This window comes from Sphingomonas sp. AAP5 (genome assembly GCF_004354345.1).
Lineage (GTDB): Bacteria > Pseudomonadota > Alphaproteobacteria > Sphingomonadales > Sphingomonadaceae > Sphingomonas > Sphingomonas glacialis.
This window is the reverse complement of record NZ_CP037913.1, coordinates 3,289,071-3,400,268: the sequence shown is the minus strand read 5'-3', so window position 1 is coordinate 3,400,268 and position 111,198 is coordinate 3,289,071. Positions and strand designations below refer to the sequence as shown.

General features: G+C 67.2%; 113 protein-coding genes, 1 tRNA gene and 2 riboswitches (2 of these 116 running past the window's edge). Of the genes, 58 read left to right on the top strand and 56 right to left on the bottom strand.

The annotated features are described in order from the left end of the window. Both E2E30_RS15730 and hemC read right to left on the bottom strand, forming a co-directional pair. A protein-coding gene (locus E2E30_RS15730) for a uroporphyrinogen-III synthase (protein WP_133191334.1) crosses the window boundary here: on the bottom strand, window positions 1-663 show its 5' portion. The gene continues 24 nt to the left of window position 1, outside the view; 663 of the gene's 687 nt are visible here — the first part of the coding sequence; the start codon lies at window positions 661-663; its stop codon lies off the left edge, out of view. Continuing rightward, a complete protein-coding gene (gene hemC, locus E2E30_RS15725) occupies window positions 660-1,580 on the bottom strand; it encodes a hydroxymethylbilane synthase (protein WP_133191333.1) in 921 nt (306 codons plus the stop codon). Before hemC ends, E2E30_RS15730 begins: the two co-directional genes overlap by 4 nt. A gap of 81 nt (window positions 1,581-1,661) precedes the next feature. Between hemC and tsaD the strand changes: the two genes are divergently transcribed. Genes tsaD through E2E30_RS15710 form a run of 3 tightly spaced genes read left to right on the top strand, consistent with a single transcriptional unit; the run spans window position 1,662 to window position 4,203 of the window. Then, the gene (gene tsaD / locus E2E30_RS15720; protein ID WP_133191332.1) at window positions 1,662-2,693 is read left to right on the top strand and encodes a tRNA (adenosine(37)-N6)-threonylcarbamoyltransferase complex transferase subunit TsaD; all 1,032 of its coding nucleotides are present in this window, start codon (window positions 1,662-1,664) and stop codon (window positions 2,691-2,693) included. Further along, window positions 2,690-3,661 (top strand): NAD(P)H-dependent glycerol-3-phosphate dehydrogenase, encoded by a 972-nt coding sequence (locus E2E30_RS15715; RefSeq protein ID WP_133191331.1) that lies wholly within the window; start codon window positions 2,690-2,692, stop codon window positions 3,659-3,661. The genes tsaD and E2E30_RS15715 overlap by 4 nt, the downstream gene beginning before the upstream one ends. After that, the gene (locus E2E30_RS15710; RefSeq protein ID WP_165954546.1) at window positions 3,661-4,203 is read left to right on the top strand and encodes a DUF1697 domain-containing protein; all 543 of its coding nucleotides are present in this window, start codon (window positions 3,661-3,663) and stop codon (window positions 4,201-4,203) included. Before E2E30_RS15715 ends, E2E30_RS15710 begins: the two co-directional genes overlap by 1 nt. A 96-nt stretch (window positions 4,204-4,299) precedes the next feature. Here E2E30_RS15710 and E2E30_RS15705 read toward each other — a convergent pair whose 3' ends face one another. Beyond that, window positions 4,300-4,479 (bottom strand): DUF1674 domain-containing protein, encoded by a 180-nt coding sequence (locus tag E2E30_RS15705; protein WP_133191329.1) that lies wholly within the window; start codon window positions 4,477-4,479, stop codon window positions 4,300-4,302. A gap of 95 nt (window positions 4,480-4,574) precedes the next feature. Between E2E30_RS15705 and E2E30_RS15700 the strand changes: the two genes are divergently transcribed. The 4 genes from E2E30_RS15700 to purH all read left to right on the top strand — a co-directional run bounded on the left by E2E30_RS15700 (window position 4,575) and on the right by purH (window position 9,954). Further along, on the top strand, window positions 4,575-5,849 hold the full coding sequence (locus tag E2E30_RS15700; protein ID WP_133191328.1) for an RsmB/NOP family class I SAM-dependent RNA methyltransferase: 1,275 nt from the start codon (window positions 4,575-4,577) through the stop codon (window positions 5,847-5,849). 45 nt (window positions 5,850-5,894) lie between these two features. Beyond that, the gene (rpe, locus tag E2E30_RS15695; protein WP_133191327.1) at window positions 5,895-6,557 is read left to right on the top strand and encodes a ribulose-phosphate 3-epimerase; all 663 of its coding nucleotides are present in this window, start codon (window positions 5,895-5,897) and stop codon (window positions 6,555-6,557) included. Window positions 6,558-6,606: 49 nt separating this feature from the next. Beyond that, window positions 6,607-8,319: a heparinase II/III family protein gene (locus E2E30_RS15690; protein ID WP_133191326.1), complete on the top strand. Its 1,713-nt coding sequence runs from the start codon at window positions 6,607-6,609 to the stop codon at window positions 8,317-8,319. Between the two features lie 69 nt (window positions 8,320-8,388). Next, window positions 8,389-9,954 (top strand): bifunctional phosphoribosylaminoimidazolecarboxamide formyltransferase/IMP cyclohydrolase, encoded by a 1,566-nt coding sequence (purH, locus tag E2E30_RS15685; RefSeq protein ID WP_133191325.1) that lies wholly within the window; start codon window positions 8,389-8,391, stop codon window positions 9,952-9,954. Here the strand turns inward: purH and E2E30_RS15680 are convergent. The 5 genes from E2E30_RS15680 to E2E30_RS15660 form a co-directional block, all read right to left on the bottom strand. Beyond that, a complete protein-coding gene (locus E2E30_RS15680) occupies window positions 9,926-11,488 on the bottom strand; it encodes a lipopolysaccharide biosynthesis protein (protein ID WP_133191324.1) in 1,563 nt (520 codons plus the stop codon). The genes purH and E2E30_RS15680 overlap by 29 nt on opposite strands. After that, window positions 11,485-14,241: a DNA polymerase I gene (gene polA / locus E2E30_RS15675; RefSeq protein ID WP_133191323.1), complete on the bottom strand. Its 2,757-nt coding sequence runs from the start codon at window positions 14,239-14,241 to the stop codon at window positions 11,485-11,487. Before polA ends, E2E30_RS15680 begins: the two co-directional genes overlap by 4 nt. Before the next feature lie 70 nt (window positions 14,242-14,311). Next, window positions 14,312-15,409, bottom strand: coding sequence for a serine hydrolase (locus E2E30_RS15670; protein ID WP_240698958.1), 1,098 nt, complete (start codon window positions 15,407-15,409; stop codon window positions 14,312-14,314). Window positions 15,410-15,559: 150 nt separating this feature from the next. Further along, window positions 15,560-17,161, bottom strand: coding sequence for an L-aspartate oxidase (gene nadB / locus E2E30_RS15665; RefSeq protein ID WP_133191322.1), 1,602 nt, complete (start codon window positions 17,159-17,161; stop codon window positions 15,560-15,562). Window positions 17,162-17,258: 97 nt separating this feature from the next. Then, window positions 17,259-18,185 carry an ABC transporter ATP-binding protein gene (locus E2E30_RS15660; protein WP_133191321.1) on the bottom strand — a complete coding sequence of 309 codons (927 nt, stop codon included), beginning with the start codon at window positions 18,183-18,185 and terminating at the stop codon, window positions 17,259-17,261. Window positions 18,186-18,397: 212 nt separating this feature from the next. Here E2E30_RS15660 and E2E30_RS15655 point away from each other — a divergent pair, with 212 nt between their 5' ends. The 7 genes from E2E30_RS15655 (at window position 18,398) to E2E30_RS15625 (ending at window position 23,852) form a co-directional block, all read left to right on the top strand. Then, entirely contained in the window at window positions 18,398-18,631 is a 234-nt protein-coding gene (locus tag E2E30_RS15655; protein ID WP_133191320.1) for a zinc-finger domain-containing protein, read from the top strand. An 18-nt stretch (window positions 18,632-18,649) separates the two neighbouring features. Next, on the top strand, window positions 18,650-20,080 hold the full coding sequence (tldD, locus tag E2E30_RS15650) for a metalloprotease TldD (protein ID WP_133191319.1): 1,431 nt from the start codon (window positions 18,650-18,652) through the stop codon (window positions 20,078-20,080). A gap of 97 nt (window positions 20,081-20,177) precedes the next feature. Then, window positions 20,178-21,125: a DUF5996 family protein gene (locus E2E30_RS15645; RefSeq protein WP_133191318.1), complete on the top strand. Its 948-nt coding sequence runs from the start codon at window positions 20,178-20,180 to the stop codon at window positions 21,123-21,125. 18 nt (window positions 21,126-21,143) lie between these two features. Next, the gene (locus tag E2E30_RS15640) at window positions 21,144-21,722 is read left to right on the top strand and encodes a pyridoxamine 5'-phosphate oxidase family protein (RefSeq protein WP_133191317.1); all 579 of its coding nucleotides are present in this window, start codon (window positions 21,144-21,146) and stop codon (window positions 21,720-21,722) included. Continuing rightward, window positions 21,719-21,922 (top strand): putative signal transducing protein, encoded by a 204-nt coding sequence (locus tag E2E30_RS15635; RefSeq protein WP_133191316.1) that lies wholly within the window; start codon window positions 21,719-21,721, stop codon window positions 21,920-21,922. Before E2E30_RS15640 ends, E2E30_RS15635 begins: the two co-directional genes overlap by 4 nt. A 146-nt stretch (window positions 21,923-22,068) precedes the next feature. Further along, window positions 22,069-22,407 carry a P-II family nitrogen regulator gene (locus E2E30_RS15630; protein WP_133191315.1) on the top strand — a complete coding sequence of 113 codons (339 nt, stop codon included), beginning with the start codon at window positions 22,069-22,071 and terminating at the stop codon, window positions 22,405-22,407. 26 nt (window positions 22,408-22,433) lie between these two features. Continuing rightward, a complete protein-coding gene (locus E2E30_RS15625; RefSeq protein ID WP_133191314.1) occupies window positions 22,434-23,852 on the top strand; it encodes an ammonium transporter in 1,419 nt (472 codons plus the stop codon). A gap of 95 nt (window positions 23,853-23,947) precedes the next feature. Here E2E30_RS15625 and E2E30_RS15620 read toward each other — a convergent pair whose 3' ends face one another. The 9 genes from E2E30_RS15620 to E2E30_RS15585 form a co-directional block, all read right to left on the bottom strand. Next, window positions 23,948-24,433: a protein tyrosine phosphatase family protein gene (locus E2E30_RS15620; protein ID WP_133191313.1), complete on the bottom strand. Its 486-nt coding sequence runs from the start codon at window positions 24,431-24,433 to the stop codon at window positions 23,948-23,950. A gap of 16 nt (window positions 24,434-24,449) precedes the next feature. Further along, window positions 24,450-24,529: riboswitch (ZMP/ZTP riboswitch) on the bottom strand. 5 nt (window positions 24,530-24,534) lie between these two features. Next, a complete protein-coding gene (locus tag E2E30_RS20825; protein ID WP_165954420.1) occupies window positions 24,535-24,705 on the bottom strand; it encodes a hypothetical protein in 171 nt (56 codons plus the stop codon). An 18-nt stretch (window positions 24,706-24,723) separates the two neighbouring features. Continuing rightward, the gene (locus E2E30_RS15615; RefSeq protein ID WP_133191312.1) at window positions 24,724-26,310 is read right to left on the bottom strand and encodes a GMC family oxidoreductase; all 1,587 of its coding nucleotides are present in this window, start codon (window positions 26,308-26,310) and stop codon (window positions 24,724-24,726) included. A gap of 24 nt (window positions 26,311-26,334) precedes the next feature. After that, a complete protein-coding gene (locus E2E30_RS15610; RefSeq protein WP_133191311.1) occupies window positions 26,335-27,228 on the bottom strand; it encodes a sterol desaturase family protein in 894 nt (297 codons plus the stop codon). A gap of 58 nt (window positions 27,229-27,286) precedes the next feature. Next, window positions 27,287-27,688, bottom strand: coding sequence for a hypothetical protein (locus E2E30_RS15605; RefSeq protein WP_133191310.1), 402 nt, complete (start codon window positions 27,686-27,688; stop codon window positions 27,287-27,289). Between the two features lie 10 nt (window positions 27,689-27,698). Continuing rightward, complete coding sequence (locus E2E30_RS15600) at window positions 27,699-28,133, bottom strand: TIGR01244 family sulfur transferase (protein ID WP_133191309.1); 435 nt, start codon at window positions 28,131-28,133, stop codon at window positions 27,699-27,701. Between the two features lie 263 nt (window positions 28,134-28,396). Beyond that, window positions 28,397-30,163: a DNA helicase RecQ gene (recQ, locus tag E2E30_RS15595; RefSeq protein WP_133191308.1), complete on the bottom strand. Its 1,767-nt coding sequence runs from the start codon at window positions 30,161-30,163 to the stop codon at window positions 28,397-28,399. Beyond that, complete coding sequence (locus E2E30_RS15590) at window positions 30,164-30,490, bottom strand: type II toxin-antitoxin system PemK/MazF family toxin (RefSeq protein WP_165954545.1); 327 nt, start codon at window positions 30,488-30,490, stop codon at window positions 30,164-30,166. 9 nt (window positions 30,491-30,499) lie between these two features. Then, entirely contained in the window at window positions 30,500-30,748 is a 249-nt protein-coding gene (locus E2E30_RS15585; RefSeq protein WP_206365594.1) for an antitoxin MazE-like protein, read from the bottom strand. A 128-nt stretch (window positions 30,749-30,876) separates the two neighbouring features. Between E2E30_RS15585 and E2E30_RS15580 the strand changes: the two genes are divergently transcribed. Both E2E30_RS15580 and E2E30_RS15575 read left to right on the top strand, forming a co-directional pair. Then, window positions 30,877-31,146 (top strand): GNAT family N-acetyltransferase, encoded by a 270-nt coding sequence (locus tag E2E30_RS15580; protein WP_133191305.1) that lies wholly within the window; start codon window positions 30,877-30,879, stop codon window positions 31,144-31,146. Between the two features lie 64 nt (window positions 31,147-31,210). Continuing rightward, on the top strand, window positions 31,211-32,122 hold the full coding sequence (locus tag E2E30_RS15575; protein ID WP_133191304.1) for a hypothetical protein: 912 nt from the start codon (window positions 31,211-31,213) through the stop codon (window positions 32,120-32,122). A 3-nt stretch (window positions 32,123-32,125) separates the two neighbouring features. Here the strand turns inward: E2E30_RS15575 and E2E30_RS15570 are convergent, their stop codons facing one another. Next, the gene (locus E2E30_RS15570; protein WP_165954544.1) at window positions 32,126-33,949 is read right to left on the bottom strand and encodes an ABCB family ABC transporter ATP-binding protein/permease; all 1,824 of its coding nucleotides are present in this window, start codon (window positions 33,947-33,949) and stop codon (window positions 32,126-32,128) included. 94 nt (window positions 33,950-34,043) lie between these two features. Here E2E30_RS15570 and E2E30_RS15565 point away from each other — a divergent pair, with 94 nt between their 5' ends. Both E2E30_RS15565 and E2E30_RS15560 read left to right on the top strand, forming a co-directional pair. Beyond that, window positions 34,044-34,274 carry a hypothetical protein gene (locus E2E30_RS15565; RefSeq protein WP_133191303.1) on the top strand — a complete coding sequence of 77 codons (231 nt, stop codon included), beginning with the start codon at window positions 34,044-34,046 and terminating at the stop codon, window positions 34,272-34,274. A gap of 48 nt (window positions 34,275-34,322) precedes the next feature. Next, complete coding sequence (locus E2E30_RS15560; protein ID WP_133191302.1) at window positions 34,323-34,736, top strand: hypothetical protein; 414 nt, start codon at window positions 34,323-34,325, stop codon at window positions 34,734-34,736. Window positions 34,737-34,743: 7 nt separating this feature from the next. Here E2E30_RS15560 and E2E30_RS15555 read toward each other — a convergent pair whose 3' ends face one another. From E2E30_RS15555 to crtY, 5 genes are read right to left on the bottom strand one after another with little or no spacing between them, the layout of a single operon-like run. Then, window positions 34,744-34,959: a hypothetical protein gene (locus E2E30_RS15555; protein WP_133191301.1), complete on the bottom strand. Its 216-nt coding sequence runs from the start codon at window positions 34,957-34,959 to the stop codon at window positions 34,744-34,746. A 56-nt stretch (window positions 34,960-35,015) separates the two neighbouring features. Next, window positions 35,016-35,996, bottom strand: a complete 981-nt coding sequence (locus tag E2E30_RS15550; protein WP_206365593.1) for a phytoene/squalene synthase family protein — start codon at window positions 35,994-35,996, stop codon at window positions 35,016-35,018. Beyond that, complete coding sequence (locus tag E2E30_RS15545; RefSeq protein ID WP_133191300.1) at window positions 35,993-36,574, bottom strand: TIGR00730 family Rossman fold protein; 582 nt, start codon at window positions 36,572-36,574, stop codon at window positions 35,993-35,995. Before E2E30_RS15545 ends, E2E30_RS15550 begins: the two co-directional genes overlap by 4 nt. Before the next feature lies 1 nt (window position 36,575). After that, window positions 36,576-38,081 (bottom strand): phytoene desaturase, encoded by a 1,506-nt coding sequence (locus E2E30_RS15540; RefSeq protein WP_133191299.1) that lies wholly within the window; start codon window positions 38,079-38,081, stop codon window positions 36,576-36,578. Continuing rightward, window positions 38,078-39,280 carry a lycopene beta-cyclase CrtY gene (crtY, locus tag E2E30_RS15535; protein WP_133191298.1) on the bottom strand — a complete coding sequence of 401 codons (1,203 nt, stop codon included), beginning with the start codon at window positions 39,278-39,280 and terminating at the stop codon, window positions 38,078-38,080. The genes E2E30_RS15540 and crtY overlap by 4 nt, the downstream gene beginning before the upstream one ends. A gap of 126 nt (window positions 39,281-39,406) precedes the next feature. On the opposite strand from crtY, the gene E2E30_RS15530 reads away from it, so the two are divergent. From E2E30_RS15530 to thiC, 6 genes are all read left to right on the top strand, one after another. After that, a complete protein-coding gene (locus tag E2E30_RS15530; protein ID WP_133191297.1) occupies window positions 39,407-40,204 on the top strand; it encodes a sterol desaturase family protein in 798 nt (265 codons plus the stop codon). Next, a complete protein-coding gene (locus E2E30_RS15525) occupies window positions 40,128-40,565 on the top strand; it encodes a DUF2141 domain-containing protein (RefSeq protein ID WP_133191296.1) in 438 nt (145 codons plus the stop codon). The genes E2E30_RS15530 and E2E30_RS15525 overlap by 77 nt, the downstream gene beginning before the upstream one ends. A 70-nt stretch (window positions 40,566-40,635) precedes the next feature. Next, window positions 40,636-41,511, top strand: coding sequence for a MipA/OmpV family protein (locus E2E30_RS15520; protein WP_133191295.1), 876 nt, complete (start codon window positions 40,636-40,638; stop codon window positions 41,509-41,511). Between the two features lie 189 nt (window positions 41,512-41,700). Beyond that, entirely contained in the window at window positions 41,701-42,726 is a 1,026-nt protein-coding gene (locus E2E30_RS15515; RefSeq protein WP_133191293.1) for a ferritin-like domain-containing protein, read from the top strand. A 56-nt stretch (window positions 42,727-42,782) separates the two neighbouring features. Further along, window positions 42,783-43,823, top strand: coding sequence for a ferritin-like domain-containing protein (locus tag E2E30_RS15510; RefSeq protein WP_133191291.1), 1,041 nt, complete (start codon window positions 42,783-42,785; stop codon window positions 43,821-43,823). 30 nt (window positions 43,824-43,853) lie between these two features. Continuing rightward, window positions 43,854-43,964, top strand: a riboswitch (TPP riboswitch). 40 nt (window positions 43,965-44,004) lie between these two features. Then, the gene (thiC, locus tag E2E30_RS15505; protein ID WP_133191289.1) at window positions 44,005-45,921 is read left to right on the top strand and encodes a phosphomethylpyrimidine synthase ThiC; all 1,917 of its coding nucleotides are present in this window, start codon (window positions 44,005-44,007) and stop codon (window positions 45,919-45,921) included. 43 nt (window positions 45,922-45,964) lie between these two features. Here the strand turns inward: thiC and E2E30_RS15500 are convergent, their stop codons facing one another. From E2E30_RS15500 to E2E30_RS15475, 6 genes are all read right to left on the bottom strand, one after another. Next, window positions 45,965-46,792 (bottom strand): ParB/RepB/Spo0J family partition protein, encoded by an 828-nt coding sequence (locus tag E2E30_RS15500; protein WP_133191287.1) that lies wholly within the window; start codon window positions 46,790-46,792, stop codon window positions 45,965-45,967. 68 nt (window positions 46,793-46,860) lie between these two features. Further along, window positions 46,861-47,655, bottom strand: a complete 795-nt coding sequence (locus tag E2E30_RS15495) for a ParA family protein (RefSeq protein WP_133191285.1) — start codon at window positions 47,653-47,655, stop codon at window positions 46,861-46,863. Next, the gene (locus tag E2E30_RS15490; protein ID WP_133191283.1) at window positions 47,652-48,266 is read right to left on the bottom strand and encodes a 16S rRNA (guanine(527)-N(7))-methyltransferase RsmG; all 615 of its coding nucleotides are present in this window, start codon (window positions 48,264-48,266) and stop codon (window positions 47,652-47,654) included. Before E2E30_RS15490 ends, E2E30_RS15495 begins: the two co-directional genes overlap by 4 nt. Then, complete coding sequence (mnmG, locus tag E2E30_RS15485) at window positions 48,263-50,107, bottom strand: tRNA uridine-5-carboxymethylaminomethyl(34) synthesis enzyme MnmG (RefSeq protein WP_133191281.1); 1,845 nt, start codon at window positions 50,105-50,107, stop codon at window positions 48,263-48,265. Before mnmG ends, E2E30_RS15490 begins: the two co-directional genes overlap by 4 nt. Window positions 50,108-50,168: 61 nt before the next feature. After that, window positions 50,169-51,455, bottom strand: a complete 1,287-nt coding sequence (mnmE, locus tag E2E30_RS15480; protein WP_133191279.1) for a tRNA uridine-5-carboxymethylaminomethyl(34) synthesis GTPase MnmE — start codon at window positions 51,453-51,455, stop codon at window positions 50,169-50,171. A 3-nt stretch (window positions 51,456-51,458) separates the two neighbouring features. Beyond that, complete coding sequence (locus E2E30_RS15475) at window positions 51,459-51,683, bottom strand: DUF6489 family protein (RefSeq protein WP_133191277.1); 225 nt, start codon at window positions 51,681-51,683, stop codon at window positions 51,459-51,461. A 49-nt stretch (window positions 51,684-51,732) separates the two neighbouring features. On the opposite strand from E2E30_RS15475, the gene E2E30_RS15470 reads away from it, so the two are divergent. Further along, window positions 51,733-52,212 (top strand): methylated-DNA--[protein]-cysteine S-methyltransferase, encoded by a 480-nt coding sequence (locus E2E30_RS15470; protein WP_133191275.1) that lies wholly within the window; start codon window positions 51,733-51,735, stop codon window positions 52,210-52,212. A 117-nt stretch (window positions 52,213-52,329) separates the two neighbouring features. On the opposite strand, the gene rho is transcribed toward E2E30_RS15470, so the two are convergent. From rho to hemE, 3 genes are all read right to left on the bottom strand, one after another. Then, the gene (gene rho / locus E2E30_RS15465; RefSeq protein WP_133191273.1) at window positions 52,330-53,586 is read right to left on the bottom strand and encodes a transcription termination factor Rho; all 1,257 of its coding nucleotides are present in this window, start codon (window positions 53,584-53,586) and stop codon (window positions 52,330-52,332) included. A 244-nt stretch (window positions 53,587-53,830) separates the two neighbouring features. Beyond that, the gene (locus tag E2E30_RS15460; protein WP_189676513.1) at window positions 53,831-54,286 is read right to left on the bottom strand and encodes a CopD family protein; all 456 of its coding nucleotides are present in this window, start codon (window positions 54,284-54,286) and stop codon (window positions 53,831-53,833) included. Next, the gene (hemE, locus tag E2E30_RS15455) at window positions 54,283-55,314 is read right to left on the bottom strand and encodes a uroporphyrinogen decarboxylase (RefSeq protein ID WP_133191271.1); all 1,032 of its coding nucleotides are present in this window, start codon (window positions 55,312-55,314) and stop codon (window positions 54,283-54,285) included. The genes E2E30_RS15460 and hemE overlap by 4 nt, the downstream gene beginning before the upstream one ends. Window positions 55,315-55,632: 318 nt before the next feature. On the opposite strand from hemE, the gene E2E30_RS15450 reads away from it, so the two are divergent. The 11 genes from E2E30_RS15450 (at window position 55,633) to E2E30_RS15400 (ending at window position 62,586) form a co-directional block, all read left to right on the top strand. Then, the gene (locus E2E30_RS15450) at window positions 55,633-56,457 is read left to right on the top strand and encodes a pyruvate, water dikinase regulatory protein (protein ID WP_426264512.1); all 825 of its coding nucleotides are present in this window, start codon (window positions 55,633-55,635) and stop codon (window positions 56,455-56,457) included. After that, window positions 56,454-57,050, top strand: a complete 597-nt coding sequence (locus E2E30_RS15445; RefSeq protein ID WP_133191267.1) for a Maf family protein — start codon at window positions 56,454-56,456, stop codon at window positions 57,048-57,050. Before E2E30_RS15450 ends, E2E30_RS15445 begins: the two co-directional genes overlap by 4 nt. After that, a complete protein-coding gene (locus tag E2E30_RS15440) occupies window positions 57,047-57,859 on the top strand; it encodes a shikimate dehydrogenase family protein (RefSeq protein ID WP_133191265.1) in 813 nt (270 codons plus the stop codon). Before E2E30_RS15445 ends, E2E30_RS15440 begins: the two co-directional genes overlap by 4 nt. Further along, window positions 57,856-58,470, top strand: coding sequence for a dephospho-CoA kinase (gene coaE, locus E2E30_RS15435; protein ID WP_133191263.1), 615 nt, complete (start codon window positions 57,856-57,858; stop codon window positions 58,468-58,470). Before E2E30_RS15440 ends, coaE begins: the two co-directional genes overlap by 4 nt. Window positions 58,471-58,474: 4 nt before the next feature. After that, window positions 58,475-59,167: a DNA polymerase III subunit epsilon gene (gene dnaQ, locus E2E30_RS15430; protein ID WP_133191261.1), complete on the top strand. Its 693-nt coding sequence runs from the start codon at window positions 58,475-58,477 to the stop codon at window positions 59,165-59,167. 84 nt (window positions 59,168-59,251) lie between these two features. Next, window positions 59,252-59,839 (top strand): ribosome hibernation-promoting factor, HPF/YfiA family, encoded by a 588-nt coding sequence (hpf, locus tag E2E30_RS15425; RefSeq protein ID WP_133191259.1) that lies wholly within the window; start codon window positions 59,252-59,254, stop codon window positions 59,837-59,839. A gap of 115 nt (window positions 59,840-59,954) precedes the next feature. Beyond that, window positions 59,955-60,422 (top strand): PTS sugar transporter subunit IIA, encoded by a 468-nt coding sequence (locus E2E30_RS15420; protein WP_133191257.1) that lies wholly within the window; start codon window positions 59,955-59,957, stop codon window positions 60,420-60,422. Next, window positions 60,412-60,882, top strand: coding sequence for a PaaI family thioesterase (locus tag E2E30_RS15415; RefSeq protein WP_133191255.1), 471 nt, complete (start codon window positions 60,412-60,414; stop codon window positions 60,880-60,882). Before E2E30_RS15420 ends, E2E30_RS15415 begins: the two co-directional genes overlap by 11 nt. Then, window positions 60,879-61,220, top strand: a complete 342-nt coding sequence (locus tag E2E30_RS15410) for a DUF1491 family protein (RefSeq protein WP_133191253.1) — start codon at window positions 60,879-60,881, stop codon at window positions 61,218-61,220. Before E2E30_RS15415 ends, E2E30_RS15410 begins: the two co-directional genes overlap by 4 nt. Window positions 61,221-61,372: 152 nt before the next feature. Further along, entirely contained in the window at window positions 61,373-62,023 is a 651-nt protein-coding gene (locus tag E2E30_RS15405) for a cell wall hydrolase (protein ID WP_133191251.1), read from the top strand. A 50-nt stretch (window positions 62,024-62,073) separates the two neighbouring features. Continuing rightward, a complete protein-coding gene (locus E2E30_RS15400; RefSeq protein ID WP_133191249.1) occupies window positions 62,074-62,586 on the top strand; it encodes an MmcB family DNA repair protein in 513 nt (170 codons plus the stop codon). 34 nt (window positions 62,587-62,620) lie between these two features. Here E2E30_RS15400 and E2E30_RS15395 read toward each other — a convergent pair whose 3' ends face one another. Next, on the bottom strand, window positions 62,621-63,238 hold the full coding sequence (locus tag E2E30_RS15395; RefSeq protein ID WP_133191247.1) for an ankyrin repeat domain-containing protein: 618 nt from the start codon (window positions 63,236-63,238) through the stop codon (window positions 62,621-62,623). Between the two features lie 90 nt (window positions 63,239-63,328). On the opposite strand from E2E30_RS15395, the gene E2E30_RS15390 reads away from it, so the two are divergent. From E2E30_RS15390 to E2E30_RS15380, 3 genes are read left to right on the top strand one after another with little or no spacing between them, the layout of a single operon-like run. Continuing rightward, window positions 63,329-63,922 carry an SCO family protein gene (locus tag E2E30_RS15390; RefSeq protein ID WP_165954543.1) on the top strand — a complete coding sequence of 198 codons (594 nt, stop codon included), beginning with the start codon at window positions 63,329-63,331 and terminating at the stop codon, window positions 63,920-63,922. Continuing rightward, window positions 63,919-64,350, top strand: a complete 432-nt coding sequence (locus E2E30_RS15385; RefSeq protein ID WP_133191243.1) for a YcgN family cysteine cluster protein — start codon at window positions 63,919-63,921, stop codon at window positions 64,348-64,350. The genes E2E30_RS15390 and E2E30_RS15385 overlap by 4 nt, the downstream gene beginning before the upstream one ends. Next, window positions 64,347-65,021, top strand: a complete 675-nt coding sequence (locus E2E30_RS15380; RefSeq protein ID WP_133191241.1) for a M48 family metallopeptidase — start codon at window positions 64,347-64,349, stop codon at window positions 65,019-65,021. Before E2E30_RS15385 ends, E2E30_RS15380 begins: the two co-directional genes overlap by 4 nt. On the opposite strand, the gene E2E30_RS15375 is transcribed toward E2E30_RS15380, so the two are convergent. The 6 genes from E2E30_RS15375 to E2E30_RS15350 form a co-directional block, all read right to left on the bottom strand. Continuing rightward, window positions 64,997-67,189, bottom strand: coding sequence for a transglycosylase domain-containing protein (locus tag E2E30_RS15375; protein ID WP_133191239.1), 2,193 nt, complete (start codon window positions 67,187-67,189; stop codon window positions 64,997-64,999). The two genes, E2E30_RS15380 and E2E30_RS15375, sit on opposite strands and share 25 nt — an antisense overlap. Window positions 67,190-67,245: 56 nt before the next feature. Continuing rightward, entirely contained in the window at window positions 67,246-67,668 is a 423-nt protein-coding gene (msrB, locus tag E2E30_RS15370; RefSeq protein ID WP_133191237.1) for a peptide-methionine (R)-S-oxide reductase MsrB, read from the bottom strand. A gap of 16 nt (window positions 67,669-67,684) precedes the next feature. After that, entirely contained in the window at window positions 67,685-68,803 is a 1,119-nt protein-coding gene (locus E2E30_RS15365; RefSeq protein WP_133191235.1) for an NAD(P)/FAD-dependent oxidoreductase, read from the bottom strand. Next, the gene (locus E2E30_RS15360) at window positions 68,782-69,468 is read right to left on the bottom strand and encodes a methyltransferase domain-containing protein (protein ID WP_133191234.1); all 687 of its coding nucleotides are present in this window, start codon (window positions 69,466-69,468) and stop codon (window positions 68,782-68,784) included. The genes E2E30_RS15365 and E2E30_RS15360 overlap by 22 nt, the downstream gene beginning before the upstream one ends. After that, complete coding sequence (locus E2E30_RS15355; protein WP_133191232.1) at window positions 69,465-70,538, bottom strand: type III polyketide synthase; 1,074 nt, start codon at window positions 70,536-70,538, stop codon at window positions 69,465-69,467. The genes E2E30_RS15360 and E2E30_RS15355 overlap by 4 nt, the downstream gene beginning before the upstream one ends. A 157-nt stretch (window positions 70,539-70,695) precedes the next feature. After that, window positions 70,696-70,782, bottom strand: a tRNA-Leu gene (locus tag E2E30_RS15350). 110 nt (window positions 70,783-70,892) lie between these two features. On the opposite strand from E2E30_RS15350, the gene E2E30_RS15345 reads away from it, so the two are divergent. Beyond that, window positions 70,893-72,251: an MATE family efflux transporter gene (locus tag E2E30_RS15345; protein ID WP_240698957.1), complete on the top strand. Its 1,359-nt coding sequence runs from the start codon at window positions 70,893-70,895 to the stop codon at window positions 72,249-72,251. Here the strand turns inward: E2E30_RS15345 and E2E30_RS15340 are convergent. Continuing rightward, the gene (locus E2E30_RS15340) at window positions 72,223-72,930 is read right to left on the bottom strand and encodes an MJ0042-type zinc finger domain-containing protein (RefSeq protein WP_133191230.1); all 708 of its coding nucleotides are present in this window, start codon (window positions 72,928-72,930) and stop codon (window positions 72,223-72,225) included. The genes E2E30_RS15345 and E2E30_RS15340 overlap by 29 nt on opposite strands. Window positions 72,931-73,095: 165 nt before the next feature. On the opposite strand from E2E30_RS15340, the gene ftsE reads away from it, so the two are divergent. The 4 genes from ftsE to E2E30_RS15320 are packed head-to-tail and all read left to right on the top strand — an operon-like array spanning window position 73,096 to window position 75,933. After that, the gene (gene ftsE / locus E2E30_RS15335) at window positions 73,096-73,803 is read left to right on the top strand and encodes a cell division ATP-binding protein FtsE (RefSeq protein WP_133191228.1); all 708 of its coding nucleotides are present in this window, start codon (window positions 73,096-73,098) and stop codon (window positions 73,801-73,803) included. Next, window positions 73,800-74,693, top strand: a complete 894-nt coding sequence (locus E2E30_RS15330) for a cell division protein FtsX (RefSeq protein ID WP_133191226.1) — start codon at window positions 73,800-73,802, stop codon at window positions 74,691-74,693. The genes ftsE and E2E30_RS15330 overlap by 4 nt, the downstream gene beginning before the upstream one ends. After that, complete coding sequence (locus tag E2E30_RS15325) at window positions 74,690-75,226, top strand: YdcF family protein (protein WP_133191224.1); 537 nt, start codon at window positions 74,690-74,692, stop codon at window positions 75,224-75,226. Before E2E30_RS15330 ends, E2E30_RS15325 begins: the two co-directional genes overlap by 4 nt. Next, a complete protein-coding gene (locus E2E30_RS15320; protein ID WP_133191222.1) occupies window positions 75,223-75,933 on the top strand; it encodes a lysophospholipid acyltransferase family protein in 711 nt (236 codons plus the stop codon). The genes E2E30_RS15325 and E2E30_RS15320 overlap by 4 nt, the downstream gene beginning before the upstream one ends. A gap of 109 nt (window positions 75,934-76,042) precedes the next feature. Here E2E30_RS15320 and E2E30_RS15315 read toward each other — a convergent pair whose 3' ends face one another. Then, the gene (locus E2E30_RS15315) at window positions 76,043-76,951 is read right to left on the bottom strand and encodes a prephenate/arogenate dehydrogenase family protein (protein ID WP_165954585.1); all 909 of its coding nucleotides are present in this window, start codon (window positions 76,949-76,951) and stop codon (window positions 76,043-76,045) included. A gap of 96 nt (window positions 76,952-77,047) precedes the next feature. Between E2E30_RS15315 and E2E30_RS15310 the strand changes: the two genes are divergently transcribed. From E2E30_RS15310 to E2E30_RS15290, 5 genes are all read left to right on the top strand, one after another. Then, window positions 77,048-78,616 (top strand): flavin monoamine oxidase family protein, encoded by a 1,569-nt coding sequence (locus E2E30_RS15310; protein WP_133191218.1) that lies wholly within the window; start codon window positions 77,048-77,050, stop codon window positions 78,614-78,616. Between the two features lie 26 nt (window positions 78,617-78,642). Continuing rightward, a complete protein-coding gene (gene metX, locus E2E30_RS15305) occupies window positions 78,643-79,776 on the top strand; it encodes a homoserine O-acetyltransferase MetX (RefSeq protein ID WP_133191216.1) in 1,134 nt (377 codons plus the stop codon). Continuing rightward, on the top strand, window positions 79,773-80,201 hold the full coding sequence (locus tag E2E30_RS15300; RefSeq protein ID WP_133191214.1) for a GNAT family N-acetyltransferase: 429 nt from the start codon (window positions 79,773-79,775) through the stop codon (window positions 80,199-80,201). Before metX ends, E2E30_RS15300 begins: the two co-directional genes overlap by 4 nt. Beyond that, window positions 80,198-80,791 carry a methionine biosynthesis protein MetW gene (metW, locus tag E2E30_RS15295; RefSeq protein WP_133191212.1) on the top strand — a complete coding sequence of 198 codons (594 nt, stop codon included), beginning with the start codon at window positions 80,198-80,200 and terminating at the stop codon, window positions 80,789-80,791. The genes E2E30_RS15300 and metW overlap by 4 nt, the downstream gene beginning before the upstream one ends. Before the next feature lie 68 nt (window positions 80,792-80,859). Then, window positions 80,860-81,246: a response regulator gene (locus tag E2E30_RS15290; RefSeq protein ID WP_133191210.1), complete on the top strand. Its 387-nt coding sequence runs from the start codon at window positions 80,860-80,862 to the stop codon at window positions 81,244-81,246. A gap of 37 nt (window positions 81,247-81,283) precedes the next feature. On the opposite strand, the gene E2E30_RS15285 is transcribed toward E2E30_RS15290, so the two are convergent. The 6 genes from E2E30_RS15285 to E2E30_RS15260 form a co-directional block, all read right to left on the bottom strand. Then, complete coding sequence (locus E2E30_RS15285) at window positions 81,284-82,807, bottom strand: PAS domain-containing protein (protein ID WP_133191208.1); 1,524 nt, start codon at window positions 82,805-82,807, stop codon at window positions 81,284-81,286. A 32-nt stretch (window positions 82,808-82,839) separates the two neighbouring features. Further along, on the bottom strand, window positions 82,840-83,394 hold the full coding sequence (gene ssb, locus E2E30_RS15280) for a single-stranded DNA-binding protein (RefSeq protein WP_133191206.1): 555 nt from the start codon (window positions 83,392-83,394) through the stop codon (window positions 82,840-82,842). A gap of 26 nt (window positions 83,395-83,420) precedes the next feature. Continuing rightward, the gene (feoB, locus tag E2E30_RS15275) at window positions 83,421-85,283 is read right to left on the bottom strand and encodes a ferrous iron transporter B (protein WP_133191204.1); all 1,863 of its coding nucleotides are present in this window, start codon (window positions 85,281-85,283) and stop codon (window positions 83,421-83,423) included. A gap of 1 nt (window position 85,284) precedes the next feature. Beyond that, window positions 85,285-85,551: a FeoA family protein gene (locus E2E30_RS15270; RefSeq protein ID WP_133191202.1), complete on the bottom strand. Its 267-nt coding sequence runs from the start codon at window positions 85,549-85,551 to the stop codon at window positions 85,285-85,287. An 87-nt stretch (window positions 85,552-85,638) separates the two neighbouring features. Then, window positions 85,639-86,319: a COQ9 family protein gene (locus E2E30_RS15265; protein WP_133191200.1), complete on the bottom strand. Its 681-nt coding sequence runs from the start codon at window positions 86,317-86,319 to the stop codon at window positions 85,639-85,641. 9 nt (window positions 86,320-86,328) lie between these two features. Next, entirely contained in the window at window positions 86,329-87,222 is an 894-nt protein-coding gene (locus tag E2E30_RS15260) for a DMT family transporter (RefSeq protein ID WP_133191198.1), read from the bottom strand. A gap of 50 nt (window positions 87,223-87,272) precedes the next feature. Between E2E30_RS15260 and E2E30_RS15255 the strand changes: the two genes are divergently transcribed. Then, complete coding sequence (locus E2E30_RS15255; protein WP_133191196.1) at window positions 87,273-88,361, top strand: alkene reductase; 1,089 nt, start codon at window positions 87,273-87,275, stop codon at window positions 88,359-88,361. 28 nt (window positions 88,362-88,389) lie between these two features. Here E2E30_RS15255 and E2E30_RS15250 read toward each other — a convergent pair whose 3' ends face one another. The 3 genes from E2E30_RS15250 to E2E30_RS15240 are packed head-to-tail and all read right to left on the bottom strand — an operon-like array spanning window position 88,390 to window position 90,779. Beyond that, window positions 88,390-89,130 (bottom strand): TIGR02186 family protein, encoded by a 741-nt coding sequence (locus E2E30_RS15250; RefSeq protein ID WP_443018407.1) that lies wholly within the window; start codon window positions 89,128-89,130, stop codon window positions 88,390-88,392. Between the two features lie 38 nt (window positions 89,131-89,168). Beyond that, entirely contained in the window at window positions 89,169-90,083 is a 915-nt protein-coding gene (locus E2E30_RS15245) for a sulfite exporter TauE/SafE family protein (RefSeq protein ID WP_133191192.1), read from the bottom strand. 48 nt (window positions 90,084-90,131) lie between these two features. Continuing rightward, a complete protein-coding gene (locus tag E2E30_RS15240) occupies window positions 90,132-90,779 on the bottom strand; it encodes a hypothetical protein (protein WP_133191190.1) in 648 nt (215 codons plus the stop codon). Between the two features lie 253 nt (window positions 90,780-91,032). Here E2E30_RS15240 and E2E30_RS15235 point away from each other — a divergent pair, with 253 nt between their 5' ends. Then, entirely contained in the window at window positions 91,033-91,239 is a 207-nt protein-coding gene (locus tag E2E30_RS15235) for a hypothetical protein (RefSeq protein ID WP_133191188.1), read from the top strand. Between the two features lie 4 nt (window positions 91,240-91,243). On the opposite strand, the gene E2E30_RS15230 is transcribed toward E2E30_RS15235, so the two are convergent. Then, window positions 91,244-92,623: a glycosyl transferase family protein gene (locus E2E30_RS15230; protein WP_133191186.1), complete on the bottom strand. Its 1,380-nt coding sequence runs from the start codon at window positions 92,621-92,623 to the stop codon at window positions 91,244-91,246. A gap of 193 nt (window positions 92,624-92,816) precedes the next feature. Here E2E30_RS15230 and E2E30_RS15225 point away from each other — a divergent pair, with 193 nt between their 5' ends. Together E2E30_RS15225 and pbpC are read left to right on the top strand one after the other, a co-directional pair. Beyond that, entirely contained in the window at window positions 92,817-98,639 is a 5,823-nt protein-coding gene (locus E2E30_RS15225) for an alpha-2-macroglobulin family protein (RefSeq protein WP_206365591.1), read from the top strand. A 172-nt stretch (window positions 98,640-98,811) separates the two neighbouring features. Then, window positions 98,812-100,905, top strand: a complete 2,094-nt coding sequence (pbpC, locus tag E2E30_RS15220) for a penicillin-binding protein 1C (RefSeq protein WP_240699118.1) — start codon at window positions 98,812-98,814, stop codon at window positions 100,903-100,905. Between the two features lie 53 nt (window positions 100,906-100,958). Here the strand turns inward: pbpC and E2E30_RS15215 are convergent, their stop codons facing one another. Both E2E30_RS15215 and E2E30_RS15210 read right to left on the bottom strand, forming a co-directional pair. After that, window positions 100,959-101,465 carry an RcnB family protein gene (locus tag E2E30_RS15215; protein ID WP_133191184.1) on the bottom strand — a complete coding sequence of 169 codons (507 nt, stop codon included), beginning with the start codon at window positions 101,463-101,465 and terminating at the stop codon, window positions 100,959-100,961. A gap of 121 nt (window positions 101,466-101,586) precedes the next feature. Next, window positions 101,587-102,087, bottom strand: coding sequence for an outer membrane protein assembly factor BamE (locus tag E2E30_RS15210; RefSeq protein ID WP_133191182.1), 501 nt, complete (start codon window positions 102,085-102,087; stop codon window positions 101,587-101,589). A gap of 111 nt (window positions 102,088-102,198) precedes the next feature. Here E2E30_RS15210 and E2E30_RS15205 point away from each other — a divergent pair, with 111 nt between their 5' ends. Together E2E30_RS15205 and E2E30_RS15200 are read left to right on the top strand one after the other, a co-directional pair. Then, the gene (locus tag E2E30_RS15205; RefSeq protein WP_443018344.1) at window positions 102,199-102,708 is read left to right on the top strand and encodes a ubiquinol-cytochrome C chaperone family protein; all 510 of its coding nucleotides are present in this window, start codon (window positions 102,199-102,201) and stop codon (window positions 102,706-102,708) included. Then, entirely contained in the window at window positions 102,705-103,232 is a 528-nt protein-coding gene (locus E2E30_RS15200; RefSeq protein ID WP_133191180.1) for a YceD family protein, read from the top strand. The genes E2E30_RS15205 and E2E30_RS15200 overlap by 4 nt, the downstream gene beginning before the upstream one ends. 3 nt (window positions 103,233-103,235) lie before the next feature. Here the strand turns inward: E2E30_RS15200 and E2E30_RS15195 are convergent, their stop codons facing one another. The 3 genes from E2E30_RS15195 to E2E30_RS15185 all read right to left on the bottom strand — a co-directional run bounded on the left by E2E30_RS15195 (window position 103,236) and on the right by E2E30_RS15185 (window position 107,303). Further along, a complete protein-coding gene (locus E2E30_RS15195) occupies window positions 103,236-103,784 on the bottom strand; it encodes a SixA phosphatase family protein (RefSeq protein WP_133191178.1) in 549 nt (182 codons plus the stop codon). A gap of 13 nt (window positions 103,785-103,797) precedes the next feature. Then, window positions 103,798-106,521: an ATP-dependent DNA helicase gene (locus E2E30_RS15190; RefSeq protein WP_133191176.1), complete on the bottom strand. Its 2,724-nt coding sequence runs from the start codon at window positions 106,519-106,521 to the stop codon at window positions 103,798-103,800. 209 nt (window positions 106,522-106,730) lie between these two features. Then, window positions 106,731-107,303, bottom strand: coding sequence for a Uma2 family endonuclease (locus E2E30_RS15185; protein WP_165954541.1), 573 nt, complete (start codon window positions 107,301-107,303; stop codon window positions 106,731-106,733). Between the two features lie 56 nt (window positions 107,304-107,359). Here E2E30_RS15185 and E2E30_RS15180 point away from each other — a divergent pair, with 56 nt between their 5' ends. From E2E30_RS15180 to E2E30_RS15170, 3 genes are all read left to right on the top strand, one after another. Beyond that, entirely contained in the window at window positions 107,360-108,928 is a 1,569-nt protein-coding gene (locus E2E30_RS15180; RefSeq protein WP_133191172.1) for a lysine--tRNA ligase, read from the top strand. A 76-nt stretch (window positions 108,929-109,004) separates the two neighbouring features. Continuing rightward, complete coding sequence (gene nhaA / locus E2E30_RS15175; RefSeq protein WP_133191170.1) at window positions 109,005-110,225, top strand: Na+/H+ antiporter NhaA; 1,221 nt, start codon at window positions 109,005-109,007, stop codon at window positions 110,223-110,225. Beyond that, on the top strand, window positions 110,218-111,198 hold the 5' portion of the coding sequence (locus E2E30_RS15170; protein ID WP_133191168.1) for a histone deacetylase family protein. 24 nt of this gene lie beyond the right edge of the window; the window shows 981 of its 1,005 coding nt (coding positions 1-981); it begins with the start codon at window positions 110,218-110,220; its stop codon lies beyond the right edge, outside the window. Before nhaA ends, E2E30_RS15170 begins: the two co-directional genes overlap by 8 nt.

The window sequence follows — 111,198 nt, the reverse complement described above, 5'->3', positions numbered from 1 at the left end:
AGCGAGCGCGGCGGCAAACAGTGCCGCATCGTCGGGCGTCGCGGCGGCCACCACGCCGCCCCAGCCCACGCCGAGCGTCGCGGCGATCGCTGCGCTGAAAGCGGCGATGGCGATGTGCGAGCGCTCGAGCCCGGCTGCTGTCACCAGCGTCTCGAGCCGACGCGCGGCGCGCGCCGAGTGGAGCAAGGCGATCGTCCCGTCGAGCGCGCCAAGTGCGTCGGGCGCGACGGGCACTGCGACGCTTTGATAGACCGGCAAGACGCTTGCGATCGCGCCGCCCGCAGCGAGCGTCCGGTCGCGTCCGGTCAGATGCAAGGCCCGGCGGATGCCATGCGCGTGCGCGACCGACGCGATCTGCGCGCCGTCGCCGCTGCCGATGGCCATGACGTCAAACCCCGCGTCGCGCCCCGCAGCCGCGGTATGCGGGCCGACCGCGAGCACCGGCAGGCCCGTCAGCGCGGCAATCCCGGCGCCGCCATAGCGCAAGGCGTTGGCGCTGGTCAGGATCAGCGCGTCGTGCTGCGCCGGATCGGGCACGTGCCAGTCGAGCGCCTCGACCGCAAACAGCGGCAACGACAGCGTCGCGAACCCCGCCGCGGCAGCGCGCGCACAGGTCGCGGCATTGCCCGGCTCGGGGCGCAACACCGCGAGCACGCGCGTCACGCCGCGAACAATCGCCGTACAGCCTCCGGCGCGCGCTCGAGCAGATCGGTGGCAAGCCGATCGGCAAACGTCCCGTCGCCGATCGCGCCGCGCATCTCGCCGCTCACATGCGCGCTGCCATCCTCGGCGAACAATTCGGCGCGCAGCAGAATGCTGTCGCCATCGAGCGTCGCCAGCGCCGCAACCGGCGAATGGCAGTCGGCCTGCAACGCCGCGAGCAAGCCGCGTTCGACCAGCACGCACAGATGCGTCGCCTCATGGTCGATCGCGCCGAGCCAGTCGCGCATCCGGCTGTCGTCGGCGCGTGCCTCGATCCCGACTGCGCCTTGCGCGGGTGCAGGGAGCATGACGTCAGTCTCGATCCCGACCCCGACGCTCGGACGCCCAAGCCGGTCTAGCCCAGCTGCCGCAAGCATCGAGGCATCGACCTCGCCCGCCGCGACCTTGGCGAGCCGCGTGTCGACATTGCCGCGGAAGAGGACAGTCTCGAAATCGGGGCGCAGCCGCTTCAATTGCGCGACCCGGCGCGGCGAGCTCGTGCCGATCACTGCACCCTGGCGCAGCGCTTCGATGCTCGGCGCACCGATCAACCGGTCGCGCACGTCGGCGCGGGGCAGCATCGCGGCGATCGCGATCGCGCTTGGCCGCACTGTCTCGACATCCTTCATCGAATGCACCGCGAAGTCGATCGCGCCCGACAGCAGCGCGCGGTCGAGCTCCTTGGTCCACAAGGCCTTGCCGCCGATCTCGGCGAGCGCGACGTCCTGGACGCGGTCGCCGGTGGTCTTGATCGGGACGATCTCGATCGCGTCGATCTGCCAGCCATGCGCGGTGCACAGCGCGTCGCGCACCATATTGGCCTGGACGAGCGCGAGCGGCGATCCGCGCGTGCCGAGTTTGAGCTGGGGATGCGTCAAGAAAGTCCCTCCCTTTTTGTGCCACTGTGGCGAAGCCTCCCGGCTTCGACAAGCCGCCTCCAAGCCGCTACAGGCGAGGACATGGCATTGATCCTCGGCCTTGAATCGAGCTGCGACGAAACCGCGGCTTCGCTCGTCACCTCCGACCGCCGCGTCCTCGCGCACCGGCTTGCCGGGCAGGAGGCGGCGCATCGCCCGTTTGGCGGCGTCGTCCCCGAAATTGCCGCGCGCGCGCATGTCGAAGTGCTCGCGCCGTTGGTGGAGGCCGCGCTCGCCGATGCTGGCGTCACGCTTGCCGACGTCGATGCGATCGCGGCGACCGCCGGGCCGGGGCTGATCGGCGGCGTGATGGTCGGGCTCGTCACGGGCAAGGCGCTCGCGCACGCCGCGGGCAAGCCGCTGATCGCGGTCAACCATCTCGAGGGCCATGCGCTCTCGCCGCGGCTGTCGGATCCCGATCTCGATTTTCCCTATCTGCTGCTGCTCGTCTCGGGCGGGCATTGCCAGTTGCTGCTCGTCGAGGGCGTCGCGCGCTATCGTCGGCTCGCCACGACGATCGATGACGCCGCGGGCGAGGCATTCGACAAGACCGCCAAGGTGCTCGGGCTCGGCTTCCCCGGCGGGCCCGCAGTCGAAGCCGCCGCCGGGCGTGGGAGGGCGATCGTGCCGTTGCCAAGGCCGATGAAGGGCTCGGCCGAGCCGCATTTCTCTTTTGCCGGGCTGAAAAGCGCGGTGGTGCGCGCGCATGACGCCAAGACCTGGGAGGTCGACGACATCGCCGCTTCGTTCCAGGCGGCGGTGGTCGATTGCCTGCTGGACCGGACGATCCGCGCGCTCGACCACGCCGGTGGGGCGACCGCCTTGGTGGTCGCGGGCGGGGTCGCTGCCAACACCGCAGTGCGCACTGCGCTTAGCGGGCTGGCGAGCGACCACGGCCTGCGCTTCGTCGCGCCGCCTTTGTGGCTGTGCACCGACAATGCCGCGATGATCGGCTGGGCGGGGGCGGAGCGCTTCGCCGCCGGTCTCACCGATCCGCTCGATATCGCGCCACGTCCGCGCTGGCCGCTCGATCCGGGCGCCGAGGCTGTGCGCGGGGCGGGGGTGAAGGCATGAAGATCGGGGTCATCGGCGGCGGCGCCTGGGGCACTGCGCTGGCGCAAGTGGCAGCGCGCGGCGGCGCTCCGGTCACGCTATGGGCGCGTGAGAGCGAAGTCGTCGGCGCGATCAACGATGCGCATGAAAATACGCGCTTCCTCGCCGGGGTCGCGCTGTCGCCGTCGATCCGCGCAACCTCGGCGCTGGCCGATCTTGCCGACTGTGACGCGCTGCTGGTCGTCGTGCCGGCACAACATGTCCGCGCGGTGCTGACCGAAACCCACGTCGGCAAAACGCCATTGGTGCTCTGCGCCAAGGGGATCGAGGCCGGCACGCGGCTGCTCGTCGGCGAAGTCGCGCGGGCGCTGCACCCCGCCGCCCCGATCGCGGTGCTGTCGGGCCCGACCTTCGCGCATGAGGTTGCCGCCGGTCTTCCGACAGCGGTGACGCTTGCATGCGCCGATCCGGCGATCGGCGCGGCGCTCGCCGATCGCCTCGCCGGACCAAATTTCCGCCCCTATGCGTCGGATGACGTCATCGGTGCGGAGATCGGCGGCGCGGTCAAGAACGTGCTCGCGATCGCGTGCGGCGTGGTCGAGGGCGCGGGGCTCGGGCAGAATGCGCGCGCCGCGCTGATCGCGCGCGGTTTCGCCGAGATGACGCGCTTCGGCGTCGCACGCGGCGCGCAGATCGAGACGCTGAGCGGGCTATCGGGGCTCGGCGATCTCGTGCTGACCTGCTCGTCGACCGCATCGCGCAATTTCTCGCTCGGGCTTGGGCTGGGGCAGGGCAAGCGCGCCGCCGACCTGCTGTCCGATCGGCTGACCGTCGCCGAGGGCGCCTTCACCGCGCCGGTGCTGCGCGAGGCGGCAGCCGAGGCTGGCGTCGATATGCCGGTGGTCGAGGCGGTGTGTGCCTTGCTCGACGGCGCCGAGGTGCAGGCGGTGATCGGGGCGCTGCTCGCCCGCCCGTTGACGCGCGAGTGATGCGCTGGGCGGCATTGCTCAAGGGGGTCAACCTCAACGGGCGCAAGCTGCCGATGGCGGATTTGAAGGCGCTGGTCGAAGCGCTGGGCTATCGCGAGGTCGCGACACTGCTCGCTTCGGGCAATGTCGTGTTCGGCTGCGACGAGACCGATGGCACCAAGGTCGAGGTGGCGATCGAGGCGGCGTTGGACGCTTACGGCCTCAAGACCGGTGTGGTCGTGCGCAGCGCCGCCGACCTGCAGGCGATCCTCGCCGCCATTCCCTTTCCCGAGGCGGCGCTCGCGAGGCCGAACCACGTCGTGGTGCTGTTTCACCACGACTCGGTGCCGGCCGATCTGCTCGATGCGCTGCCTGAAATCTATCAAGGTCGCGAGACGCTCATCGCGCATGGCCGCGAGCTCTATGTCGATTATGTCGACGGGATCGGCGCATCGAAGCTTCCGCAGGCGATGGCGAAGCTCCGATTCCCCCGGCTCGCGACTGCGCGAAATTGGAATACCGTGGTCAAACTGACGGCGTTGCTGGAGCACCCGCACGGCTAGCGCCCCGTCACCCTCGCAAAAGCGAGGGTCCCGCTTCTTCTCCTCAGCGGGGGAACAGGCAGCGGGATCCCCGCTTTCGCGGGGATGACGGAGGGCTCAGAAATCGATCGCGATGCCCTTCATTTCCCAATCGCCGTAGCGCGTCGGGTCGAGCCCATCGGGGTCGCCTTTCACACTTTGCCCCTTGGGCGCGAGCGGGACGGAATCGGGTTCGGGCACCGGCGGACTCTTGCTGAGATAGGCGGGTGGCTTCACATGCGGCGGGCGAACGGCCATGGAGTGTCCTTGATGCACGACAGGTGCGCCCCCGCTACATCGGCGGCCTTTAGACAGAGTTCAAGCTTTTGACCCTTCCGCCGCCACGTCGCTACATGCCGAAACCCGAACCGGTCGATCCGCCCGGTGTCCCCGCACGGCGTGCCGCGCTGCGTTTGCTCGACGCCGTGCTGCGCCAAGGCCTCCCGCTCGAAGCCGCGATCGGCCGCGCCACCGCCGGGATCGAGCGCAGCGACGACCGCGCGCTCGCCCATGCGATCGCCGCCGAAGTGCTGCGCCGCCTGCCCGATCTCGATGCGCTGATCGACTCGGCGACCAAGACTCGGCTGCCCGATGACGCCAAGGCGCGTTTTGCGCTGCGCATCGCTTTGGTGCAGGCGCTGTCGCTCGGCACGCCGCCGCATGCCGCGATCTCGACCGTGCTGCCGCTCGTCGACGGCGGTCCACGCAAACTCGTCCACGGCGTGTTCGGCACGCTGATGCGCGGCGGCGATCAATTGCCCGAACAGCCGACCTTGCCCGATCCGGTCGCGATCCGCTGGCACGCTGCCTGGGGTGACGACGGCATCGAAGCCGCCGAGCGCGCGATGGCCGCCCCGCCGCCGCTCGACCTGACGCTCGCCGACCCGGCGACGACCGACGCGATGGCCGAAACGCTCGGCGGCGTCTCGCTGCTGCCGGGGCATGTCCGCTTGCCTTCGGCGCATGTTCCCGAGCTGCCGGGCTTCGAGGAGGGCAGCTGGTGGGTGCAGGACATCGCCGCCTCGCTCCCCGCCCGCCTGCTAGGCAAGGGGCCGGGCAGCGTGCTCGACCTGTGCGCCGCGCCGGGCGGCAAGACGATGCAGCTTGCGAGCGCCGGCTGGAGCGTCACCGCGATCGATTCGTCGGAAAGTCGTCTTGCGCGACTTCACGAGAATCTCGAGCGGACGCACCTAGCGGCGACGGTGATCACCGCCGACCTGCTGCTGTGGTCGCCCCCGGCACCTGTCGATGCGGTGCTGCTCGATGCGCCGTGCAGCGCGACGGGCATCTTCCGCCGTCACCCCGACGTGCTCCACCGCGTGCGCCCGTCGCAGATCGCCGAGCTGGCCGCGCTGCAGGCGAAACTGCTCGCGCGCGCCGCCGATTGGGTCAGGCCCGGCGGAACGCTCGTCTTCGCGACCTGCTCGCTCGAACCCGCCGAGGGCGAGGCGCAGCTCACCAAATTCCTCGCCGCCCGCCCCGACTACACCCTCGTCCCCGTGACGCAGGACGAACTGCCAGCGGGAATCGCCCCCAATCCCGGCGGCTGGGTGCGGATCTTGCCCGGGATGATCGATCCTGGTGGCAATGACGGCTTCTTCATCGCGCGCCTGCGCCGACAGGGTTAAGCGTTGCTTGCCCACGCCTGCGACCATGCTAGAGGCTAAACGACCATGAGCCAGCTTCCCGTCCGCATCGCCCCGTCGATCCTTTCCGCCGATTTTGCCAAGCTTGGCGAGGAGGTCCGCGCGATCGATCTCGCCGGCGCCGACTGGATCCATGTCGACGTGATGGACGGGCATTTCGTCCCCAACATCTCGATCGGGCCGGGCGTGGTGAAGGCGATCCGCCCGCACACGACCAAGCCGCTCGACGTCCATCTGATGATCGCGCCGGTCGACGCCTATCTCGAGGCGTTCGCCGAGGCCGGCGCCGACACGATCAGCATCCATGTCGAGGCCGGACCGCACACGCATCGCAGCCTCCAGCACATCCGCCAGCTCGGCAAGCGCGCAGGCGTCGTGCTCACGCCGCAGACGCCCGCCAAGGCGCTCGACTATCTGCTCGAGGAAGTCGATCTGGTGCTGGTGATGAGCGTCAATCCCGGTTTCGGCGGGCAGGCGTTCATCGAAAGCTCGCTGCGCAAGATCGAGGCGATCCGCAAGATGATCGACAAGGGTGGGTACAGCGTCGATCTCGAAGTCGATGGCGGGATCGACCACGCCACCGCGCCACGCGCGATCGCCGCCGGGGCCGATGCGCTGGTCGCGGGCACGGCGACCTTCCGCGGCGGACCCGACGCGTACGCCGCCAACATCGCGGCCTTGCGTGGTTAGGAGCCGCGACCTGCCCCCGCTCGACTCGCCCGCAGCGACGGATGAGGACATGCTGCGCGACAGCATCGACGAGGGCAAGCGGCTCGTCCGGCTGGGAGGAGACAAGGGATTGTCGCTCGCCGAACGCCTCTCGGAGCGCTTCCACCGGCTGACCTGGAGCACGCCGATCCACGGGATGCGGCTGAAAGGCCGCCATCCGCTCAAGCTCACCGCAGTCCCCGACGACCCCTTCTTGGGTGACGTCAAGCGCGGGAAGGCATTGCTCGAGGGCACGCTGACCTTCCGCGGCGAAAGCCGCGAGATCGCGACGCTCGATCTCGCCAAGCCCGATTTCTCGCGCGCCTTCAGCGACTATCTCCACAGCTTCGCCTGGCTGCGCGATCTCTCGACCGTCGCGACGCGCGCGCAGGCGACGCCGATCGCCGAAGCGCTGATGCGCAAATGGCTCGCGGTCCATGCCGAGAAGATCAGCGAACCCGCGTGGCGCGCCGATCTGTGGGGTCGCCGGATCCTGTTCTGGACGGCGCACGCCCCGCTGATCCTGTCGTCGGCCGATCTCGTCTATCGCAGCAGCGTGCTCAACACGCTCGCGCGCGGCGCACGGCATATCGATCGCGGCGCCGAAAAGGTCGCGCCTGGCGCGCCGCGCATCGCGGCACTGTGCGGCGTCGTCGCGGCGGGCTTGCTGATCGCCGGCGGCGATCCGCGCCGCGCCGCGGTCGAGGCGGCGCTGGCCAAGGGGCTCGCGGTGTCGATCTTCGAGGATGGCGGCAATGTCGCACGCTCGCCATCGGCGCAAGTCGACATGGTGATGCTGCTCACCGCCTTGCGCGAAGTGTATGCCGCGCGCCAGATCGAGACTCCCGCCTGCATCGCGAGCGCATTGGCGTCGCTGATGCCGGCATTGCTCGGCATCTGCCACGGCGACCGCGATGTCAGCAGTTGGCAGGGCGGCGGGCCGATCGGCGCCGATACGCTCGACCAGATCATCGCCGCATCGGGTGTGCGCACGCGCCCGCTGCGCCAGGCGCGCGACTGGGGCTATCAGCGGCTCGCCGCGGGCAATGTCGTGGCGATCGTCGACGCCGCCCCGCCGCCGATCGCGCGGCTGGTCGAGGGCGGTTGCGCCTCGACGCTGGCGTTCGAACTGTCCGACGGGGCCAACCGCATCGTCGTCAATTGCGGCGGCGCGCGGACCGGGGTCTTCCAGCTTCCGCCCGCGCTCGCCGAGGGCTTGCGCACCACCGCGGCGCATTCGACGCTGATCGTCGGCGACAGCAATTCGACCGCGATTCATGCCGACGGCACGCTCGGTCGCGGCGTCGGCGAAGTCGAGCTCGCGCGCCAGGAGAGCGATGCCGGCAGCCGGATCGAAGCAAGCCATGACGGCTATGCGCGCCGCTTCGGCTTCCTCCACCGCCGCCAGATGACGCTGACCCGCGACGGCGCCGAGCTGCGCGGCGAGGACATGCTGCTCCCCGCGAGCAAGCGCCGCAAGCTGACCGCGACGGGCTTTGCGATCCGCTTCCATCTCGGGCTCGGCATCCAGGTCTCGCCGACCGCCGATGGCCTTGCCGCTTTGCTGCGGCTGCCCGGCGGCGGTCTGTGGCAGTTCCGCTGCCGCGGCGGGACGCTGGCAGTCGAGGAAAGCGTGTGGATCGACGCCGAGGGGCGTCCGCGCGCGACGATGCAGCTCGTCGTCACCGGCGAATCGCCCGCGGGCGGGGCGAACGTCAGCTGGGCGTTCAAGCGCGCCGGTTAAGCCATGCTAGGTTGAATCTTGGGGGGTGAGCGGGCAGGGGACGCGCGAACGTTCCCCGGAGCCTGCCCCATGACCGATATCCCCATCCGCCGCGCGCTTCTCTCGGTTTCCGACAAGACCGGCATCGTCGATCTCGCACGCGGTCTTGCCGACCACGGCGTCGAACTGGTGTCGACCGGCGGCACCGCCAAGGCGCTGCGCGATGCCGGGCTCGCCGTCCGCGACATCAGCGAGCTCACGGGTTTTCCGGAGATGATGGACGGTCGCGTGAAAACGCTCCACCCCAACGTCCATGGCGGCTTGCTCGCGGTGCGCGACGATGCGGCGCATGTCGCGTCGATGGAGGAACACGGGATCGGCGCGATCGATCTCGTCGTCGTCAATCTCTACCCGTTCGAAGCGACCGTCGCCAAGGGTGCCGAGCGCGACGAGGTGATCGAGAATATCGACATCGGCGGCCCGTCGATGGTGCGCTCGGCCGCCAAGAACCACGCCTTCGTCGCGATCGTCACCGATCCGGCCGACTACGCGCTGGTGTCGGGCGGCAGCACGACGCTCGCCGATCGCCGCAAGCTCGCCGCCAAGGCCTATGCCACCACCGCAGCCTATGACGGCGCGATCGCGACGTGGTTCGGCACGGTCGATCAGGGCGAGGCTTTCCCGGAAACACTGCCGATCACGCTCAAGCGCGGCCCCGAACTGCGCTATGGCGAGAACCCGCATCAGTCGGCGGCGTTCTACACGTCGGGCGGCACCGCCGCACGCGGCATCGGTCAGGCGCGGCAAGTGCAGGGCAAGGCGCTCAGCTACAACAACCTCAACGACGCCGACGCCGCGCTCGATCTCGTCAGCGAATTCCGCGATGCTGCGCCGACCTGCGTCATCGTCAAGCACGCCAATCCCTGCGGCGTCGCGACCGGCGCGTCGCTCGCCGAAGCGTATGAGGCCGCCTTCGCCTGCGACACCGTCTCGGCGTTCGGCGGGATCATCGCGCTCAACCGCCCGCTCGACGGTGCGACCGCGCGCGCGATCGCGGGGATCTTCACCGAAGTCGTCGTCGCGCCCGATGCCGACGAGGAAGCGCAGGCGATCTTCGCCGCCAAGAAGAATTTGCGCCTGCTGCTGACGGGCGAACTTCCCGATCCGGCGCGCACCGGCCTGCTGGCGAAGGCCATCACGGGCGGCTGGCTCGTCCAGACGCGCGACAATGCCAGCAACCCCGAGTTGAAGGTCGTCACCAAGCGCGCGCCGACCGAGCAGGAACTGATCGACTGCCGCTTCGCCTGGACGATCGCCAAGCACGTCAAGTCGAACGCGATCGTCTATGCCAAGGACGGCAGCACCGCCGGGATCGGCGCGGGGCAGATGAACCGCCTCGAATCGGCACGCATCGCCGCATGGAAGGCGAAGGACGCCGCCGACAAGGCGGGCTGGCCGACCCCGCGCACGATCGGCTCGGCAGTCGCCTCGGACGCCTTCTTCCCCTTCGCCGACGGCTTGCTCGCCGCGGTCGATGCAGGCGCCACTGCGGTGATCCAACCCGGCGGCTCGATCCGCGACGACGAGGTGATCGCCGCTGCCGACGCGGCCGGCCTCGCGATGGTGTTTACCGGGGTACGCCACTTCCGGCACTGAGCCCGGGGACGGGCAAGGCGGGCGTCTCGCCCGCCTTGCGCCGGAACAGCGCGCGATCCTCGGGCCGCGCTGCCCAGCGATACAGCACGAACAGATAGACCCCGGCGATCGCAGGGACGCCGATCGCGAGTTCGGCCCATTCGAAACGGTGCGGCAACAGCGTGAAGCCGAACCCGACCGTCCCCGCCGCGAGCACCGCCCACAGCATCGGCAGACGCCATCCGGCGACGCCCGCGCCGAGCAGCCGCGACAGATAGGTCGATTTGATGATCGACGTGATCCCGACCGAGACGAACAGCGCCACCGCCGGCCCCGCCGCCTGATACGCGACCGGCCAGCCGATCCATTGCATGGCGAAGATCAGCGCGAAGCTGAGCACGACCTGGAACAGCAACATCCCGATCGAGATCGCGACGTTCTGCACGCGCGCGATATAGACGAGCGCCGATTCGCACACCGCCCCGGTCGAGGCCGCCGCCTCGGCGAGCAACAGGAAGGCGAGTGCCGCGGTCCCAGCGACGAATTGCGGGCCGACGGTCCCCATCACCGCTTCGCCCGGGATCGAGCCCATCAAGGCCAAGCCGGTCTGTGCTGCCAAGATCCAGAAACCGACCTGGCGGACCTGGCTCGCGACGCCCGCGGTGTCGCCGCGGGCGAGGCTCGAGGTGATTACGGGGCCGAGGATCGGGTCGAAGCTCGTCTTCAATTTGCCCGGGATCGAGGCGACTTGCTGCGCCATCCAGTAGATGCCGACGATCCGCGGCTCGAACATCAGGAACAGGATCGAGCGGTCGACATTGCGCGTCCCCCATTCGAGCGCATCGGCGCCCGCGAGCGGCGCATTGCGGCGGATCAGCGCGAAGGTGCGCCCGGGGTGCAGCCGCCAGCCGGTCGGCCGGCCATAGCTGCGCAGGAACGGCACGATCGACGCGACGAGCGCGGCGGCCATCGACAGCATGTAGGCGAGCACCAGCCCGTCATGCGGCGCGATCGGATAGAGCAGCCCGGCCGCGATCGAGATCGTCCACGGCTCGATCACCGCGCGCGCGGTGACCGTCGCCTGGACGTTGCGGCGATAGGCGAGCGCGGCGAGCATGATGTCCGACCACGCGCTCGCAACGATGATGCACGGCAGGAAGCGCTCGAGCGCCGAGGGATTGCCGCCATGGAACATCACGTCGGGCATCAGCAGCAGGATCCCGCTCGCGCAGCCCGAGGCAATCGCCGCGACGACGAGGCAATCCCACACGATTTGAACATGCGGCCGCGCACTCTCCGAAATCGCGAGCGCGAGTCCGCGCTTCAACCCGAAGGTCGCGAGCAACGCCGCGACCTCGACGAACAGCACCGCGCGCGCGAAGGTGCCGAGCGTGTCGGGACCATAGAGCCGCCCGGCGATAAACAGGAACGGCAGCCGCGCGACGAGCCGCATCACGAAGCCGATGATGTTGGTCCGCCCACCCTTGGCGAGCGCATCGATCTCTTCGGTAGTTCGCCCGCTCGCCGTCGGCTCGAAGCCAGTCGTCGTCGTCAATGCGCCGCGCCCCAGCTCAGGCCTGTGCCGATCTCGATGCCGAGCGGCACGCTGAGCACGATTGCCGGTTCGGCAGCGCTCGCCATGACATGCTCGATCACGGGCTTGGCCGCGGCGACATCGCCCTCGGGCAATTCGAACACGAGTTCGTCGTGGACCTGCAGCAGCATCCGCACATGCCCGAGCCCGGCGGCTTCGAGCGCGGGCCCCATCCGCACCATCGCACGCTTGATGATATCGGCCGAAGTGCCCTGGATCGGCGCGTTGATCGCGGCGCGCTCGGCACCCTGGCGTTCGTGCTGGAGCTTCGACGTGATCCGCGGGAAGTGCGTCTTCCGCCCGAACAGCGTCGCTGTGTAGCCCGTCTCGCGGACGAACTCGGTGGTCGCCGCGATATAGTTGCGGATGCCCGGGAAGCGCTCGAAATAGCGATCGATCATCGCCTGCGCTTCGTCCGCGCTCACGTCGAGCCGCCCCGCCAGCCCCCAGCGACTGATGCCGTAGAGGATCGCGAAGTTGATCGTCTTCGCCCGCCCGCGCGTGTCGCGATTGACCTCGCCGAACAACTCCATCGCGGTGAGGCTGTGGATGTCGTCGCCATTGGCGAAGGCGGCCTTCAGCGCAGGCACGTCGGCCATGTGCGCGGCGAGCCGCAGCTCGATCTGCGAATAGTCGGCGGCGAGCAGGACGTTGCCCGGCTCGGCGACGAACGCGTCGCGGATCTGGCGGCCGATCTCGGTGCGGATCGGGATGTTCTGAAGATTCGGGTCGGTCGAGGACAACCGCCCGGTCTGCGCGCCGGTCAGCGAATAGGACGTGTGGACGCGCCCGGTCGCGGGGTTGATCTGCGCCTGGAGCGCGTCGGTATAGGTCGATTTGAGCTTCGACAGCTGGCGCCACTCGAGCACCTTCGTCGCGATGTCCTTGCCGGGCGAATCCTTGTCGGCGGCGATCCGCTCGAGCTCGGTGACGTCGGTCGAATAGACTCCCGACTTGCCCTTGCGCCCGCCCTTTATTCCCATCCGCTCGAACAGCACGTCGCCCAATTGCTTGGGGCTGCCGATCGTGAAGGCGCCGCCGGCGAGCGCGTGGATCTCGACTTCGAGCGCGCCGATCTGCTGCGCGAAATCGTTCGACAGGCTGCTGAGCTTTTCGCGATCGACCTTGATGCCGTGCATCTCCATCTGCGCGATAACGGGCGCGAGCGGGCGATCGACCATCTCGTAGACGCGCGTCGCGCTCTCGGCGACGAGCCGCGGCTTGAAGCGCCGCCACAACCGCAACGTGACGTCGGCATCCTCGGCGGCGTAGCGTGTCGCCGCATCGAGATCGACTTCGTTGAAGCTGCGCTGCGACTTGCCGACGCCGACGACGTCCTTGAAAGCAATGCAGCTGTGCGAGAGATGCGTCGCGGCGAGCTCGTCCATGCTGTGACCATGCAGGCCGGCATCGAGGTCGAAGCTCATCAGGATCGTGTCGTCATGCGGCGCAACCCCGACGCCGAGGCGTCCGAGCACGATCATGTCGTATTTGAGGTTATGCCCGATCTTGAGCACCGCAGGGTCCTCGAACAGCGGTTTCAGCTTGGCGAGCGCGACATCGCGGTCGAGCTGCACTGGCGTCTCAGCAAATAGCCCCGATCCGCCATGCGCGAGCGGAATGTAGCATGCCTTGTTGGGCTGGAGCGCCATGCTCACCCCGACCAGTTCGGCCCGCGTCGCGTCGATCCCGGTCGTCTCGGTATCGATCGCGATCCAGCCCTGGTGGCGCGCCGCGGCGATCCAGCTGTCGAGTGCGGCTTCGTCGACCACGGTCTCATAGCCGTCATGGTCGCACGGCGGATCCTGCTCGGTCGGCACCGATTTCGGCGCAGGCACCGGCGCATCGGCGACTGCCGACAGCTTGGCGAGCAGCGAGCGGAAGCCGTGATGTTCCAAGAACGCGCGCAAAGGGGCGTCGGGAATGCCCTTGAGCTCGAGATCCTCGAGCGGCTCGGGGAGCGCGACGTCGCATTTCAGCGTGACGAGCTCCTTCGACAGTCGCGCCATCGCGGCATGTTCGATGAGGTTGTCGCGCAGCTTGCCTGCCTTCATCCCCGGCGCGGCGGCGAGCACCGCTTCGAGATCGCCATGCTCGAGGATCAGCTTGGCAGCGGTCTTGGGGCCGACGCCGGGAACGCCCGGCACGTTATCGACGCTGTCGCCCATCAGCGCGAGCACGTCGCCGAGCTGCGCCGGGGTAATGCCGTGGAATTTCTCCGCGACATGCTCGGCGCCGAGGCGCCGGTTGTTCATCGTGTCGTACATGTCGAGCCCGGGCTCGATCAGCTGCATCAGATCCTTGTCGGACGAGACGATCGTCACTTCCCACCCTTGCGCGAGTGCGGCGCGCGAATAGCAGGCGATGATGTCGTCGGCCTCCAATCCCTCGGTCTCGATGCACGGCAGCGAGAAGGCGCGCGTCGCGTCGCGGATCATCGGAAACTGGGGCACGAGGTCTTCGGGCGGCGGCGGGCGCTGCGCCTTGTACTGGTCGTACAGCTCGTTGCGGAAGGTCTTCGACGATTTGTCGAGAATCACCGCCATATGCGTCGGGCCGTCGGCGGCATGGACTTCGTCGGCGAGCTTCCACAGCATCGTCGTATAGCCATAGACCGCGCCGACCGGCTCGCCATGCTTGTTGGTGAGCGGGGGAAGGCGGTGATAGGCGCGGAAAATGTATCCCGAGCCATCGACAAGATAGAGATGCGGCATTTCGCGGGGATAGCCCAAGCTTGGGGAAGCACAAAGCCCCCGCGTCACGCCATTCGGCGCTTATGCGCGGTTAGCCGCGATGGTTCGCGACGACGCTCGCCACCACCGCCTGCATCAACGCCTGACGCGCCGGGATCGGGCGCGGCGTGTCGCCGATCATGATCGCGATCGCATAGCTGCTGCCGTCAGGCGCCATCAGCAAGCCGACATCGTTATAGCCTGCGGTCCGTCCGGCGAGATCCTGCCCCGTGCCGGTCTTGTGGCCGAAGCTCCACCCCGGCGGCACCGCGCCGCGCATCCGCTGCTTGCCGGTGTGCGACGATTCCATCGTGCCGATCAGATACCGCGTTGATTCGGGCGAGAGCAGATCACCGCGCTTCAACCTTGCAAGCGCACCGGCGATCGCCATCGGCGCGGCACCATCGGGCGGATCGGCGACATAGCGCTCGAACGCGGCGACCCGGTCGGCGCGCGACAGCCGGTTGCGCGCGAGCGCGAAGCCGTTGCCGAACGCGTAGGACGGCTGCCACACCAGGCCCGCCGTCTGGCTTTGCAGCAAGCGCTCGCCCGGGCCGAAGCGGATGTCGCCCAGGCCCTTGCGCTGAATGAAGTCGCGCACCGCATTCGGCCCGCCGACATAGCGCAGCAGCCGGTCGTTGGCGGTGTTGTCGCTCATCGTCAGCGCACGCTGGAGCAATTCGCCGACGGTCGTCGGATAGCCCTGATCGCCCTTGATCAACGCGGCGATCGGCTGGTGGAACAGCGTGATATCGTCGCGGTACAGCGTCACCGGATCGGTCAGCCGGAGCCGCCCGCGGTCGCGATAGTCGAGCACCGTCATCGCCACCCACAATTTGCTGACGCTTTGCTGCGGCAGCAACTGGTCGCCGCCGGTATCGACCGACCAGCCGCGTTCGATGCTCCGCACCGCGATCCCGACTCGACCGTCGAACTGCCGCGCGAGCATCGCGACGTTGGCGACCAACGCCGATGGCGCGGAAACCGCCCGCGGGGCGGGCTGCGGGGCCGTCATCGCCACCGTCCCGGGCGCTGTCGGCACGACGCGCGCGAGATGGACATTGGCGTCCTGTCCGCACGCGCACACAGCGGCGGTCAGGAGCAACGCGGCGGCGGGCTTGGGAAATCGATAGGGTAGGATACGCAACACCGTCTTTCGTCCCGCTACTCAAACCCACGTTCGATCATGGCGGTAAGGCCAGATTGTGGTGGGGATATCCCCCGCCCCCCACGCTTGCGACGAAGCGTCGGGCATGCGGGACAAGACGATATCGCAGTGGGACCTGTCTATTCCGTGGATTTACGGAACCAAGATGGTGTCGACCGCCTCGGGCAGCAAGTCGGGATAGTCGAGCGTGTAGTGCAGGCCCCGCGATTCATGGCGGTGCAAGGCTGAACGAACAATCAGTTCGGCGGTCTGGAGCAGATTGCGCAGCTCGATCAGATCGGGCGTCACGCGGAAATGGCCGTAATAGTCGTTCACTTCATCGGTCAGCATGCGGATGCGATGCTGCGCGCGCTCGAGCCGCTTGGTCGTGCGCACGATCCCGACATAATTCCACATGAAGCGCCGGATCTCGGTCCAGTTCTGCTTGATGACGACCTCTTCGTCCGAATCCTCGACGCGGCTCTCGTCCCACGCGCGGATCGGCGGCGGGGCGGGGAGTTCGTCCCAATGCTCGGCGATATGGTTGGCGCACGCCTCGCCGAAGACGAAGCATTCGAGCAGCGAGTTGGAGGCGAGGCGGTTGGCGCCGTGAAGTCCGCTCTCGCTGCACTCGCCCGCGGCATAGAGCCCGGGCAGATCGGTCCGCCCGTCGAGATCGACCACCACGCCGCCGCAGGTGTAATGCTGCGCGGGCACCACCGGGATCGGATCCTTGGTCATGTCGATGCCGAGGCCGAGCAGCTTTTCGTAGATGTTGGGGAAATGCTCGCGGATGAACGCTTCGCCCTTGTGGCTGATGTCGAGATGGACATAGTCGAGCCCGAGGCGCTTGATCTCATGATCGATCGCACGCGCGACGACATCGCGCGGCGCGAGTTCCAAGCGCGGGTCGAAATCGGGCATGAAGCGATAGCCCGTTTCGGGGATCAGCAGATGCCCGCCTTCGCCGCGCACCGCTTCGGTGATCAGGAAATTCTTGACCTCGAGATTGTAGAGGCAGGTCGGATGGAACTGCATCATCTCCATGTTCGAGACGCGGCAGCCCGCGCGCCACGCCATCGCGATCCCGTCGCCGGTCGCGCCGCGTGGCGCGGTCGAGAAGAGATAGGTGCGGCCCGCGCCGCCGGTCGCGAGGATCGTCGCGCGCGCGGTGTAGACCTCTACCCGCCCGGTCGCGCGGTTGACGGCGTAGACGCCCCAGACATGGCCCGCGCCCGAATAGCGCTCCTCATGCTTACCCGTGGCGAGGTCGATCGCGACCATGTCGGGGACGAGCGTGATGTTGGGATGGTCGGTCGCGGCGCGCTGCAGCGCTTCCTGCACCGCCCAGCCAGTCGCATCGGCGACGTGGACGATGCGGCGGTGGCTATGCCCGCCCTCGCGGGTGAGGTGGAGCGCATTGCCCTCGGTCGCGAACGGCACGCCGAGTTCCTCGAGCCGCGCGATTGCCGCGGGCGCCTGCGTCACGACGAACTCGACCGTCGCGCGGTCGTTGAGCCCCGCGCCGGCGATCATCGTGTCCTCGATATGGCTTTCGAAGGTATCGCCTTCCTCGAGCACCGCGGCGATCCCGCCCTGCGCCCAGGCGGTCGACCCCTCGTTCATCGCGCCCTTGGCGAGCACGGTGACCTTGAAGCGATCGGCGAGGTTGAGCGCGGCGGTGAGGCCGGCGGCGCCGGAGCCGATGATGAGGACGTCGGAGGTCTTGGTTTCGGGCACGCGCGTCTCTCTCATACCGTCGCCCCGGCGGAGGCGGGGGCGGCTCTGTTAGATGCGCGTCGCTGGCGTCTTGCGCAAACGCCAGCGGCCCCGGCCTCCGCCGGGGCGACGATCACGCCGCGTTCGACGCCCGGGTCAGGTTGAGGAACACATCCTCGAGATCGGCCTCGCGCGTCGATACGTCCACAATCCCGTAGCCATCGGCCTGCACTGCGGCGAGCACTTCGCCGGCATTCACCTTGTCCTTGGCGTAGGTAATCGCGAGCGTCCGCGTCCCCTTCAATTCGATCTTCTGGAAGCAGACCGCGCTCGGCGGCACCGCGACGTCACGGTCGACCGTTACCTCGACGAGCTTCTCGGTCGCCATGCCGACGAGCTCGCGCGTCGGCTTGTTGGCGATCACCTTGCCGTGGTTGATGATCGCGATCCGGTCGCAGAGCTGCTCGGCTTCCTCGAGATAATGCGTCGTCAGCACCACCGTCACGCCCTGCTCGTTGAGCTGGCGGACATAGGCCCAGAGCTGCTGGCGCAGTTCGATGTCGACGCCTGCGGTCGGTTCGTCGAGCACCAGCACGGGCGGCGTGTGGACCATGGCTTTGGCGACCATCAGGCGGCGCTTCATCCCGCCCGACAGCGTGCGGGCATAGGCGTTGGCCTTGTCCTCGAGATGCACCGCGCGCAGCAATTCCATCGAACGGCGCTTCGCCTTGGGGACGCCGTAGAGCCCGGCCTGAATCTCGAGCGTCTCGATCGGCGTGAAGAACGGGTCGAACAGGATCTCCTGGTTGACGATCCCGATCGACGCCTTGGCGTTGCGCGGATGCTGGTCGGTGTCGAAGCCCCAGATCGTGGCGGTGCCGCTGGTCTTGTTGACGAGGCCGGCTAGGATGTTGATCAGCGTCGACTTGCCTGCGCCGTTCGGGCCGAGCAGCCCGAAGATCTGGCCGCGTGGCACATCGAACGACACATGGTCGAGCGCGCGCTTGCCGCCTTTGTAGGTCTTGCACAGGTTCGCGATGGAGATGGCGGCCTCGGTCATGCCTTGCGCATAGCGCGCGATTGCGGGCCGGTCATCCCCCTCCCGCTTGCGGGAGGGGTTAGGGGAGGGACCGACCTGGAACCCCTACGCGGCGTCCGCGGCAAGGCCCTCCCCCAAGCGGGCGGGGAGCAAGAACGATGTGCCCCCCACAAGCCCCCCCCCGGGGAGAAGGGGCGTTGAAGCGAAGCACCGACCTTGCTACACGCACGCCCATGATCGCACCGCCCGAAATCCTGCGCGTAACGCATGCCCGCAACATCTGTGACGGCGCGACCGACATTCCCGGCGGCGCAAGCCTCGGCCATCCGCGCGTCTTCCTCGAGATCGACGAGAGCGGCTATGTCGATTGCGGCTATTGCGACCGCCGCTTTGTGCTGATCGGCGGGCCCGCCGACGGCGTCGATCCGTCGACTTTGCACGATCACGGGGATGGCGCAGGGCGCTAACCTGCCTATATTCGTCGGATGACCAGTCCGACAGACCCCCGCGCGTTCCTGTATCATGACGGCCAGCTCTCGCCCGACGAAGCGCAGGCGCTCACCGCCGCCGCGCTCGGCAAGGCCGACGATGGCGAGCTGTATCTGCAATATCGCAAGTCCGAGGCGTTCGGCTTCGACGATGGTCGGCTGAAGACCGCGAGCTACGACACGCATTCGGGCTTCGGCCTGCGCGCCGTATCGGGTGAGATGACCGCGTTTGCGCACGCCAACGAGCTCAGCGCCGCCGCCATCAAGCGCGCGAGCGAGACGATGGCGCTGATCGATCCGTCGAGCGCGCCCAAGGCCGGCCCGCCGCGCGCGACCAACCGCCACCTCTATACGGCATCCGACCCGCTCGATCTCGTTCCCTTCGCCGACAAGGTGAATTTGTGCCAGACGATCGACGCCGCCGCTCGTGCGCGCGACCCGCGCGTCGCGCAGGTTTCGGTCTCGCTGTCGGGCAGCTGGAACGTCGTCGAGATCGTCCGCGCCGACGGTTTCATCGCCACCGACGTACGCCCGCTCGTCCGTCTCAACGTCTCGATCGTCGTCGAACAGAACGGCCGGCGCGAGACGGGGACCTTCGGGCTTGGCGGCCGCTATCTCTATGACGAGCTGATGGCCCCCGAAACCTGGAACCGCGCGATCGACGAGGCGCTGGCGCAAGCCGTCGTCAATCTCGACTCGGTCGCCGCCCCCGCCGGCGAGATGACCGTGCTGCTCGGGCCGGGCTGGCCCGGCATCCTGCTCCACGAAGCGATCGGCCACGGGCTCGAGGGCGATTTCAACCGCACGGGCACCAGCGCCTTCTCGGGCCGGATCGGCGAGCGCGTCGCGGCGCCCGGCGTCACCGTGGTCGACGACGGCTCGATCGCCGACAAGCGCGGCTCGCTGTCGATCGACGACGAGGGCACCCCGACGCAGGAAAACGTGCTGATCGAGGACGGCATTCTCAAGGGCTATATCCAGGACCGGCTCAACGCCCGGTTGATGGGCGTCGCGCCGACCGGCAACGGCCGCCGCGAGTCGTTCGCGCACGCGCCGATGCCGCGGATGACCAACACCTTCATGCGCGGCGGCAAGGATGACCCCGCCGAGCTGCTCAGCCGCGTGAAGAACGGCATCTTCGCCAAGTCCTTCGGCGGCGGGCAGGTCGACATCGTCTCGGGCAAGTTCGTGTTCAGCTGCACCGAGGCATACAAGATCGAGAACGGCCGCGTCGGCGCGCCGATCAAGGGCGCGACGCTGATCGGCGACGGCCCCTCCTGCCTCACCCGCGTCGAGGGCATCGGCAACGACTTCGCGCTCGACGAGGGCGTCGGCATCTGCGGCAAAGGCGGGCAGAGCGTTCCGGCCGGCGTCGGGCAGCCGACCTTGCTGGTGGCAGGGCTGACGGTCGGTGGGACGGCGATGTAGGGGCGTCGCCCCGGCGCAGGCCGGGGCCGCTCCATTGGCGGGCGGATCGTTCGATATCGCAGCGGCCCCGGCCTCCGCCGGGGCGACGGAGAGCAGGATGACCGAAGCAACGATCTCCCCCTGGCCCGAACTCGACTGGACCGCCTGGCGCGAGACCGCAATTGGGTTGCAACTCCGCACGCAAATCATTGGCAAGGTGCGACTCGCGCTCACCCCGTGGCTCAACCATAGCTGGCACGTCCCGCTCTATGTCTCGGCGCGCGGACTGACGACCTCGGCGATCCCGCTCGGCGATCGGATCCTCGAGATCGAATTCGACCTGCTCCACGACCGGCTCGTCTTCATGACGAGCGACGGACGCAGCCGCGGGATCGGGCTCGGGCCGGGCAGCATCGCGCATTTCCACCAGACCGTGACCACCTGCCTCACCGAGCTCGACGTTCCCGCACAGTTCGACGGCGTCCCCAGCGAAATGGCCGACGTCCCGCCCTTCGCCGAGGACACCGCCGAACGCCCCTACGATGCCGACGCCGTCCGCGCCTTCTGGCGCGCGCTGATCCAGATCGCCCGCGTGTTCGGCGAATTCCGCACCGGCTTTCTCGGCAAGGCGTCGCCCGTCCATTTCTTCTGGGGCAGCTTCGATCTCGCCGCGACGCGCTTCTCGGGCCGTGCCGCACCACGCCATCCCGGCGGCTTTCCCGGTCTGCCCGATGCGGTTACGTGCGAAGCCTATAGCCATGAGGAAGCCAGCGTCGGCTTCTGGCCGGGCAGCGACGCCTATCCACATGCAGCGTTCTACGCCTATGCCTATCCCTCGCCCGCCGGGTATGCGCAGGCGCCTGTCGAACCCGCCCAAGCCAGCTGGAACGCCGATCTCGGCGAGTTCCTGCTCGATTATGATGTCGTGCGTGGTGCCGCCGACCCGAGCGAAACCTTGCTGGCCTTCTGCCAGTCGACCTACGCCGCCGCCGCCGATCTCGCCGACTGGGATCGCGACGCGCTCGAATGCGCACTCGGCCGCCCACGGATTCCCCGCATCGTCTGAAAGGGCTATACGCACGGTATGGAAATGTTCTCGGCCATTGACGCTGCGCACCGCGCCTTCATCGCGAAGCAGCCCGTCTTCTTTGTCGCCACCGCCGCTGCGGGGGCGCGGGTCAACCTCAGCCCCAAGGGCATGGACAGCTTCCGCGTGCTCGGTCCCAATCGCGTCGCCTATCTCGATCTCGGCGGATCGGGCAACGAGACTCAGGCGCATCTCGTCGCCGACGGCCGCATCACGATCATGTTCTGCGCGTTCGATAATCCCGCGCTGATCCTGCGGCTCTATGGAACGGGCAGCTTCACCATCGCGGGCGAGCCGGGCTATGACGATCTGGCAGGTCAATTCCCCGCGCTCGCAGGCGCGCGGCAGGTGTTCGATATACGAGTCGACAGCGTCCAGACCAGCTGCGGCTGGGGCGTCCCGCGCATGACGCTCGATCGTCCACGCGACACGCTCGTCAAATTCCATGCACAGCAGGACCCCGACGCCCGCCTCGCCGTGATCGCCAAGCGCACGCACAGCATCGATGGCTTGCCGGTGCGCGTCCAGACGATCCTGCCCGCCTTCGATCCGCTCGAAATGACCAACGGGCGATGAGTCTCGTCGAGGTCGGTCGGTTCGCGCGCAACGAAGCCTATATCGTCGTCGGACGGCTCGAGTCCGAAGGCATCATGGCGCTCGCGCTCGACGGCAATGCGAGCATTGCCGATGGCAGCCAGTTCTTCATTCCGGTCCGCGTGATGGTGGATGACGACGATGTCGACGCGGCGCGGGCTATCCTCGCCAAATCTGCCTGATTCTTAGGCAGCGGTTCGCAACTGCACAAAAATTTACGATGCGGTAATCGCTCCTGGCGCGGCGGTACCGCGGCAGACGGTCGTTTCGCGTCTGGCACGGCTTTTGCGAGACATCCCCCAGGACCAATAACCAGGGGGGTTCTTGCGTGAAGCTCGTCATTGCCATCATCAAACCTTTCAAGCTCGACGAGGTGCGCGAGGCGCTGACCGAAATCGGCGTCGCCGGAATGACCGTCACCGAGGTCAAGGGTTTCGGGCGCCAGAAAGGCCAGACCGAAATCTATCGCGGCGCCGAATACAGCACCAACATGGTCCCCAAGATCAAGATCGAGGTCGTCTGCGGCTCCGACCTCGCTGGCAAGGTCGTCGAGGCGATCCAGGCATCGGCCAACACCGGCGCGATCGGCGACGGCAAGATCTTCGTGCTCGATGTCGGGCAGGCCGTCCGCATCCGCACCGGCGAAACCGACGAGATCGCGCTGTGAGCGGGTCCGACTTTAAGGGGGTATCGATGAAGCAATCGACCAAATTGGGTTTTGCGGGTCTGGCAGCTGTCGCGGCGATCGCCGCGCTTCCGGCCTGGGCGCAGGCGCCCGTGGCGGCCGCCGCCAAGCCGTTCGTGCCGACTGCGGCGATGGTCAACAAGGGCGACACCGCCTGGATGCTGACCTCCTCCGTGCTCGTGCTGATGATGTCGGTGCCCGGCCTCGCGCTGTTCTACGGCGGCCTGGTCCGCACCAAGAACATGCTGTCGGTGCTGATGCAGGTCTTCATGATCGTCTGCATCGCGGCTTTGGTGTGGGTCAGCTGGGGCTATTCGATGGCCTTCACCGGCGGCTCGCAGTTCGTCGGCGGCTTCGGCAAGCTGTTCCTCAAGGGGGTCGACGCCAATTCGCTCGCAGCGACCTTCTCGAACGGGGTCTACATCCCCGAATATGCCTATGTCTGCTTCCAGATGACGTTTGCGTGCATCACGCCCGCGCTGATCGTCGGCGCGTTCGCCGAGCGCGTGAAGTTCACCCCGCTGATGGTGTTCATGGTGGCGTGGATGACGATCGTCTATTTCCCGATCGCACACATGGTGTGGTATTGGGCGGGCCCGGATTTCCTCCCCAACGCGCCGACCGACTTCGGCTTCCTCTACGGCAAGGGCGCGCTCGACTTCGCTGGTGGCACCGTGGTGCACATCAATGCCGGGATCGCCGGGCTCGTCGGCTGTCTCGTGATCGGCAAGCGCGCGGGCTTCAACAAGGAGCCGATGCCGCCGCACTCGCTGACCATGACGATGATCGGCGCCAGCCTGCTGTGGGTCGGCTGGTTCGGCTTCAACGCCGGTTCCAACCTCGAATCGAACGGCCTCACGGCGCTCGCCTTCATCAACACCTTCGTCGCCACGGCAGCAGCCGGCGTGTCGTGGGCGGTGATCGACCAGATCAAGCACGGCAAGCCCTCGCTGCTCGGCGCGGTGACGGGCGCAGTTGCCGGCCTCGTCGCGATCACCCCGGCGTCGGGCTTCGCTTCGCCGATGACCTCGATCATCCTCGGCCTGCTCGTCTCGCCGCTGTGCTTCTTCTTCGTCACCACGGTGAAGAGCTGGGGCAAGTATGACGACTCGCTCGACGTGTTCGGCGTGCATTGCGTCGGCGGCATCTTCGGCGCGCTGGCGACCGGCGTGGTCGCCGATCCCAAGCTCGGCGGCCAGGGCTGGGTCGATTACACCGCCGCGGTCGCCAAGCCCGGCGTGTACGACATGGCGACCCAGCTGTGGACGCAGGCCGAAGCGGTCGCGATCACGCTGGTCTGGTCGGGCGGCGTTTCGGCCGTGCTGTTCCTGATCCTCAAATACACCGTCGGCATCCGCCCTTCGCAAGAAGTCGAGCACGAAGGCCTCGACATCTCCGAACATGGCGAGCGCGCCTACAATTATTGACCAGATTGGGGGGCGGGCCCCGAACGATCCGCCCCCCTCACGATGTTCCTCCTGCGGACGACCTAAGGCCGGTGCGGCAACGCACCGGCCCTTTTTTATGTCTGCGGCGGGGTCGCCATCATTTGGTGCGGAAGCTCTGCCCGTGCGGTGTCGCCGATGAAGCGCGCCCACACGCCGCCCGGGCGCCAGATCGCGTCGAGCGCGGGGCGCGCCTGCGCTTCGTCCCAGCCGAGCACCTCGCGCCGATAGCGATAGAGGAAGGCCGAAACGCGCGCGTTGACGATACAGTGGACGTGCACCGGCCGCGTGCCGCGATCGGCCATCGCCGCGCAGAAGCGCTCAAAATCGGCCGTGGTCGGTGCATCGAACACGACCGGGATATGGATGTAGCGCATCCCCAGCGCGGCGACCGTGGCCGCTTCGTCGGGCAGTGCGCGCGGATGATCGTGCAAGGCGAGATTGATGACATCGCGCACGCCCAGCGCTGCGATCGCGGCGAGCTGTTCGCCGCTCGGCTGGCCCGATGTCGTCAGCTGATCATCGAGGCGATACCAGTTTGGAATATCGATTGGGTCGCCCATGCGGGCTCCTTTCAAGCGAGGGTGCCCAGGCGAGCGGCGGCCGGGTCCGCGCTCCACGGTGGTGTCCCGCCTGCTTCGCCAGTCACGCGAACGCGGCGATCCTAGTCGCGCGGGCCCTTGCCCTCAACCGGCTCGTCGGTCGTGACGGCGTCCGTGTCGCGCGGCTTCGCACGCAGCCGTCGCGCGGCGAGCGCGGCGCCGAGCAGGAAGCCGCCCGGCACCAACACCACCGCCGCCGTCAGCGCGACCCGATTCCAATCCTTGCGGTCCATGCCGCGGCATCTAGCCGATCAGGCGAGGTCCGCGGTCACGAAATCGGCACAACGTTCCCCGATCATGATCGACGGCGCATTGGTGTTGCCCGAGACGAGCTTGGGCATGACCGAGGCATCGGCGACATAGAGGCCCTCGACCCCGCGGACGCGCAGCCGCGGGTCGCACACCGCATCCTCGTCCGATCCCATCCGCGCGGTCCCGACCGGATGATAGACCGTATCGGCGCGCGCGCGGATCAGCCGCTCGAGCGCGTCGTCGTCGCGCAGGTCGATCGGATAGCGATCGCGGCCCTTATGGTCGCTGAGCGGTGGCGCCTCGAGGATGCGGTACATCGCGCGGACGCCGCGCATCATCGTCGCCATGTCGCGCGGATCGCTGAAGAACGCCGGGTCGATCAGCGGAGCCACGCGCGCATCGCTCGAGGCGAGCCGCACCGTGCCGTGGCTTTCGGGCCGCAGCACGCAGACGTGGCACGAATAGCCATGCCCCGGCACTTGCGTGCGGCCGTGGTCCTCGAGCGCGGCGACGACGAAGTGGAGCTGGACGTCAGGCGCGGGGGCGTGCGGATCGGTGGTGAGGAAGGCGCCCGCCTCGGCGAACGGCGTCGTCATCATCCCCTCGCGCTTGCGCAGCCACTGGAACAGCGCGCCCGCCATATCGAGCTTGCCCTTGAGCGAATTGCCGACGAAGCTCTTGCCCGGCGTCTCGAACGCCGCGACATAATCGATATGGTCCTGCAGATTGGCGCCGACCGCCGCGCGATCGACCCGCACCGATATGCCCTGCTCGCGCAGATGCGCCCCCGGCCCGATCCCCGATAGCATCAGGATCTGCGGCGTGCCGAACACCCCGGCCGCGAGCACGACGGCCTTGCGTGCGCGGATCACCTTCGATTCACCGCCCTGCAGATAGGCGACGCCCCACGCGCGCCCGTCCTCGAACAGCACGCGCTCGACGGTGACGCCGGTGAGCACGTGCAACGCCGGATTGGTCGGCGCGTCGCCGAGATACGCGCGCGCCGAAGTCCAGCGCTCGCCGCCCTTCTGCGTCACCTGATAGAGCCCGATCCCCTCCTGCCGCGCGCCGTTGAAATCGTCGTTGCGCGGGATCTGCAGCGACGCGCCGGCCTCGACGAAATCGCGGCTGCCGGGATTGGCGTGGTGCTGCTCGCTCACCCACAGCGGTCCGTCGCCGCCGTGATAAGCGTCGCCGCCGCGGACATTATGCTCGCTGCGCTTGAACCACGGCAGCACGTCGTCATACGACCAGCCGGGGCAGCCGAGCGCCGCCCAATTGTCGTAATCCCATTTGTTGCCGCGGATATAGATCATCGCATTGATCGCGCTCGACCCGCCGAGCCCCTTGCCGCGCGGCTGGTGCCCGCGCCGGCCGCCGAGCCCGGCCTGCGGGACGGTCTCGTAATTCCAGTTGGTCTTGTCGGTCTGGAACGCGAGGAACGCCGGAATGCGGGTGCGGAGCCCAGTGTTGCGGCCCCCCGCCTCGAGCAAGGCGACCGAGAATTTCCCGCCATCGCTCAAGCGCCCGGCCGCCGCCGCGCCGCCCGAACCGCCCCCGATGACCACGATATCGGCTTCTTCCACGCGCTCTCTCCTGCTCGCGGCGCTTTAGCGCGCCTTTGTATCGCTCGATCGCCACTGCGCCTTGATCGTCTCGGACGTGTCGCGGCTACCGTCGTGGCTCCACCCGGGCGGCATCACCAGATAGCCGAGCTTGGCACGAAGCCCCGGCGCCCGCCAGACGTCTTGCGCGATCCCGATCCATTCGTGCGTCGCGGCCCATAACAGATTGAACGAGCCCAAGTTCTTGACGATCCCATAGCGCGGTCGATCGTCGGCGCGCTCAGGCTCGAAGGTGCCGAACAGGCGGTCCCAGACGACGAAGACGCCGGCATAATTGGTGTCGAGATAGCGCGGATTGGTCGCGTGATGGACGCGGTGGTGCGACGGCGTGTTCATCACCGCCTCGAACCAGCGCGGCATCCGGTCGATCATCTCGGTGTGGATCCAGAATTGGTAGATCAGGTTGAGCCCCGCGACGAACACCAGCATCGCCGGCGGGAAGCCTATCAGCAGCAGCGGCAGGCGGAAGACGAAGCCCAGCGAGACGAAGCCCGTCCAGGTCTGCCGCAGCGCGGTCGACAGATCATAATGCTGGCTCGAATGGTGGATGACATGGCTCGCCCAGAACCAGCGGACGCGGTGGGCCGAGCGGTGGAAGACGTAATAAAACAGATCGTCGAGCACGAAGGCGAGCACGAACCAATACCAGGCATAGCCGATGTCGAAGAGCCGGAATTGCCACACCCAGAGCGACAGCGCGAAGACCAGTCCGACCGACAGCGCGCCGGCGACGGTGCTGCCGAGGCCGAGCGCAAGCGACACGAGCGTGTCCTTGGGCTCGTAACGCGTGCGATCCTTGATCCGCGCGACGAACATCTCGGCAAGGACGAGCGCGATGAAGCCGGGGACGGCGTAGTGGACGGGATCGGGCAGGTCCATACGCACTGTTTACACCAGTGTCAGTGGGATCCGTAAAGAGCCAATATCGCGCGGGCGATCAGTGGTACGCCGTGCCACGCGTGACGCTGTCCTCGATCGCGCGGACATCGGCTTCGAGCACGCCGAACAGCAGCACCGCGCCGAACTGGCGTTCGCCCGTCTCGACGCGCACACCCTCGATCGCCTGGGTGAGCCGCAATGGTGCGATCAGCCGCCGGGCGGCGACCTTTGCACCGTGGCGTTTCAGCAGCGCAAGCGCCCCGTTTCCAGCGACCAGCGCGGCATTCCCGTCGGTCCCGATCACCGCCCCATGCGCGACGAAGCCGGCGAGCATCTGCTCGGCAGTCTCGCGTGCTTGCGCCTTGCTCGAAATGCGCGCCTCGCCGAGTCGCATCCAGCGCGCGACCAGCGCCAGGCCGAGCACGCCGGCGACGCTTAATCCAAGTTGCGTCCAGTCCATCGCCTCGCTGTCACGCCGGCGTGGAAAGCGCGTCGAGCAGCGGGCGAAGTCCGGTGAGATCGTATCCGGCGGCGGCGGCTTTCGTCATCGCCGTATCGGGATGCATGCCGCCCTTGACGACCGCGAGCGCCCAGAGGTTGCACGAGCGCGTTCCCGAGCGGCAGTATGCCAGCACCGGCCCCTTGGCCTCGGCCAGCACCGCCGCCATCGCGTCGATCTGCGGGTGCGAGAAGCCGGCATGCGTCACCGGGATCGCGGTGTAGGTGAGGCCAGCGGCCTCGGCGGCGGCGGCGATCTCGGCACCGCTCGGCTGGCCCATATCCTCGCCATCGGGGCGGTTGTTGACGATTGCGGTGAAGCCCGCGGCGGCAAGGTCGGCCATCGCGTCGGGCGAGATTTGCGGAGCGACCGCGACGGTCGGATCGATGGTGCGGAGGATGGTCATGGGCTTACTTCTAGCTCGCACGGCAGCGCGGCGGAAGCGGCAGATTCGGTTCGCGCAGAGACGCGGAGGCGCGGAGGGAAAAACGGCGGGCGAACGCGCTGTTACATCAAACGGCCCGCGCGCGACCGGGAAACCGTAGTCTTTTCCCTGCGCCTCAGCGCCCCTCCGCGAACAAATTTTCACGCAAAGCCGCGAAGACACGAAGAAGGGGAGTGATGATCCCGCCGCCTATCGCTTCGCGCCTTCGCGTGAAACTCGAGCGCTCAGAACCGTCGCAGGACCCCGAGAAACGCCTCGCCATAGGCCTCGAGCTTGCGCGCGCCGACGCCGGTGATGTGCCCCATCGCCGAGAGCGACGAAGGCCGCGTCGTCGCCATCTCGCGCAGCACCGAATCGTGGAAGATGACGTAAGGCGGCACGCTCGCCTCGAGTGCGAGTTCGCGGCGCTTGGTGCGCAACGCCTCGAACAGCGGTTCGCCGGTCGGGTTGGGCACGCTGCCAGCGCTCCCGCGCCGCCGCCGCTCGCGCTTGGGCGGGACGATCAGCGCGACGTGTTCGCCCTCTTTCAAGATGCCGCGGGCGCCGGGGCCAAACTCCAACCCGCCGAAATCGTTCGCGCGCAGCGCGTCGCGCAGCAGCAGCGCCCGCCCGACCGGCTTGATCAGCGCGGCTTCCTCAGGGCTAGAGGCGATCCCGAATACGCCGAGCGTCTCGTGCCCGTTCATCAGGCTGCGCTCGCTCGACTGGCCCATCAGGACTTGCTCGATATAGCCCGCGCCAAAGCTCTGCCCCGTGCGAAAGACCGCGGAGAGGAATTTCCTCGCCACCTCCGTCGCATCGACCGCGGCGGGCGGGTTGAGACAATTGTCGCAATTGCCGCAATTCTCGGGACTGTCGTCGCCGAAATGCTTGAGCAGGATGCGCCGCCGGCATCCGGCGGTCTCGGCCAGCGCGCCGAGGGCGGCGAGCCGCTGGCGCTCGCCCGGCTGGCGCGCCGCCTCGACCTCGCCGATCCGCTGCCGCGCGCGCGCGAAATCCTCGGCGCCCCAGAATAGATGCGCGACCGCAGGATCGCCGTCGCGCCCCGCGCGGCCGGTCTCCTGATAATAGCTCTCGATCGATTTGGGCAGCCCGGCGTGGGCGACGAAGCGCACGTCGGGCTTGTCGATCCCCATTCCGAACGCGACCGTCGCGCACATCACCATGTCTTCCGAGGCGACGAAATCGGCCTGGTTCTTCGCGCGGACATGCGGATCGAGCCCGGCATGATACGCGCGCGTCGGTCGTCCGGTCTTGCTCAGCGCCTCGGCCATCTTTTCGGTGCCGGCGCGGCTCTGCAGATAGACGATGCCTGCGCCGGGGGTCTCGGCGATCAGGTCGGCGATCTGGCGCGTCGCATTGTCCTTCGGCGAGATGCGATACTGGATGTTGGGCCGGTCGAACCCGGCAACGATCATCCCGTCGTGCGGGATGCCGAGCTGCTCGAGAATGTCCGCGCGCGTCACGGCATCGGCGGTCGCGGTCAGCGCGAGCCGCGGTACATCCGGGAATGCGTCGAGCAGCGGCCGCAGCAGGCGGTAATCGGGCCGGAAATCATGCCCCCATTCGGACACGCAATGCGCCTCGTCGATCGCGAACAGCGCCAACGGCGCACGCGCGAGCAACTCGCGGAATGCGCCGCCCGAGGCACGCTCGGGCGCGACATAGAGCAGGTCGAGCTCGCCGCGGCGGAAGCGCGCGATCGTCTCGGCTTGGTCGGTATCGACCGAGGTCAGCGTCGCTGCGCGGATCCCGATCGCGGTCGCGGCGCGCAGTTGGTCGTGCATCAGCGCGATCAGCGGCGAGACGACGACACACGTCCCCTCGAGCACCACCGCGGGCAATTGATAGCACAGCGACTTGCCCGCGCCGGTCGGCATTACCGCAAGCGTCCGCGCGCCGGCGAGCACGCGCTCGACCACCGACCCCTGAACGCCGCGAAACGCCGGGAAGCCAAAGGTCGATTGGAGGACGGGGAGGGGATCGATCATTTACGCGAAACCAAGAATAAGAAGGAGAGCCTGATCGACACGCTGCATGTCGGTCTCGGACAAACGGCCGATCACTCGGCCAAACTGCTGGTGATCCACGGTCACCAAAATGTCGACCGCGACGTCTGAAATCGCTTCAAGGCCATTCTGCGCGTCGGGCAAGACCCTCGGGCGAAGGTCGCGTGCCTCCCCTCTCGCGGTCTGGCATAATGCCACGAGACGATGCGGCGTATCGCCAAAAGCGTCACCCTGCACGACCAAGACCGGGCGAGGCTTGCCGCCATAGCCGCTTCCCGTCGCAGCACTCCAGATTTCACCCCGCTTCACGATCGAGCTTTAACGCTCTGTTTCGCGGTCGAGGCGTTCGAGGCGTTCGAGGCGTTCGAGCACGACGTCGGTCATCGCGCCAGCGAACGCCATCGCTTCGCGGTCATCCTCGACATGCGCCCACAACCACTCTCGCGTCTTGCGGGCTTCCTCCTGAAACTCCGGCGTCGTCGTGTCCGGCAACCAGAAAGTCTTCGGCCGCAGTCCCTGGGCGCGCAACGCTGCACGCCGTTTGGCGACGCGCTCGGCGCTGGTCATCGGTCGCTCCATGCCCATCGCCACGCTCCTTCCGCCCAAGCGTTACATGTAACGCCGACCCCCAAAAATCACAAGATGTTTACCCCTTGTTCTTGCGTGTGGGCGCGTTCCCGGTGCAAGCGGACGCAATGGAAACAGTCCGCGACAACAAGGCCGAGCAGGAATTCGAGCTGACCGTCGGCCGCCACCGCGCGGTCGCGGCGTATCAGATGGAAGGCGATACGATCGTCTTCACGCACACGCTCGTGCCCAAAGCGGTCGCCGGGCATGGGGCCGCGACCAAACTGGTCCGCGCCGCGCTCGACAGCGCGCGCGACCGCGGGTTGAAGGTCATCCCGCAATGCCCGTTCGTCGCCGCCTATATCGACAAGCATCCGGAATATCGCGATTTATTGTGACGCTGCCGTGGTTTGGCCCCAATCTGCGGCAAGATCGAGCTGAACTCGAACGGGGCAGCCGACCATGATGATCCACCTTCGCATGCTTATGGGCTGCTCGATCCTGGCGATCGGTCTCGGCGCGGCGGCACCCGATCCCGTCTATACCGTGCGCGACGATGGCATTGTCTCCGCGAGCGTCGGCGGAGCGCAGGGCACGCTGCGCATCGACCCGGGTGCCCCCGCGCTCCCGATCCTGGCGAAACCCTATGCGCTTCGCGCCGGCCTCAAGTCGGGCATGTTCGGTCTCCATTACAAGGTCGGCCCGAGCGGGGTACACGGCGTGACCGCGGTGACGCGCCTGATCGTCGACGGAATGGAGATCCGGCGGCGCGTCGGCTGGTTCGACACGCCCTATGCGACGGGCGCCGATGGCGTGATCGGGCCCGGTGGCCTGCCTGCACCGGTGGTGCGCTTCGAGCTCCATGCGCCGCGCCCAGGCGAGCGGACGCTCGACCTCCCGCTCGTCGACGGCGGCGCGCTGATCGGCAATTGGGGCGGGCTATTCGGCGAGATCATCGTCGGCGGCGTGCCGATGAAGGTCCGCTTCGACCTGCACCACCGCCTGTCGCTCGCCAGCGCCGGCGCGGCACAGCGCATCGCTGCGGCACAGGGGGGTGCATTGACTGGGCCGGTCGACCAGGCCGAGATCGCCTTCGGTATCGCGCGGCCGGTCCGGCATATGACGCTCACCACTCCATTCGTGATCGGGCCGATGGCGCTGAACGCTCTGCACGTGCGCGTATCGGACTATGGCAATGCGGCGACCATCCGCGATGCCGACGTGACCCCCGATCCCGAAGAGATCATCGTGACCGGCAAGGCGAAGCGTGATCCGTCGCGCGACCGCCTGTCGATCGGCCGTGATGCGCTCGAGCAATGCTCGTCGATCACCTTCGACAAGCCCGCCAAGCGGATCCGGCTGAGCTGCCTCTGACGCTTATTCCGCGGCGAGCGTTTCCTCGGCGCGTTCCTGCGCCTGGCGGTTCCACATCTCGGCATAGAGGCCGTCCTTGCGTAGCAGCGCAGCGTGGCTCCCGCGCTCGACAACTTGCCCCGCCTCGAGCACGACGATCTCGTCGGCGTGGACGACGGTCGACAGGCGATGCGCGATGACGATCGTCGTGCGCCCGCGTTCGATCGCCTGGAGCGTGTCGAGGATCTCGCCCTCGGTGCGGCTGTCGAGCGCCGAGGTCGCTTCGTCGAGGATCAGCACCGGCGGGTTCTTGAGCAGCGTCCGCGCGATCGCGACGCGCTGCTTCTCGCCGCCCGACAGCTTCAATCCGCGCTCGCCGACGCGCGTGCCATAGCCCTGCGGCTGGCGCTCGATGAACCCCGCGATCGCCGCCCCGCGCGCGGCAGTCTCGATCTCGTCCTGCCCCGCACCCTCACGGCCATAGCCGATATTGTAGCCGATCGTGTCGTTGAACAGCACGGTGTCCTGCGGCACGATCCCGATCGCCGAGCGCAGCGACGCCTGCGTCACCTGGGCAATGTCCTGCCCGTCGACGGTGATCCGCCCGCCGGTGAGATCGTAAAAGCGGTACAGCAACCGCGCGAGCGTGCTCTTGCCCGCGCCCGACGGCCCGACCACGGCGAGCGTCTTGCCCGCCGGGATGTCGAGATCGATCCCCTTGAGGATCGGCATCCCCTTGTCATAGCCGAAGCGCACATTCTCGAACCGGACATGCCCGCGCGCCACCACCAGCGGCGGCGCGCCGGGCGCGTCGACCACTTCGGACGGCGTGTCGATCAAGTCGAACATCGCGCCCATGTCGATCACGCCCTGGCGGATCGTGCGATAGACCATGCCGAGCAGGTCGAGCGGCCGGAACAGCTGCGACAGCAAGGTCGAGACGAACACCACGTCGCCCGCCGAGAACGCCCCACGCCCCCAGCCCCAGGCGACGAACGCCATCCCGCCGCCGAGCATCACATTGGTGATCAGCGCTTGCCCGACGTTGAGCCAGGCGAGCGAATTCTCAGACGTCACCGCGGCGTTGGCATAAGCCGCCATCGCCGCGTCGTAACGCTTGCCCTCGCGCTCCTCGGCGCCGAAATATTTCACCGTCTCGAAATTGAGCAGCGAATCGACCGCATGGCTGACCGCACCCGTGTCGAGATCGTTCATCCGCGTGCGCAAGGCGGCGCGCCAATCGGTCACCATCCGCGTGAACCAGATATAGGTCGCCACCATCACCACGGTCGCGGCAACCAGCCCCCAGCCGAAGCTCGAGCGGAAGATGTTGAGCACGAGGACGAGTTCGAGCACCGTCGGCGCGATGTTGAACAGCATGAAATAGAGCATCGTATCGATGCTCTTCGTCCCGCGCTCGACCACCTTGGTGACCGCGCCCGTCCGCCGCTCGAGATGGAAGCGCAGCGACAATTGGTGGAGATGGCGGAACACGCTCGCCGCAAGCCGCCGCGTCGCATCCTGCCCGACACGCTCGAACACCGTGTTGCGCAGATTGTCGAACAAGGTCGTCGAGAAGCGCGCCCCGGCATAGCCGAGGACGAGCGCGATCACGATCCACACCGCGCCGCGCTCCCCCTGCGCCATCCGGTCGACCGCCCATTTCAGCGTGTAGGCGCTGGCATAGACCTGCGTGACCTTCGACGCGATGACGAGCAGCATCGCACCGACGATGCGCAGCCGGAGAACCGGCGCATCCTTCGGCCACAGATAGGGTACGAAACGCCGGAGCGTAGGCAGCATCGGCCGTTCGGGCGTGGTCGAGGTGGTGGCTGTATCGGGGGGCATCTGTCCTTCATGTAGGCGCAGTCAAGCGCGACCGAAAGCGTCTCATGGAACAAGCAAGGCAGTTCGTCGGTTTTTGCTACGAACGGAGACGGTTATGGACCCGCTTTTCTACGTCATGGCGATCATGGGATGCGGCGACGGCAGTTCGGCCTGTCAGCAGGCGCGCGTCGAACAGGTGCAATATCGATCGATCGGCGAATGCCAGCGCGCAATGCCAGCAGCGCTCGCGCGCAACAGCGATGTCGATTATCCTGTAGTGACCGCATCGTGCCGCGCAACGGGCGAGCGCATGGCGCAAACCAAGGCAAGCGTCACACGCGGATGATCGCCATCGCGCGATAGCCTGCTATAGCCCGCACGACAGGGGCGCGCCGTGCGGAAATTGACTGCAATCATCGTCGGAAGCTTGGTATCGCTCGCGCTCGTTGCCGCGATCGAGAGCCTTAGCGCGACGCTGTACCCCGTTCCGGGCGACATCGCCGCGGCCGACCGTGCGACGCTGCTCGCGATGATCACCGGGATTCCGCTCCCGGGAAAACTCATCATTGTGGCAGGTTGGCTGATCGCCCCGTTCGCCGGGGTCTGGCTGTGCCTGCGCATCGGGGACTGGCCGATCGGAGGGTGGCTGGTGACAGCCATCTACCTCGCCGCCGCGATCGCCGGGCAAATCAACGTGCCGCATCCTGCGTGGATGGCACTGTGCGCGGTGCTCTTCCCGTTGCTCGGCGCGTGGCTCGCACAGCGTGCTCACCGCAAACCCTATCCCGGTGAGCCCTTGCTCGGATAAACGGGGGTCAGCCCTCCGGGTCGATCGTCCCACGGCCATCCTGGATCGGCAGCGCCCAGCGGATCTGCTCGCGCAGCAACGATTCGAGGTCCTTCGCACCGACGACATGCGCGGTCGCGCGTTTGCGCAACAAGGCGGCGAGCAGCGAAGCGCGGCTGTCGGGCGCTTGTGCGACGCGTCCGCGCGACAGGGCTTTGGCGAACTGGACGGAGAGCGCGGTCATCGAATCAAGGCCTTTATCCAGGCCCGTGACCTAAGCTTGCAGACGTGCAGAACGTCTCACCGAAAGGGGTTAGCGCCGCCTTCAGCGTTACGCGGACGAGTCCAGAGCGAGCGATCACGCGGCGACGGAGGATAGGCCTGCGCGCGGCGTCGCGCCGCGAAATATGCCTTGCCGATCATCGCGAGCTTCGCCGCGCTCGACGTCGTCACGCGACCATCCCACGCGCGCGGCCCCAACGCCGCGACACCGCGTGCGATCGCGCCATAGATGTCGGCCGCCGCCAGCACCGCCCAGGCCGAACGAAACGACAGCGCCGGGGTGCCGTGGCGTGCGCTCGCCTCGTAGCCCGCTGCCAGATCCGCAAGCCGCACGCCAAGCACGCCAAGCGCCGCGCGATGTTCGGGGGCAAGCAGCGTGTCGGGGCTCAGGCCCATTTCGTCGAGCCAATCCTGCGGCAAATAGCACCGCCCGGCGCGCGCATCTTCGGCGATGTCGCGCGCGATATTGGCGAACTGGAACGCCATCCCCAGGTCGCACGCGCGATCAAGCGTGGCTTCGTCGCTCGGCGCGACCCCCATCGCGATCGCCATCATGCACCCGACCGCACCCGCGACATGGTAGCAATATTGGTAGAGATCGGCCTCGCTCCCCGGGCGCCAGCCTTGGGCGTCGAGCGCGAAGCCCGCGATCAGATCGTGCGCGAGGGCAGGGGGCAGTGCGGTCTCCGCCGCGAAGAGCCGTAGCGCGTCGAACGCCGGATCGCCGACCACCTCGCCCGCGAGCGCAGCGTCGGTCTTCGCTGCGATTTCCGCGAGGCGCGCGGGACCATCGTCGACCCCGGTCATGTCATGGCCGTGATCCTGGCCATCGGCGATATCGTCGCACGCGCGGCACCAGGCGTAGAGCAGCCAGGCGCGTTCGCGCGTCGGGCGATCGAACAGCTTGCTCGCCGCGGCAAAGCTCTTTGATCCGCGCGCGATCGATTCCTGCGCGGTCGCGACGATCGCATCGCGACTAGGCAAGGCGGTGTCGCTCACAAGTCTTTCGCACCGATCTTGGTGATCGTGACGATCGGCTCGTGCGCGGCCATCTGGTCGAGCAGGCCGTCGAGCGCGGTGTCGATCAGCAGGATCCCGTGGTGCTGCGGCCGCAGGAAACCGACCTCGCCCATATGGCGATAGAAAGCGACGAGATGGTCGTAATAGCCCGCGATGTTGAGCAGCCCGACGGGCTTGGCGTGATAGCCGATCTGCGCCCAGCTCAGCGCTTCCCACAATTCGTCCATCGTGCCGGTGCCGCCGGGCAAATTGACGAAACCGTCGGACAGATCGGTGAACGCCTGTTTGCGCTGGTGCATCGTCTCGACGACGTGGAGCTCGGTCAGCCCGCGATGCGCGACCTCGGCGTCGACCAAAGCTTGCGGGATGATGCCGATCACCTCGCCACCGGCTTCGAGCGCGCTGTCGGCGACTGCGCCCATCAGCCCGAGCTTGCCGCCGCCATAGACGACGCCGATGCCGCGCTCGGCCAGCGTCCGCCCGACCTGGCGCGCGCAGTCGATATAGACGGGATCGGCCGGGGTGGCCGATCCGCAATAGATCGCGAGCCGCTTCATTTTATCGTTCGCCTTCCAGCATTAGCGCCGCGGTCGCCTTGGCGCTGCCCACCACGCCGGGAATCCCAGCGCCTGGATGCGTGCCGGCACCGACGAAATAGAGGTTCGGGATATGGTCGTCGCGATTGTGCACGCGGAACCACGCGCTCTGCGTCAGGAGCGGCTCGAGCGAGAAGGCGCTGCCGAGATGCGCGTTGAGATCGGCCGCAAAGTCGTTCGGCGCATAATGGAATTTGGTGACGATCCGCGAATGGATATCGGGGATCAGCCGCCGCCCGATCTCGTCGAGGATGCGCTTTTCGAGGATCGGCCCGATCTCGTCCCAATCGACCGGGAACTTGCCCATGTGCGGCACCGGCGCGAGCGCATAGAAGGTCGAATGCCCCTCGGGCGCCATCGACGGATCGGTGACGGTCGGGTGGTGCAGATAGAGCGAGAAATCCTCGGGCAGCACACCGTGATCGTAAATGTCGCTGAGCAGCCCCTTATAGCGCGGCCCGAACAGGATCGTGTGGTGCGGGATCCCCGGCCACGTCCCCGTGATCCCGAAATGGACGACAAACAGCGACGGCGAATAGCGTTTGCGCGCGAGCGCCTTCCTGGTGCGCTGCGCACTGCGCGACGACTTGAGCAGATCGCGATAGATGTGCATCACGTCGCCATTGCACGCGACCATGTCGGCATCCTGATGCCAGCCGCTCGCGGTGGTGACGCCGGTCGCGCGGTCGCCGAGCGTCGCGATGTCGACCGCGGCGTCGCCCAGTCGCAGCACGCCGCCGAGCCGTTCGAAATGCGTGACCATCGCGTCGATCAGCTTGCTGGTGCCGCCCATCGCGAACCACACGCCGCCGTCTTTCTCGAGCTTGTGGATCAGCGCGTAGATCGCGGATGTGTTCATCGGGTTGCCGCCGACGAGCAGCGTATGGAACGACAGCGCCTGGCGGAGATGCTCGTCCTTCACGTAGGACGACACGATCGAATAGACCGAGCGCCACGCCTGGTATTTGGCGAGCGCGGGCGCTGCCTTGATCATTGAGGCGAAGTCGAGGAACGCGACATGGCCGAGCTTGCGATAGCCCTCCTCATACACGCCGGCGGCATATTCGAGGAACTTGGCATAGCCCGCGACATCGTCGGGGTTGAGCTTGGCGATCTCGGCATTGAGTGCGGGCTCGTCGTTCGAATAATCGAACACCGTGCCGTCGGGCCAATTGAGCCGGTAGAACGGCATGACGGGCGCAAGCGTCACGTCGTCGGCCATGTCGCGCCCGGTCAGCGCCCACAATTCCTGCAGGCACGGCGGATCGGTGATGACGGTCGGCCCCGCGTCGAACACGAAGCCGTCTTTCTCCCAGACGTACGCGCGGCCCCCGGCCTTGTCGCGCGCCTCGAGCAGCGTCGTCTCGATCCCCGCCGATTGCAGCCGGATCGCGAGCGCCAGCCCGCCAAACCCGGCGCCGATGACGATCGCGGTCCGCGCCGGTGCGCGCACCGGATGCGAGCTCATGCCTTCACCCCGCCCGGCAGCACGCCGATCGCGCGCAAAGCGCGGCTGATCGGTACCGGCGGCTTGCCGGTCAGGATCCGTGCCTTGTCCATCATCGTCGAGCGTCCTGCATAAAAGCGCCGCACCAGGCGCTGGTCGAGCCGGTAGAAGCGTTCGAGAACACGATAGCGTTCCTCGGGCTCGGCGGCACGAAAGAGCATCTTGTCGAGCATACGGTAGAAGCCACGCGCCTGCCACGTCCGTTTTGCATAGGCATGCGTCAGCGTATGCAGTCCCTCGCCCGACAGGTCGCGCGCCGTAGCGATCAGCGCGGCGAGCCGCACCGCATCGGGCAGCGAATAGCCGGTCGTCGGGTGGAACAGCCCCGCACGCATCCCGGCCTTGGCGACCTTGTTGCCGCCAGACTGCCAATAGGCCTCGAAATCGCCGCCCATCGTCACTGGCAGGACACCCGATTCCTCGCGGATGACAGTATGCGTCGCCCAGCCATGCGCCGCGGCATAGGCGCGTACGCGATCGGCGATCGGGTCGGCATTGTTGCCGCTGCCGGGTTGCGGCCGGTACAGATCGGGGGTGTCGCTGTAATAGGTGTCTTCGATGAACAGCCGGGTCGGCGACAGCGGCAGCGTGTAGACGAAGCGATAGCCGTCGATCTGCTCGACCGTCGCGTCCATCACGATCGGACGCGTGAGCCCGTGCGGCGTATCCAGCTCGAACTCGATCCCGACAAACTTCTGCCAGCCCAGATCGAGCAGCCCGAGATCGCCCGGCCCGCGCGTGTCGATCACGCCCTTGGCCTCGAGCCGGTCGCCGTCGGCGAACACCACTGCGGTCGGTCCCGCCGCGAGCACCTTGCGACCGGTCATCAGCCTGTGTGCCGGCAATTCGGCGCGCAGCGTCGCATCGAGCCGCTCGGATTCGATCGAATAATAGGCGCTGTCGAGCGTCCGGCGGTGCGCCGGAAAGGCAATGTCATAGCTTTTCCAGCCATAACTGACGAGCGGCGCGACGATCCAGCGATCGGCATCGCGCACGTCGCTGGCGAAGAACGACCAGAGATGGTTGCCACCGAAGCGATCGGATCGCTCGACGATCCGCACGTCGAGCTCGGGCCGCTGCTTGGCGAGCGCCAGGGCGATCAACCCACCGGCAAGCCCGCCACCGACGATGGCGATGTCGCAGGAGAGAGTCTCTGGCATAGCCATTGCGATAGCCGAAATGTGGCAAGGTGCAAGCGCAGCGGGCGATCGTGGGACACGCCGAAGACGCTGGCCGGTGCGGCGAATCTCCCTGACTTGCGGGGCTGGCTGCGCTACACCGCAGGAATGTTGCTCGCGATCCTCGCCGCCACGCTCGTCATGTCGCTGATCGTCGGCGTGCGCTATCTGATCGTCTCAGGCGCATTCGCCGCGGCAACGCGCGTCAGGCATCCCGGCCTCTACGACGGCCTGACGCCGCAGATCCGTCGCGAGATTGGCTGGAGCCTTGCCTCGGCGGTGATTTACGGCGTGCCGGCGGGCGTCGTCGCCTGGGGATGGCAGAATCTCGGCTGGACGCGGATCTACACCGATTTGCACAGCTACCCCTTATGGTATGCGCCGGTGTCGGTGCTGCTGTACCTGATCGCGCACGACACATGGTTTTATTGGACGCATCGCTGGATGCACACGCCGCGCGCGTTCAAGCTCGCGCACGCGGTGCATCACGACAGCCGCCCGCCGACGGCGTGGGCGGCGATGGCGTTCCATCCGATCGAGGCGATCACCGGCGCTGTGATAATTCCGCTACTTGTCTTCCTTATTCCCATCAATATCGGCTGCCTCGGCTTGGTCCTCGCGATCATGACGGTTATGGGGGTTACCAATCATATGGGTTGGGAAGTCTTTCCCCGGTTCATGTGGAATGGACCATTGGGGGCATGGCTGATCACGGCCAGCCATCACCAACGGCACCACGATCTCTATCGAGGAAATTATGGTCTCTATTTCCGTTTCTGGGATCGGCTCTGCGGCACCGACAAAGGTGTCGGCGATTTTGTCAAAGCGCATGCGCAGGCTCGCGTGCGTCGGCGGCGCGTCGGCGGTAGTGTTGCTGGCGCTGCCGGGGGCGGTGGCAACGAGTGACCTGTCGGTCGATCTCACCAATCTGCGGTCGCACAAGGGATCGGTCCGCGTCTGCCTGACTGCCGACCCGCAGAACTTCCCCGCGTGCATCGACGATGCGCAGGCCGTGACGCGCTCCATACCCGCGACAGCCGGCAGCTTGCGCTTCGATGGGCTGGCGCACGGCGATTACGCCGTCGCGGTGATCCATGACGAGAACAACAACCGCAAGCTCGACACCTTCGCCGGAATTCCGCGCGAAGGCTTTGGTTTTTCTCGCAATCCGGCAGTGAGCTTTGGCCCACCGCGCTTTGCTGCGGCCCGCTTCACGCTGACAGGTGATGCAGATCGGCAACAGATCAAAATGCGTTATCTGCTCTAGTCTACATTTTCGGACCCAAAGCGTTGCGCGAGCGTTACGGCCCCAAATCCTTAGATTCTGGAGCTACCCCGTGATCGATCGTCGCCTTCTTCTGTCCGCCGCCACCCTGCTGATCGCCAGTGCCGCCCCGGCGTTTGCGCAAAGCGCGCCGCCCGCCCCGGCGGACAACGACCAGATCGCCGCCGACTTCAACAAGGATTCGGTCACGGTCGGCATCGGTGGCGCCTACCTTCCCGATTATGACGGCTCGAACGAGTATCGCTTCGTGCCGGCACCCGCCGCGATCGGCTCGGTCAAGGGCTTCAACTTCTCGGTGATCGGCAACCGTGCCAGCATCGATCTGATCCCGAACCGCCCGGGCCAGTCGATCGATCTGCAATTCGGTCCGATCGGCGTGATCAATTTCGACCGCTCGAGCATCAAGAACATCGACGACGTCCGCGTCCGCGCACTCGGCAAGCGCAGCACCGCGCTCGAGCTCGGTGGCTATATCGGCATCGGCAAGACCGGCGTGATCACCAGCCCGTATGACAAGATCTCGGTGTCGGTCAGCTATCGCAAGGGCGTGACCGGCGCGCACAATAGCGGGATCTGGCAGCCGAGCTTCACCTATCTGACGCCACTCAGCCGCAAGGCCGCGGTCGGCATCCTCGCCTCGGCACAGCATGTCGGGCAGGGCTATGCCGACACCTATTTCAGCATCACGCCGACGCAGAGCCTCGCGAGCGGCCTTCCGACGTACGCGGCACGCTCGGGCTGGAAGAACTATTCGGTGGGCGGTTTCGCGACCTATTCGCTGACCGGCAATTTGCTCCACGGCGTCAAGGTCGTCGCCGGCGGTACCTATTCGCGGTCGCTGGGGGACTTCTCCTACGCCCCGATCGTTCGCATCGCCGGCTCGCCCAACCAGTGGCTGGGCGCCGTCGGGCTCGCTTACACTTTCTAACCCCGGCGCAATTCAGCGCAGGTTCAGGACCCGTCGTGGAACACAACTCGTGATTCCACGGCGGGTTTTCGTTTGCGCGCGGATCGTCGGGAATGGCCGACGCTCCAGCTATTCGGGTCTTGCGCCGTCGCGCGCGAGGTGCCACGCCAGCGCCGCACTATAGCGTTTCCAGCAAAAGGGTTCGCCCCAATGACCGACACCGAAGACCAGCTGATCGAGCGCCTCGAAGCCCGCGCCGACCGTCGGAATGAGCGCCGCGAATTCTTCCGCACAGCCCTTGGAGCCGGTGCCGTCGCCGCAGTCGGCGCCGCCGCCGTCGCGGTCGGGACCAGCGCATCGGCGCAAGCGACGTCGGAAACCGACATCCTCAATTTCGCGCTCAACCTCGAATATCTCGAGGCGCAATTCTATTCCTACGCCGTCTTCGGTACGGGCTTGCCCAACAGCCAGCTCACCCCGGGCAGCGCCAGCACGACGACGCAGGGAACGGTCACGGGTGGCCGCCAGGTCAGCTTCAGCGATCCGCTCGTCGCGCAATATGCGCGCGAGATCGCCGGTGACGAAACGCAGCACGTCGCCTTCCTTCGCAGCCAGCTCGGCACCGTCGCCGTCGCGCAGCCCGCGATCGACATCGGCAGCACCGCCACGAGCGCCTTCACGGTCGCTGCGCGCGCCGCCGGCCTCGCGACCAATGCAAGCGGCGCGGTCGACAACGTCAACGGCACTTTCGACCCTTACGCCAACGACCAGAACTTCCTGCTTGCCGCCTTCCTGTTCGAAGATGTCGGCGTCACCGCCTATAAGGGCGCGGCCTCGCTGCTGACGACCAAGGCCTATATCGACGCGGCGGCAGGCATCCTCGCCGCGGAGGCCTATCATGCCTCGATCATCCGCACCGTGCTGTACAGCAAGGGCCTGGCGACGCCGTCGCTGCGCACTGCGGCGGGCGCGATCTCCGACGTTCGCGACAAGCTCGACGGGACCTCGGACGACGATCAGGGCATTGCCTCGGCAGTCGTCGCGAACAGCCAGTTCGCCGCGCTCAACGGCCTGACGGCATCGAACATAGTCCCCACCGGGCTCGACGGCATCGCCTATGGCCGCTCGACCGGGAACGTGCTCAATATCGTCTACCTCAACAGTCTGGCTGTCGCGAAGGGGGGCTTCTTCCCCAATGGGCTCAATGGCACCATCGTGACCAGCACCGCGAATTGAGCCGCCCGATACCTTTAGCCTGACGCCTTCCAGCTTGCCCGAACGGGAGTTCCCCAGTGATCGATAGCGACATCCTCTTGCAGGTTCTCGACGCCGGCGAACGCCGCCGCGCCGAGCGCCGTAATTTCCTGCGCAGCGCGGGCGTCGCCTCGCTCGCCGTTGGCGGCGCATCGCTGCTGTCGGCCTGCGGCGGCAGCGGCTCGACGAGCACCGATCCAGGCGCGACGGCAACCGCAACGCCGACGCCGAGCCCGAGCTCGACCAGCACGCTGCAGGACCAGGACACGCTCAACTTTGCGCTCAACCTCGAATATCTCGAAGCGCAGTTCTACAGCTATGCCGTCACTGGCGCAGGGCTACCCAATGCGTTGATCGCCAAGGGCGATGGCAACCAGACCGTCCAGGGCACCGTGACGGGCGGCCGCAAGGTCACTTTCACCGATCCGATCGTCCAGCAATATGCGGTCGAGATCGCCGCCGACGAAGTCGCCCATGTCGCCTTCCTGCGTTCGGCACTCGGCGCGGCCGCGGTTGCGATGCCGTCGATCAACATCGATGGCGGCGCCAATGGCGCCTTCTCGGCCGCCGCGCGCGCAGCCGGGATCGCAACCACCAATGGCGTCGTCGATCGCGTCAACGGCACCTTCGACCCTTACGCCAGCGACGAAAACTTCCTGCTCGGTGCGTTCATCTTCGAAGATGTCGGCGTGACCGCATACAAGGGCGCTGCGCAGACGATCAACACGACATTGCTGCTCGATGCCGCTGCGGGCATCCTCGCGACCGAGGCGTACCACGCCGGCCTGATCCGGACCGTGCTCTATTCGAAGGGCCTCGCCACCCCGAGCCTGCGCGTCAGTGCCGGGCTGATCAGCGACGCGCGCGATAGCCTCGATGGCACGAGTGACATCGATCAGGGCATTACCGGCACCGCGACGACCTCTAACCTCGTTCCGGTCGATGCCAACGGCCTCGTCTACGGCCGTACCGCGGGCCAGGTGCTCAACGTTGTCTATCTCAACAAGAACGCCGTGGTCGGCGGGGGCTTCTTCCCCAACGGCCTCAACGGCAACATCCGCACCAGCGCCGCAAACTAGTTGCACGCGGCGCGCGAGCGCCTAGACTGACGCCATTCCCCGGGGGGCTGCTGATCGGCGGCTGAGAGGGGGGCACGAGCCCCCGACCCGCATCAACCTGATCCCGTTAATACGGGCGTAGGGAGGGAGCGGTGACCGCCCGGAAACCGTCTTTGCTCCTTGCGATTTTGGAGCGAAGAGCATGGCAGATATTCCCGCGCGTACCGAAATCGGCGTGACGACTGGCCCGATCCGTGGCTCGCGCAAGATCTACGTGCCCTCGGCAGCGATTCCAGGGCCAGGCGTCGCGATGCGCGAGATCCTCCTCGAACCATCGTGTGGCGAGCCGCCCTTGCGCGTTTACGACACGTCGGGGCCCTATACCGACCCCAAAGCGCGGATCGATATCCACGTCGGCTTGCCGACGCTGCGGCGCGACTGGATCCTCGCGCGCGGCGACGTCGAGGAATACACTGCGCGCGAAATTCGTCCCGAAGACAATGGCTTGACCGGCCCCGATCGTTCGGCTGGCGTACCGCAATATCCCAATGTCGTTAAACGCCCGCTGCGCGCCAAGCCCGGCGCCAATGTCAGCCAGATGCACTATGCGCGACGCGGCATCATCACCCCCGAGATGGAATACGTCGCGATCCGCGAAAATCTCGGGCGCGCTGCCGCCAAGGAAAAGCTGATCCGCGACGGCCAGGACTTCGGCGCATCGATCCCGGATTACGTGACGCCCGAATTCGTCCGCGATGAAATCGCGCGGGGGCGGGCGATCATCCCCAACAACATCAACCATCCCGAATCCGAACCGATGGCGATCGGGCGCAACTTTCTGGTCAAGATCAACGCCAATATCGGCAACTCCGCCGTTGCGAGCAACGTCGCGGCCGAGGTCGACAAGATGGTCTGGTCGATCCGCTGGGGGGCCGACACGGTGATGGACCTCTCGACCGGTCGCCACATCCACGACACGCGCGAATGGATCCTGCGCAACAGCCCCGTGCCGATCGGCACCGTCCCGATCTATCAAGCGCTCGAAAAGGTCGGCGGCGTTGCCGAGGACCTCACCTGGGACATCTTCCGCGACACGCTGATCGAACAGGCCGAGCAGGGCGTCGATTACTTCACGATCCATGCCGGCGTGCGGCTTGCCTATATCCCGATGACCGCGAAGCGCGTTACCGGGATCGTCTCGCGCGGGGGCTCGATCATGGCGAAATGGTGCCTCGCGCACCACAAGGAGAGCTTCCTCTACGAGCGCTTCGACGAGATCACCGAGATCATGAAGGCGTATGACATCGCCTACTCACTCGGCGACGGCATGCGCCCCGGCTCGATCGCCGACGCCAACGACGAAGCGCAGTTCAGCGAGCTCTACACGCTCGGCGAACTCACCCACCGCGCCTGGAAGAGCGACGTCCAAGTGATGATCGAAGGCCCCGGCCATGTGCCGATGCACAAGATCAAAGAGAATATGAAAAAGCAGCTCGAAGTGTGCGGCGAGGCGCCCTTCTATACGCTAGGGCCGCTCACCACCGATATCGCGCCGGGCTACGACCATATCACCAGCGGGATCGGCGCGGCGATGATCGGGTGGTATGGCACCGCGATGCTCTGCTACGTCACGCCGAAGGAGCATCTCGGGCTCCCCGATCGTGATGACGTCAAGGTCGGCGTGGTGACCTACAAGGTTGCCGCGCACGCCGCCGATCTCGCCAAGGGCCATCCCGCCGCCAAGATGCGCGACGATGCGGTCAGCCGCGCGCGCTTCGAATTCCGCTGGCGCGACCAGTTCAACCTGTCGCTCGATCCCGATACGGCCGAGCTCTACCACGACGAGACGCTCCCCGCGGAGGGTGCAAAGACCGCGCATTTCTGTTCGATGTGCGGGCCGAAATTCTGCTCGATGAAGATCACGCAGGAAGTGCGAGATTTTGCGGCGAAGCAGAACCAGCCGGCGGACGGCTTCCTCGCCGCAACGCCGCCGGTCGATGCGGCCGACGCCGACCGCGCCGCTTTCGCACGCGGTGCGCAGGCCGAGGCGGGCATGGCCGAGATGAGCGCCACGTTCAAAGCGAAGGGCAGCGAGCTCTATCTGCCTACGACCGAGTGACCTGCCGGTCCGGCGGACGCCCGAAGCGTCCGCCGGCCGCGGATCAGATACGCTCGCCGGTCAGCCGCTGGCACACCATGTCGAGTTGATCGAGCGTCGAATAGGACAGCGTCAGCGTGCCCCCCTTGGCGCTGTGCGCGACACGCACCGACAGGCCCAGCAGATCGGCCAGCTGATGCTCGAGCGCCGCGAGATCAGGATCGCGCCCCTCGCTGTCGCGCTGGCCGCGCGGCGCAGGCTTGGCAGCGCGCGCCATGCGTTCGGTATCGCGCACCGAAAGACCGCGTGCGACGACCTGGTCCGCCAGCGTCTCGACATCGGGTGCGCCGATCAGCGCGCGCGCATGCCCCATCGTCAGCGCGCCATTGACGACGCGTTCCTGCACCGGGGTCGGCAGCTCGAGCAGCCGCAGCAGATTGGCGATGTGGCTGCGCGACTTGTTGACCAGCTTGCCAAGCGCTTCCTGCGTGTGGCCGAAATCCTCGATCAAGCGATGATACGCTTCGGCCTCTTCGATCGCGTTGAGGTCTTGCCGCTGGATATTCTCGACGAGCGCGACTTCGAGCGTTTCGGTATCATCGAACGCCCGCACGATGACCGGCACCTCGTGCAGCCGCGCACGCTGCGCAGCGCGCCAGCGGCGCTCGCCTGCGACGATCTGATAGCCGGTGCCATGCGGCCGCACGACGATCGGCTGCAACACCCCGCGCAGCGCGATCGATTGCGCGAGTTCCTCGAGTGCGGCTTCGTCGAAGTGCCGCCGCGGCTGGCCGGGATGCGGCGTCAGCGATCCGACGGGGAGCGAGCGCACACCCGGCGAGGCACTCTCCTTACCCTCGCCGACGGGCTCCTCGCGCGCCAGATCTCCCATCAGGGCGTTTAGGCCGCGGCCCAGACCCGAACGGGGCTTCGGGCGTGCAATCGGAGGCGTCGAGTCGGTCATGCGGCCCTTGCAGGTTGCGGGGTATCGAAGGCGGGCAGGCGCGCGATCAGCTCACGCGCGAGCGCGATATAGGCTTCCGAGCCGGGGCAGCGATAATCGTAGATCAATGCCGGCAAGCCGTGGCTCGGCGCCTCGGACAAACGCACGTTGCGCGGAATCACCGTGTCGAACACCACGCGACCCAGCACCGCGCGAACGTCGTTCGAGACTTGATCGGTCAGACGGTTGCGGCGGTCGTGCATCGTGAGTGCGACACCCATGATCGACAGCGCGGGGTTGAAGCGCTCGCGGATACGTTCGACGGTGCTTAACAGTTGGCTGAGGCCTTCGAGCGCGAAGAATTCGCACTGCAGCGGAACGAGCAGCGAATTCGACGCGACCATCGCATTGAGCGTCAGCAGACCGAGCGACGGCGGACAATCGATCAGCACGACGTCCCAGCGATGATCCGAGCGGGCGAGGGCGCGCGACAGGCGATGCGTACGCTCCTCATACTCGACCAGCTCGATTTCGGCACCCGACAGGTCGACCGTCGCCGGGACGATGTCGAGCTTGGGGACGCACGTCGGCATCGCGGCGACGTCGATCGATGTCTCGCCGAGCAGGATGTCGTAGGTCGAGTGATGCCGATCGGCGCGCGCGATCCCAAGCCCCGTCGAGCAATTGCCTTGCGGATCGAGATCGAGCAGCAAGACCCGCAGCCCGGTTGCAGCAAGCGCGGTGCCGAGGTTGATCGCGGTTGTCGTCTTTCCGACACCGCCCTTCTGGTTCGCGACGGCAATGACGTTCATCGGCGTGTCACCCCTGATGCAAGAACGATCAGCGAGTCGGGATCGGTGATACTGTGTTCCACGTGAAACACCCCGTCCCATGCTAGCTGCGCGGCGGCGACATCTGCCAGCGCCGTCCGCCCTTTTGGCAGAATCCAGCACGTTGCGGAAGATGCGCACTTCGCGCCCCACGCGAAAAGACTGTCCAACGATGCGACGGCGCGTGCCGAGATAATCCTTGCATCGACAAGGACATCCTCGATCCGGGCGCACTTGACCGTGACGCGTTCGCCGACCCCCATCGCCTCCGCCGCTTGCACCAGGAAGTCTGCGCGCCGCCGACGCGGCTCGACCAGACAGACGGGCCGATCGGTGAGCGCTGCGATCACCAGTCCTGGGAAACCGGCACCGCTCCCGATGTCGAGCCATACCCCGGCGTCCTTGGAGGCGAGCATCAGCAGCTGCGCCGAATCGACAACGTGCCGCGTCCACATCGCGCTCAGCGTCGAAGGTGCAACCAGATTCTGCTGTGCGCTCTCCGCGGTGACGATCTCGACGAGCTGTCGCATCGCTGCGAGCCCGTCGTCGCCAAAGTGCTGCGAGACCCAGTCCCGCGCTTCGTCCTCGGTCACGCTGCCTTCTTTCGGATCTGCAGGAGGATCGCCGTCAGCGCCGCCGGAGTGATGCCACGAATACGACCCGCCGCTGCGAGCGTAGTGGGGCGTGCGGTCTCGAGCCGTTCGATCATCTCGCTCGATAGCCCAGGGACGGTCGCGAAGTGCAAGCCATCGGGAACGGCGATCGTGTCATGCGACCGCATCGCCGCTACCTCGTTCTCCTGCCGCGCAAGATAGGGGGCGTAGCGCGCGTCCTCGGTCGCTTCGGCGAGCAGATCGGCATCCATCCGTTCGAGGAGGTCTGGGGCCACCATCTCGAGCGTCACGCCCGCCACGCGCAGCCATGCGGCGCCCGATCGGCGTTCGGGATCGCTGCCGATCACCGCACCGCGCGTCGTGAGCGTTTCGCTTGGCACCGTCTGGTCGAGCACCTGTTCGATTTCGCCACGGCGCTCGATCCGCTCCGCGAGCCGCTCGATCCGCGCGGGCGACAAGCACCCGAGCTCAGCCGCTATCGGGCTCAAGCGTGTCTCGGCATTGTCGGCGCGCAATCGCAGTCGATATTCGGCGCGAGCGGTAAGCATGCGATAGGGTTCGGTAATGCCTTGCAGCACCAGGTCGTCGATCATCACACCGAGATACGACGATGCTCGGTCGAGCACGATCTCGGGCCGCTCGAGCGCGCGCGCCGCTGCATTGAGCCCCGCCATCAAGCCCTGGCCGGCGGCTTCTTCATATCCAGTCGTGCCATTGATTTGCCCGCAGCAATACAAACCTTCGAGCGCGCGGACCTCCAGCGTGGCAGCCAGCGCGCGCGGGTCGATATGGTCATATTCGACAGCGTATCCCGGCGTGAGCATCGTCGTGGCCTCGAGCCCGGGGATTGAGCGAAGCATCGCCGCCTGGATGTCGACGGGCAGCGACGTCGAAATGCCGTTGGGATAGATCGTCGGATCGTCGAGGCCCTCGGGTTCGAGGAAGATCTGATGGCCGTCGCGGTCGCCAAAGCGGTGGATCTTGTCCTCGATCGACGGGCAATAGCGCGGGCCTGCGCCGGCGATTGCGCCGCCGAACAGCGGCGATCGGTCGAGCCCGGAGCGAATGATGTCGTGTGTCTGCGGCGTCGTCCTCGTGATCGCGCAGTGGAGCTGGGGCAGGGGGCGATGCGTCGAAACGGGTGACATCGTCCACGGCTCGGCGTCGCTTTCCTGCCGCGCCAGCCGCGCCCAGTCGATCGTGCGGCCATCGAGCCGCGGCGGTGTCCCGGTCTTGAGGCGCGCCATCGGCAGCTTGGCAGCGCGGAGCTGCTGCGCGAGCAAGGACGCGCCTGCTTCCCCGACACGCCCGCCTTCGGACCGTTCCTCACCACAGAACATCCGGCCGCCGAGAAAGGTGCCAGTAGCGAGCACGACCGCGCGGGTATGAAGCACCGTACCATTGGCCAAGCGAACACCTGCGACGCTCCCGCTCTCGCTCAGCAGGAGACCGGCGACTTCCCCACCGATAATCTCCAACCCTACTTGCTGTGCTAGCATCGCGTTGATCGCTGCCGCGTAACGGCGTCGGTCCGCCTGCACGCGTGGGCCCTGAACGGCTGCGCCCTTGCTGCGGTTGAGCATGCGGTAGTGGATACCCGCCGCATCGGTCGCGCGCGCCATCAAGCCGTCGAACGCATCGACCTCGCGGACAAGATGCCCCTTGCCGAGACCCCCGATCGCGGGGTTGCACGACATCGCGCCCACTTTCGCAGGATCGAAGGTGATCAAAGCGGTGCGTGCGCCACGGCGCGCCGCCGCGGCGGCGGCCTCGGTGCCGGCGTGCCCGCCACCCACTACGATGACGTCGAAATCGTTCATGGGCCTCGCGCTAAATGGCTCGCCGCGATCTGTCAAAGCCGAGCGTGTTCCACGTGGAACGTCATTTGCCGATGCAGAAGCGCGAGAAGATCGCGTCGAGCACGTCCTCGGTCCCGGTACGCCCCGTGATCGCGTTGAGCGACCGCATCGCGCAGCGCACCTCCTCTGCGACGATCAACAAATCGCCTTGGCCCGCCCGGCGGAGATGCTGCTCGCTTTCGCGCAGCAACGACCGCTGCCGATCATTTGTCGCAATCGCATCGGCGACGGGGAGCAGCGCTTTCGCCTCCGCAGCGAGTCGCGCCCACAGGTCGGCTATGCCAGCCCCGGTCTCGGCCGAAACAACGAGCTCAGCGAAAGGGGGAGGGGACGAGCGCGACGACAGGTCGGCACGCGCGTGTATCGCGATATGGCTCGGATCGGTGGGCGGGGTGTCGCCCAGCCACAGCACGATATCCGCCGAGCCCATCGCCGCCTCGGCACGCGCAATGCCGATCTCTTCGACGATGTCGTTGGGCGTATCCGTCAGACCGGCTGTATCGGTGAGCAGATAGGCGATCCCCCCACGCGTGACCGCGGCCTCGATCCGGTCGCGCGTAGTTCCCGACAATGGCGAGACGATCGCCACGTCGCGCGCCGCGAGCACATTGAGGAGCGTCGATTTCCCACTATTGGGGGGCCCGGCTATCACGACGCGGACACCGTCGTGCAGACGCTCGACCGGCGGCGTTGCGAGCAGCGCAGCCATCGCATCGGCGATGCCTGCGATGTTGGTCGTGATAGCCTCGACCGCTTGGTCGGGCACATCGTCTTCGTCGGAGAAATCGAGCTGCGCTTCGATGCTCGCAGCCACGGTCACCAGTCGGTCCGACCAGTCTTCGATAACGGTGCGCAATCCGCCGTCCGCAATCCGAAGCGCTGCACGACGCTGCGTCTCGGTCTCGGCGCTCAGCAGATCGCCGAGGCCTTCGGCTTCGGTCAGATCGAGCACGCCGTTGGTCAACGCACGGCGCGTGAATTCCCCCGGCTCGGCGGCGCGCAGACCCGGTTGCGCAGCCAGGACATCGCCAACCGCCGCCACCACCGCACGCCCGCCGTGAAGATGGAGTTCGACCAGATCCTCACCCGTCGCGGTACGCGGAGCCGGAAAGGTCAGGACCAGCGCACGATCGAGCAATCGCCGGTCGGCAGGATCGCGCAAGGCGCGCACGCCCGCCACGCGCGGCGACGGCAAGGTCCCGGCGAGCGCCGCCGCAACTGCCATCGCCGACGGCCCGCTGATCCGCATGATCGCGATCGCCGCCGGCGGCGGGCCGCTCGAGCAGGCAAAGATCGTGTCGTCCGCCACGGCTTATTTCGCTGCGCGATCGAACATCGTCCGCCACAGTCCCATGCTCGCATCGCTGACCGGCGCCCAGCTTCGCATCATGTTCTCGATCAGGTCGGGCGAAACGACGCCATCCATCGAATCGGTCATCATCGACAGATACTTATCGTGGATCGGCGTGAGATCCGGGAGCCCCATGAACGCACGCGCTTCCTGGGGAGTACAATCGATCTCGACGTTGATCTTCATTACGGCGTCTCCGCTTGAGCCGGCACGAGCCCGGCGGCATAGTCTGCTCATGTATGCGCGCGATATGGCCCGGATCGCAACGCCCGTCGGCGTGATCACGATCAGCGGCGATGACCACGAACTCCATGCGATCACGCTCGGCGGGGAGGGCGAGATCGTCGCGGGGACAGCCGCGCCCGTTCGTGTCGCCGCCGAGCAACTGACCGCATGGTTTGCGGGAGCGCTGACGACCTTCGAACTGGCTTTGTCCGCGGCAGCGTCCGGACGCGGGGAGGCGCTGCGGACCGCAATGGTCGCGATCCCGTATGGCGATACGCTGAGCTACGGAGCACTCGCCAAGCGTGCTGGATCGAGTGCGCGGGCGATCGGGCAGGCCTGCGCGCGCAATCCGTTCCCGATCGTGGTGCCGTGCCACCGCGTGCTCAATGCCTCGGGATCGCTCGGTGCGTATTCGGCGGGGGAAGGGCCGATCACCAAGCAATGGCTGCTCGCGTTCGAGCGGCGCGGTCGGCGGGATCTGCTGCTCTAGGGATTTGGTTCGCGGGGCGGGCATGGGCAAAGCCCATGCCGTCGGTCGGGCGCGGAATTGCGCCCGCCGGCCGAGCCGGTGCGAGTCCGGCGGCAGCATGCCGCCGGCCGCACTCGGCTATTGATTCATGCTGTCGAAGAAATCTTCGTTGGTCTTCGAATTCTTCATCTTGTCGAGCAGGAACTCCATCGAGTCGATCGTGCCCATCTGCATGAGGATGCGGCGCAGCACCCACATCTTCGACAGCTTGCTTTGATCGACCAGCAACTCTTCCTTGCGCGTGCCTGACTTGCCGACGTCGAGCGCCGGGAAGATCCGCTTGTCGGCAACCTTGCGGTCGAGCACGATTTCGGAGTTACCCGTGCCCTTGAATTCCTCGAAGATCACTTCGTCCATGCGGCTGCCGGTGTCGATGAGCGCGGTCGCGATGATCGAGAGCGAACCGCCCTCCTCGATGTTGCGCGCGGCGCCGAAGAAACGCTTCGGCCGCTGCAGCGCATTCGCATCGACACCGCCTGTCAGCACCTTGCCCGACGACGGCACGACGGTGTTGTAGGCACGGCCGAGACGCGTGATCGAATCGAGCAGGATGACGACGTCCTTCTTGTGCTCGACCAGACGCTTGGCCTTTTCGATCACCATTTCAGCGACTTGCACATGGCGCGTCGCGGGCTCGTCGAAGGTCGACGAAACGACCTCGCCCTTTACCGAGCGCTGCATGTCGGTGACTTCCTCGGGGCGCTCGTCGATCAGAAGGACGATCAGGAACACCTCGGGGTGGTTGTCGGTGATCGCCTTGGCGATGTTCTGCAGCATCACCGTCTTGCCGACGCGCGGCGGCGCGACGATCAGCGTGCGCTGGCCCTTACCCTGCGGGCTGATGATGTCGATGACGCGCGCCGACTTGTCCTTGACGGTCGGGTCGGCGGGATCGAGCGTGAGCTTCTCATCCGGATACAGCGGCGTCAGATTGTCGAAATTGACGCGATGACGGACCGCGTCGGGATTGTCGAAATTGACCGCGGTCAGCTTGGTCAGCGCAAAATAGCGTTCGCCATCCTTCGGCCCGCGGATCTCGCCTTCGACCGTGTCACCGGTGCGCAAGCCGAACTTACGGACCTGGTTGGGCGAGATGTAGATGTCGTCAGGGCCGGCGAGATAATTTGCCTCGGGGCTGCGCAGAAAGCCGAAACCGTCGGGCAGCACTTCGATCGTGCCGAGCCCCATGATTTCCTCGCCCTCTTCGGCCTGAACCTTGAGGATCGCGAACATCAGATCCTGCTTGCGCAGCGTCGATGCGCTCTCGATGCCGAGCTCCTCGGCCATCGCGACCAGTTCGGCCGGCTTTTTGTTCTTGAGGTCTTTGAGATGCATGGAGGGCGTCCGGGGCATGAAGATGCGAGGGGGGAGCTTCGGTCGGCGACAGATACGCGACGATGCTAGAGGAAGGATGCCGCGACCGAACGGGTGGACCCGCCGCATCGTGACACGGCGCCGGAGATACGATCCGGCGCGCGGCGCGTCAAGGCTTGGCGGTTTTTGCGCCAGTCTTGAAGAGCGCGGTTATCGGCCGCCCTCCGCACGCGTCGCGTCCCACGCGCAGAGGGCTGTCAGGACCTCAGAACGGCTGGACGATCGCCAGGATGACGATGAACGTCACCAGCACCGCCGGCACTTCGTTGATCAGCCGCAATTGCCGTCCGGTGAGAGTCGGCTTGCCCGCCGCCAGCTTCTTCGAATAGCCGACCGCCCAACCGTGATACCCGCTGAGGATCACCACCAGCAGCAGCTTGAGATGCAGCCAGCCGAGCCCACTCGCGCCCGAGAACAGCCCGAGATTGGCGCCGAGTGTCAGGCCGAGCACCCAGACGACGACCATCGCAGGCGTCAGGATGATCTTGCGGATCTTGGCTTCACGCTCGACCCATTGCGCCGCCTCGGGCGAGCCGATCGCGGCTTCCTGATGATACACCAGATAGCGCGGCAGCATGAACAGCCCCGCCATCCAGAAGATGACGAAGATCAGATGCGCTGCCTTCATCCACGGATAGGCATTGCCGAGCATCCCGATCATCGCGCGCTCCTGACATAGGCGAGCAACTGCTCGACATGCGGGATCGGCGTATCCTGCAGGATGCCGTGGCCGAGATTGAAGATGTGCGGCCGATCGGCGAACGCGGTGAGGATGCGCGATGCGGCCTGTTCCATCGCCGCCCCGCCGGCGATCAGGACGAGCGGATCGAGATTGCCCTGCACCGGCATCCCCTGCGGAAGCGTCCGCGCGGCCCATTCGGGGTCGATCGTCTCGTCGAGCCCGAGCGCATCGACCCCGGTCTCGCGCGCATAGGCAGGAAGCTTCTCGCCCGCGCCCTTGGGAAAGCCGATCACCGGGACGCCGGGATGGCGCGCATGCAGCGCCGCGACGATCGCGGCATTAGGGGCGATCACCCAGCGTTCGAACTGCGCGGGGCTGAGGCTGCCGGCCCAGCTGTCGAACAGCTGCACCGCCTCGACGCCGGCCTCGATCTGGCGTGACAGATATTCGATCGTGCAATCGGCGATCGCGGTGATGATCCGACCAAAAGCGGCAGGGTCGCCATACGCGAAACGCCGCGTCTCGCCCTGATCCTTGCTGCCATGTCCTGCGACCATATAAGTGGCGACGGTCCACGGGCTTCCGGCAAAGCCGAGGAAGGTGGTATGTGGCGGCAATTGCGCTGCGACCAGGCGCACAGTCGCATACACCGGATCAAGCCGCTCAGGCGCCGCCTGAAGGCTTTCCAGCGCATGATCGACGAGCGGGGGCGTCAGCGCCGGTCCTTCGCCGACACCGAAGCTCAGACCCTGTCCCAGCGCCGAGGGGACCATCAGGATGTCCGAGAACAGGATCGCACCGTCGAAGCCGAAGCGCCGGATCGGTTGGATCGTTACCTCGGCTGCCGCTTCACTGTCATTGACCAAAGCGAGGAACCCGCCCTTCTCGGCCCGGAGCGCGCGATATTCGGGGAGATAGCGTCCCGCCTGGCGCATCAGCCAGATTGGCGGGGTGGAGGCACGCTCACCCTTGAGCGTGGCGAGCAGCGGCTTGTTTTGCGTCAGCACGATCGGTCTTTCCTCACCCTACTTCTATAAGAATCTAGAATCTTAAAAGGTTGAAGTGGTTGTTGGCACGTTGATAACGGGGCTTATGCCGCCATCCCCAAAATGCCAACAGATTGACGCGGCGCAATCGACGCGCACGCCTTGAGTCGGCGTGCCCGTCCCCATTATCCACAGGCTGTGGGGGGAACCATGGGGTGTTTGCGCGATTGTGGATAGCATGAGGGTTATGCACCGCGGTCGCTCGGCTTTGCGGACGGGCAAAGTTGCGCTAGCGCTTGCCCCCATGTTGTCCACAGTTTCGCCCCGCACCCGTCTCTGATGCGCCTGCATCTCCATCTTTTGTCGGATTCGACCGGCGAAACGCTCGAGAACATCGCCAAGGCCGCGCTTGCGCAATATGACGATGTCGAGACGATCCGGCATTTCTGGCCGATGGTGCGGACCGAAGCGCATCTCGAGCGCATTTTGCAGGAAATCTCGCAAAATCCCGGGCTGGTGCTGTTCACTTTGGTGAACAGCGAGACGCGGCGCACGCTCGAGACGCGCTGTCGTACGCTTGGGCTCCCCGCGGTCGCGCCGCTCGACGCGGTGACGGGCGCGCTGTCGGGCTTGCTTGGTCAGGCGGCGAAGGCCCGCCCGGGGCGGCAGCACGTGCTCGACGCCGCGTATTTCGCGCGGGTCGATGCGATTCAGTTCACGATCGCGCATGACGACGGGATCCTGGCCGAGGAGTGGGAAGAGGCGGACATCCTGCTCGCAGGCGTGTCGCGGTCTTCGAAGACGCCGACGTCGATCTATCTCGCCAATCGCGGCTTCAAGACCGCGAACATCCCGATCGTCGTCGAAAGCCCACCGCCCGAAAATCTCTTCACGTTGAAGAACCCGATCATCGTCGGCCTCACGACGAGCGCCGACCGGCTGATCCAGGTACGCCGCAACCGGTTGCTGTCGCTGAATGAAACGACCACCACCGCCTATGTCGACCAGGAAGCTGTGACGCGCGAAGTCGCCTATGCGCGGCGGATGTTCGCCGACAATGGCTGGCCTGTGATCGACGTCACGCGGCGCTCGATCGAGGAAACCGCAGCGGCGATCATTGCGCTCGTCGGCGAACGCCGTGGCGAAACACGAGGTGAAGCATGAAACTCCTGCTGGCCTCGCAAAGCGCCTCGCGGCGCGCCATGCTGACCGCGGCAAATGTCCCGTTCGTCGCGGTCTCGGCCGGTGTCGACGAGGACTCGGCAAAGGCGGCGTTGCTCGGCGAAGGGCTCGCCGCGCGCGACATGGCCGATGCCCTCGCTGAACTGAAGGCGATCAAGGTTTCTTCGGGTGAGGGGCAGGCACTTGTGCTCGGCTGCGACTCGGTCGTCGCGCTCGAGGATGGGTCGATGCTCGACAAGCCACGCGACCGGGCCGAGGCGGGTGCGCATCTGCGTCGGCTGTCGGGCAAACGCCATGAACTCGTCAGCGCTGCGGTGATGGCCGAAGGCGGCCGTCCGGTGTGGCGCGTCGTCGATCGCGCGCGGATGCACGTGCGCCCGCTGTCCGAGGCGTTCATCGAGACCTATCTCGACCTCGAATGGCCCGAAATTGCCGGCTGTGTCGGTTGCTATCGGATCGAGGGCCCGGGCGCGCAATTGTTCAGCCGGATCGAGGGGAGCCAGTTCACCGTGCTCGGCCTGCCTTTGCTGCCGGTGCTCGATTATCTGCGGGTTCGGGGAGTGATGGCGTCATGATGCTGGCCGAAGTGATCGGCGATCCAATCGCGCATTCCAAATCGCCACTGATCCACGGCTTCTGGATCGAACGCCTCGCGCTCGATGCCGAATATCGCCGCTGTCAGGTCGCTGCCGACGGGCTGGCAGCGTATTTCGAGGCGCGCAGTGCCGATCCCGCCTGGCGCGGCTGCAACGTGACGATCCCGCACAAGATCGCGGTGTTCGACCATGTTCCCGATCCCGGTGGCGTCCGCGCGACGATCGGCGCGGCCAATACCGTGTTCCGCGGCGAAGACGGCAAGGTGATCCTGACCAACACCGATGCCGCCGGCTTCTATGCGCCGATCAACCAGCTCGATCTTGCCGGCGCGCCGGTCGTGGTGATCGGGGCAGGGGGGGCGGCACGCGCGGTGTTGTTCGCGCTCGCACGGCTCGACGTCGGTCCGGTGACGATCCTCAACCGCAACGTGCTCAAGGCCGCGGCGTTGCTGTCGTCGTTCGGGCTCAAGGGCAAGGCGCTGCCGCTCGATGCGACGCTCCCGACCGCGGCGTTGTTGGTCAATGCGAGCGCACTCGGGATGGTCGGGCAACCCCCGCTCGAGCTCGATCTGGCGCCGTTGCCCGAGGATGCAGTGGTGTATGACGTCGTTTATGCACCGCTCGAAACGCGCCTGCTGGCGGCGGCGCGCGACCGCGAGCTCGAAACGGTCGACGGGCTCGATATGCTGATCGGCCAGGCCGCGCTCGCGTTCGAGCTGTTCTTTGGCGTCGCCCCACCGCGCGACGAAGCGAGCGACGACGAGCTCCGCGCGCTGCTGACCGCATGACGGCCGAGCGGCCGATCACGATCGGGCTGACCGGGTCGATCGGCATGGGCAAATCGACCGTTGCCGCGATGTTCGCCGACGCCGGCGTGCCGGTGTTCGACGCCGATGCCGCGGTGCACGCGCTGCAAGGGCCGGGTGGCCGCACCGTCGCCGCGATCGAGTCTGCCTTTCCCGGCGTGACCGGGCCGAATGGCGTCGATCGCGCTGCGCTCGGCGCCAAGGTGCTCGGCGACCCGGCGGCACTCGCGCGGCTCGAAGCGATCGTCCATCCGGCGGTCGGCGAGGAGCGCGCGGCCTTCCTGGCGGCGCATGCGAGCGCGCCGATCGTGCTGTTCGACGTCCCCTTGCTGTTCGAGACGGGTGGCGAGTCGCGCGTCGATCGCGTCGTCGTCGTGTCGGCCCCGCCCGAGATTCAACGTGCGCGGGTGCTCGCCCGCAATGGAATGACGCCCGAAAAGCTCGACGCGATTCTCGCCAGGCAGTTGCCGGACGGGGATAAAGTCGCGCGTGCCGACTTCGTCGTGCCGACGGGCGGGTCGATCGATGCGACGCGCCGTGCGGTTAGCGCCATCATCGCTTGCCTCGAAGGGCGCGAGACCCCACTATCCTAGACTTATGCGCGAGATCGTTTTCGACACCGAGACCACAGGCTTCAGTTTTTCCGATGGCGACCGCATGGTCGAGATCGGCTGTCTCGAGATGGTCAACAAGGTCGAGACCGGGCGCACCTTCCACGCCTATTTTCACCCCGAGCGCACGATGCCGCCCGAAGCGCAGCGCGTCCACGGGCTGAGCGACGCGTTTCTCGCCGACAAGCCGCTATTTCCGCAGCTGGTCGAGGATTTGCTCGATTTCATCGGCGACAGTCCGCTTGTCGCGCACAATGCGAGCTTCGATTTCGGCTTCCTCAACGGCGAACTGCAGCGCTGCGGCCGCGCGACCGTTGGGCTGCACCGGATGGTCGATACCGTCGCGATGGCGCGGATGCGCCACCCCGGCGCCAAGCACAGCCTCGATGCGCTGTGCAACCGCTACGGCATCGATCGTAGCCATCGCACTGTCCACGGCGCGTTGCTCGACGCGCAATTGCTCTCGCAAGTCTATGTCGAACTCACCGGCGGTCGACAGATCGGGCTCGGCCTGGTCAGCGAAGTGATCGAGGACATGGCGCCGACGCAGTCGACCGCGCCGACGACGGTGCGTCCGGCGCGGATTTTCGCAGCCGCCGAGAGCGAACTCGCCCGGCATGCGGCGTTCCTCAAAACCGTGGTCAATCCGTTGTGGGGGAGCGATCCGGCACTGTCTTGAGTTTAAGGGGGTCGAGGCGCCCGACAGGCGTCGTCTACCGCCGATGATCGTCAAAGCGACATCGGCCAGCTAAGGAGAATGCTCATGGATATTCGGGTTTCCGGCCATCAGGTCGAAACGGGCGAGGCGCTCAGGACCCATGTCGACGAGCGACTCCAGGGCATAGCCACCAAATATTTCGCGCGCGCCATCTCGGCGCAGGTCACCTTCGGCAAGGGGCCGCACGACAATCGCTTCACCGCCGACATCGTCGCGCACGTGATGCAGGGGTTGATCCTCAAAGCACATGGCGATGCCGCGGATGCGCATCTCGCCTTCGACGCTGCCGCCGCCAAGGTTGAGAAGCAGTTGCGGCGCTACATGCGCCGCCTCAAGGATCGCAATGCCGGGGTGGCGAGTGCAGCGGCGGCACAAGCGGCCGATGCCGAGAATGCCGGCTATACGCTGTTCCAGGAGAGCACCACTGAGGAGGAAGTCGAGGACTTCCCGCTGATCGTCGCAGAAACGCGCGTCGACGTGCCCGATGCCTCGGTGTCCGATGCCGTGATGATGCTCGACCTGCGCAACACCGCGGCCTTGCTGTTCCGCAACAGCGTATCGGGCACCTACAACATGGTCTATCGCCGTGGCGACGGGACGATCGGCTGGGTCGAGCCGCACCGCGAAGCGTAAGGCCATCGGCGGCACGGCGCCGATGTCCTAGCATAAGGCTCGTGCTTTCGCCGATGACCGATCGGCGCTATGGGCTCGCTCAAAGCCTCCGCTTTGGGCGGGCCCAAGGACTGACATGACCGATCTGCACGATATTCTCGCGTCCGACGCCGTGCTCGAACGCGTCAGCGCCGGCACGCGCAAGGCGCTGTTGCAGCAGCTCGCAGCGACCGCGGCGAGCGTATACGGAGTAGATGCCAGCGCAGTGGCCGAAGTGGTCGGGACGCGCGAGAAGCTCGGTTCGACCGGGTTCGGCGGGGGCGTTGCGACGCCGCACGGCAAGTTGCCCGGGCTGGACCGCGTCTGCGGCGTTTTCGCCCGGCTCGCCCAGCCGATCGATTTCGACTCGGTTGACGACATGCCCGTCGACATCGTCTTCATGCTGCTGTCGCCACCCGATGCCGGTGCGACTCATCTCAAGGCGCTGGCGCGTGTGTCGCGCGCGCTGCGCGATCAGGCGTTCGTTGCGAAATTGCGCGGGGCAGGGTCGCGCGATGCGCTTGTCGCGTTGCTGTCCGCCGATCAGACGTGCGATGCCGCTTAACGACGGCCCGGCCCCGGCGGGAGAACAGGCGCATTTCCGTGCGCTCGAATCGCTCTATGCCGCGGCACCGATCAATCGCTTGTTCGAGTCGACGCTTGAAATCCCCGAAGCCGGGCTCGCGCGGATCCATTTCACGATCGACGAGCGCTTCTTTCACGCCGCGGGCGCCGCGCACGGCACGAGCTATTTCAAGATGCTCGACGACGCTGCGTTCTACGCGGCGAACAGCCTCGTGACCGATCGCTTCCTGCTCACCACCGCCTACAATCTGCTGCTCACCAAACCGCTGCGCGCGGGGCCGGTGATTGCAGAGGGCCGTTGGGTATCGGGGCATCGGCGCGTGTTCGTCGCCGAGGCGCGCTTGATCGATGCGAGCGGCGATGAAGCTGCGCGTGGCACCGGCACCTTCATGCGCTCGCAGATCGCGCTTGCCGGATTGCCCGGGTACCGCCTTGCATGAGCGACACGCTGGCGAGCGGAATTCTGGTGTCGGCCCTGCTCAAACGCGTCAACGATGCTGGAGGGATGGGGATGGTGCGGGCCAAGGGTGACGCAGATTCCGGCGCGATCCTGATGATTTTGAACGATGGTCCGGGGCGCTCACGGCTGGTCGAGCGCGGACGGGACTCGCTCGGCAAACGGGCGCTCATTGCCCTAGGGCCAAGCGGCGCGAGCGATCCGATGACGTGCGATACCTATTGGCGACGCCGACGCGAGCGGGATCCCGACCTGTGGGTTATCGAACTGGATATCCCGTCGGCAGAACGATTCGCCGCAGAAACGATCCTCGACGATTGACCGGGCGGCCCCGCGCAGGGATAGGCAAAGCTCTAGTCAGGGCGTTGTGTCGTGCCGGGTGCGATCCGGAATGATTACGCAGTCGGGGGGCTGTCCGGAAGGGCGACGTATGTCGACCCTATCCGTGCACCAACCGCATTTTAGTCGTCTTCATGTCGTTTTCGAACCGCGTCGCATCCATCGTGACGCTGACCTTTACCGTCGCTGCTCTCATCGGCTTCGGAACGCCTGGGTTCGCTCAGGAAATCAATCGTGCTATCAACGTGCCGTCCGCGCTTTCGGTTCCGCAGACGCCCCAGATGATCCCGGCGATCGCCACGACCCAGTCGGCTGATCCCGTAACCGCTCCTTCGCAAGAGTCCGACGCAGAGCAGGATGGCGATACCGTCGCTTACGGTACGCTCGATGCCGCCGTCGCTGCGCAGCCTGGCCCCGAAGCGATGAACGACGAACTTCAGTGCATGGCCGGCGCGATCTATTTCGAGGCCAAGGGCGAACCGCTGAGCGGCCAGCTCGCGGTCGCCGAAGTGATCCTCAACCGTTCGAAGTCGGGCCGCTTCCCCAAGGGCGTGTGTTCGGTCGTGACCCAGAAGGGTCAGTTCTCTTTCGTTCGCGGTGGCCATGTCCCCGACATCGCACCCAACAAGCAGTATCGCACCGCCGTCGCCGTCGCGCGTGTCGCACTCGCCGATGCGTGGGACAGCCCCGCGTCGGACGCGATGTACTTTCACGCGCGCCGCGCTGCGCCGGGCTGGCACCGCGTTCAGGTCGCTGCGATCGGCAACCATCTTTTCTACCGCTGAGACGCGCGCGTCCTCTTGGACGCGTTCGTGAAATGTTCTAGGGTCGGGTGATGCTCCGCACGCCCGATCCTTCCGCATTTCCCAGTGGCGCCTGCGCCGAATTTCCCGGCTCGTCGCTCTGCGCAGCCGATGTCGCGCGTGGCACGACCCGGATGCTGCTTCGCCACGACCTGGTCGCACTGAGCGAGGTGCCGCTCGATGGCAATCGTCGCGCCGATCTGATGGCGATCGATGCGCGCGGCCAGATCGTCATCGTCGAAATCAAGGTGTCGCGCGCCGATCTGCTCGGCGACGGCAAATGGACCGACTATCTCGGATGCTGCGATCGCTATTATTGGGCGGTCCCTGCGGGGTTCGACGCATCGCCACTCGATGGCGCGGCTTTCCTCCCCGAGCGCACAGGGATCATCGTCGCCGATCGCTACGATGCCGCGGTGGTCCGCGATGCGCATACCGAGCCGTTGTCGGCAGCGACGCGTAAGCGCGCGACGCTCGCGTTTGGGCGTCGGGCAGGGCGGCGCTTGATCGCGCTTACCGATCCCGAAGCACAGGTCATGCTCTAGGCGACGCCCTCCGAGTGTTCCACGTGGAGCAATCTCAGAGCGTTGGCCCCGAAACTGCCTTGCGAACCTTTTTGGGGCTGGCCTCGATCATTTGCGCGATGCTCGGCGAGCGCTTGTCCTGCTGTGCATATTCGCGCGCGGAAAAGCCCTGGAGATGATCGGCCTGGTCGGGATCGGCGCCCAGATCGAGCAAAGTACGCACGAGCGACTGGTCACGACGCTGGACCGCGATGATCAACGGCGTTTCGCCGCGCGCGTCGGCGAGGTTGACGTTGCCCCCGCTCTTGGCGAGCGCATCGACCATTTCCTTGCGCCCGAGCCGGGTCGCCAGCAGCATCGCGGTCTCGCCCTTGTCGTCGCGGAGATTGGCGTCGGCACCCTTCGACAGCAGATACGAAACATAGGCCATGTCGCCGCGCCGCACGACGATGTGGAGCGCACCTTCGCCAGTCGAGCGATCGCGCGTGTTGACCAAGGTCACCCCGGGCTTCTCGAGCGCGGCGATCACTTCATCGTTCTTCGCGTCTTTCACCGACTGGAGGAACTTGTATCCGGCCGACTGACCGATCTGCGCCATGGCGGGCGTGGAAACCAGCGCAAGCGGCGTGGCCGCGAGCAAGACGAAGGCGAGCGATGCAGTACGAAGGGTCATCGAAAAGGTCCTGGCTAGGTCGAGCGATGCGATCGGGAAAAGCTCAAAAGCTTGCGCCGATCGGACTAACAGATCATGGCTGGCGATGCCATGAACCAGATTGCCCGCACGCTGTGCGCGCTGTTGCTGACCGTATCGACGGTCGGCTGTAGCGGCTCTCCCGCCCCGACCCGCGCCCCGCTCGACGGGGTCAAGATCGGTGTCCCGTTCCAATTGATCGATCAGGACGGAAAGCCGCGCAGCGATCGCGACTTTGCCGGTCGATATCGCATCATGTATTTCGGTTACACCTTTTGCCCCGATGTGTGCCCGACCGATCTCCAGACGATCGGCGCGGGGCTGCGTACGTTCGAGGCGCAGGACGCGAAGCGGGCGGCAACGGTCGTGCCGATCTTCGTCTCGGTCGATCCGAAGCGGGATACGCCCGCCGTGCTCAAACCCTATGTCGCGGCGTTCCATTCGCGAATGGTTGGGCTGACCGGCTCGCCCGAAACCATCGCGGCGGTCGCCAAGGGATACGGCGTTACCGTCGAACTCGAGAAACCCAATGCTGAGGGCGCGTATCTCGTCGCGCACAGCCGCTTCGCGGTGCTGATGGATCCGGCTGGCAAGCCGGTGGTTCTCCTGCCTGCAGACAAGACGCCGAACGATGTCGCGGCCGAGCTCGACCGGTGGGTGAAATGAGCGGAAAATTCTGGGAAGAACCAATCGACACGCTCGATCGCGGGCAGTGGGAAGCCTTGTGTGACGGGTGCGGCAAATGCTGCGTCCACAAGCTCGAGGATGAGGAGACGGGCGAACTGCTCCCGACCAACGTGTCGTGCCGTCTGCTCGATCGCGCGACGGCGCAATGCTCGAACTACAAACATCGCCACGCCTATGTCAGCGAGTGCGTGCGATTGAGCCGCGACAATGTCCGGACGATCGACTGGCTACCGGCGACCTGCGCCTATCGTTTGCGCGCCGCCGACGAGCCACTCCACGATTGGCATTATCTCGTGTCGGGCGACCGCGAGTCGGTGCACCGCGCTGGGCAATCGGTGCGCGGCTGGACGATTTCGGAAGATGATGCCGGCGAGCTCGAATATCATCTGGTCGACCGCGAATTGTGAGCAGCGCGATCGAGGTCGTCCGCAACGCGCGTGCGCGGCGCGCGCGACTGTCGGTCGATAGCGCGACCGGCCGCGTACGCTTGGTCTTGCCGCCGCGCGCGCCGCTCAAGAAGGCGCTCGCCTGGGCCGAGGAAAAGGCCGGGTGGATCGCCGAGCAACGCGCGCGCTTGCCACAAGCGCAGCCGTTCGAACCCGGTGGGACTATCCCGTTCGGCGACGCTTGCCTGACGATCGCCTGGGAGCCGAGCGCATCCCGTACGGTGAAGCGCGTCGGCGATACTTTGCTCTGCGGGGGCACGCGCGATGGCGTGTCGCGCCGGATCGCGACTTGGCTCAAGCGCGAAGCGCTACGGGTGTTGAGCGCGGAGACCGACGAATTCGCTGATTGGGCAGGCGTTACCGTCACCAAGGTCGCGGTTGGCGATCCCAAGACGCGCTGGGGAAGCTGCGCCTCGTCGGGGACAATCCGTTACAGCTGGCGGTTGATCCTGATGCCAGACTTCGTCCGCCGATCGACCGTCGCGCACGAAGTCGCGCATCGGCTGCACATGGACCATAGCGCGCGCTTTTACCGCGTGCTCGAAATGCTCGACGAACGCGATCCCGACGAATCGCGCCGCTGGCTGCGCGCCAACGGCGCGGCGCTTCACTGGGTCGGCCGCGAATCCTGACGGTCGTCGTAGCGGTCGGGCGGCGTCATCGCTGGTCGATCGCGCGGGACACGATTCGGATTGGGGGCAGGGCGGGGGGCATCGCGTCCGAGGACATGGTCGAGCCAGCCCTGATCGAGCCGCTGGGTATCGTCCGGGCGATTCTGCTCGGTCTGCGGCTGGGTATCTGACCCGCGAGTGATGCGCGGATCGGCACTGCGCGGCACGATCGGATTGCCGTCGGCATCGACTTGCGGCTCAGCCGTCGTCGCGCGTCCTGAATCGACTGGATTGCCGTTCTCGTCGACGAACAGGCCGTTATCCGCCTCGCCGAAATACGATTCCTGGTCGGGTTCGAGCTGATATTCGGGCAGCGTCACCTTGGTATCGAACTGTTCGACCGGGCGCGATGCGACCGCGGTCCGCATGAACGCAGCGAACGCCTTGGCCGGCGCCGTCCCGCCGTGGAGCCCGGCGATCGGCTTGGCATCGTCACGCCCCATCCACACACCGGTGGTGAGGCCGCTCGAGAAGCCGAGGAACCAGCCATCCTTGCTCGACGTCGTCGTCCCGGTCTTGCCCGCGACCGGGCGTCCGATCTGGGCAGCCTTGCCGGTGCCGGTATTGACCGTCGTCTGGAGCAGGTCGGTCATTTCGGCAGCGACATAGGGCGCGACCAGCACATGACTGGTATCGACCGATTGCGCGTAGATCGTCTCGCCCGAGGCGGTCACCTTGGTGATGCCGTACGGCGTGACCGCGACGCCCTTGTTGCCGACACTGGCAAAAGCGCGCGTCATGTCGAGCAAACGGACCTCGGAGGTGCCAAGCACCATCGAGGGATGCGTGTTGACCTTGGTGGTGATGCCGAAGCGCCGTGCCATGTCGGCGACGGTCGAGAAGCCGACTTCCTGGCCGAGCTTGGCGGCGACGGTGTTGAGCGAATATGCGAACGCCGTGCGCAAGCTGACTGCACCGCTGTTACGGCGCGAATCGTTGCGAGGGCTCCAGCCATCGATCGTGATCGGCTCGTCGACGATCGAATCCTCAGGCTTATGCCCGGCCTCGAGCGCGGCGAGATAGACGAACAGCTTGAACGCCGATCCGGGCTGCCGGATCGCCTGCGTCGCGCGATTGTAGATCGAGCTGACATAATCTGTCCCGCCGACCATCGCGCGCACCGCCCCATCGCGGTCGATCGCGACGAGCGCACCTTGCGCGCCGCGCGGGGCGTTCTGCTGGATCGCGGCATCGGCGGCGCGCTGCATGTTGAGATCGAGCGTGGTCCATACTTCGAGCGGACGCTGCGTCTCGTCGATCAGCATTTCGAGCTGCGGAAGCGCCCAGTCCGTGAAATAGCGCACGCTGTTCTGCCGCGCCTCGGGCACGAAGGCGACCTTGTCGATCTCGGCCTCGTCGGCTTGCGCCGGCGTGATCACGCCGGTTTCCTGCATCAGCTTGAGCACGACCCCGGCGCGACCGCGCGCGGCCGCGATATCGGCGGTCGGAGAGTAATTGGAAGGCGCCTTGACGAGCCCCGCGATCACCGCCGCCTCGGTCAGGCTGAGATGATCGGCGCCGTGCCCGAAGAATTTGCGCGATGCGGCATCGATCCCGTACGCGCCGCCGCCGAAATAAACCTTGTTGAGGTAGAGCTCGAGCACCTCGTCCTTGCTGAACTTGCGTTCGAGCGCGAGCGCGAGGATTCCCTCGCGGACCTTGCGGCCCCATTGCTTGTTCGAATTGAGGAAGATGTTGCGCGCAATCTGCTGCGTGATCGTCGATCCGCCCTGGCGCCAATGCCCGCGCTCGATGCGAACCTGGATCGAGCGCACCATGCCGATCGGGTCGACCCCGATATGCGAGCGGAAGCGACGATCCTCGACCGAAATCATCGCGTCGCGCATCACCTTGGGGATGCGGTCATACGGCAGCCATTCGCCATAGCTCGGCCCCATCGACACGATCACCGTGCCGTCGGCGGCGTGGACGCGGATCATCTGGCCGTTGGGCGACGATTTCAACGCATCGAAACTCGGCAACTGCCCTTCCGACACATAGACGGTGATCGCGAGCACGATCGCCGCGAGTACCGCGAACCCCGCGCCAAGCTGGAGAACAAAGACGCTCCAACGGCGCCAGGCAGGCGCGCGTTTGGAGCGGGGCGAAGGAGCGGATGAGCGGGCCATGAAGCAGCGTAGCGTTAGGCTTTGCCGGGCACCCCGACAAGCCGTAGCCGGCTAGCTTAGTCCTTCATCTCGTCGCTGCCGGCACTCTCCCGGGCGCGAAAGTCGAGGCTGAGCGAGTTCATGCAATAGCGCAGTCCGGTCGGCGGCGGGCCGTCGGGGAAGACATGGCCGAGATGGCCGTCGCAGCGGGCGCAGCGCGCTTCGGTGCGAACCATGCCGTGGCTGACATCGCTATGCTCGATGACGTGCTCGGGCGCGATCGGCTGGGTGAAGCTCGGCCAGCCCGATCCCGAATCATATTTGTCGGCCGAATCGAACAACGGCAGTGCGCATCCGCCGCAGCGATAGATGCCATCAGCCTTGTTGTTGTCGTAACGGCCGGAAAAGGCGCGCTCCGTGCCGGCTTCGCGCAGCACGTGATAGGCCTCGGGGCTCAACTTCTTGCGCCACTCCGTTTCGGACAGGGTGATGTGATCCATGCGGAGGTTTTTCCAATTAGCTGGGCGTCCGGTCAAGCCGGGAATGGCCGATCCGGGTCAAAGAGGCGATAATCTCGATCAGTCCCGGGATCTGCCGCAGCAGCGGAAGCGCGAACCCGGTGAGGGCCGGGCGCTCGGCGGCGTCGCGGACGAGCCCGGCAAGACGGATCGGTCTGGCGGTGGCGCGCGCAAATCCCTGCTGAAAGCCGGGGGCAGCTGCCGCACCGCCCCCTAGATAGGCATGGCCTGCGCGAATGCCACTGGCGATCGCGATGCCCATGCCCTCGCCGGCGAGCGACGGGATGACGCCAGCCTGGTCGCCGAGCCGGAACAGCCCCTGCGCGCCGTGGAGCGCGCGCCAGCCATAGGGAACGTTGGCGATCGCATCGATCGCTTCGCTGCCGCTGCGATACGCGAAGCGTTCGCCGAGCCGCGGATGGTCGCGCCCGAGCTGGTCGAGCAAGGCGGCGGGGCTGCCCGCTTCGATCAACGCCGAGCGGTGGACCGCGAGGCAGCAATTGGCGCTGCCATCCTCCTGCCGGACGATGCCGACATAGCCGCGGTCGAACAGATGGAGTTCGATCGACTCGCCGATCAGCGCGTCGAGCCCGGGCGCCGCGGGAATACGCACGCGCAAGCCGAGTACGGGATCGCTGCCACGCGCCGCAGCCGGGCGTGCCGCGCCGCGGACGTCATGCTTGCCGCTGGCGAGGAACAGCGTGTCGGCGGCGAGATCCGCACCGTCGTCGAGCCGTGCCGTCAAGCCATCGACGCCGCGCACGGTCACCCCGCGCTCGACCGCCGAGCCAGCGTCGATCGCGCGCTTCAGCATTACCGTGTCGAGCAAATGCCGCGACACGCCATGCGCCGGGCGTGGGAGACGTGTCTCGATGACGCGGCTGCCCGAAAGCACGCGCACCGTGGTCACGCGCGCGGGACCGAGCGCGTCCGGGGCAACGCCGAGCCGTGCGAGGGATTCGAGGGTGCGCCAGCTCAGGAAACCGCCGCAGATCGCATCGCCCGTCTCGCGGGTTCGCTCGACGAGCAAATGCGGCGCTCCAGCGCGCGCAAGCACGATCGCGGCGCTCGCGCCCGCGGGGCCGCCGCCGAGGATCAGCGCAGGTGTTCGACGCATAACCGAAACGGGAAGGCGCGATAGACACGCGCGGAGACGCCGGCTTCGGCGAGGATCGGGGGCCATTCCGCCGGGCGATACGAGCGAGCGATCGACAGTGTGCCGTCGTGCCGGACGATTCGGTGCCAGCGCGCGAGCGTCGCGAGCAGGGGGAATCCCCGATAGGCGAAGCCGTGGCGGTGGAGATCGTTGACCAGCCAGCCGCGCGCGCTCTCCACCGCCATGAAGCGCAGGAAGGCGATCAGCTGATCGTGGTCCATATGATGCGCCACGAGGCTCGACACGACGAAATCCCAGCCTTGCCCGGCAAGATCGGCATAGTCGCCGCTCACGTAGCGAATGGGCAGATCGGCCGGCGTGTGGGCAGCCGCGGCAAGCGCACTGCGCGGGTTGAGGTCGACACCGACAAGGTCGGCCGCAATTCCGCGCCGCGCTGCCCAGCGCGCGATTCGCCGCAGCATGTCGCCATCGCCGAAGCCGACGTCGAGCAGCTTGAGGTGGGGGCGCCCCTTGGTTCCGCGGCGCAGGAAGTCGAGTGTCGGTCGCGCCGCCATCGTCACGACGTTCACCTTGGCAAGATCGCCGACGACCGCGGCATAGATGTCGGGCGCCAAATCATCGGCATCCATCAGCTCTTCGGCGATGGCGCGCCGCTCGAGCATCATGCGGCGCTCCGAAAGCCGAACCCTTCGGCGGCGAGGCCGGGGCCGAACGCGAGCGCTACGCCTTCACGAATCGGTGGCCCGGCGAGCAAACGCGCGAGCACAAACATCAACGTCGCTGACGACATGTTGCCATTGTCGGCGAGCACGCCGCGCGATTCCGTCAGCGCATCGGCGGGCAAGGCAAGGCTCGTCTCGACCGCATCGAGGATCGAGCGACCCCCCGCGTGGATCGCCCAGCCATCGATATCGGCGGGTGCGCGCCCCCCGGTCGCGGCGGCGGCGAAGACTGGGTCGCTCAATCCGGCGGCGATACGCGCCGGGACTTCGCCCGACAGATGCATCGCAAAGCCGCGATCGGTAATGTCCCAGCGAATGAGCTCTGCCGAATCGGGGAGGGTGGTTGCGAAGGGCTGGCCAAGCGCGAGACCTTGCGGCTGGGCGGTGACCAATGCTGCGGCCGCGCCATCACCGAATTGCAGCATTGCGAGCAGGGGCTCGAGCGCAGGCGTATCCTGAAGATGAAGAGTCGAGAGCTCGACGCAGATGACAAGCACGCGCGCAGCGGGATCCGAGCGCACGATGTGGCGCGCGCTGCGCAAGGCCGCGACAGCGGCGTAGCAGCCCATGAACCCGACCAGCAGCCGCTCGACCGACGGATCGAGCCCGAGTCGCGCGGCAACGATCTGGTCGATCCCGGGGGCGACGAAGCCGGTGCAGCTCGCGACGACCAGGTGGGTGATGCCGTCGAGCGGGACTTGGGCCCGTAGCGCATCGATCGCGGCGAGGCTGAGCGCAGGGGCGTATTGCGCGTAGAGTTGCATGCGTTCTGCAGTGCCGGGCAGCAGATCGCGCGCGTAGAAGCCACCCATAGCGACGGGCGACCCGCCATCGTCCCCGATCGGCAGCACCGACCAACGATGCCCGATACCGGCGCGCCCCGCCATCCGGTCGAAGATCTTCGCCGAGCGCGAATCGGGCAAACGCGCACGCGCCCAGTCGATAAAGGCATGATGAATGTCGTGATTCGGAACGGCGGTGCCGATCGCGATGATATGAGCGGTGCTAGGCAAGCGAGGCTTTCACAGGGCCGGCGGTACGTCCGGTTCGGAGACAACGCTACGCCAGTCGGTACGATCCGCAAGAGGCCGTAGAATCCATGGGACTTAGCCGAAAGGATCGACCGCCACGTCACGGTGTCCCGTGCGTGGCAGCGATTTCTAGAAAAAGTGGTGCGGCCGAGAAGACTCGAACTTCCACGGGCTTTCGCCCACAACGACCTCAACGTTGCGCGTCTACCAGTTCCGCCACGGCCGCACGTAACATCGCCGGGCGAACCCGGCAGCTGGTAGGCGAGCGCCCCTAGCAAAGGCTTTCGGGGAGTGCAACGCCTATCGCATCGATTGCGTTCAGAGTAGCAGCGCGGGATGCCGCGCCACCGCCCCCTGCTCGACGAAACGCGCCGCATTCTCGCGCTTGCGTGGCCGGTCATGCTGACGAGCCTCAACTGGACGATTCTGAGCGTGACCGACATTGTGGTCGTCGGGCTGACCGGCACCGATCAGGTCGCAGCCCTTGGCGCGAGCCGTGCGCTGACCTTCGTGACGATCGTCGGCGGGCTCGCCTGGCTGTCGGGAACGCTGGTCTTCTCTGCTCGAGCGGACGGCGCGAACGATTCGCCCGAGACGGGGGCGACGTTGCGCGCCGGGCTCGTGCTGGCGGTGTTGCTGGGTCTCGGCGGCGCACTCGGCTTCGGACTGTTCGCCGAGCGGTTGTTGGCGGCGATCGGCGTGGCGCCGGCGCTGGTCGATCCGGCGGCGCGCGTAGTGCGGGTGATGGCGCTCTGCTATCCCACACAACTGGCGATGATCGCGGCAAGTTTCTTTCTCGAAGGCATTGCGCGACCGCGTCGTGTAATGGGCGTCAACCTCGCGGTGCTACCGATCAATGCGCTGCTCGCCTGGGCCTGGTCGGGCGGGCATCTCGGCTTTCCCGCGCTTGGCGCGGTGGGGGCTGCGCTCGCGACGGCCATGGCGTCATCGCTCGGCGCGGCAGCGATGCTGGGCGCGGCGTGGACCGTCCCGCAGGCCCGCGAACGCGGCGTGCGAGATCTTTCGGGCGCGGCGTGGGCGACGGCACTGCGCGGGGCGGGGGGCCTTGCGCGATTTGGGATCGTACCCGCGCTCGCCTCGGGGCTCGAGCTCGCCGGCTTCTCGATCCTGATCGCCCTGTCGACCGATTTCGGTGCGGTAACCGCGCACGCCTTCCAGATCGTCTTTGCGGTCCACAATGTCGTGTTCGGCGTCGCGTTGGGGCTCGGATCGGCCGCCGGGGTCCGTGCCGGCAATGCGGTCGGCGCGGAGACTCCGGCACTGGCGATTCCGCGCGCGCTGATCGCGATGGCGCTGGCGGCGCTGGCGACAGGCGTGCTGGCGATCCTGATCGTGCTCGGACGCGGCACGATCGTCGCGCTGTTCCCCGCTGCTGCTGGCGTCCACGGCGTGGCGCTGGCGATGCTACCGGTCTGGGCGCCGTTCATCCTGTTCGACGGGGTGCAGGTCGTGATCGTCTACACGCTGCGTTCGCTCGGCGATCAGGTGGTGACGGGGATCAACAGCATCGTCGCCTTCTTCCTCATCACCGGCGGTGCTGGCTGGTTGCTGGTACACCACGGCGCCGGGTCGATCGGTCTGGTCTATGCCTCGGGAATCGGAATGGTCGCCGCGACCGTGCTCCACGGCGCGCGCTTTGCGCTGGTCAGCGCGCGGTTTCGCCGGAAAAGCTGAGCACCAGTTCCTTGGCGTTGACCGGCACGTCGAGCTTGGCGCTGTTGAATTCGAGCTTGCCGCGCGGCGCGAGCGTATTGGCCTCGGGCCGGATCATCCAGCTGAAGACGATGCGGCGTTGCGAATCGCGCAGATCGGCGCGGATGTCGGGCACGGGCTGCGGCGAATCGGTCGGGTTGAGCACGGTGCCGCTGACCGCGAAGATCTCGTTGCCGTTGAAGACATGCTGGTCGATCGGCTTGCTGACGATCTTGAGCGGGGTGCCGGCATTGGGCTGGAACAGGTCGCGCGCGAGCCCGGGGGCGCCCGAATAGACGATGCCGCCGAACGCGGCGAGCATCACGACGCCCGCGGCGAGCGCAGCGACGGTTGCACGCTTTGCCGGGTTACGCCGCGCGCGAAACGGTGGTGCATGGTCAAAGGCGTCGTAGCTGGGAGCGGCGGGCTCGACCGGTAGAGGCTGCTCGGCGGGCGGCGACGTATCGGCCACCGGCGTTTCGACTCGCGGGGCTTCGACGGCGACGGGCGCTTCGCTGCGCGTGTCCGCAGTCTCGGCGGAAACGCCCTCCTGGAACCAGCTATGCTTGCAACTGGCGCAGCGCACGGTGCGCCCATCGGGCCCGATCGCAGTGTCGGGAACGAGGTAACGCGTGTGGCACTCGGTACATTCGAGGATCATGATACGGCTTTGGCCCCGTTGCCGACCGCTGGCAACGTATCGCGAAATCTACGCCTTTCGCAGATCGGCTGCAAGCGCCGCGACGCGTGCCCGCTTGTGGCGGCGTGGCGGATCGTGCGATGCAGCGACGGGGCATACGATCAGAAGCGAGCAACACGCGCCACCATGGCGAATATCGTCCAGTTCGAGAATGTGGGGCTACGCTACGGCACCAGCCAGGAGACGCTGACCGATGTCAGCTTCACCCTGTCGAGTGGCGCGTTCTATTTTCTGACCGGCGCGTCGGGCGCGGGCAAGACCTCGCTGCTGCGGTTGCTCTATCTCGCGCAGCGCCCGACGCGCGGCAACATCCGGCTGTTCGGCGAGGATGCGGTGACGCTGCCGCGCGCGCGGCTGCCGGGGTTTCGGCGGCGGATCGGCGTGGTGTTCCAGGACTTCCGGCTCGTGCCGCATCTTTCGGCGTTCGACAATATCGCGCTGCCGTTGCGTGTTTCGGGCGTTCCCGAAAGCGATATCGATGCGCCGGTGCGCGAAATGCTCGACTGGGTGGGCCTCAGCGACCGCATCACCGCCAAGCCGCAAACGCTTTCGGGCGGCGAGCAGCAGCGCGTCGCGATCGCGCGCGCCGTGATCGGCCGGCCCGAAATCCTCGTCGCCGACGAGCCGACCGGCAACGTCGATCCCGACATGGCCGAGAGGTTGCTGCATCTGTTCGATTCGCTCAACCGGCTCGGCACGACCGTCGTCGTCGCGACGCACGATTTCCACCTGCTCGGGCGGATCCAGAACGCGCACATGATGCGGCTCGACAAGGGGCGCTTGCTCGATCCGACCGGCTCGCTGCGCTTCCCGCCGCCCGCGAACGGCGAATGAGCGTCGCGTTGATCGCCTCGACCCCCGACCGGCGCTTGCTCGACGAGAGCCACAGTACGCGGGTGATGACGTGGATCATGGCGATCATGCTGTTCCTGACGGTGTTGGCGGCAGCGCTCGGGCTGGGGACGCTCGGCGCGGCGGCGTTGCTCGATCGCCAACTTGCCGGGCGGCTCACCGTCCAGATCGTCGAGCCGGTCGAGGCCAAGCGGATCGACCAGGCCGCGCGCGCGCTGGCCGCGCTCAAGGCGACGCGCGACGTGACGCGCGCGGTCGAGGTCGATCATGCCAAGCTTGCGACGCTGCTGCGGCCCTGGCTCGGCAACGACGCGGCCGACCCCGATCTGCCGATCCCCGCGATGATCGATGTCGACCTGGGTGTGGCGGATGCCGCGGCGGTGGCGCGCGTGCGCGCTGCGGTCCGGCGCGTCGCGCCGTCGGCGCGGATCGATCGGCATGAAAGCTGGATGTCGCCGGTGCGCGATTTCATGGCGATGGTGACGTGGCTGGCCGGCGGGCTCGTCCTGCTGATGGCGGCGGCGACCGCGGCGGTGGTGATTCTTGCGGCGCGCGCGGGGCTCGAAACGCACCGTGCGACGATCGAGGTGCTCCATATGCTGGGCTCGACCGACGTCCAGGTCGCACGGCTGTTCCAGCGCCGGATCGCGCTCGATACGCTGGTCGGCGGGTTGCTCGGGACCGCGCTCGCCTTCGTCATGGTCGGCGTGGTCGGCTGGCAATTGCGCGCGCTCGGCTCGGATCTGCTCGCGGGCCTGACGCTCGGTGCGCGCGACTGGATCGTGCTCGCCGGATTGCCGATCGCGTTTGCCCTGCTTGCGACCTTCGCCGCGCGCCAGGCGGTGCTCGGTACGCTCGGCAAATATCTATGATCCTGCGTTTCCTCGCCGTGCTGGCGCTGCTCTACGCGATCGGCTTTGCGATCTTCCTCAAGACGATTCCCGCCCCGCTCGACGGGCCCAAGACCGACGCGATCGTCGTGCTGACTGGCGGGGCAGGGCGGATCGACCGCGGGCTGGCATTGCTCAAGGCGCATGCTGGACAGCGCATGCTGATCAGTGGGGTCGCGCCCGAAGTGAAGCCGGGCGAGCTGGCGCACGAATATCGCGTCAGCCCGGCGCTGTTCCGCTGCTGCATCGATCTGGGCCACGAGGCCGTCGATACGCGCTCGAACGCCGAGGAAACCGCGGACTGGGTGCGCGACCATAAATACACCTCGGTGCGGCTGGTCACGTCGGACTGGCACCTCGCACGCGCCAGGCTCGAACTGGTCAACGCGCTCGACGGCGATGCGAGCGTGATCGGCGACGGCGTGCCGAGCAGCCCGCGCTATCGGCTGCTGATCGGCGAATATAACAAATTGCTGGTGCGGCGCGTCGCGTTGCTGATCGGGGCCGCCACATGACCGCGTTGCGCAACCTGCTGTTCAAGCTGCTATTCTATGGCGGGTCGGTGCCGATTGTGCTGACGACGCCGATCTCGGCACTGATCAGCTGGCGCGCGCTCGTCGCGCACACGCATTTCTGGACGCGCTGGCACGGCTGGACGACGCGCCACATTCTCAGGATCGATCAGCGGATCGAGGGTGGGCGCTTCGGCGACATGGCGTTCGGCGGCGCGCCGGTGCTGTACGCGGCGAAGCACCAGTCGATGTATGAGACGCTCGAGCTCGGGCGGATGCTGCGCAACCCCGCGATCGTGATGAAGCAGGAACTGACCGACATTCCGGTGTGGGGCTGGGCGGCGAAGCGCTATGGCGTTATCGTCGTCGATCGCGAGGCGTCGGCGGGCGCGTTGCGGCGGATGCTGCGCGATGCGCGTGCGGCCTTGGCGGCGAAGCGCTCGATCCTGATCTTCCCCGAGGGCACGCGCGTCGAGCCGGGCGAACAGCCCGAACTGCGGGCAGGGTTCGCCGGGCTGTATCAAATGCTCAAGATCCCGGTGGTGCCGGTGGCGATCGACAGCGGGCTGGTGTGGCCGAAGCATGGGCCGAAGGTGCCGGGAACGGTGACGTTCCGCTTCGGCGACCCGATCCCGCCGGGGCTGCCGCGCGAGGAAGCCGAGCGCCGCGTCCACGCCGCGATCAACGCGCTGGATGTGCCGCGCGGCTGAAGTCCCCGTCATCCCCGCGAAAGCGGGGATCCCGCTGCCTGGCCCGCGCTCGGAGGAAGAAGCGGGACCCTCGCCTTCGCGAGGGTGACGGCAGGGGTAGTCGAAACCGCTATTCGTGCGTCCGCCCGAAATCGGGTGCTGGGTCATCCTGCCCCTGTTCGATGATCCCGCGGCGTACCGCGCGCGTCTTGGTGAACAGATCGAACAGCTCGTCGCCCTTGCCCCAGCGAATCGCGCGCTGCAGCGCCGACAGATCCTCCGAGAAGCGCTGGAGCATGTCGAGCACCGCCTCGCGATTGGCGAGGAACACGTCGCGCCACATCGTCGGGTCCGACGCCGCGATGCGCGTGAAATCGCGAAAGCCGCCCGCCGAATATTTGATCACCTCGGACTGCGTGACCTCTTCCATGTCCGACGCGGTGCCGACGATCGTATAGGCGATCAGATGCGGCAAATGGCTGGTGATCGCGAGCACGCGGTCGTGATGATCGGGCGCCATCGTCTCGATCTCGGCGCCCAACCGCCGCCAGAACTCGGCGACGCGCTCGACCGCGAGTGCATCGGTGCCCTCGGGTGGCGTCAGGATGCACCAGCGCTTGTGGAACAGCGTCGCGAATCCCGCTTCGGGCCCGCTGCGCTCGGTCCCCGCGACGGGGTGCGCCGGCACGATCGTCGCGTTCGGTAACGCTGCTGTCAGCGCGCGGACGACTTCGGCCTTGCAGCTGCCGACATCGCTGACGACGGCGTCGGCGGGAAGATCGGCGGCGAAATCGCGCGCGGCGGCTTCCATCGCGCCGACGGGCACGCACAGGATGACGAGATCGGCGTCGATCACCGCAGCCCCGCTGCTGCTCGCGACATCGTCGAACATGTCGAGCCGCTCGGCGGTCGCGCGCACATCGGCGTCGGCGTCGTAGCCGGTCAGCGCGACGCTTGGCATCGCGGCACGCGTGGCGCGCGCGATCGAGGATCCGATCAGGCCGATCCCGATGATGGTGACGCGGGCGAAGGGCAGCATGGCGCGGCGCATGGCGGATCGCTGGCGTCATGGCAAGGTTTGCGCCTCTGGCGTTGTCGCGCGCGCCTGCTAGGAGACGGCGAGCAGGAGACGGGAATGCGGGGTGGCGAGACGGTCTGGCATGCGCTCGAGGCGGCGCGACAGGCCAATCTGAGCGAGGCGGGCATCGCCCCGCCGGTGGCGGGCGATACCGGCCAGACGCGGCGTGCGGTGTTGCTGGCGCTGGGCGCGGCTGGGGCGGCGGCGGCGCTGCCACGTCCCGCCTTCGCCGCGCCGGGCGGCGGCCCGGTGGCGATCATCGGCGGTGGGATCGCCGGGCTCACCGCTTTGTGGCACCTGACACAGGCCGGAATCGACGCGCAGCTCTACGAGGCGCGCACGCGGCTTGGCGGGCGCATGTACACCGCGCGCGAACCCGGCAAGCCGACGGTCGAGGCGGGCGGGCAGCTCGTCAACACCGACCATGCCGACATGCACACCCTCGCGCGCGAATTCGGTCTGTCGCTGCTCGACCGCAAGGGCGCGCCGCATCGCACCGTCATCCTGAGCGACGGCAAGGAAGTCCCCGAGGGCAAGCTTGCCGGTGCCTTGCGCGGGATCGCTGGGCAGATCGACGCCGATTCGGTGCGGCTCGACCAGAATTACGCCAAGGTCGCACTCGAGCTCGATGCGATGAGCTTCACCTCGTATCTCGACAAGCACGCCGCGCTGATGCCCGATCCGTGGGTCCGCCGCTTGATGGAAGCGACCGCGCGGACCGAATATGGCGCTGAGCCGGGCCAGGCCTCGGCGATCGAGCTGGTCTTCAACCTGCCGTCGATCTCAGGGCGGCGGATCGACGTGCTCAGCCGCAGCGACGAACGCTATCTGATCGAGGGCGGCAGCAGCGCGCTGATCGCGGCGATGGCGGCGCGGCTGACCGGACGCATTACCACCAACCGCCGCGTGACGCGGGTCGACCCGTTCGGACCCGGCGTGCGGATCGTCTTTTCGGACGGAAAGACCGTCGACGCCGCCAACGTCATCGTCACGACGCCAGCGTCGGTCACGCGGAAGATCGATTTCCGCATTCCGCTGCCGCCGCTGTGGACGCGCTTCATCGCCGAGGTCGGGCTTGGCGTGAACATGAAGGTCCAGGCCGGGATGAGCGCGCGGCCGTGGGACAAGGTGATGGGCCGCGGCGGCGAGATCTGGCAGACCAATCCGCGCGGTGGCGTCGCCAGCGGCTGGGACGGCAGCGTGCGCGGGCGCGGCGCGAGCGGCGATGTCTGGACGTGGTTCCTCGGCGGCGCCGAGGTCGCGGCGGCCGATACGCCCGAACCCGCCGCGCTGGCCAAGCGCTTTGCCGGTCAGGCCGAGGCCGGGCTGCCCGGGATCACCGCAGCGACGAGTGCGTTCGCGCGGCGCAGCACCTGGCACCGCGATCCGCTGTCGATGGGCGCCTATGTCAATTTCCGCCCCGGCCAGCTGACGCGCTTCGGCCGGCTGATCTGGACCGAGGTCGATGGCATGGCGAAGGCGCCGGTTCCGTCGGGTCCGGTGCTGTTCGCCGGCGAGCATCTGTCGGACGCCTATCCCGGCTATATGAACGGCAGCGCGCAGACCGGGCGGCTGGCGGCGCAGACGATCATCGCGGGGCGCGCGCATGCGCGCCGCTTGAGTTGAGCCCTGCGCGGGCCTAACCGCAGGCCATGAGCGAAGATCCGCGTTTCGGGCTAGCCCGCCATGTCAGCCTGCCGGGGCCGCTCCGGCTCGATGGCGGGGTGCTGCTCTCGCCGGTCGAGATCGCCTACGAGACCTATGGCACGCTCAACGCCGACGCCAGCAACGCGATCCTGCTGTGCCACGCGCTGACGGGCGACCAGCATGTCGCCTCGGCGCATCCGGTGACGGGCAAGCCCGGCTGGTGGGTGCGGATGGTCGGCCCGGGCAAGCCGATCGACCCCGCGCGGCACTTCATCGTCTGCGCGAACGTGCTGGGGAGCTGCATGGGTTCGTCGGGCCCCGCGACGATCAACCCGGCGACCGGCGCGCCGTGGGGGATGAGCTTTCCCGTCATCACGATCCGCGACATGGTGCGCGCGCAGGCGATGCTGCTCGATCATCTCGGCATTGCGGTGCTGCAGGCGGTCGTCGGCGGGTCGATGGGCGGGATGCAGGCGGTGAGCTGGCCTGCGACCTTCCCCGACCGTGTCCGCGCCGCCGTGGTGATCGCCTCGACCGCGCGCCACACCGCGCAGAACATCGCCTTCCACGAAGTCGGGCGCCAGGCGGTGATGGCCGATCCGAAATGGCGTGGCGGCGCCTATTACGAAGCCGGCGATCCGCCCGCGGCGGGGCTCGCGGTCGCGCGAATGGCGGCGCACATCACCTATCTGTCCGAGGCTGGCCTCACCGAGAAGTTCGGCCGCCGGCTGCAGGCGCGTCCCGACCGGCCCGACGGCGCGATCAGCTTCGGCTTCGACGCCGATTTCCAGATCGAGAGCTATCTGCGCCATCAGGGGATCAGCTTCGTCGATCGCTTCGACGCCAACTCGTATCTCTACATTACGCGGGCGATGGATTACTTCGACCTGGCGGGCGAGCATGGCGGGCAGCTCGCCAACGCCTTCCGCGCGACCAAGGCGCGGTTCTGCCTCGTCAGCTTCGACACCGATTGGTTGTACCCGACCGCCGAATCGCGCGCGATCGTCCATGCGCTCAACGCCGCCGGCGCGCCGGTCAGCTTCGTCGAGCTGTCGAGTCCGTACGGCCACGACGCCTTCCTGCTCGAAGCGCCCGAGATGAACCGCGTCGTCGATGGATTTTTAAGGACAAGAGCATGATCGAACTTTCCGACGACAAGATGCGGCTCGACGTCGGGCGTGTGCATGGCTGGCTGACCGCGAGTTACTGGTCGCCGGGCATCACGCGCGCGCTGGTCGAGCGGGCGATCGCCGGCTCGCATTGCCTCGGCGCGTACGAGGACGGCGTGCAGGTGGGTTTTGCCCGCGCGATCACCGATTGCGCGACTTTCGCCTGGATTGCTGATGTGTGGATCGACGAAACCAGCCGGGGCAAAGGGCTCGGTCGCCGGATGGTGCAGTGGATCCTCGACCATCCCGACTATCAGGGGCTCCGCCGGATCGCCTTGGGCACGCTCGACGCGCACGGCGTCTATGAGGCACTCGGCTTCCATCCGCTGCTCCGGCCTGAACGTTTCATGGAGCGGCTCCTCCCGGCGGCCGCGGCAGCATTGCGCGCTTCGTGACGCTCCGCCCCGATCTCGCGATCATCGCCGAGCATGTCGCGCCCGGCACGCGGATCCTCGACGTCGGCTGCGGCGATGGCGCGCTGATGGCCGCGCTGCGCGACACCAAGCGCGTCGATGCGCGTGGGCTCGAGCTCGATGCCGGTAACGTCGCGGCCGCAGTGTCGCGCGGGCTGTCGGTGATCCAGGGCGATGCCGATGTGGATCTCGCCGAATATCCGGAGGCGAGCTTCGATTACGCGATCCTCAGCCAGACGTTGCAGACCGCCAAGCGCCCTGATGTGGTGCTCGATCATCTGCTCCGCGTCGGCCGCCAGGCGTTCGTGTCGTTCCCGAACTTCGCGCATTGGCGCGTGCGGATGTCGCTGCTGTGGGGCGGCCGGATGCCAGTGACGCGGCTCTTGCCCGAGCGCTGGTACGACACGCCCAACATCCATCACGTCACGATCGACGATTTCCGCAGCTTCGTGGCTGAGCGCGGAATCGTCGTCGAAGGGGCGTGGTTCCTGTCGGGCGACAAACGTACCGGGACCGCAGCGGCCAACATCCTGGCCGAACATGCCGTCTTCCTGCTGCGCAAACCGGCATAAGCGCGAGGAACCAAAGCGTCCGACGCGGGGTTACTTGGTTTCGTAACACAACCAAGGTCCGCACGGTCATGCCCGCCACTGCCCTCATCGTCGAAGACGAGATTTTCGTCGCGCTCGACCTCGAGCGGATTCTGATGGACGCGGGCTATGCCGTGAAAGCCATTGCCGCGGATCGTTCGGGCGCGCTCGATGCCGCCGAGGACTGCAGTTTCGCGCTGGTCGACATCAATCTCCGCGACGGTCCGACCGGCCCGGAATTGGCGCGGACGCTCGCACACGACTATGGTGTGAAGGTCATCTTCGTAACGGCAAATCCGGGTCAGATCGCCCATCCGAGCGGTGCCGTCGGCTATGTCCGCAAGCCGTTCCGCGCCGATGCGATCCTTGCCGCAGCCGCCGCCGCTACGACAGACTTCGACGTGGTGGAGCACGCGGATTTCATTCCGCTCGTCTGAGCTGTGACGGCTCGGCCTGCCGGGCTAGCCATGCGCGTCAGTTCCGGCTGAGCGAGCTTTCCGGCAGCGTGATTTCGACTTCCAGCCCGCTGCGCTCCCAGCGCTGCGCCACGGTCCCGGCAAGTTGACGAACCGCGCTCAATTCGATCAGCTGCGAGCCGAAACCGGTCTTGGCCGGTGCTTGCACCATCGGCCCGCCACGCTCGCGCCACTCGATCACGATCCGGTCACCGACGCGGCGGCTGTGGACGAGGATCGCACCGTCATCGTTGTACAATGCGCCATATTTGGTCGCGTTGGTGGCAAGCTCATGGAACAGCAACGCGATCGGCGTGGCCGAACGGTCATCGATCGCGACGTCGTCGCCACTGATCGTGATGCGCGACGCGGTGCGCGACTGATAGGGTTCGAACAGCTCGGCGAGCAGGCCCTGGAGGCTCGTCTGATCGGCCACCGGACGCGACTGCGCGCTGTGCGGCCGGACGAAATCATGCGCGCGGCCAAGCGCGATGACGCGCGCGCGCAAATCATCGGCAACAGTGGCAAAGCCCGGATTTGCGCGGGCCGAAAAGCCGATCAGCCCCGAAATCACCGCAAAGATGTTCTTGATGCGGTGGCTGAGTTCCTGCGCGACGACTTCGCGCTCTTCGCTCGCGAGCTTGGCTTCGTGAATGTCGGTGCACGTGCCGAACCAGCGGACGATCGCCCCGGTATCGTCGAAGATCGGCAGCGCGCGGCCGAGCGTCCAGCGATACTGGCCGTCGTGGCGGCGCAGGCGGTATTCGATCTGGTACGGCTCTCCGGTAGCGAGCGAATGTTGCCACACGGCCCAGGCACGGTCCTGATCGTCGGGATGGAACATGCCCGCCCAACCCTCGCCATCGGTCGATCCGGCGGGGACTCCGGTAAACTCGTACCAGCGCGCATTGTAATAATCGTGGAAGCCGTCGGGCTGAGTCGACCACACCATTTGCGGCATCGTGTCGGCAAGCGTGCGGAAGCGCCCCTCGCTGTCGCCGATCGCCGCGCGCGAGGCGGCAGCCGAGCGACTGTCGCCAAGCCGCCGCAGCACATCCTCGGCAAGCACCTTCAAGCCCTGGCGCTGCAGCGCGGTCAGCCCGGCGCGCGGAACGGTGTCGATCACGCAGAGCGATCCGAGCGGAATGCCGTCGTCGCGCACCAGCGGCACGCCCGCGTAGAATCGGATGCCGAGTCCATCGATGACGAGCGGATTGTCGGCGAACCGCGGATCCTGCGTCGCGTCGGGGATGACCATGATGTCGTCCTCGCGCATCGCATACGCACAGAACGACATTTCGCGGGGTGTTTCAGTCAGATCGAGTCCGGTGCGCGACAAGAAGGTCTGGCGCTCGGCCTCAACGATGCTGACCAGGCCGACCGGAACCTCGCACAACGCCGCGGCGAAATCGGTGATGCGGCGCAAGGCCGCATCGTCGCGGAGCGACTCGATATCGTGTTCGGCAATCGCCGCAGCGCGCACGCGCTCGTCGATCCGCCAGCCGGGTGCAACCGGCAATGGCGGCTGGGAGGTTTGGGTCATGTCCGACATCAACGCGACAGGTCGCTCCCGGTTCAGAATGGTACGTCGTCGTCCAGATCGTCGGCAAACCCGCCGCGCTGGCCACCGCCGCCGGCAGGCGCGCCGCCGCGTGCCCCGCCGCCACCGCTGCGCTGACCGCCGCCGTAGCCGCCGCCACCACCGCCGCCGAAATCGTCATTCCCGCCGAAATCGTCGCGCTGGCCGCCACCACCGCCGCCGCCGCCCGAACCGGGCGCGCCGTCGAGCATCGTCAGCACGCCGTTGAAGCCCTGGAGCACGATCTCGGTCGAATATTTGTCGTTACCGCTGGCATCCTGCCATTTGCGCGTCTTGAGCGCGCCCTCGATATAGACCTTCGAACCCTTGCGCAGATAGCGCTCGGCGACGCCGCCGAGCGCTTCGTTGAAGATCGCGACCGAATGCCATTCGGTCTGTTCCTTGCGCTCGCCGGTATTCTTGTCCTTCCACGTCTCCGACGTGGCGATGCGCAGGTTCACGACCTTGCCGCCATTCTGGAACGACTTGCTCTCGGGATCGCGCCCGAGATTGCCGACGATGATCACCTTGTTGACGCTGCCGCCCGCCATATCCCTAATCCCGCTGCTGGGGCTCGCTACAGCCCGAATCCGATCGCGGCCCAATAGACCGCTCCTGCAGCGATGTAAGCGAGCGCGAACAAATAGCCAACCATGAAGGCGGGCCACTTCCATCCGTTGGTCTCGCGCCGGGTAACGGCAATCGTCGAGATGCACTGCGGCGCGAACACGAACCACATCAGGAAGGCGAGCGCGGTCGGCAGGCTCCAGCGTTTATGGAGCGTCTGCGCCATCTTGGTTTCGCTCTGCTCGCCCGCGGTGTCGATCGCATAGACGGTGCCGAGTGCCGCCACTGCGACCTCGCGCGCGGCCATCGCCGGAATCAATGCGAGCACGATGTCGCGATTGAAGCCGATCGGACGGAAAGCGGGTTCGATCGTATTGGCGATCCGTCCCGCGACCGAATAATTGACCGCCGAGACTGGGCTCCCCTCGGGCGGTTTGGGAAAGCTCAGCAGCGCCCACAGCACGATCGTCGTGAAGGCGATCGTGGTGCCGGCGCGCTTGAGGAAGATTTCCGCACGGCTCCACAGCCCGATCGCGAGATCGCGCAGCCGCGGCAGCTGGTACTTCGGCATCTCCATCATGAAGCCCGACGATGCGCCCTTGGTCACGGTCCGGCGCAGCACGAAAGCGACGACGAACGCGCCGACCACGCCCATGACGTAGAGCCCGAGCATCACCAGCCCCTGCAGCCCGACGAACGGCAACACCTTGGTGTCGGGGATCAGCGCGCCGATCACCAGCGTATAGACCGGCAGCCGCGCCGAGCAGGTCATCAGCGGCGCGACGAGAATCGTGGTGAGACGGTCCTTCTCGTCCTCGATCGTGCGCGTCGACATGATGCCGGGCACCGCACAGGCGAAGCTCGACAGCAAGGGGATGAAGGCGCGGCCGGACAGGCCAACGCTCGCCATCACGCGGTCCATCAGGAACGCGGCGCGGACCATGTAGCCGCTCGCCTCGAGCACCAGGATGAAGAAGAACATGATCAGGATCTGCGGCAGGAACTTCACCACCGCGCCGACGCCCGCGATGATCCCGTCGGTGATCAGCGAGCGCAGCACCGAATCGGGCATCACGTCCTTGATCTGCGCCGACACGCCATCGAATACGCCCGCGATCGCCTCTGCCGGCGCGGCGCCTGCAAAGAACACCGCCTGGAACATCACGAACAGGATCGCGAAGAGCAGCACCAGCCCGAACACCGGATGCAGCGCAACCGCATCGAGCGCATTGCCCCAGCGTCGCGCCGGCGCTTCCGCGACCGTCGCCGCTTGTGCGATCTTCCGCGCGCGGCGTTGCAGCGTGACGATATCCTCGCCGATCGCGTGATTGCTCGGGCGCAGCCGGATCGCCGCGTCGGCATCGACGATCCCGCCAAGCAGGATCTTCAACTCGTCGAGCCCGCGTCGCCGCACCGCGACGGTCGGCACGACGGGCACGCCGAGTTCGGCCGAGAGCTTCAACGGATCGAGCGTCAGCCCGTCGCGCTCGGCAAGATCGAACATGTTGAGCGCGACCACGACCGGCAGACCGAGCGCGATCAGCTGGAGCGTGAAGCGGAGGTGGTTGTCGAGATTCGACGCGTCGACCACCACGACCAGGGCGTCGGGCAGCCGCTCGCCCGCCTGCGTACCGGTGACGAAGTCGCGCGTCACGCGCTCGTCGGGGCTCGAGGGTTCGAGGCTATAGGCGCCGGGCAGGTCGACCAGATCGACGATGCGGCCATCGGGGAGCGTCAGCTTGCCCGAATGGCGCTCGACTGTGACCCCGGGATAATTGCCGACCTTCTGCCGGGCGCCGGTCAGCGCGTTGAACAGCGCGCTCTTGCCGGCATTCGGATTGCCGACCAGCGCCACCAGCGGCGCAGCGGTCATCTTACTGCGTGACGGGCGAGACGAGGATCGCGCCGGCGACCGCGCGGCGGAGCGCGACGGTCATGCGGCCGATGCGGCACGCGATCGGCCCCTTGCCGAGGCTCGCGCGGTGGAGGACTTCGACACCGACGCCTTCGTCGAAGCCGAGTTCGCGCAAGCGGCGCGCCTCGGGCGTCGAGAGATGCGTCCAGTCGATCGCCGCGACCGTCGCCTGGCGGCGTTGCGGCAGCGACTCGAGGCTGAGCGACTCAGGAGCGGAAAGCTTCATGCTACGCAAGATATCCATCTGCGAGCGATTATCAATAACAACGCCGCAACACCAGCTTTAATTGCGACGCACTCGCAAACAGCGCGATCACACCGCAGGGTAGCGCAGCCGTCCGATGAAACGCGACAGGCTGGGGCGGAGCTCGGACTTGGTGACGAGCTTTGCCTTGGCGGTTTCGAACCGCAGGATCCCTTCGATCCGCCGCGCCAGGAACGCGCGCGTGTCGGCATAGCCATCGCTCTGGTCGTCGATAAAGACGGTGACGGTCGCGGCATAGACGCCCGCAAGGATCGCGCGCTTGGTATAATGATTATAGTCGGTCGCGGTGTCGCCCGCGGCGCGCCAGATGACGTCGGCCGCGTGCCAGCCGAGCTTGACCCCACGTGCGGCATTCTGCGGCAGCGCCAGGATGGCGAGCGCGCGGCGCAGCGCTTCGCGATCGGGCGCCGTCTCGGCAAGCCGGGCTTCGACCAGCGCGGTGATCTTCTCGCGCACCTTCATCGTGCCGCGCGCTTCGGGCGGAACGCGCACCAGCATGTTGGAGTCGATATGTGCGAACCACGCCGCGATCATGTCGACCGCACCGCCGGGAAAGGCGAGCCGCGCGACGTCGCGATCGACGCCAGCGCCATCGGCGGCCATGTCGCGCGCCGCATCGCCCCAGCCGTCAAAGCCCGCATTGCTGGCAATGGCAGGCGCCAGCGCGGCGCGGATTTCGTCGAGCGTCGCGTCGTCGAGCGAGGCGGTTGGTGCGATCGAGTCTGTCATGCCTGCTATCTAGGCGCGTGGACGCCGACTGACCAGTACGAGTGCGATCGCAACGAGCACCGCGCCGACCAAATCGGGCAGCCCCAGCCGCTCGCCATAGACGATCCAGCCGATCGTCCCTGCGACCACCGGCTGCGTCAGCAAACCGAGCCCGACGGTCAGCGGCGGCAAGCGGCCGAGCGCATAGATCATTAGCCCCTGGCCGATGATCTGGCTGACCAGCGCAAGGCCGATCAGCGGGGTCCAGTCGGTCGGCAGGATCTTCTCGCCCATCACCAGCGCAAAGGCGAGCAGCGGCAGCACGCTCGCGAGCGTCGACAGCGCCAGCGCGGGAAGCGGCGCCATCGTCGCGCGCGCGCGCGCCATCAGGATGAAATAGCCGGTATAGAGGATGCCCGCGGTCAGGCAGAGCAGGTCGCCCGCGAGATGACGCGGATCGAGCTGGTACGACCGCCCCATCAGCAGCCCCGCGCCGATCGTCGCGAGCCCAAGCGCCACGCCCTGGACCCGCGTCGGCCAGGCGCGCGCGACGAGGAAGCCGTAGAGTGGGAACATCAACGTCGCCGAATTGCCGAACAGCGTGGCATTGGCGAGCGTCGTGCGCAGGATCCCGAGATGCCAGCTGCCGAGATCGGCGGCAAAGCACAGCCCGCCGATCGCGATGATTCCCCACAGTGCGCGCGGCACTTCGCGCGGTCGCCAGCCCGTCGCCAGCGCGGCGCCGGCAAGGATCGGCGCGGCGAGCGTGATCCGCCAGAACGCCGACGCGATCGGCCCGGTATCGGCGAGGCGGACGAACCACGGCCCGAAGGCGAGTGCGGCATTGGCAACGATCAAAGCGAGCAGCGGGAGCACCGCCGTTTCGGCAGCGACAGATTTTCTTTTCGGCAAACGCGGGTGCATGCTGCCCCCTAGCTTCCTATCTGGGGCGCGTCTCAGCAAAAGGACTCCGCATGCCAAGTCTGTTCGATCCCATCCAGCTCGGTGCGATCCACGCCCCCAACCGCATCCTGATGGCCCCGCTGACGCGCGGCCGCGCCACCAAGGCGCATGTGCCGACCGAGATGATGGCCGAATATTACACGCAGCGCGCCAGCGCCGGCCTGATCATCTCGGAAGCCACCGGGATCAGCCAGGAAGGCCTTGGCTGGCCGTTCGCGCCGGGCCTGTGGACCGACGAGCAGGTCGAAGCGTGGAAGCCCGTCACCGATTCGGTCCATGCCGCGGGCGGCCGGATCATCGTCCAGATGTGGCATATGGGGCGCCAGGTGCATTCGTCGGTGATCGGCGGACAGCCGGTGTCGTCGTCGGCCACTGCGACGGCGGGCCAAGCGCATACCTACGAAGGCAAGCAGGATTTCGAGACGGCGCGTCCGCTCGCGCTCGACGAGATCCCGCGCCTGCTCGCCGATTACGAGCTCGCGACCAAGAATGCGCTGGCCGCTGGGTTCGACGGCGTCCAGATCCACGGCGCGAACGGCTATCTGATCGACCAGTTCCTGCGCGACAACGCCAATTTCCGTGATGACATCTATGGCGGCTCGATCGAGAATCGCATCCGTCTGATGCGCGAAGTGACCGAGCGCGTCGCCAGCGTCGCGGGTGCCGATCGCACCTCGATCCGCCTGTCGCCCAATGGCGATTCGCAGGGCGTCGACGACAGCAATCCCAAGGCGCTGTTCGTCGCTGCGGCCAAGGCGCTCGACGAGATCGGCATCGCCTTCCTCGAACTGCGCGAGCCCGGCCCCGACGGCACGTTCGGCCGCACCGACGTTCCCAAGCTCTCGCCCGAAATCCGCGAGGCGTTCTCGAACCCGCTCGTGCTCAACTCAGACTATCGCAGCGTCGAAGAGGCGCAGGCGGCGATCGATTCGGGGGTCGCCGATGCGATCGCGTTCGGCCGCACCTTCATCAGCAATCCCGATCTGCCCGAGCGTCTGCGCACCGGCGCGCCGCTCGCCGCGGATAACCCGCGGACGTGGTACAGCCAGGGCGCCGAGGGGTATATCGACTATCCGGCGCTGGAAACCGCCGAAGCCTGAACGAAAGCGTGCGGCGGCGCGGCGGGGTTTAAAACCGCCGCGCCACCACACCGGCACCCCAGCCGAACAGCACCGACAGCGCTACCGCGGCCAGCCCATAAAGCACCGACTGCCGCTCGGCCGATCGCGCGACGAAGCGCTCGAAGCCCGATTTGCGGATTTCGATATCGCGCGTCGCCGCCGCGAGCACGCGCCCGTCGCGGATCAGGAAGGTTTCGGCGGTGAACCGCCCGACCGGCACGCGCGCGGGGATCGTCACGCGTGCGCGATAGAGCACGCCGTCGGTGATCTCGACCGCGCCCGGCGCCTCGAGGTACAGGCCCGTGCGCGTCTTCAATTCGACCAGTCCGCGTGCGAAGCGGTCCTGCTCCTGCAGTGGCGCGCTCGAGGCCGGCGAAAGCTGCAGGCTCGACAGCCCAAGCTCGTAGATCGCGCGCGTCCGCGCATCGAGCATCCGCGCGATCGGCTTGGACGAGGCAATCGCGTAAAAGCTGGGTGCCGAGCGATAGCGCAGGCGACTGGCGTTGACCCATATCAGCCCGGCCAGCTTCTGCTTCTCGCGCACCAGGATCGATTGGACCGGCCCCTTGACCACCACGACGATGTCGGTCGGCTTGTCGTCGTCGGGCAAGCGGCCGCCGGGATAGAGGATTGCGCCAAACAGCAGCAAATTGGCGCCGGTAAAGCTGTACTGGATCTCGATGTCGCGCTGCGACACGTCGGGGACGAGCACGGGCTTCGCGGCGGGCCGCGATGCGGATTGCGCCATCAGCAACGGCGCGGCGGCCAGCGCGATCCAGCCGCGTCTCACGACAGCTCGACCGAATAGATCTCATCGGGCCGCCAGCCGAGCCCGAGCGCGATCCGCCCCGCGACAAGCAGGACGATCACCGCGAGCGCGAGCCGCAGATATTCGGGCTTCACGCGCGCAGCGAACCGCGCGCCGATCTGCGCGCCAGCGACCGATCCGAGCAGCAGCAAGGCGGCGAGCACGATGTCGACGGCCTTGGTCGTCGTGGCATGCACCATCGTCGCCATCGCGGTGACGAACAGCGTCTGGAACAGCGAGGTGCCGACCACCACCTGCGTTGTCATGCCAAGTAGATAGAGCATCGCGGGTACGAGGATGAAACCGCCGCCGACGCCGAGCAGGATCGTCAGGATGCCGACGCCGAAACCAAGCAACAATGGCGCGAAGGGCGAGATGTAGAGCCCCGAACGGTAGAAGCGCGTCCGCATCGGCAGTGCCGCGACGAGCGGATGATGGCGGCGTTTACGCGGCTTGGGCGCCTCGCCGCTGCGCATCCGGCGGATCGCGCCCCACGATTCGGTCGCCATCATGCTGCCGATCGAGCCGAGCAGCAGGACGTAGACGATCGCGATCACCGTATCGATCTGGCCGCTCGCTTGCAGCAAGCGGAAGATCCAGCCGCCGAACACCGCGCCGACCAGCCCGCCCGCAACGAGGAAGCCCCCCATCTTGAAATCGACGCCCTTGCGCCGGACATGCGCGAACACCCCCGACACGCTCGCGCCGGTCACCTGGCTCGCGGCCGAGGCGGCGGCGACGGTCGGCGGGATGCCATAGACGATCAGCAGCGGCGTGGTGAGGAACCCGCCGCCGACGCCGAACATCCCCGACAACAGCCCGACGCCGCCGCCGAGCAGCACGATCACGAGCGCGTTTACCGAAAGATTGGCGATGGGCAGGTAGATGTCCATTGCCCACCAGCGTTAGCCGCTCAGGGAGCGTGCGCAAAGCACGGCGTGTCAGAAATCGCTGCCGAGCGTCAGCGCCGGGCCCGATCCCGGGCGCGCTCCTCCGGCAATGCGCTCGCGCCAGTCGAGCGCGAGCCGCACCGATTGCTTGCCGAGCGGCAGCGCGACGCCGAGCGACGGCCCGATGTCGAGCCGCGTCGCACCGCGCTGCGCACCGCCCCATACGCCCGCCCCGAGATCGAAGCGGACTTTGCCAAGGGTCGCGATCGGATGCGTGACGCGCGCCGCGCCATCGACATACGGCTCGGTCTGTGTGCGCCGGATGAGTCCTGCCTGCACATAGGTCTCGAAGCGGATGCCGGGCGAAACCGTCACCGGTCCAAGTCCGCCGACCACGCCGACACCGGGCCCGCCTTGCCCGCCCGCCAGTGCGAAGCGGTGCTCGGCGACGACGCGCAGTGGCAGACGAGTCGGTTGCCATTCGACGCCGACCGAGGCTTCGCGCAACCCGCTGCCGAGTGGCGACGTCACGCGGCCGACAAGCGCGATGCGATGGTGTCGGTCGAGCGGATAGACCAGCCGAGCGCCGGCCTGCGATCCTCCGAGCTGTCCGCCAAGTGCGCCGGACGCGAGCCCTGACCCGCCGCGCGCGGCAAGCCAGGCACTGCCCGACCAGCGCGAGGGCGCATGCGTTGGCACCGCGCCAGCGGCACTGTCGGGCAGACCCGCAATCAGCGCCGTCGACCTGGGCTCGAGCGCGGCACCAGCTTGGCCGGCGGGGCTGGGCAGGGGGCGGTGGCTGAGGAGGCGATCTGCGGGCGGGGCATCGGCGCTCTTCGGCGGCTGGTTGGGACTTGGTCGGCGATAGGGGGCGAGCGACCGCGCTGCGATAGGATTGTGCGGTGCCCGGTATCGGGGCGCCCGATATCGGAGTGCCGGCACGCGTGTCGCGATGTGCGCACTCCGTCTCGCCGCGGGATGCGCTCCCGGCATCGGCATCGGCATCACCGGCAGCGACGATCGTTTGATCCCGAGCGAGCGCGCGATCAGCGATGGCGCTGCGATCGGTGCGGGCTGCGGCCAGACCATCGCGAGCCGCGCCGCGATCCATCCGACCGCCAGGACGCCGAGAAAGCGCAGCGGGCGCCCGCGTCCTTGAACGCTCAACGTTCAGAACCCGGCTCGGTCCGTTCGATTGCACCTGGAAAGACATGGCTGGTCTTGTCCCACCGCAGCCCGGTGCCGCGCAACGATCGGACATACGCCGTCATGGCGCTCCGCGCCGCGAGCAGCGCGACATAGTTGCTGACGAGCGCGCGCGGCAGGGACCATAGCGCTTCGCGCCAGCCATAGGCGGCGCCGGTCGCGGCCGCGCGCCAGACGAGCCGCCAGGCCAACAACGCGCCGTTCAGGTGCAGCAGCGCCAGCATCGCCGCGGAGGGCGGCGCCGCCGCCCGTCCGGCGAGCGCGTGCGCCACCAACGCAACACCCCAGGCGATAAAAGCGGTATAGGCGACGAACAGCACCAGCACCGCGAGCGGTGCGCGCCGATCGCGCATCCGCATCCAATGGTCGCGCCAATCGAGCGCGCGCCCCCAGCCGATCCGGTCCCAGCCGGCCAGCGCGATGCCCGTCATCCAGCGCGCCTTCTGCCGTACCGCGGTCGGTACCGTCGCTGGGAAGTAGGCGCGGACCGCAACGAGCTCGCCATCTGCGCGGACACGCGCGAGCACGCCGCGTCCGCCGAGCGTGGCGATCAGCAAGCCGAGTTCGTAATCCTCGACGATCGAGCCCGCGTCGAACGGCAAACCGTCGCGCGCGGCTGCGATCCGACCGAGCATCTGGCGTTCGATCGCACAGCCGACCCCGGCGAGCGGAAGCCCGACCCCGAGCGCTTGGCGCACCACCATTTGCCGGCTGTGTGCGTCGGCGAATTCGTCGGCATAGTGCCCCGAGACGAGCGGCGCACCGCGATCGACCAACGGCAGCACCGGGAGCTGGACAACAGCATAGCGCCCGATCAGCGCATCGAAAACGCGCAGTTCGCCGGGGTGGACCAGATCCTCGGCGTCATGCAGCACGACCGCGGCGACGGGTACGCCGTCACGCGCTTCGTCGCGCTCGAGCGCGCGCCAAACGGCGTTGAGGCAATCGGCTTTGGTGGTCGGTCCGGGGCGGCTGTTGATGACCAGCCGTACGCGCGGATCACACGCCGCGACCGCTGCGACCGCGTCGATCGTCGCGCGGTCGTTTGGGTAGGTCCCGACATACAGGCGGTAATCCTCATGCTCGAACCGCGCGAGCGCGCTGCGCAACATCGCGCCGATCACCGTCGACTCGTCCCACGCCGCAACGAACACCGCGATCCGGCGCGGCGGCGTTTGCCGATACGCATCGAGCGTCCGCGGCAAAGCGGGGCGGCGGCGAGTCAGCGTGATCCAGATCCAGCCGATATCGATCGCTAGGTCGTCACAGCCGCCGACGAGGAAACCGATCGCCGCGAACACGACCGTTTCGCGCGCGATCGCATCGATCGCGAACATGACCCATCCTGCCCCCAAGACCGGCTCCCCCCGACGACCCTGGCCTTTCAGCCACCCCTCCCGAGTCGTTCTTCGTGATTTTCCAACAAGTTCGTGGTTTAATCAAGGGGACCGCGCTATGACGGACCGCCGTTGTGCTCGCACGCCGCGTCGCCCTATAAGGCGATGCGAAGCGGCTCCGGGGGAAGATGCGATGAAGCTGGGTTTCCGAATCGCCTTGCTCGCTTTGGTCTGCGTCCCGTTCGCCGCGTTCGGCGATGCGAGCCCGCAGGTCATCCTCGCCACCCCCGGTATCGGCGACGGCGCGATCGAGCGTTTTACCGCGCGCTTCAACCAGCCGATGGTGCCCTTGGGCGATCCGCGTGCGGCCGCGCCGTTCGACGTGACCTGCGCGGTTTCCGGGCAAGGGCGCTGGGTCGACCCACAAACCTTCGTCTATGATTTCGCGAGCGGCCTGCCCGGCGGCACGACGTGCAAATTCGCGCTGCGCAAGGGGCTCAAGAGCGTTTCGGGCTATGCCGCGACGGGCCAGAGCGAGTTCACCGTCGACGCCGGCGGGCCGGTCGCGCGCGCGATCCTGCCGGGTGGGGATTCGGACGAGATCGAGGAGGACCAGACCTTCCTCGTCGCGGCCAATCTGCCCGCCACCCCCGCCTCGGTCGCCGCCAACGCCTATTGCGCGGTCAAGGGGATCGGCGAGAAGATCCCGGTCGACGTGTTGCCCGCCGATCTGCCGGGCAAGCTGCTCGGCGAGATGGGCACCGAGAATTGGAACGTCCGCAGCTTTCTCGAAAGCGGTGGCTTGCCCGCCGCCATCCCCGCACCGGCGGATCGAGCGAAGGCCTATGCCGGCGTGACCGCGCTGAAGTGCCGCCGCCCGCTGCCGCCCGGCGCCGATGTCGCCTTTGTGTGGGGCGCGAATATCGCCGGCGCCGGCGGCAAGACCGCGGGCACCGACCAGCGTTTCGATTTCACCGTCCGCAAACCCTTCACCGCGCGCTTCGAATGTTCCCGCGTCAACGCCGCCGCGGGGTGCAACCCGGTCGAGAAGGCGTGGGTGCGTTTCTCCGCGCCGGTGCCGAGCGAGCTTGCCAAGCAGGTCCGCATCGAGACCGCCGACGGCAAAGTGCTGGCGCCGACGCTGTTCGATTCGAGCTCGGATACCGAGCGTGGCGATGCGAAGACCAAGGCGACGATTTCCGCGGTCGGCTTCAAGAGCCCGCTGCCGCAGGCGCAGACCGGCACGGTCGTGCTCCCGGCGGGCGTCAAGGACGAGAGCGGCCGCCCGCTGTCGAATGCCGAGCGCTTCCCGCTCGCCGTGCGCTTCGATGCCGCCCCGCCGCTCGTCAAATTCGCCGCGTCGTTCGGCATTCTCGAATCAAAGCAGGGCGGCGTGCTGCCCGTCACCGTCCGCAACGTCGAGCCCGCGCTGCAGGGCACCAACGTCACGATCGGCGGCCAGGCGCTGCGCGTCGATGGCTCCGACGGCAAGATTGCCGAGTGGCTGCGCACCGTCGGCCATGCCGACGACGAGGCCAGTCACGAGGAAACGCGCGGCAAGGAGAAAGTGCGGATCAACGACACCGGGTCCAAGTCGATCCTCGGCGGCGAAGGCGCGCCGATGCAGATCGGCCTGCCCGGCAAGGGCAAGGATTTCGAAGTCGTCGGCCTGCCGCTCGGCGGCGGCAAGCCCGGTTTCTATGTCGTCGAACTCGCGAGCCCGGTGCTCGGCCAGGCATTGCTCGGGCGCAAGGCGCCGCGCTACGTCGCGACCGCCGCGCTCGTCACCAACATGAGCGTCCACTTCAAATGGGGCCGCGCGGCGAGTCTCGCCTGGGTCACCGCGCTCGACACCGGCAAGCCCGTCGCCAATGCCGAGGTGCACGTCACCGACAGCTGCACCGGCAGATTGCTCGCGCGCGGCATCACCGACAAGAATGGCGGGCTCAACGTGCCCCCCGGGCTGCCCGAGCCGGAGGCTTACGGCGGTTCCTGCAACGGCGGGTCGAGCCCGCTGATGGTCTCGGCGCGCGCCGGCGACGATTTCAGCTTCACGCTGACCGATTGGGGCAAGGGCATCCGCCCGTATGATTTCGACCTGCCCTATGGCTATTCCGCCCGCGGCGAGTTCCTTCACACCGTGTTCGACCGTGCACTCGTCCGGCAGGGCGAGACGGTCCATATGAAGCACATCCTGCGCACTTCGGTGGCGAGCGGCTTCGGCTTTGCGCCGGGCGTGACGGGGACGCTGCGGCTGCAGCATCGCGGTTCGGACACGCAGTTCGACTTGCCGCTGACGATCGACGCAAACGGGATCGGCGAGAGTGAATGGACCGCGCCCGCGGGCGCGCCGATGGGCGATTACGACCTGTCGGTGATCGCGGACAACCGCACGATCGAGACCGGCCAGTCGTTCAAGGTCGACGAGTACAAGTTGCCCACGATGCGCGCGACCGTCACCGGCCCGAAGGACGCCGCGATCCGCCCGATCAGCCTCGCGCTCGACCTGTTCGTCGGCTACCTCTCGGGCGGCGGCGCGTCGAACCTGCCGGTCGATATGCGAATCGGCTATTTCGCGCATGAGGGCACACCCGACGGCTACGAAAGCTACAGCTTCGGCGGCAAGGCGATCGTCGAGGGCACCAAACCGCTCAACGGCGACGGCGAGGAGGAGCAGGCGACGCTCCCGCCGACGCAGACGCTCCCCTCGACGCTCGGCGGCGACGGGACGGGCAAGCAGACGATATCGATCCCGCAGACGCTCGACGGCGTCACCGACATGCTCGTCGAGATGGACTATCAGGACGCCAATGGCGAAGTGCTGACCGCCTCGAAACGCATCCCGATCTTCCCGAGCGCGGTGCAATTGGGCGTCAAGACAGACGGCTGGCTGATGAAGCAGGACGATCTGCGGCTGCGCTTCGTTACGCTCGACACCGCGGGCAAGCCGCTCGCCAACCAGGCGATCTCGGTCGCGCTCTACAGCCGGCAGATCCTCACCGCGCGGCGCCGGCTGATCGGCGGCTTCTATGCCTATGACAACCGCATGAAGACCGAGAAGCTCGGCCAGACCTGCAGCGCGACGACCGACGCGCAGGGGCTCGCGACGTGCAAGCTCGACCCCGGCATCTCGGGCGAAGTCTATGCGGTCGCGACGACCAAGGACGCCGCGGGCAACGAAGCGCGCGCGACGCAAAGCGTGTGGCTCGCCGGCAAGGACGATTGGTGGTTCGGCGGCGACAATGGCGACCGGATGGACGTCGTTCCCGAAAAACTCGCCTACAAGGCGGGCGAGACCGCGCGCTTCCAGGTGCGCATGCCGTTCCGCCAGGCGACCGCGCTCGTCACGGTCGAGCGCGAGGGCGTGCTCGCGAGCTACGTCACCGAACTCAGCGGGGCGGACTCCGTGGTCGAGGTCAAGATGCCGGGCTCCTATGCGCCCGACGTGTTCGTCTCGGTGATGGTCGTGCGCGGGCGTACCGAGAGCGGAATCTGGAGCTGGCTCCACGGCCTCGCGCGCTCGGTCGGGCTCGCGAGCGATCCACCCGAGGGGCAGGAGCCGACCGCGCTGGTCGATCTCGCCAAGCCGAGCTACCGCATCGGCATCGCCAAGGTGAAGGTCGGCTGGGAAGCGCACCAGCTCCAGGTCGCGGTCAAGGCCGACAAGGCGCGCTACGCCGCGCGCGACGTCGCGCAAGTCGACGTCCAGGTGAACGGGCCAGACGGCAAGCCGGTCCGCACCGCCGACGTCGCCTTCGCCGCCGTCGACGAAGCGCTGCTCCAGCTCGCGCCCAACGACAGCTGGGACGTGCTCACCGCGGTGATGGGCGAGCGTCCGCTCGCCGTGCTCACCTCGACCGCACAGACGCAGGTCGTGGGCAAGCGCCATTACGGCAAGAAGGCGGTCGAGGCCGGCGGCGGTGGCGGCGGCGATTCGTCGGGGCTCAACCGCGAGAATTTCCAGCCGGTGATCCTGTGGAAGGGCCGCGTCGCGCTCGACCAGAATGGCCATGCGCGGATTCCGGTGACGCTGTCCGACGCGCTTTCCTCGTTCAAGCTGGTGGCGATCGCGACCGACGGGTCGCAGCTCTACGGCACCGGCATGGCGAGCGTGCGCACCGCGCAGGATCTGTCGATCTTCGCCGGCATCGCGCCGGTGGTGCGGACCGGCGATTTCTACGCCTCGAGCTTCACGCTGCGCAACGGCTCGGACAAGCCGATGACGGTGACCGCGAGCGTCGACCTCATGCCTGCGATCGCGCAGGGCAAGCCGCTGACGGTGACGATCCCGGCGGGCGGCGCGATGCCGGTTGCGTGGAATCTGACCGCGCCCGCCAATCTCGACGCGTTGCGCTGGCACGTCAGCGCGCGCTCGGCCGATGGCAAGGCGGTCGACCAGATCACCGTCAATCAGGCGGTGACGCCGCTTTATCCGCTCGAAGTGTGGGCGGGGACGCTCGCGCGCGTCGGCGGCGACACGACGATCCCGATCCAGCCGCCGATCGGGGCGATCGCGGGGCGTGGGACGGTCGATATCCGGCTCGACGATACGCTCGCGCCGCCGCTCGCCGGGGTGCGCGATTTCATGGCGCGCTACCCGTATAATTGCTTCGAACAGCAGCTGTCGCGCGCGGTGGCGCTCGGCGATGCGGCGCTGTGGCAAAGGCTCGCGAGCGATATCCCGGCATATCAGGCCGATGACGGGCTGCTGCGCTACTGGCCGTCGGGCAGCCTGACGGGCTCCGAGGCGCTCACCGCCTATGTGCTGGCGATGACGTCGGAGGCCGGCCTGCCGATCCCCGAGGGCCCGCGCGCGAAGATGATCGAGGGGCTGAAGGCCGTGCTCGACGGGCGACTGCGCCACGAGGAATATGGCGATGTCCGGCTCCAGCGCGTCTACGCCTTCAACGCGCTCGCGCGTGCGGGGGCGGCGACGCCGGCGATGCTCGGGCAGTTGAGCATGATACCCAAGGAAATGCCGACTGCGCTGCTGGCTGATTATCTCGTCGCGCTCGATCATGTCGCGGGGCTCGCCAACGCCAATGCGCTCAAGGCCGCGGGCGAGGCGCAGTTGCGTACCCGGATCGTCTATGAGGGCACGCGGCTCGATCTGTCGGACAGCAGCAACCAGCCGTGGTGGCTGATGTCGTCGGGCGACGAAGCCTCGATCAAGACGGTGATCGCGACGCTCGGCCGGCCCGGCTGGCAGGACGAGGCGGCCAAGATGATGGTCGGCGTCGCGCTGCGCCAGTCGCATGGCCGCTGGGATACGACCACCGCCAACGCCTGGGGCACGATCGCGGCGCGCAAGTTCGCGTCGCTCTATCCGGCAAGCGCGATCGTCGGGAACACGACGCTGGGCTTGGGCGCGCAGACGATCAGCAAGGCCTGGCCGCTTGCCGCCACCGCGCGGACGGCGACCTTCCAGCTGCCGGCTGTGCTGACCCCGCTCAAACTGTCGCAGTCGAGCGGCGGCGCGGGGCCGTGGGCGAACGTCTCGATCTCGGCCGCAGTGCCGCTGACCAAGCCGCTGTTCGCTGGCTATGAGATGCAGCGCAACGTCGAGGTGGTGCAGGCGCGCACCAAGGGCGTGCTGACGCGCGGCGACGTCGTGAAGGTGACGATCACCGTCAAGGCGAGCGCCGAGCGCAACTGGGTGGTGATCAACGATCCGATCCCGGCGGGTGCGACGATCATCGGCGATCTCGGCGGACAATCGCAGATCTTGGCGGGGCAGGCGCAGGCCGGGCCGGGCGCCAAGTTCCAGGCGCGCGATGCCGATGGCAAGCTGTGGGACGTGCAGGTCGGCGTGGTTCCCGCCTATGTCGAGAAGCGCAACGATGCGTGGCGCGCCTATTATGGCTGGGTGCCGCGCGGGGCGTTCAGCGCGTCGTACATGCTGCGGTTGAACGGGGCGGGGCGCTTCAACCTGCCGCCGAGCCGGGTCGAGGCGATGTATTCGCCCGCGATCCGCGCGCAGCTGCCGCTCGCGCCGGTGACGGTGCTGCAGCGCTGATCCCATCTTCCTTCTTCTTTCCTTCCCTTCCCCGGCGGAGGCCGGGGCCCAGTAGCGGGCCGTTGCGTTGATCGAGTACAGCACCCTCTTGCGCCGTGCGTCGCTCCTGGGCCCTGCCCTGCGCCGGGCAAGCGAACGCCTGTGGGCGGGGTTCAAGACCCGCACCGGCGCGATCGTCACCGCGCTGGTCGTCGCGCTCTTCGCCTTCGTCGCGATTGACTACGCCACGCTTCCCCCGCCACTCCCCGGCTATGCGCAGGTTCGCGCCGCGTGGCGCCCGTCCGAGGCGTGGCTCTACGATCGCAACGGCGCGCTGATCGACAGCGCGCGCGTCGATTTCGCCGCACGCCGCCTCGCCTGGACACCGCTGCCGCACGTTTCCGCCGTCACGCGAGACACGATTGTCGGCGTCGAGGACCGCCGCTTCTTCCATCATGGCGGCGTCGACTGGCTCGCCTTGCTCGGCGTCGCGCGCGACCGCGCACAGGGGACGCGCGCGCGCGGCGCGAGCACGCTGTCGATGCAGGTCGCCGGCTTCCTCGCGCCCGATCTCGCGGTGCCGGGGCAGCGCCATTTGTGGGACAAGCTCCGCCAGATGCGCGCCGCCTGGGCGCTCGAATCGCATTGGTCGAAGGACGAGATCCTCGAGGCCTATCTCAACCTCGCCGGTTTCCGCGGCGAGGCGCAGGGGATCGGCGCGGCGGCGCTCGGGCTGTTCGGCAAGACGCCCGACGCGCTCGCGCGCGACGACGCGGTGTTGCTCGCCGCGCTCCTCCCCGATCCGCAGGCCGACCCCGCGAGCATCGCGCGGCGCGCCTGCGCGGTCAGCCACGAGCGCGATTGCGCGCGCTTTGCGGGCGAGGCGGCGTCGATGCTCGGCCCGGCGCGCAGCCTTCAGCTCGACCCCGGCCTCGCGCCGCATCTCTCCGACCGTTTGCTCACCAAACCCGGGCTCAAGGTCACCACCACGCTCGACCGCCGCATCCAGAGCCTGGCGATCGTCGCGCTCAAACGCCAGCTGCAGGGCCTCGGCGGCGCGCGCGCGCGTGACGGCGCGGCGGTGGTGATCGACAATGCAAGCGGCGACGTGCTCGCCTATGTCGGCGGGATCGGCGGCGCCTCGACCGCGCCCGCGGTCGACGGCGCGAACAGCTATCGCCAGGCCGGATCGACGCTCAAACCCTTCCTCTACGCGGAGGCGATCGAGAAGGGCTATCTCACCCCCGCCTCGATCCTCGACGATTCGCCGGTCCAGCTCGACACCGCGTCGGGGCTCTATGTCCCGCAGAATTACGATCGCGGGTTCAAGGGTCCGGTGTCGGCGCGCGCGGCGCTGGCGGGGTCGCTCAACGTACCCGCGGTGCGCACTTTGCTGCTCGTCGGGGTCGACGCGTTTCGCGATCGGTTGTGGGACACGGGGTATCGCGGGCTGGTCGAGGATGGTGATTATTACGGCTTCTCGCTCGCGCTCGGCTCGGCCGAAGTCACGCTGCTCGAACAGGCCGCGGCCTATCGCAGCCTGGAGCAGGCCGGCCGCTGGTCGCCGTTGCGGCTGACGCTCGATGCGCCCCGCGAGTCGCCACACGCCATTACGACACCGCAGGCGGCGTGGCTCGTCGCCGACATGATGGCCGATTCGAATGCCCGCGCGGTGACCTTCGGCCTCGATTCGGCGCTGCATCTGCCCTTCTGGGCGGCGGTGAAGACGGGCACGAGCAAGGCGCTGCGCGACAATTGGTGCATCGGCTTCACGCGAGAATACACGGTTGCCGTTTGGGTCGGCAATCTCGAGGGCGATTCGATGCGTGCGGTGTCGGGGGTCAGCGGCGCGGCGCCGGTGTGGCGCGACATCATGCTCGCGCTCAACGCCGACACGCGCGGCAGCCCGCCGCCGCGCCCGACGGGAATCGAAGCGCGCGCGATCACCTTCGGGAATGCGATCGAACAACCGCGCACCGAATATTTCCTCGCCGGAACGGGGCAGACGCAGATCGCCGTCGCGCCCGCCGAATCGCGCCGCCCGCGCATCACCAATCCGGTGTCGGGCAGCGTCTATGCGATCGATCCCGACATTCCGTCCGACCGGCAGCGGCTCTCGGTCGACGTGTCGGGGGCGGTGACGGCGCATCGGCTGTGGCTCGACAAGACCGATCTAGGCGCCGCCGATTCGCAGCCGCAGATCATCGCCGGGCCGGGGCTCCACCGGCTGCGGTTGACCGATGTCGCCGGACGCGTGGTCGATCAGGTGCTCTTCACGATCCGCTGAAAAAACGACGGCCGCCCCCTTTCGGAGACGACCGCCGCCCGTGACGAACAGTCTTAGCGGTAGAAGCCGCGGATCACCTGGACGACATAGCCGCGACGCGTGTCGACGAGGATCACGTCGTTATAGTGCCGCACCCATTGCTGGCCAAAGCCGGCGCGCGGCAGGCGATAGCGCCACGGATCGGCGATGATGTAGCGCCCGCCGTAATACGCCGGTGCGATGCGCAGGCCCGGACGGAACGCGGTGTAGCGGAACGGGGCGTTCCAATTGCCGCGGGCATAATAGTTCGGGTTGCGGTCGCGCCAGCCACGCCAGTCGTCACGACCCCAGGCGCGGTCGCGATCGCGCAGATCCTCGCGATATTCCTGGCGCGCGTCGCGAACGTCCTCGCGTTGGTCGCGAATGTCACGGCGGTCGCCGCGCATCCGCGCGTCCTGCAGGTCACGCTGCTCCTGGCGGATGTCGCGACGGTCGCGTCGCAGCTCTTCGTTCGACTGCGCACTTGCCGCGACGGGAACCAAGGTCGCCGCCATCAAAGCGGTGAGAATGAGTTTACGCACTGTATCCTCCATATTCCGGCTGGCCAGAGAACGGCCGGGCCATGGAGCGTGTTTTGGCAGCGCGCGACTGAACGGAATGCGAATGCGCTTGTCAGCAATCCGTCAGGAACGGCGTGCAGCGTTACGGCGTGTCGCGACCGCCACCGGTGTTGCTCTGGCCGCCCTGGCCACCGCCGACCGCGCCGACCGTTCCGATATTGCCGAACAGTTCGTCGAAGAAGCTGCGCTTCTTGCCGAGCGTCGGCGTGGTCTTGCCCGACGGGCTGATCGACGCGACTTGCTCGACGCCCGATTTGCGCACCGCGGTGACATTGCCCTTCTCGTCGAAGCTGATGCGCAGCGTCGTCTGCTCGCGGACCTTGGGGTTGTTGTACGCGAAATTGCGCGTCTCGCGCGACACGTAATACCAGTCCCCCTGGTTGAACTCGGAAGTGAAGCTCGGTTTGCCGAGCGTCGCGAGCACCGACTGACGGTTGTCGGTGCCGGCCTGGACCGAGTTCACGAGATCGGCATCGATGACATAGCCCTGGTGCGACTTGAGCGGCACGCAGGCGCTCGCCCCGAACACGCACGATGCGAGGAGGGCGGCAGCCGTCAACTGGCGGACGGACTTAAGGCTCATCGACACTCTCCAAGGCACCAAAGCTGGCCACGACGCATTGCACCCGCGGACACGAAGCCTCAATATGCCGGGAAAGGCGACCAAACAAGGGCGCGAAGGGACACGAGAGATTTGGGCTGGTTTTCGAAGCTGCTGGGGCGGACGCCCGACGATACCGCGATGCTGCTCTATGATCGGGTGATCGCGCTGGCACGCGCGCCGCATTGGTATGAATCGGGCGGTGTTCCCGACACGCTCGACGGCCGGTTCGACATGGTCGCGGCGGTGCTGTCGCTCGTGCTGCTGCGGCTCGAGGACGTTCCAGAGGCAGGCCCGGCAAGCGCGCGGCTGACCGAGCGCTTCGTCACCGATCTGGACGGGCAATTGCGCGAAAGCGGGGTCGGCGACATCGGCGTCGGCAAGCATATCGGCAAGATGATGGGGATGCTCGGCGGGCGGCTCGGCGCGTATCGCGACGGGCTGGCGGCGGGCGACCTCCACCCGGCGCTCGCGCGGAACCTGTACCGCAGCGGCCTGCCCGATGCCGCCGCGATTGCCCATACCGAGGCCGCCTTGTTCGCGCTGCGCGACGCGCTGGCGGCACGACCGACCGAGTCGGTGATCGCAGGAGATATTGCATGAGCACCCCCGAATTTTCGCGGCTGGAGCGGATCGACACGATCGGCGAGGGCGAGCGCAGCATCGCGATCACCGCGAGCGAGGCCGAGCGCGCCGCGCTGGCAGCGCGATTCGGTCTGGTGTCGGTCGACCGGCTCGAGGCGACGTTTCGGGTCAAGCGCGATGCGGCGGGGATCGTCGCGCGCGGCGCGGTCAGCGCGGCGGTCGTCCAGGCGTGTTCGGTGACCGACGAGCCCTTGCCGCAAAGCGTGTCGGAGGATGTCGCGTTGCGCTTCGTCACCGAACAGGAGGCTGCCGCCGAGGAGGAGATCGAGCTCGATCTCGATGCGCTCGATACGATGCCGTATGATGGCGCGGCGATCGACCTCGGCGAAGCGGCGGCGGAAACGATGGCGCTTGCGCTCGATCCGTTCCCGCGCGGGCCCAATGCCGCGGCGGCGTTGCGCGCAGCGGGCGTGATCAGCGAGGAAGAGGCCAAGCCTGCGGGTGCGCTGGCGGGGTTGAAGGGCTTGTTCGGGAAGGTGTGAGGCTCAGTCCTCGTCGGGTCCGAGCGTCGGATCGAGATCGCGCGGGCGGACGAAGCGCGTCAGCCGTCCGCTCCCGCCGGCAAGCGTCGCCCATTCGCCCGCGAAGCTGATCTCGGCGATCGTCGCGGTGGGATATTTCGCCTCGAGCGCGACGCGCAACGGTTCGTCCGAATCGGGAACGAGCAGCATCGCGAGATCCTCGAGCCCGGGATTGTGCCCGACGAGCAGGAGGTGTGCCGCCTCGGCTGGCGCTTCGTGGACGATATCGAGCAAGGTCACTGCCGAGGCGAGGTAGATGCGCCGGTCAAAATGGGGCGCGAGCGTGCGGCCATAGCTGCTCTCGACCTGTTCGAGCGTCTCGACGACGCGCACCGCGGGCGAGGCGACGACATGGTCGAACGCGCCGGCGGCATTGCGCAGATGGCCACCGATCAGCGCCGCCGCACGCTTGCCCTTGGCGTTGAGACCGCGATCGTAATCGCGCAAAGCGGGATCGTCCCAGCCCGATTTAGCGTGGCGGAGCAGCGTCAGCGTCTTGGTGCCGGCGGTCATGCTAAAGTCTCCGTCAGGCGGGTTCGCGCGCCTCATGCCCCGTTTGCACGGCGGAGGGAAGCGCTCCCGCACGCGCAACCGCTTCGTCGAGCGTGCAGCGCGTGATCTTCACCCCCGGCGGGAAAGCGGTGAGCAGGCGCGACGGCATCGCCGCGGAAAGCAGGACGAACAGCCCGTGGTCGTCGGCGCGGCGGATCAGCCGGCCGAACGCCTGCGCCATGCGCGCGCGGACGATCCGGTCGTCATAGCGGCTGCCGCCTCCGGCGAGCCGCCGAGCGGCGTGAAGCACGGTCGGCTTGGGCCACGGCACGCCCTCGAGCACGACGAGCCGCAGCGAGCGGCCGGGCACGTCGACCCCGTCGCGCAAGGCATCGGTGCCGAGCAGCGAGGCGGCGGGATCGTCGCGGAAGATGTCGACCAGGGTGCCGGTGTCGATCGGGTCGACATGCTGCGCATAGAGCGGCAGGCCTTCTCGCGCGAGGCGGTCGGCGATCCGGGCATGGACGCCGCGCAGCCGCCGAATTGCGGTGAACAGCCCGAGCATCCCGCCGCCGCTCGCGACGCCGAGCTTGGCATAAGCGTTGGCGAGCGCGCCCATGTCGCCGCGCTTGACATCGGTGACGATCAGCACCTCGGCCTGGTCGGCATAATTGAACGGCGATGTGGCAGCGAAACGGCTCGCGCCGCGCAGCAGATGGTTCGCGCCGGTGCGTGCCTCGGCGACGCCCCAGCCTTCCTCGCCATCGGTCCCGCCGCCGCGCAGCGTCGCCGAGGTGACGAGCACGCCGTGCGCTTGCTTGAGTACGGTTTCGGCGAAGGGCCGCGTCGGGTCGAGCCAGTGGCGGTGGAGGCCGATATCGTATTCGCGCCCCTCGACGCGGTCGACCGCGAGCCAGTCGACGAAATCGGGCGAGGCCGGCCCGCCGATCCGGGCAAGCAGCGACAGCCATGCCGCGACCGTCTCGGCGCGCCAGCCGAGCGAGGCGACAGCACCTTCGATCCGCGCGCGCGCCTGGCCGTCCATCCAGTCGGGCCCTTCCTCGAGCACCGCCTCGAGCCGGCGTCCGAGCGCGACGAGTGGCCGGACGAGCGCATCGAGCGCATGCGCGGCGGGGCCCGCGGCTTCAACCAGCCCGGGGTCGGGCTCGGCGAGTTCGGTCTCGAGCGCGTAGCCCGCGTCGCCTTCGGCCTCGGCGCGGGCATAGGTCAATCCGCGGACGGCCGCGAGCAGCGTCTCGATCGGGCCGAACGGCGCGCCTTCGCCGATCCGCTGGAGCCAGCCGTCGCTCGCCAGGCCCTGCGCCGCCGCCACCGCATCGGCGATCGCGCGCGCACCGCCCTCGTCATAGCTCGCCACGTCGGAAAGACGCGCGGCAAGCCCGCGCCGCCGCCCGCGTCCGCCCGATTCGGGGCCGAGCACCCAGCGGCGGAGTTCGATCGTCTCGGATCCCGTCAGCGCGGTCGAGAACATCGCGTCGGCGGCATCGAACAGATGATGGCCTTCGTCGAACACGTAGCGCGTCGGACGCGTCGTCGATTCGCGGCCGCGCGCGGCATTGACCATCACCAGCGCATGGTTGGCGATGACGAGATCGGCATCGGCGCTGGCGCGCGCGGCCTTTTCGATGAAGCACTTCCGGTAATGCGGGCAGCCGGCATAGACGCACTCGCCGCGCCGGTCGGTCAGCGCGGTCGCGCCGTTGCGACGGAACAGCGTGGGGAGCCAGCCGGGCAGATCGCCACCGACCATGTCGCCATCGGCGCTATACGCCGCCCAGCGCGCGACGAGTTGCGCGAGGATCGCCGCGCGGCCGGCGAAACCGCCTTGCAGCGCATCTTCGAGATTGAGCAGGCAGAGGTAATTCTCGCGCCCCTTGCGCGTCACCACTTTCGCGCGGCGGGTTGCTGCATCGGGGAAGAGGCGTGCGCTTTCATGGCCCAATTGGCGTTGCAGCGCCTTGGTGAAGGTCGATACCCACACCGCGCCATCGGCCTTCTCGGCCCAGAGCGAGGCGGGGGCGAGATAGCCGAGCGTCTTGCCGATGCCGGTTCCGGCCTCCGCAAGCACCATGTTGGGTGCGCCGTGCGCCATGCGCGGGGCGAACGCCTCGCGCGCGGCCTGGGCATAGGCGCGTTGGCCTGAGCGTTGCTCGGCGGCGCTGCCCGTCAGTCGCGCAAGCCGCGCCTGGGTCTCGTCGGCATCGAGCGTTACGGTGCGCGGTTGCGGGCGCGGTGCGCCTTCGGACCATTCGCCGAGTTTCGAGAACAGCCAGCGTTCGGCGACGTCGGGGGTCTTGAGCCGCTGCGCGAGGATCGGCGCCCAGGTCCAGCGCAGTTTGAACAGCGACTGCGCCGCGGTCCATGCGCCCTCGCGCTCGGGCCAGTCGGTGCCGGGCTCGGTCATGCCGAGCAGCGCGACCGCGGCGTCACGCAGGAAGGCGGCAATCTCACCATCCTCGCTCGGCGCTTCCAGCCCTGCAACGCGCGCTAGGCCGCGCGGCGTCGGCACCATGAAGCGCGCGGGGCACAGGAAGGCGAACAGTTCGAGCAGGTCGAGCCCCGACAGGTCGGCATAGCCGAGCCGCTGCCCGATCAGCGCTGCGTTGAGCAGGATGACTGGAGTATCGGCGGCAATGCGGATCGCCTCGCCGCGTCCGATCGGTCGCGTGCCTTCGGCATCGGCGATCCAGATGCCGCTGTGGCTCGCATGGAGCGCGGGATAGGGGAGCGCGGTCACGCTGGGTATATCGCGTAGGGGGAACGGAATGGCAACGTTGGAGGGGCGGGTTTGCTCGCTGCGCTAGCAGAAATTGCGGTTCCCCGGCGGAGGCTGGGGCCTAGGAGAGAAGGTCCTCGTCTTCGGGCGCAGTGCCGGCTTGCGGCCGTTCCGCGACTGGGCGCCGGCCTTCGCCCGGGGGAAGCGTTTTTTTGGGTAGCGTCGAGCCCCTATAGAATGCCGCGTCCGTCGATCGTCAGTTCCGGCAGCGTCGCACTGCATACTTCCCCTGCGAGCGGCACAACGCGATGATCGCCGAAGCGCCCGTCTCGCGGCTTCCAGAATTGATGTATCTCGCCTGTTTGCAAAGCTACGACCCAATATTCCGGGACAGTCTCGTGCGCATACATCGCGCACTTTGCGCCCAGGTCACGCGTAATGCTGCTGTCCGCCACTTCGATCACGATCGCGATGTCGCGGCGTTCATAGTAACGATCATCCAAACCGCCGATCGCGACAATGACGTCGGGCTCGGGCAGATTGTGCGGCGAAAGCGCGAGGGTCGCTTCCGAAAATGCCGCGAAATCGGATCCGATCGCTTCCAGCGCGAGCTGCAAGCGGAACGTCAGCTGGCTTTTGACGCGGCTGTGTCGACGGAATTCGCCGTTCATGACCTCGATGACCCCCTCGATCAATTCGGCCTTGTGGTACGCATCGAACACGCCCGCGCGGTTCAACAGCTCGAAGTCCTCGATACGAAGCTTCAAGGGGTGCGGCTCCGTCAGGGGCAGCTGCATGTTCATGGGCGCAAGCATAGCATTTGCGCTCGCGCGCCTAAAGCGTCAAACGCGGGAGCATCATGACCGACACAGCCCTCCGCACCGCCGCATTCGATTCCAAGGCCTGGCCGTATGAGGAAGCGCGCAAGCTGCTCAAGCGCTATCCCGATGGCAAGCCGGGCAACCAGCCCGTCATCTTCGAGACGGGCTATGGTCCCTCGGGCCTGCCGCATATCGGCACCTTCAACGAAGTGCTGCGCACGACCATGGTGCGCCACGCGTTCCAGACGCTGTCGGACGCGCCGACCCGGCTTATCGAGTTCAGCGATGACATGGACGGCCTGCGCAAGGTGCCCGACAACGTCCCCAACCAGGCGATGCTGACCGAGCATCTCGGCAAGCCGCTCAGCCGCATTCCCGATCCGTTCGAGAAGTTCGAGAGCTTCGCGGCACACAACAATGCGATGCTGCGCGATTTCCTCGATCGCTTCGGGTTCGAATACGAATTCATTTCGTCCGCCTCGCAATATGAGGCTGGCGTGTTCGACGATGCGCTGAAGGGCGTGCTGCGCCATTACGCCGGGATCATGGGCGTGATGCTGCCGACGCTGCGCAAGGAGCGCGCCGCGACCTATTCGCCGATCCTGCCGATCAGCCCCAAGACCGGGGTGGTGCTCCAGGTCCCGGTCGAGGTGGTCAATGTCGAGGAGGGCACGATCCGCTTCACCGACAGCGACGGCGAAGTGCTCGTGCAATCGGTGCTCGGTGGCCAGGCCAAGCTGCAGTGGAAGGTCGACTGGGCGATGCGCTGGGTCGCGCTCGGCGTCGATTACGAGATGTACGGCAAGGATCTGATCGACAGCGGCGTGCAGTCGGGCAAGATCGCGCGCGTGCTCGGCGGTCGCCCGCCCGAGGGGCTGATCTACGAGATGTTCCTCGACGAAAAGGGCGAGAAGATCTCCAAGTCGAAGGGCAATGGCCTGACGCTCGAGCAGTGGCTCGATTACGGGACGCAGGAGAGCTTGTCGTTCTTTGCGTACCGCGAGCCCAAAAAGGCCAAGCAGCTCCATATCGGCGTCATCCCGCGCGCGGTGGACGATTATTTCCAGTTCCGCGCCAGCTACGCCGCGCAGCCGGTCGAGCAGAAGCTCGGCAATCCGGTGCACCACATCCATGACGGCGACGTGCCGGGGACGAACCCGCCGGTCACTTTCGGCCTGCTGCTCAATCTCGTCGGCGTGCTCGGCGCGGGCGCGACCGCCGAACAGGTCCACGGCTATCTCAGCAACTATGTCGAGGGCGCGATTACCCCCGAGCTCGACGCGCTGATCGGCCATGCGCTGGCGTACAACCGCGATTACGTCGCGCCGACGCTCCAGCGCCGCAAGCCCGAGGGGATCGAGGTCGCAGCGCTCGAACGGCTCGACCGTGAGCTCGCCGCGGTGCCGGCCGACAGCTCCGCGGTCGATCTGCAGAACATCGTCTATGCGATCGGCAACGAAGGCGGCTTCGAACCGCTGCGTGCCTGGTTCGGGGCCTTGTACGAGACGCTGCTCGGATCGAGCCAGGGGCCGCGGATGGGGAGCTTCATCGCGCTCTACGGGGTCGAGAATACGCGCAAACTGATCGCCGAGGCGCTCGCTCGCTAAGCGTACTTGCGGCCATGCGGGGTCGGCGCGGGCCGATCCCGCTGGTCTTTGTGCGGCGCGGCGATAGGGTGGCGCGATGACCAAGCGCAAAGCCTCTGCGCCGTTCCGCACCGTGCGGTCGGCGCTCCGCACCTTTCTGCATCAAGAGGCGGCGGGCGGGATTGTCTTGATGGCCACCGCAGCGCTGGCGCTGATCGTCGCCAATTCGCCGCTCGCCGAGTCCTATTTCGCGCTGCTCCACCATGCCACCGGCCCGACGCTGGCGCCGGCGATCGGCCCGATGACGGTCCATCTGTGGATCAATGACGGCCTGATGGCGGTGTTCTTCCTGCTCGTCGGGCTCGAGATCAAGCGCGAGCTGATCGACGGGCAATTGGCGAGCCCGGCGCGGCGGCGCTTGCCGATCATCGCGGCGGCGGCGGGGATGGCGGTGCCCGCCTTGGTCTATCTCGCGATCACCGGTGGCGCCGCGGACTTGCAGCCCGGCTGGGCGATCCCGGCGGCGACCGACATCGCCTTTGCGATCGGCGTGCTTGCCTTGCTCGGCAGCCGCGTGCCGCCCGCGCTGAAACTGTTTCTGACGACGGTCGCGATCGTCGACGATTGCGGCGCGGTCGCGATCATCGCGCTCGCCTACAGCCACGGCATCGACTGGATCGCGCTTGGCGGTGCGGTCGGCGTATTGCTGGTGATGTTCACCTTGAAGCAGCGCCGCGTATGGGCGCTGTGGCCATATCTGATCGGCTTTGCCGCGCTGTGGTGGCTGATCCTGCTGTCGGGCGTCCATGCGACGATCGCGGGTGTGCTCGCCGCGACGATGATCCCGATCACGCGCTCGCCCGGCGCGCCCGACGACGTACATTCGCCGCTCCACCGGCTCGAACATGCGCTGAGCCCGTGGGTGGCGTTCGGCATCGTGCCGTTGTTCGCGCTCGCCAATGCCGGTGTATCGCTTGGCGGCGTGAGTCTCGCCACGCTCGGCGATCCGCTCGTGCTCGGCATTGCGGGCGGGCTGTTCCTCGGCAAGCAAGCGGGAATCATGGGGGGCGTCGCGCTCGCCGAGCGGCTCGGGATCGCGCAGCGCCCCAAGGGGATGCGCTGGATCCAGCTCTACGGCGTCGCGTTGATCGCCGGGATCGGCTTCACGATGAGCTTGTTCATCGGCGGGCTCGGCTTCCCTGACAGCCCGCATTTGCAGGACGAAGTGAAGATCGGCGTGCTCGCAGGTTCGATCGTCTCGGCGATCGCGGGCTTTCTCATCCTGCGCTATTGGCCGGTAAGGAGGACGCATGCGTAATTTCTTCTCGCCCGCGCAGCTTGGCCATGCGCCGGCGCGCGAACTGCACAATGGCGGCTTTACCGCTTATGCCGAGACACCGTCGCGCGCGCAGCGGATCGCGGAGGCGATCGGCGGGGCCGAGGCGCCGCGCGATCACGGCATGGCGGCGATCGCGGCAGTCCACACCCCCGACTATCTCGCTTTCCTGCGCGAAGCCCCCGCGCGCTGGGCGGCGGCGGGGCGGCCCGGCGACGCGATGGGCTATGTCTGGCCAATCGTCGGCCGACGCGCGCTCAAGCTCGATCGGATCGACGGGCAGATCGGGCGCTACAGTTTCGACGCCTCGACCCCGCTCACCGCGCAGACCTGGGATGCCGCCTATTGGAGCGCACAAAGCGTGCTCGCCGCGACGCACGCGGTGCTCGACGGCGACCGCGCCGCCTTCGCCTTATGCCGGCCGCCGGGCCATCATGCCGGGGCGGATTATTATGGCGGCTATTGCTACCTCAACACCGCCGCGATCGCCGCACAGGCGGTGCGCGATGCCGGGGCGCGGCGCGTCGCGATCCTCGACATCGATTATCACCACGGCAACGGCACGCAGGACATTTTCTGGGAGCGCGGCGACGTGTTCTACGCGAGCATCCATGCCGATCCCGCGACCGACTATCCCTTCTATTGGGGCCATGCCGACGAGACCGGCGACGGCGACGGGCGCGGCGCGTCGCTCAACCTGCCGCTGCCGCACGGCACGACGCTCGACCCGTTCCGCCGCGCGCAAGGCATGGCGCTCGATGCGATCACGCGATTCGCGCCCGATCTGCTGGTGCTGAGCTTCGGCGCGGACACGTGGGAGGGCGACCCGATCTCGCACTTCAAGCTGACCAGCGCGGATTATACGGTGCTCGCGCGCGACATTGCGGCCTGTGGCTGGCCCTGCGTGATCGCGATGGAAGGCGGCTATGCGCTCGACGCGCTCGGTGCCAATGTC

Excerpts from the sequence above, each read along its gene's own strand:
- tsaD (WP_133191332.1), top strand. The coding sequence starts at position 1,662 with ATGGCATTGATCCTCGGCCTTGAATCGAGCTGCGACGAAACCGCGGCT.
- E2E30_RS15715 (WP_133191331.1), top strand. The coding sequence starts at position 2,690 with ATGAAGATCGGGGTCATCGGCGGCGGCGCCTGGGGCACTGCGCTGGCG.
- E2E30_RS15710 (WP_165954546.1), top strand. The coding sequence starts at position 3,661 with ATGCGCTGGGCGGCATTGCTCAAGGGGGTCAACCTCAACGGGCGCAAG.
- E2E30_RS15705 (WP_133191329.1), bottom strand. The coding sequence starts at position 4,479 with ATGGCCGTTCGCCCGCCGCATGTGAAGCCACCCGCCTATCTCAGCAAG.
- E2E30_RS15700 (WP_133191328.1), top strand. The coding sequence starts at position 4,575 with ATGCCGAAACCCGAACCGGTCGATCCGCCCGGTGTCCCCGCACGGCGT.
- rpe (WP_133191327.1), top strand. The coding sequence starts at position 5,895 with ATGAGCCAGCTTCCCGTCCGCATCGCCCCGTCGATCCTTTCCGCCGAT.
- E2E30_RS15690 (WP_133191326.1), top strand. The coding sequence starts at position 6,607 with ATGCTGCGCGACAGCATCGACGAGGGCAAGCGGCTCGTCCGGCTGGGA.
- purH (WP_133191325.1), top strand. The coding sequence starts at position 8,389 with ATGACCGATATCCCCATCCGCCGCGCGCTTCTCTCGGTTTCCGACAAG.
- polA (WP_133191323.1), bottom strand. The coding sequence starts at position 14,241 with ATGCCGCATCTCTATCTTGTCGATGGCTCGGGATACATTTTCCGCGCC.
- nadB (WP_133191322.1), bottom strand. The coding sequence starts at position 17,161 with ATGAGAGAGACGCGCGTGCCCGAAACCAAGACCTCCGACGTCCTCATC.
- E2E30_RS15660 (WP_133191321.1), bottom strand. The coding sequence starts at position 18,185 with ATGACCGAGGCCGCCATCTCCATCGCGAACCTGTGCAAGACCTACAAA.
- E2E30_RS15655 (WP_133191320.1), top strand. The coding sequence starts at position 18,398 with ATGATCGCACCGCCCGAAATCCTGCGCGTAACGCATGCCCGCAACATC.
- tldD (WP_133191319.1), top strand. The coding sequence starts at position 18,650 with ATGACCAGTCCGACAGACCCCCGCGCGTTCCTGTATCATGACGGCCAG.
- E2E30_RS15645 (WP_133191318.1), top strand. The coding sequence starts at position 20,178 with ATGACCGAAGCAACGATCTCCCCCTGGCCCGAACTCGACTGGACCGCC.
- E2E30_RS15640 (WP_133191317.1), top strand. The coding sequence starts at position 21,144 with ATGGAAATGTTCTCGGCCATTGACGCTGCGCACCGCGCCTTCATCGCG.
- E2E30_RS15635 (WP_133191316.1), top strand. The coding sequence starts at position 21,719 with ATGAGTCTCGTCGAGGTCGGTCGGTTCGCGCGCAACGAAGCCTATATC.
- E2E30_RS15625 (WP_133191314.1), top strand. The coding sequence starts at position 22,434 with ATGAAGCAATCGACCAAATTGGGTTTTGCGGGTCTGGCAGCTGTCGCG.
- E2E30_RS15620 (WP_133191313.1), bottom strand. The coding sequence starts at position 24,433 with ATGGGCGACCCAATCGATATTCCAAACTGGTATCGCCTCGATGATCAG.
- E2E30_RS20825 (WP_165954420.1), bottom strand. The coding sequence starts at position 24,705 with ATGGACCGCAAGGATTGGAATCGGGTCGCGCTGACGGCGGCGGTGGTG.
- E2E30_RS15610 (WP_133191311.1), bottom strand. The coding sequence starts at position 27,228 with ATGGACCTGCCCGATCCCGTCCACTACGCCGTCCCCGGCTTCATCGCG.
- E2E30_RS15605 (WP_133191310.1), bottom strand. The coding sequence starts at position 27,688 with ATGGACTGGACGCAACTTGGATTAAGCGTCGCCGGCGTGCTCGGCCTG.
- E2E30_RS15600 (WP_133191309.1), bottom strand. The coding sequence starts at position 28,133 with ATGACCATCCTCCGCACCATCGATCCGACCGTCGCGGTCGCTCCGCAA.
- recQ (WP_133191308.1), bottom strand. The coding sequence starts at position 30,163 with ATGATCGATCCCCTCCCCGTCCTCCAATCGACCTTTGGCTTCCCGGCG.
- E2E30_RS15585 (WP_206365594.1), bottom strand. The coding sequence starts at position 30,748 with ATGACCAGCGCCGAGCGCGTCGCCAAACGGCGTGCAGCGTTGCGCGCC.
- E2E30_RS15580 (WP_133191305.1), top strand. The coding sequence starts at position 30,877 with ATGGAAACAGTCCGCGACAACAAGGCCGAGCAGGAATTCGAGCTGACC.
- E2E30_RS15575 (WP_133191304.1), top strand. The coding sequence starts at position 31,211 with ATGATGATCCACCTTCGCATGCTTATGGGCTGCTCGATCCTGGCGATC.
- E2E30_RS15570 (WP_165954544.1), bottom strand. The coding sequence starts at position 33,949 with ATGCCCCCCGATACAGCCACCACCTCGACCACGCCCGAACGGCCGATG.
- E2E30_RS15565 (WP_133191303.1), top strand. The coding sequence starts at position 34,044 with ATGGACCCGCTTTTCTACGTCATGGCGATCATGGGATGCGGCGACGGC.
- E2E30_RS15555 (WP_133191301.1), bottom strand. The coding sequence starts at position 34,959 with ATGACCGCGCTCTCCGTCCAGTTCGCCAAAGCCCTGTCGCGCGGACGC.
- E2E30_RS15545 (WP_133191300.1), bottom strand. The coding sequence starts at position 36,574 with ATGAAGCGGCTCGCGATCTATTGCGGATCGGCCACCCCGGCCGATCCC.
- E2E30_RS15540 (WP_133191299.1), bottom strand. The coding sequence starts at position 38,081 with ATGAGCTCGCATCCGGTGCGCGCACCGGCGCGGACCGCGATCGTCATC.
- crtY (WP_133191298.1), bottom strand. The coding sequence starts at position 39,280 with ATGCCAGAGACTCTCTCCTGCGACATCGCCATCGTCGGTGGCGGGCTT.
- E2E30_RS15530 (WP_133191297.1), top strand. The coding sequence starts at position 39,407 with ATGTTGCTCGCGATCCTCGCCGCCACGCTCGTCATGTCGCTGATCGTC.
- E2E30_RS15525 (WP_133191296.1), top strand. The coding sequence starts at position 40,128 with ATGCGCAGGCTCGCGTGCGTCGGCGGCGCGTCGGCGGTAGTGTTGCTG.
- E2E30_RS15515 (WP_133191293.1), top strand. The coding sequence starts at position 41,701 with ATGACCGACACCGAAGACCAGCTGATCGAGCGCCTCGAAGCCCGCGCC.
- thiC (WP_133191289.1), top strand. The coding sequence starts at position 44,005 with ATGGCAGATATTCCCGCGCGTACCGAAATCGGCGTGACGACTGGCCCG.
- E2E30_RS15500 (WP_133191287.1), bottom strand. The coding sequence starts at position 46,792 with ATGGGAGATCTGGCGCGCGAGGAGCCCGTCGGCGAGGGTAAGGAGAGT.
- E2E30_RS15495 (WP_133191285.1), bottom strand. The coding sequence starts at position 47,655 with ATGAACGTCATTGCCGTCGCGAACCAGAAGGGCGGTGTCGGAAAGACG.
- mnmG (WP_133191281.1), bottom strand. The coding sequence starts at position 50,107 with ATGAACGATTTCGACGTCATCGTAGTGGGTGGCGGGCACGCCGGCACC.
- E2E30_RS15475 (WP_133191277.1), bottom strand. The coding sequence starts at position 51,683 with ATGAAGATCAACGTCGAGATCGATTGTACTCCCCAGGAAGCGCGTGCG.
- E2E30_RS15470 (WP_133191275.1), top strand. The coding sequence starts at position 51,733 with ATGTATGCGCGCGATATGGCCCGGATCGCAACGCCCGTCGGCGTGATC.
- rho (WP_133191273.1), bottom strand. The coding sequence starts at position 53,586 with ATGCATCTCAAAGACCTCAAGAACAAAAAGCCGGCCGAACTGGTCGCG.
- E2E30_RS15460 (WP_189676513.1), bottom strand. The coding sequence starts at position 54,286 with ATGATCGGGATGCTCGGCAATGCCTATCCGTGGATGAAGGCAGCGCAT.
- E2E30_RS15450 (WP_426264512.1), top strand. The coding sequence starts at position 55,633 with ATGCGCCTGCATCTCCATCTTTTGTCGGATTCGACCGGCGAAACGCTC.
- E2E30_RS15445 (WP_133191267.1), top strand. The coding sequence starts at position 56,454 with ATGAAACTCCTGCTGGCCTCGCAAAGCGCCTCGCGGCGCGCCATGCTG.
- E2E30_RS15440 (WP_133191265.1), top strand. The coding sequence starts at position 57,047 with ATGATGCTGGCCGAAGTGATCGGCGATCCAATCGCGCATTCCAAATCG.
- coaE (WP_133191263.1), top strand. The coding sequence starts at position 57,856 with ATGACGGCCGAGCGGCCGATCACGATCGGGCTGACCGGGTCGATCGGC.
- dnaQ (WP_133191261.1), top strand. The coding sequence starts at position 58,475 with ATGCGCGAGATCGTTTTCGACACCGAGACCACAGGCTTCAGTTTTTCC.
- hpf (WP_133191259.1), top strand. The coding sequence starts at position 59,252 with ATGGATATTCGGGTTTCCGGCCATCAGGTCGAAACGGGCGAGGCGCTC.
- E2E30_RS15420 (WP_133191257.1), top strand. The coding sequence starts at position 59,955 with ATGACCGATCTGCACGATATTCTCGCGTCCGACGCCGTGCTCGAACGC.
- E2E30_RS15415 (WP_133191255.1), top strand. The coding sequence starts at position 60,412 with ATGCCGCTTAACGACGGCCCGGCCCCGGCGGGAGAACAGGCGCATTTC.
- E2E30_RS15410 (WP_133191253.1), top strand. The coding sequence starts at position 60,879 with ATGAGCGACACGCTGGCGAGCGGAATTCTGGTGTCGGCCCTGCTCAAA.
- E2E30_RS15405 (WP_133191251.1), top strand. The coding sequence starts at position 61,373 with ATGTCGTTTTCGAACCGCGTCGCATCCATCGTGACGCTGACCTTTACC.
- E2E30_RS15400 (WP_133191249.1), top strand. The coding sequence starts at position 62,074 with ATGCTCCGCACGCCCGATCCTTCCGCATTTCCCAGTGGCGCCTGCGCC.
- E2E30_RS15395 (WP_133191247.1), bottom strand. The coding sequence starts at position 63,238 with ATGACCCTTCGTACTGCATCGCTCGCCTTCGTCTTGCTCGCGGCCACG.
- E2E30_RS15390 (WP_165954543.1), top strand. The coding sequence starts at position 63,329 with ATGAACCAGATTGCCCGCACGCTGTGCGCGCTGTTGCTGACCGTATCG.
- E2E30_RS15385 (WP_133191243.1), top strand. The coding sequence starts at position 63,919 with ATGAGCGGAAAATTCTGGGAAGAACCAATCGACACGCTCGATCGCGGG.
- E2E30_RS15375 (WP_133191239.1), bottom strand. The coding sequence starts at position 67,189 with ATGGCCCGCTCATCCGCTCCTTCGCCCCGCTCCAAACGCGCGCCTGCC.
- msrB (WP_133191237.1), bottom strand. The coding sequence starts at position 67,668 with ATGGATCACATCACCCTGTCCGAAACGGAGTGGCGCAAGAAGTTGAGC.
- E2E30_RS15365 (WP_133191235.1), bottom strand. The coding sequence starts at position 68,803 with ATGCGTCGAACACCTGCGCTGATCCTCGGCGGCGGCCCCGCGGGCGCG.
- E2E30_RS15360 (WP_133191234.1), bottom strand. The coding sequence starts at position 69,468 with ATGATGCTCGAGCGGCGCGCCATCGCCGAAGAGCTGATGGATGCCGAT.
- E2E30_RS15345 (WP_240698957.1), top strand. The coding sequence starts at position 70,893 with ATGCCGCGCCACCGCCCCCTGCTCGACGAAACGCGCCGCATTCTCGCG.
- E2E30_RS15340 (WP_133191230.1), bottom strand. The coding sequence starts at position 72,930 with ATGATCCTCGAATGTACCGAGTGCCACACGCGTTACCTCGTTCCCGAC.
- ftsE (WP_133191228.1), top strand. The coding sequence starts at position 73,096 with ATGGCGAATATCGTCCAGTTCGAGAATGTGGGGCTACGCTACGGCACC.
- E2E30_RS15330 (WP_133191226.1), top strand. The coding sequence starts at position 73,800 with ATGAGCGTCGCGTTGATCGCCTCGACCCCCGACCGGCGCTTGCTCGAC.
- E2E30_RS15325 (WP_133191224.1), top strand. The coding sequence starts at position 74,690 with ATGATCCTGCGTTTCCTCGCCGTGCTGGCGCTGCTCTACGCGATCGGC.
- E2E30_RS15320 (WP_133191222.1), top strand. The coding sequence starts at position 75,223 with ATGACCGCGTTGCGCAACCTGCTGTTCAAGCTGCTATTCTATGGCGGG.
- E2E30_RS15315 (WP_165954585.1), bottom strand. The coding sequence starts at position 76,951 with ATGCTGCCCTTCGCCCGCGTCACCATCATCGGGATCGGCCTGATCGGA.
- E2E30_RS15310 (WP_133191218.1), top strand. The coding sequence starts at position 77,048 with ATGCGGGGTGGCGAGACGGTCTGGCATGCGCTCGAGGCGGCGCGACAG.
- metX (WP_133191216.1), top strand. The coding sequence starts at position 78,643 with ATGAGCGAAGATCCGCGTTTCGGGCTAGCCCGCCATGTCAGCCTGCCG.
- E2E30_RS15300 (WP_133191214.1), top strand. The coding sequence starts at position 79,773 with ATGATCGAACTTTCCGACGACAAGATGCGGCTCGACGTCGGGCGTGTG.
- E2E30_RS15290 (WP_133191210.1), top strand. The coding sequence starts at position 80,860 with ATGCCCGCCACTGCCCTCATCGTCGAAGACGAGATTTTCGTCGCGCTC.
- E2E30_RS15285 (WP_133191208.1), bottom strand. The coding sequence starts at position 82,807 with ATGACCCAAACCTCCCAGCCGCCATTGCCGGTTGCACCCGGCTGGCGG.
- ssb (WP_133191206.1), bottom strand. The coding sequence starts at position 83,394 with ATGGCGGGCGGCAGCGTCAACAAGGTGATCATCGTCGGCAATCTCGGG.
- feoB (WP_133191204.1), bottom strand. The coding sequence starts at position 85,283 with ATGACCGCTGCGCCGCTGGTGGCGCTGGTCGGCAATCCGAATGCCGGC.
- E2E30_RS15270 (WP_133191202.1), bottom strand. The coding sequence starts at position 85,551 with ATGAAGCTTTCCGCTCCTGAGTCGCTCAGCCTCGAGTCGCTGCCGCAA.
- E2E30_RS15265 (WP_133191200.1), bottom strand. The coding sequence starts at position 86,319 with ATGACAGACTCGATCGCACCAACCGCCTCGCTCGACGACGCGACGCTC.
- E2E30_RS15260 (WP_133191198.1), bottom strand. The coding sequence starts at position 87,222 with ATGCACCCGCGTTTGCCGAAAAGAAAATCTGTCGCTGCCGAAACGGCG.
- E2E30_RS15255 (WP_133191196.1), top strand. The coding sequence starts at position 87,273 with ATGCCAAGTCTGTTCGATCCCATCCAGCTCGGTGCGATCCACGCCCCC.
- E2E30_RS15250 (WP_443018407.1), bottom strand. The coding sequence starts at position 89,130 with ATGGCGCAATCCGCATCGCGGCCCGCCGCGAAGCCCGTGCTCGTCCCC.
- E2E30_RS15245 (WP_133191192.1), bottom strand. The coding sequence starts at position 90,083 with ATGGACATCTACCTGCCCATCGCCAATCTTTCGGTAAACGCGCTCGTG.
- E2E30_RS15235 (WP_133191188.1), top strand. The coding sequence starts at position 91,033 with ATGTGCGCACTCCGTCTCGCCGCGGGATGCGCTCCCGGCATCGGCATC.
- E2E30_RS15230 (WP_133191186.1), bottom strand. The coding sequence starts at position 92,623 with ATGTTCGCGATCGATGCGATCGCGCGCGAAACGGTCGTGTTCGCGGCG.
- E2E30_RS15225 (WP_206365591.1), top strand. The coding sequence starts at position 92,817 with ATGAAGCTGGGTTTCCGAATCGCCTTGCTCGCTTTGGTCTGCGTCCCG.
- E2E30_RS15210 (WP_133191182.1), bottom strand. The coding sequence starts at position 102,087 with ATGAGCCTTAAGTCCGTCCGCCAGTTGACGGCTGCCGCCCTCCTCGCA.
- E2E30_RS15200 (WP_133191180.1), top strand. The coding sequence starts at position 102,705 with ATGAGCACCCCCGAATTTTCGCGGCTGGAGCGGATCGACACGATCGGC.
- E2E30_RS15195 (WP_133191178.1), bottom strand. The coding sequence starts at position 103,784 with ATGACCGCCGGCACCAAGACGCTGACGCTGCTCCGCCACGCTAAATCG.
- E2E30_RS15185 (WP_165954541.1), bottom strand. The coding sequence starts at position 107,303 with ATGAACATGCAGCTGCCCCTGACGGAGCCGCACCCCTTGAAGCTTCGT.
- E2E30_RS15180 (WP_133191172.1), top strand. The coding sequence starts at position 107,360 with ATGACCGACACAGCCCTCCGCACCGCCGCATTCGATTCCAAGGCCTGG.
- nhaA (WP_133191170.1), top strand. The coding sequence starts at position 109,005 with ATGACCAAGCGCAAAGCCTCTGCGCCGTTCCGCACCGTGCGGTCGGCG.